This window comes from Gemmatimonadota bacterium, assembly GCA_009838645.1.
GTDB lineage: Bacteria > JAAXHH01 > JAAXHH01 > JAAXHH01 > JAAXHH01 > JAAXHH01.
Genome location: VXRC01000004.1, coordinates 1 through 115,343, shown reverse-complemented (window position 1 = coordinate 115,343; position 115,343 = coordinate 1). Strand labels below are relative to the sequence as shown.

Here is a 115,343-nt window from a genome sequence, read left to right as displayed (position 1 = left end):
GCATCGTCTGCGCGCAGGCGGCGCGGGCCAATCCGCTCTACCAGAGCTACCTGAAGGGATTCAATGAATTCGAACCTATCCATGCCGAGTCGACGGTGGCCAGCGCCATCCAGATCGGCAACCCCGTCAGCTACGAGCGCGCCGTCCGCGTGCTTAAGGAATTCGACGGCAAAGTCGAACAGGCCACCGAGGACGAGATCGCGAACGCCTCCGCCCGCGGCGACCTGACCGGGCTCTACAACTGCCCGCACACGGGCGTCGCGCTGGCCGCGCTCTTCAAGATGGTCGAACGTGGCGAGATTCGGTCCACCGACCGTGTCATCATCATTTCCACGGCGAACGGACTGAAGTTCACCGATTTCAAGGTCGGATACCATGAAGACCGGCTGGACGGCGTCGACGTGAGACATGGACATGCCCCCCTGGAACTGCCTGCCCGTTACGACGACGTGGTCCGGGCGATCGACCGGACGCTGACATGAGCGCGAAACCGACGCTCGGCGCGGACGTCTTTCCCAGCACGGACGTCTTTCACACCGCCGCCGCCATGAAAGCGCCGTCCGCTCCCGCGGCCGGCGTCCTGCTACTCGTCCTGGTCCTGTTCGTGCTCGCCTGCGGCGGTCCCCTGCAATTCCGCGGGGGGCCTTCCGGAGCGGAACGGCGCCTGGCGGAGGACATAAGCCGGATCCTGGATCACCCGGAACTGGCGCCCATGACCGTGGGCGTGAAGGTCGTGTCGCCGGTCACGGGCCAGGTACTCTTCGCACGGCACTCCAGCGGACTGTTCCATCCCGCGTCCAATACCAAGCTGTTCACCGCCATGGGCGTCCTGCGGACCATGGGCCCCGGCTACCGCTACCTGACGAGCGTCTTCGCCGATGGTGACGCCTATGCCGGAAGCGACACGCTTCACACGTCGCTGTACCTACTCGGTCGCGGAGACCCCATGCTGGAATCGGCGCACCTGGACAGCCTCGCCGGTGTCGTAGCCGACCTCGTATCAGGGTCGTACGGCGCACGGGTCATCGCGGGCGACATCGTCGTCGACGACGCCTACCTGGACGAGGTGCCCTACGGTGAGGGGTGGATGTGGGACGACGTACAGTACAGTTACTCCGCCTCCCTGAACGCGCTATCGGTAAACGGAAACAGCGTGAAGATCGGCATTTCGCCCGGGGCCGCCGTCGGCGCGCCCGTAACGGTCCGGGTCGATCCGCCGACGACGTCCGTTACCTTTATCGTGGAGGCCCTGACGGCGGCGGCGGGGGATACCTCTACCGCCGAACCGATCAGGATCGAGCGGGACTGGCCGTCGCGGTCCAACCGGATCACCATAACCGGCCGGGTCGCCATGGACGCGGGCGAACGAGAGTACTTCCGCTCCGTCGAAGCGCCCGGTCTGTACGCGGGGAAACTGTTCCGGGACAAGCTGCAGGCCAGCGGCGTACGCGTGACCGGAACGGTCCGAAGGGGCGTCACGCCGACCCGCGCCCGGACGGTGGCGACCTACCGTTCACCGCCGGTGACCGGAGCCCTGGTCCGCCTGCTCAAGTACAGCCACAACCTGACGGCGGAATTGCTCATCAAGACCATGGGACGCCACACGACGGGCGAACCGGGCTCGTCCGCCGACGGGCTGGCCGCCCTGCGACAGGTCCTGGCAGACTACATCGGCCTGGACCCCGACGCCTACCGGTTCGCGGACGGTTCCGGACTCTCGTGGTACAACTACGTATCGCCCGACCAGGTCGCGGCGCTGCTTACGGCGGCGTACCACGATCCCTTGATCGGCGCCGACTTCCGGGAGGCGCTGCCCGTCGCCGGGGAGGACGGGACCCTGGCAAACCGGATGAAAGACACGGCGGCCATGGGCAATCTCAGGGCGAAGACCGGCACCCTGACCGGTGTGAGCTGCCTGAGCGGCTACGTCCATACCCTGGACGGCGAGCCCCTGGTCTTCTCGATCATGATAAACAACTTCGTCGGCCCGGCGTCGACGGCGCGCCGGGCACAGGATGCAATCGGCGTCCTGCTGGCCGGATTCAGTCGCAAGTGACCCGCGTGAAACGCTGCGTGGTTCACTATTCGGGAAGGACCTGATATGGCGGAGTCCAGGGATCCTCACGTGGAAGGCAAGGTCAACCGGGCACACTATTCGAGCAAGACGGAACTGTCGGCGCGCCTTTTCGCCGTGCTGGACCTGACCGCTAAGGACCGGGGCCTGAGCCTGATCCCCCAGCTTTCCCGGGCGGTGCGGCGGGGAGATGTCCTGGAACTCATCTGCACCGACGAAGAAGACGCCGGACCGGGTTCGAAGGTGGACCGGGCCGCCTACATCGGCTTCGCGGAAGTTTCGGAAGCGGGGCTGCTGCTGCGCGGGGACGCGGTCTCCGTCCGTGAGGAAGAGATCGGGACGATAACGGGGTTCGACGAGACGCACCTGCCCAACCACCTGAACGTCGTCATCCGATCGAAGCGTCTCGTCTCGGGCCGGGAAATGGAACTGTCCCTGGACGAGTTGATCACCTTCTCCGGGATTAGCGCGGACCCGGACCGGGGCATCGGATTCTGATTTACACCTACCGCCCCTCATCCAGTTCTTTACGCAACGCGACGTAGCTGTCGTACCGCTCCCGGGACACGACGCCCGCCGACAGGGCGGCCCTCAGGGTACAGTCCGGTTCGTGGACGTGCGTGCAGTCGTGGAACCTGCAGCCCGCAAGATGGCCGCGCATGTCGGGGAACAACTCCGGAAGCTCGCGCGGCGAGACGTCCCACAGGCTGAATTCCCGGATCCCCGGAGAGTCGATCACCAGGCCCCCCGCATCGAGCCGGTGCGCGGCGAGATAGGTGGTGGTGTGCCGGCCGCGGCCCGTCGTCCGGTTCACCTCGCGGACCCGCAGACCGAGGCCGGGTTGCATGGCGTTCAGCAGGGAGGTCTTTCCCGCGCCGGATGGGCCCGCGATCGCGGATACCCGGTTCCGCAGCGTGGCCTTCAGCAGGTCGACCCCCTCTCGCGTCACGGCGCTGGCCGGGATGACGCGGAATCCGCACCGTTCGTAGATCGCCGCGAAGTCCGGGTCCTCGTCCCTCGACAGATCGATCTTGTTCAGGCAGATGACCGGGGCGAGGTTGCCGGCCTCCGCAGCCACGAGCAGGCGGTCCAGCAGCTGCAGGTTCGGACTCGGGTCCCGCACCGAGAAGACGGCGACGAGATGATCGGCGTTGGCGATCATGATCTGTTCGACGCGCCGCTTGCCGGGGGCGAGTCGGGAGAGTTTGGAACGGCGCGGAAGCACTTCCTCTATGGCCCCGGTCTCGCCCTGGTCCTCCACGACCCGCACGCGATCTCCGATGGCCACGGGATTCACGGCGTCGATACGGCCGACCTGCTCGACGGAATGATGCTGGTTGTCCCGTTCCGGATAGATCAGCGCCTTCTTCATCCTGCTGCGCAACGCGCAGGCGAAGATCCCGTGCCGGGTCTCCACGTCGAACACGCCCCGGTGTTCCCTGATTACGATGCCTTCGGTCGATTTCACAATCGCGGCGCCCATGGCGCCTGGCCAGCCCTCCGTGTCTTTGCCGCTATGCCGCGTGCCCGGTACACAACGTATACAACAGCCGCCGCATGACGAGTTCGGCCGGCAACGCGCTGGACTTCAGGGCCGTATCGGCTTCGTAGAGCGCTTCGAACCCGCTGAGCAAATCCCGTCCCGTCAGCAGCCTGGACTGCGCGGCATAGCGGTTGTAGAACCGGTTGAACCCCCATCCCAGCCTCAGCTTCTTCTTGATGTCGTCATCCGTCCGGCGGTCCTTTTTAAGGAACCTGATCTTCCAGAGGATCACCAGGTGGCGGACGAAGAGCGCCACGATGGCCTGGGGCGCATCGCCGCCGTCAATCGCGCGCTCGTAGGCCACCAGCGCCCGGACCAGGTCCTTCTCGCCGACGGCTTCGGCGATGTCGAATACCGTCCCCGCGCGGACGGGGCCGAGCGTACTCTCCACGTCGCCGGCCGCTATCGTATCCCGGCCGCCGACGAACACGGCCAGTTTCTCCACCTCTCCGGCCAGTTCCCCCAGGTCCGTCCCCACGATGGCCTGCATCTGGTGCGCGGCCTCCGGGGTCAGCCGCTTTCCGTAACGCTTCGCCTGCTGCTGTAGCCAGGCAGGAATCCTCTCCGGAAACAGCGGGTAGAACACCACCGAGACCGCCGACTTCGCCAGCCGTTCGTACAGCCTGGTCTTCAGGTTCACCCGGGGCGCCTCGAGCACCAGGACCGTGCTCGGTACGGGCCGCTCCGCGTAGTCCGCCACGGCTTCCCGGTCCTTCTGCGGCAACTTGTGGAAATCCCTGACGACGACCAACCGACGGTCGGTCATCATGGGCACGAGGGAGGCGGCGGTCAATATCGCCGCGGCATCGCTTTCGTCGCCGCGAAGCACGTCCATGCAGAACGCCTCCGTCCCCGGCTCGACGACCCGGGCGACCAGCGTATCCACGGCTTCTTCCTTCCGGTACGCCTCGTCGCCGGAGAAAAAGTACACCGCTTCAGTCCGGCCACGGTCTATCTGCTGTATCAACTGCTCGGGGTTCATGCAGGCGCCTCGCCGCCGGACCGCGGCCGTCCCTGGCAGGACCGGTGCAGGCCCAGTGCAGGACCGGTGCGGAACCGGCACGAATCGGGTTACGGGAATCGCGACATACGGATATATTCAAGTCAATTATATTCAAGTCAAGCCGCATACGCCATCCCTTAACCGGACCCCGGCTTTAAAACCTGGCCCGCAACACGGACGTTTCGCCATGCCGCGTGTCGACTGGACCGCCATCGGAAACCGGCTGGAAGCACTGTACGGTTCCTTCGATCTCTCCATGATTTCGCCCGATCCGCTCGAAGTGGTAAGACGCTTCGAACGTCCGGAAGACCAGGAGATCGCCGGCCTGGTCGCGGCTTCGCTGGCTTACGGCCGGGCCGAAACGATCACGGCAGCGGCCGGCGAGGCGTTGCGGAGGATGGGAGACGCGCCCTGTGACTTCGTCACGGAATTCGTCCCCGGGCGGGACGGCGGTCGATTCGATGGATTCGTATACCGCTGGACGCGGGGACGGGACCTGTCTACGCTGGTCGCGGTCATGGGGAAGGCCCTGCGGCGGTACGGCTCCCTCGGCGCGCTGTTCGCCGCGGGCCACCGCCCGTCGGATACCCACACGGGTCCCGCGCTTTCCCATTTCACCGATACGCTGCTCGGTTTCGCGCGGGAGGTCGATTCCGGGGAACGCCTAAGGACGAAAACGGGGATCCGCTACCTGTTGCCCTCCCCGATTTCGGGAAGTGCCTGTAAGCGGATGAACCTCTACGTCCGGTGGATGGTCCGGAGGGAAGCCCCGGACCTGGGCCTCTGGCCGTGTATACTTCCCGCCCGCCTGGTGATGCCGATAGACACCCACGTGGCGCGGATTTCCAGGCGGCTGGACCTGACGTCCCGGAAGCAGGCAGACTGGAAGATGGCCGAGGAGGTCACGCGGGCATTGAGAAGATTCGACCCGGAAGACCCGGTCAAATACGACTTCGCCCTTTGCCACTGGGGCATGCTGGAGTACAGGAACCGTTGAACGAGTCGGGCGGCGCGGCCGGCGGTTCGTCCGGTTCGTCCGGTTCGTCCGGCGGTTCGTCCGTAATGATCAGACGGGAGCGGGTCGGCGCCGCCGCTTCGTTTCTGCTTGCCGGGCGCGGAGACCTCTTCCTATTTTACCGTGGTTTATCGCGGCAGGACAACCATGGAAACCCGGGCAGCAGCCCACCCGACAGGCACACGGACACGGAGAGATCATGTTAGACCAGCGATTCGTCAGGAATAACCCCGACGTGGTAAAGCAGGCGGCGGCGAACAAGAACGAGCGGGTCGACGTCGACGGGTTCCTCGACCTGGATGCCCGGCGGCGGGAACTGCTGCAGTCGAGCGAATCGCTCAAGCAGCGGCGGAACACCGTGTCCGACGAAATCGCCTCGATGAAACGCGACGGCGAAGACGCTTCCGCCCGGATCGAGGAGATGCGGGAGGTGTCCGCGCGCATCAAGGGTATCGACACCGACCTGGCCGGCCTCCAGGACAGCCTGCAGTCCCTGCTCGAGCGCCTGCCCAACATACCCCATCCCTCGGTGCCGGTCGGCGCCGACGAAAACGCCAACGTGGAGGTCCGCCGCTGGGGGTCCACGCCCGAGGCGGAATTCGAACGCAAGGCCCACTGGGACCTGGGAGAAGCGCTCGACATCATCGACTTTCAAAGGGCGGGCAAGATATCGGGCAGCCACTTCGTCCTCTTCAAGGGCGAGGGCGCGCGGCTGCAGCGCGCGCTGATCCAGTTCATGCTCGACCTCCACATCCAGAAGCACGGGTACACGGAAGTCATTCCGCCCTTCATCGTGAACCGCCAGAGCATGTTCGGCACGGGCCAACTGCCGAAGATGGAAGAGGACATGTACCGGACCGACCTGGACGACCTGTTCCTCATCCCCACGGCGGAGGTCCCGGTGACCAACATGCACCGCGACGAAATCCTTTCCGAGGACGACCTGCCGATCTACTACACGGCCTACAGCCCCTGCTTCCGCCGCGAGGCCGGTTCCTACGGGCGGGAGACCCGCGGCCTGATCCGGGTGCACCAGTTCGACAAGGTAGAGATGGTCAAATTCGTCCGTCCCGAGACTTCCTACGATGAGCTGGAGACGCTGGTGAAGGACGCGGAGGAAGTGCTGCAACTGCTGAACATCCCGTACCGCGTGGTTTCGCTGAGCACGGGCGACTTGAGTTTCGCGGCGGCCAAGTGCTATGACCTGGAAGCCTGGGCGCCCGGGGTGGAACGGTGGCTGGAGGTCTCTTCCTGCAGCAATTTCGAGGATTTCCAGGCGCGGAGAAGCGGGATCCGGTACCGGGACAAGGCCGGGAAGAGCCAGTTCGTGCATACCCTGAACGGATCGGGCATGGGCATGGCGCGGACCCTGATCGCGGTGCTCGAGCACTACCAGACCGGGCGCGGCAGCATCCGCATCCCGGAGGTGCTGATCCCCTACATGGGCGGATTGAAGGAAATCGGTTGAACGCTTCGATACATGCGGACGCGCAGGCCCGGCCCGTACGGCGCAGTTTCGACACGGACGGCCCCGGGCAGACCGCGCGGGTCGGGAAACGGCTGGCGGCGTGGCTGGCGCCGGGGGACACGGTGCGCGTTTCCGGCGACCTGGGCGCGGGTAAGACCTGTTTCATCCAGGGGATCTGCGCGGGCCTCGGCGTCGCGGAACCGGTCACGAGTCCCACCTTCACCCTCGTGAACGAATACTACGGTCAGCCCGGTCAGCCTGGTCAGCCTGGCCAGCTTGGTCAGCTTGGACGGGTACTCGTGGCCCACTTCGATCTCTACCGCCTGGACGACCCGGAGTCGGTGCTGGACCTCGGCTTAGACGAATACCTGGACGCGTGCGTCTGCCTGGTCGAATGGGGAGACAAGTTCCCGGAGATCATGCCGTCCGACGCGGTAACGGTCCATATCGAAATCGGACCAGGAACGCGGAGAACGCTGGAGATCGCGGGCGGTGGCGACTTGGTAGCCGATCTGGAGGCAGCGGCCCGTTGATCACGGCGGCCGGGCTGGCCAGGGCCGGGTCGAAGTGAGGGTGGCCAGGCTGACCAGGCGGCCCGATGACCGCTATACCGGCTTAATGGACGGTTGGGCGACAGACTGGGCGGGGAGCAGGGCGGGCACGCGGGATTCCACGACCGTCATGCCCATGGTCCGTTTGAGGACTTCGTCCATGGTCGATACCGGGATGATTTCGATCCCGTCTTTCACCTCCGGCGGCACGTCCACCAGGTCCTTCCGGTTGCGGAGCGGAATCGCCACTTCCTTGATGCCGGCCCGGAGCGCGGCGATCAGCTTCTCGTTCAGTCCGCCGATGGGCAGGACGTTCCCCCGGAGCGTGATCTCGCCCGTCATGGCGATGTCGCACCGGACCGGCACGCCGGTCAGCGCCGAACAGAGCGCCGTCGCGATCGTGATGCCGGCGGAAGGTCCGTCCTTGGGGATGGCGCCTTCAGGCATGTGCACGTGGATCTCGACGTTCTTGTAGAAATCCGGCTCGAGTCCCAGCGAGGCCGCCCTGGACCGGGCGTAGGTGAGCGCTGCGTGGGCCGACTCCTGCATCACTTCCCCCAACTGGCCGGTCAGCGTCAGTCTCCCGGCGCCGCGGCGGTTCAGGACACTGACCTCGATGGTGAGGATGTCGCCGCCCGACTGCGTCCACGCGAGCCCCGTGGCGATCCCCACCGAGTCCTGTTTCACCACTTCGGAATCCAGGTAGCGCGGAACGCCGAGATAGCCTGAAAGCTGGTTGCGCGTCACCTGCATCCGCTTGCCGGACTTTCCTTCCACCACCTTGCGGGCCAACTTGCGGCAGACCGCGGCGATGTGGCGTTCCAGCCCCCGGACGCCGGCCTCGCGGGTGTATGCCCGGATGACGGCCAGCAGGGCGTCCTTCCTGAAGGTGACGCGTTCCTTCGTCAGTCCGTGGGCCTTGATCTGCTTCGGCACGAGGAACTCCTTCGCGATGGCCAGTTTCTGCGTTTCGAGATAACCGGGCAACTCGAGGATCTCCATGCGGTCGTTCAGTGCCGGAGGGATGGTCTCGGTGGTGTTGGCCGTCGTGATGAACAGTACCCGGGACAGGTCGTAGTCCACCTCAAGATAGTGATCGTTGAAGGCATTGTTCTGTTCGGGATCCAGCACCTCGAGCAGGGCCGACGCGGGGTCGCCGCGCACGTCCCGGCCGAGCTTGTCCACCTCGTCGAGCAGGATGACGGGATTGACGGACTTGGCGCGGCGCATCGCCTGGATGATGCGTCCGGGCATGGAACCGATGTAGGTCCGGCGGTGCCCCCTGATCTCGGCCTCGTCGTGCACGCCGCCGAGGGACATGCGGACGAACTTGCGGCCCATGGCGCGCGCGACCGAACGGCCGAGGGACGTCTTGCCCACGCCGGGCGGGCCGACCAGGCACAGGATCGGTCCCTTCAGGTGCCGCGTCAACTGGATGACCGACAGGTACTCGAGGATGTGTTCCTTGGGTTTTTCCAGCCCGTAGTGATCGGCGTCGAGCACGGACGCCACCCGGCCGATGTCCCGGCTGTCCCGCGTGCGTTTCCTCCACGGGACCTCGACGAGCCATTCCAGGTAGTTCCGGATCACCGTCGCTTCGGGTGAAGTCGGGTGCATCTGCTGGAGCTTGTCCAGCTCGTTCATGGCCTTTTCGTGGGCCTCTTTAGGCATCTTCGCGTCCGCGATCTGCTGGGCCAGGCCGCCCAGGTTCTCCGGCAGGTCCTCCAACTCGCCCAGTTCCTGCTTGATCACGCGCATCTGTTCCTGGAGAAAGAACTCCCGCTGCGACTTGGTGATGCGGTCCCGGACTTCCCCGTCGAGCTGGTTCTTGATCTCCAGGATCTCCAGTTCCGTGGCCAGAAGGGCCGCCAGTTCGTCGAGCTGCTCGATGATCGACGGCGCCTCGATGAGCCGTTGCTTGACCTGGGGGCTCTGCTGGATGAAGGCCGACATCGTATCCACCAGGCGCTGGGCGTCGTCCATGTTCTGCAGGGACAGCAGGATCTCGTCGGGCGCCTGCTGGTTCAGCTTGATGTACTCCGTGAACTGGTCCAACACGGTCCGCAGTCTCGCCTGCACCTCCGCCTCGGTGTCTCCGGTCTCCTCGACCAGGGTGATCTTCACCCGCATGTAGGGGTCCGTGGACAGGAACCGGACGATCCGCGCGCGGACGATCCCTTCGACGAGCACACGGATCAGGCCGTTAGGCAGTTTCACCACCTGCAGGATGCGGGCTACGATGCCGGTCCGGTGCACGTCCTCTTTCGCGGGCTGCTCGATATCCGGGTTCCGCTGGGCGGTCAGGAAGAGCAGCCGGTCGTTGTTGACCCCGTGCTCCAGGGCCTTGATGGAAGCGTCCCGCGCAATGATGAGGGGGTATTCCATGTAGGGGAACACGACCACTTCACGGAGGGGGATGAGCGGCAGCTTGTCGTCGAATGTGATGGGTTCGTTGCGTTTCAGGGTAATCATGGGAAACTGTTGATGCCGCGGGGTGGGGGATCAGGCGCTTTGCTTGCTTTCCTTACCCTGAACGTAGACGGGCGGCGATTTCTCCGTGACGGTCTCCCCGGTGACGATCACTTCACTCAGGTCTTCCTGCGTCGGCGCGTTGAACATCACGTCCAGCATCACTTCCTCGAGGATGGACCGCAGCGAACGCGCGCCTGTCTTCTTGTCCATTGCCTCGTTCACAACCGCCTGAAGCGACTCGTCCGTGAAGGTCAGCTTGACGTCTTCCATTTCGAGCAGCCGCTGGTACTGCTTCACGAGGGCGTTTTTGGGCTTGAGGAGGATTTCCATGAGGGCGTCGGCGTCCAGTTCGCCCAGCGTGGCGATCACCGGCAGCCGGCCGATGATCTCCGGGATGAGGCCGTACTGCAGCAGGTCATCCGGTTCGACCCGGGCGAGGAGTTCACTCGTATTGCGGCCCGCGGAATTCCTCGACACGCCGCCGAATCCGATGGTCCCTTCCGCGGTCCGCCGTTCGATGATCTGGTCGAGATCGTCGAAAGCGCCGCCGCAGATGAAGAGGATGTTCCGCGTGTTGATCTGGACAAAGTTCTGTTCGGGGTGTTTCCGGCCGCCCTTTGGAGGTACGTTGGCGATGGTTCCTTCCAGCATCTTGAGCAGGGACTGCTGCACCCCTTCTCCCGACACGTCGCGGGTGATGGAGGGGTTTGCCGACTTGCGCGCCACCTTGTCGACCTCGTCGATATAGACGATGCCGCTTTCCGCTTTCGGCACGTCGTAATCCGCGGCCTGGAGCAGGCGGACCAGGACGCTCTCCACGTCTTCGCCCACGTATCCGGCCTCCGTGAGCACCGTGGCGTCCGCGATGCAGAACGGCACGTGGAGCATCTTCGCCAGGGTCTGGGCCAGGAGCGTCTTGCCGGTGCCGGTGGGACCGATCAGCATGATGTTGCTCTTCTCGAGCTCCACGTCGTCCTGGCCGGTCTGGGCGGCCCCGTGCTGTATCCGCTTGTAGTGGTTGTACACGGCCACGGAAAGCACCTTCTTGGCCTGTTCCTGGCCGATGACGTATTCGTCGAGCGCTTCCTTGATCTCCGTAGGCAGCGGAAGATGCTCGACCGTCGACAGGGTGCTGCGGCTCATCTCCTCCTCGAGGATCCCGTTGCACATCAGGATGCACTCGTTGCAGATGTACACGTTCGGACCCGTGATGAGGCGTTCCACCTCGTCGGCGTTCCGGTTGCAGAAGGAGCAGCGCAGGTCCCGCGGTGTCGATCGTTTCTTCATGGTCCGATCCTAGGCGATTTTGCCGTTCAGCGACTCGGCGATGGCCTTGGAAGCGGCGGTTTCGACCACGTGGTCCACCAAACCGTACTCCACGGCCTGTTCCGGCGACATCCAGAAGTCCCGGTCCGTATCCGCTTCGATCTTGTCCACCGACTGTCCGGTATGGTGGGCCATGATCTCGTTCATGGTACGCTTCATGCGCAGCATTTCCTCGGCCTGGATCTCGATGTCCTTGGCCGTGCCGGCCATGTGGGGGATGGAAGGCTGGTGGATCAGAATGCGCGAATAGGGCAGGGCATAACGTTTGCCGGTCCCGCCCGCCGTGAGGAGGAAGGCGCCCATGCTCGCGGCCATGCCCAGGCAGTAGGTCTCCACGTCGGGCTGGATGAACTGCATGGTGTCGTAAATGGCGAGTCCCGCGGTGATGCTGCCGCCGGGACTGTTGATGTACAGCTTGATGTCCTTTTCGGCGTCTTCGTACTGGAGGTAGAGCAACTGGGCGATCACCAGGTTCGCGATGGTGTCGTCGATCGGCATGCCGATGAAGACGATGCGGTTCTTCAGCAGCAGAGAGTAGATGTCGTAGGCCCGTTCCCCGCGGCCCGTCTGTTCAATCACCATCGGCACTAACATGATGCGCTCCTTCTACTCCGTTTGTATGTCGGCCTACTCCGTTTGTATGTCGGCGTGCTGCACGAGGAATTCAACGACTTTCTCTTCCCTCAGATCCGCTTCGATGCGGTCCAGCCTTCCGTTCTCACGGAAGAGCCTGCGGACCTGGTCGATCGAGGCCTGTCCCCTTGCCGCGACGGCCTCCAGCCGCTCGTCCAGCTCCTCCTGGTCCACCTCCAGCCCTTCCTGTTCCGCGATGGCGTCCAGAATGAGGTGGCGCATGATCTGGCTGTTCGCCACTGGGCGGTACTCCTGGCGAAGGGCGTTCTCGTCGACTTCGTCCCGGCCCCGCGTCGACCGGCGCGCGTCGGTTACGACCTGGTCGAGAAAGGCCGTCATCATGGACTCGGGGACTTCGAAGTCGTGGGCGTCCACGACCTGCGTGACCAGGTCCCTGCGCAGCTCCAGGTCCGGTTCCCGTTCGATTTCCTCGCGGACAGACTGCTTCAGGGCGTCCAGGCTCTCCATGCCGATGTCCACGGCGAAATCGTCGTCCGCTTCCGGCAACTGCCTTTCCAGCACTTCGTGGACGCGCACGATGAAACAGGCCTCCTGGCCCGCCAGGTTTTCGTCGGGGTAGTCGGAGGGCAGCGTGGTCTTCACGGTCCGGTCCTCGTCGGCCCGGACGCCGGCCAGTTGGTTATCGAACCCCTCGCCCAGCCGTCCCGAACCGACCTGGAAGAACTGGTTCTCTTCCTTGCGACCGATGATCGGCACCCCGCTGGCATCGGCGTGCTGAATATCGGCACGGATGAAGTGGTCCTTCTCCGCTTCCCCGTCGATCCGAACCACGCTGGCATAGCGTTCCCGCAGCCTCTCGAGCCGCTGGTCCACCTCCTCGTCCGTCACATTCACGGTCCGCCGGGTCACCCGCAGTTCCTTATACTGTTTCAGTTCGATGGCGGGCTTGACTTCCACGCTGGCCCGAAGTTTCAGGTCCTGCCCCTCGTCGAAGTCGATCTCTTCGATCACGGGTTGGCTGATGGGCTTGATCTCCGCGCGCTCGTGTGCGCTGTTCAGATATTCCGGGATCTTCTTTTCCAGCACTTCCGCGCGGATTTCATTGCCGAGTTGCGCCTTGAGCACGCTCAAGGGAACCTTGCCCCGGCGGAACCCGGGAAGGCGCACCTCTCTACTGTAACGCGCGTAGGCCTCGTTCAGTTCGGACTGAATCGCGTCGGAGGGCACTTCGATCTCCAGGACGCGTTTCCAGGGTTTGGGTTCGGAAACCGTGTAGTTCAAGCCAATCGCTCCCTTCGCCTCGCTCGCTTGCCTGCCTGTCCGGACCGGACCGATCTGAACCGGGCCGACCGGGCTGACCGGCCGGCGCCGCTTAGACCGGCCGCGCACCCTAAGCGTTGCGGCCGCTGTTCGTCAAGCCGTCGTAATTAACCGTGGAGGGGGTGATGTGTCAACGGAAAAGCGCCCGGGATCCGGGGCCTGTGACAAAACCCCGGGCAAGATGCGAGGGGGGGGAGTCGAACCCCCATGGGTTGCCCCACTGGATCCTAAATCCAGCACGTATACCAGTTCCGCCACCCTCGCGAAGCCCGCGTACTTAGGTGCCCGGGTCTCTGCCGGCGGCTTGCCGCCGCTTCTATTCCGCGGGATCGTTACCGAGCAGCTTCCGGTATTCCCGTTCGTCATTCAGGATCTCCAGGGACGCCCTGATCAGGGGGTCGTGCCTGGCGGCGAAGGCATAACGGCCCGCGGTACCCCAGAGTTTCGCGCTGATCTCCGTACCGATGCGGGCAACGAGCAGGTCCCGGTGCCTGGAGTACTCCAGCTCGCGCTGACGGTTCAGTTTGCCCCGCAGGTCGGCGAGCGATTCCATCACGTCGTCGGCCGGCGCGCGGTCCCGGACGATCTCTTCCAGTTCGTCGAGCGACTGTTCCGCCACGGAGGCGTAGGTGAAGGACCGCGTCTCGACGAACCGGCGAAAGGCGTTGATCATCTCGTCCGTGACGTCGAAAGTCGACGGGTCCGCTTCGGGGTTGTTCGACACGTAGTGGATGGCGAACTTGATGAACATGCTCTGGTTGTTCAGGGCGCGGATCAGGTTGGGGTATGCCGGGACCTCGATCTCCACGTCCGGCGCGATGCCGCCGCCGCCGTAAACGGTCCGTCCGATTCTCGTCTCGTACGACGTCCTGTCGGACCCGTCCGTTTCACCCGGCGAGGAATCCGACGCGACGCTTTCTCCCGTGCGCTCCCCGGTCTTCTGTATGAGCCTGCCGCTCGGCGTGTAGTACCTCGCCGTCGTGATCTTCAGGGCCGTCCCCTGATTCATGGGGAATATCTGCTGCACCGAAGCCTTGCCGAAGGTCGGCTGGCCGGCCACGACGCCGCGGTCCCAATCCTGGATCGCCCCGGCGACGATCTCGGACGCGCTGGCGCTGAACCGGTCGACGAGCACCACCAGCGGCGCGTCCTCCAGCGTGTAGGATTCCGGCGCGTGATACGACCGCTGATCCGAACCGGGCCTGCCCATGGTGTACACAATGAGACGGTCCTCCGGCAGGAACTTCCCGGCAACGTCCACGGCCTGCTCCAGCAAGCCCCCCGGGTTGCCCCGCAGATCCAACAGATACCCGCCGGCGCCCTGCGCCTGTAGCTGTTTCAACGCCTGTTCCACCTGAATAGAGGCGTCTTCGGTAAACTGGTTCAGCTTGATGTAGCCGGTATCGCCTTCCAGCATGCCCACGTAAGGAACCACGGGTATGGTGATGATGGCCCGCGTCACCGTGAAGTCGATGAACGCGTCCTCGCCTTCCCTGCTGACCGAAATCTTCACGGAAGTCCCGGGACTTCCCCGGAGGAGGTCCGCCGCCTGCGACACGTCGATGTCGGCCGTGGACGATTCCTCGATCCGCACGATGCGGTCGCCGGTCTGCAGGCCGACGTCGAAGGCCGGCGTGTCGTCAAACAGCGCGACGACGACCAGGGCGTTCTCCTGCTTCTGGATCCTGATGCCCAATCCACCGTACTTCCCCTGAATCTGCATCATTTTCATCTCGTCGCTCTGCTTTTTCGCCAGGAACTCCGTGTAGGGATCGAGCGTGCCGAGCATGCCGCGAATGGCTGCGTCGATCGCTTCTCCTTCGTTCAGGTCGTCCACGTACTTGGCGCGGATGCGGTCCACGACCTGCTGCAGCAGTTTCAGGTCGTACTGCTGATCGCCGACCGCCTGCGCCCGGTCGTGCCTGATGACCCATACGGTACCCAGCAGACCGATGACCACCAGCAAGGCCAGGGTGATTTTCCTGTTTTTAGCCCACATGAACCCAACTCCTGTGACGTAAGGCCGTCGCGCTTCGCTTTGGGAACCGCGTCAACGAAGGACGGTCCGCCTTCCCGTTTTCCCGCGCACCGGGGATCTCCCGGATCCCGGAACCTTCTTTAATCCTTCGATGACCTGCGTATGTGGAACAGGCGGGTTATGGCCGTGAAGTTCGACACCACGGCAATCAGGACCAGTGCGACGGGCAGGTACGTTTCCCCGAGCAGCGCGCCCAGACCGAGACAAACGATCCGTTCAGGCCGCTGCATGAGTCCCACGGTGCATTCCTGGCCGAGTCCCTCCGCGCGGGCGCGTACATAACTGACCATCAGGGAGCCGCTGATCGCCATCACGGACGCCAGCACCCAGTAGGCGTTCAACGCGCTGTCTGCCGCGTTGAAGAGATAGAAGGCGATGATGCCGATGAATACGGCGATCTCAGCGTAGCGGTCCAGCGTGGAATCGAGGAGCGCCCCGAAGGTGCTTCGGGTGCCCGTCTCCCGGGCGAGATGCCCGTCCAGCACGTCGCAGCTGCCGCCGATGAACATGACCAGGCCCGCCCATCTGAAAGCGCCGAGTCCGAAGAGACAGGCCGAGACCAGGGTGATCCCGAAGCCGATCATGGTCAGCGCGTTGGGATGTATCCCGAATCGCACGGACGTACGGACGAAGGGGCCCAGCATGTTCACGTACCATGTCTTCACTTTCGAACTCAGCATGGCAAACTCCCGCATCGGGCCGCAGCGCGTTCCCGCCTGCTTCCCGCTCCGTCTTACCCGCCTCACGGTACACCGCGCAACCGGGTCGACGGACGGAACCCGGCGAAGGTTTACATGGCTGGAAACATGTTGCGGGAATATAGCCGAGGCGCCCTCCCGCAGTCAAGTAAAAGTCATTGCGTGCCCGGGGGAAAGGCGTCCGTTGCGCCCAGCTTTTCGCTTGACATCGACCGGTGCGATTCGTAAATAAAGAATCAGTTTTTTTCGGGCTTCGCCGCTTCCGGACCCGGCCCTTGACCGTCCTCCTTTCAGACCATGCTGACTGCAGGATCGAAATGGCATACACCCTTCAAACAGACCGGGACAAGGATATACTGCGGAACCTGGTGGAACACCACGTGTCCACGGGCCAGCCCGTCGGTTCCCGTTCGATCGCCAGCCAGGGTCCGCTCGACGTCAGCCCGGCGACGGTGCGCAATACCATGGTGAACCTCGAGGATGCGGGCTACATCTCCCGGCCCCATCCCTCCGCAGGAGGGGTGCCGACGGACAAGGGTTACCGGTATTACGTGGACGCCCTCCTCCGCATGCGGCCCATCAACAAGCGGGACCGGGAGCGGATCCATCTCGAACTGGAGAACGACTGGCTCAGCGTGCAGGAGCTGCTGAGCCACACCGCGCAGATTCTGGGCCTCGTATGCCGGGAAGTCGGCGTGGCGCTGGCGCCGAAACTGTACGACGGCAGGCTCGAACGGGTGGAGTTGATCCCGGTCGCCCGCCGCAAGGTGATGCTGGTGCTGACCCTCGCTTCCGGACTGGTCAGGAGCATCGTCGCCGAACTCGATGCCGATATCCCCAAAGACCGGCTCGACAGCGCGAGTTGGTTCCTGAACGAGCGGCTGTCCGGCTGTTCCCTCAGGGAGATCCGGGGCCAGCTCGACGAACGCCTGGAAGACGCGCCGCAGTCCAGGCGGAAGATCGTGCAGTTGTTCATCCAGTACAGCGAATTTCTCTTCGATTTCGAGGAAAACGAGAAAACCCATATCGGCGGCACGACCTATATCGTGTCGCAGCCGGAGTTCGTGACGGACTACACGAAGCTTTCGTCGCTGCTGCAGTTTCTCGAACACAAGCGGACGGTGGCGCACTGGCTGAGCGAGCGCCATCACGACAACCGGATCGCCGTCACCATCGGGCGCGAGAACGGGCAACGCGAAGTAACCTCGTGCAGCGTGGTGACTTCGACCTACCGGATCGGCGACATGACGGGCGTGATCGGGGTGATCGGCCCTACGCGCATGCCCTACGCGCGGTTGATGTCCGTCGTCGGCTACACGGCGAGGTACCTGAATACGAAATTCGCTTGAGTCCCAGGGGTTTTCGCAGCGAACCGGATTACCAGCGGACGTGAGCGATCACGCCCGCTTCGTTTTGATATGCCTGTCGCGTCCGGGCGTTACCTGGCAGACATTGCAGAACGAACGGACATTGCAGAACCGGCAGAACAGGTAAAGCGGATCGAACGGGCAGAACTCGCGGAACGGGCGGAACCGAAAAAGGTCGTCCGAATTGAGTTTCGGTGAAGTGACAGGAGGTTTGAGGTGACTATGGGCAAGGAAGAGGAAGCCGTTTTCGAGTCTGCGGCGTCGCCCGGTGACGCAGCCGAAGTGACCGGGTCCACGGAGGAGGATAGCGACCCCGGGGCCGGGGCCGATTCCGCGGCCGGGGCCGATTCCGCGGCCGGGGCCGATTCCGCGGCCGGACCGGACCATGACGCCGGGGCGGGAAATGGACCGGCGGCCGGGGCGGACCATAGCGCCGAACCGAGTAACGGACCAGCGGCCGGGGCGGAGGATCAGTCGGGTGGGGCCACTTCCGGCGCCGCGTCCGGCGCCGAAGCGGACTCCGGGGGGCCATCGGATGGGGCCGCGGTCGATGCTGAGGAAGATGAACAGGCCAGGCTGGCCGAGGAGGTTCTGCTTTACAAGGACCGCCTGGTCCGTCTGGCCGCCGAGTTCGACAACTACAAGAAACGGACCGGCCGCGAGTTCACCGCGCTGGTAAAGAACGCGGGCGAATCGCTGATCACCGAGCTGCTGCCCATCCTCGACAACATCGAAAGGGCCCTCCAGGCTCCGCAGACCTCCGACGAGACCAGGTCCTTCGCCCAGGGTTTCGAGATGATCCGGCAGCAATTCCTGGAGAAACTGGAGAAGGCGGGGATGAAGGAGATCGCCGCGGAGGGAACGCCCTTCGATCCCACGCGGCACGAAGCCGTCATGGCCGTAGAAAATGATGAACACCCGGCCGAAACGGTGATCAACGTGGTAGAAAAGGGCTACACGCTTAATGAAAAGGTCCTGCGCGCGGCCAAGGTCATCGTGACGCGCGCGCCGGAGAAACCACCGGACCATGCGGACCATGTGGACCAGGCGGACCAGGCGGGCCAGGCGAAAACGGAGAACCAGGACGGCAACCAGACATCGGGATCCAGTTAAAGATGAATAAACAGGACTACTACGATACCCTGGGCGTGGCGCGTTCGGCATCCGAGGACGATATCAAGAAGGCGTACCGGAAGCTTGCCATGCAGTATCATCCGGACCGGAACCCGGACGACAAGGCGGCGGAAGAGAAATTCAAGACCGCCGCCGAAGCCTACGAGGTGCTCAGCGATCCGGACAAGCGCACGCGGTACGACCGATTCGGCCACCAGGGCGTGGCCAGCGACTTCGGATCGGGCGGCTTCCAATGGGCGGACTTTTCCCACGCCGGTGACTTCGAGGACATCCTGGGGAACCTGTTCGGGGGTGGCATATTCGGCGACCTCTTCGGCGGGCGGACCCGTGGGAGGGCAAGCAACCGCGGCGAGGATCTGCGGGTGAACCTCAAGCTGACCCTGGAAGAACTGGCCCAGGGCGTCAGCAAGACGATACGCATCAAACGTTACGTGCCCTGCGACAGTTGCGAGGGCGTCGGCGCCGCCGACCGGGACGGCGTGCGGACCTGTCCAACCTGCCACGGTCAGGGCCAGGTGCAGCAGCGCGCGAACTCCCTGTTCGGCGTCGTGATGAACGTGACGACCTGCCCGAGCTGCCAGGGGCAGGGGAAGACCATAGACCGGCCCTGCAGCGCGTGCCAGGGGCAGGGCAGGCAGGTGAAGACGGTTACGCTCAAAGTGGATATCCCGACCGGCGCCGGCGACGGGAACTACATGCGCCTCCAGGGCCAGGGCCACGTGGGGATCCGCGGCGGTCCGGCGGGCGACGTGCTCGTGGTCATCGAACAGGAGCCCCACGAGTTCTTCGAACGGCAGGACGACGACGTCATCTATGTCATGCCGCTCAGTTTCAGCCAGGCGGCTCTGGGCGACCAGGTCGAAGTCCCGACCCTCTCGGGCAAAGTCCGTCTCACCATCCCCCCCGGTACCCAGTTCGGCAAGGTGTTCCGGCTGCGGGGCAAGGGCATGCCCCACCTCAACGGGTACGGCCAGGGCGACCAGCTCGTAAAGGTCATCGTGTGGACGCCCACGGAACTCACCGGCCGCGAAAAGGAACTGTACCAGGAGTTGTCCCGCCTTCACAGCGGGAAGACGCCGGAAAACGACCGGGGATTCCTCAACCGGATCCGGGACGAGTTGTTCGGCGACTGAAGCCGCTGCGGAAACTCGAACTCCGACCCGCGTCCGCCCGATCCTCGCCTATGCGCCACTGGGTTGAAGTCTCCATAGCGGTCTCGCCCGAAACCGAAGAAGCGATCGTCAACGCGTTCTGGGAACTGGGGTCCAGCGGGGTCCAGCAATCCGGGGGCGGAAGTACCGGCGCATCCGATCGCGTAACGGGCTTCTGGTCCGTTCGGCCCGGAGTGGACGAGAAGCTCCACCGGATCGCCCTCCTGTGGGAGGATCTTCGAAACCTGGGCCTGGCGGAAGGTCCATGCCGGATCTCCACGCGCAGGGTTTCCGAAGACGACTGGTCCGGGAAATGGAAAGCGCAGGTGGGGCCCGTCCGGGTCTCGGAAGGGCTCATGGTCGCCCCGCCCTGGTCCGAGGTGCCCCGGTCCGAACGACCGCTCGTGGTGCGCATCAACCCGGGCACCGGGTTCGGCACGGGCGGCCACGAAACCACGCAACTGTGCCTGCGGCAACTGGAAAAGCGGATCAGGCCGGGAGACCGGGTGCTTGACGTGGGATCGGGTTCCGGCGTGCTTTCCATCGCCGCGGTCCTCCTGGGCGCTTCACAGGCGACGGGTATTGATATCGATCCCGAGACCATCGGAAACGCGCTGGAGAATGCCCGGCTGAACGGGGTGGCGGGCCGGGTCGACCTGCATGCCGGCCGCATGGATCATCCCGCGGTGAGCGGCGGCTATCGGGTCGTGGTCTCCAATATCAGCTCGGCCAGCCTGACCGCCATGCTTCCCGGTTTCGCAGCCCACCTTCACCCCAGTAGCGAACTGATCCTGTCCGGACTGCTCATCGAGGAAGCCGGGCCATTCGAAGCCGCGCTGGCCAGCGGGGGTTTTTCATTGATCGAGCGGGAGACCCAGGGCGTCTGGTGGGCCGGCGCGGCGATCCCGGTGACGGGCCGGACGGCGAGACATGATCGGCGGAATTGATGGAATTCAGCTACGTGCCCCCGGAACGGATCACGGGGAATTCGGCCTTCGTTACCGACAAGGACGAACAGCATCACCTCGCCCGCGCGTTGCGGAAGAAACCGGGGGACGCCGTGCATTTCGTGGACGGCGAAGGCTGGATCTATGACGGCGTGCTCGTAAGCTTGAAACCGGAGATTGAAATCGAGATCCGGAACCGCCGGAGAGACCGCGAGACGGATTCGCCCGAAGTCACGCTCGCGCCGTCGCTGCTCAAGGGGTCGCGGCTGGACACGGTCGTCGAGAAGGCTACGGAACTGGGTGTTTCCGCCATCCTTCCCATGCGCAGCGCCCGGACGGTGGCGGGCGGCAGACCGGCCGGCGGACCGGCCGGCCAGCGGCTGGACCGCTGGCGGCGCATCGCCCTGAGCGCGATGAAGCAGTCGCTGCGCGCCCGGTTGCCCCGAATCGAACCGGTCACGACCATGGGGGACGTCGTGGGGACCGCGTCATCCTACGACCTGGCCCTCATCGCCTGGGAAGAGGAAGGGGAAAGGCGCCCGGGCCTCGCGGCCGGCCTCGACGCGAAGGCGAGGCGCGTCCTGCTGATGATCGGTCCCGAGGGCGGTTTCGCCGGGGAAGAGATCGCCATGGCCCGTGAGGCGGGCATGGTGACGGTTTCCCTGGGACGCTCGCGTCTGAGGTCCGACACGGCGGCCATCGCGGGACTGGCCCTGCTCATGGCGGCGCTGGACGCCCCTTAACCACGTCCGCCCGAAGTCACCGCCCCGTGTTGTGCGCGAGGCCATCGGGAGTCACCGCCCCGTGTTGTGCGCGAGGCCATCGGGAGTCACCACTCCGTGACCGCGGTTGCCCGGAGTCATCGCCCCACGTCAAGTACGGGGCGCAATGGAGGACGATAACATGTCCGAGTGTCTGTTCTGTCGGATCGTCGCCGGATCGCTGCCCACCGAATTCGTCTACGAAGACGAGCACGTCGTGGCCTTCCGGGACATAAACCCCGCCGCCCCGGTACATATCCTCGTCGTGCCGCGGGCGCATATCGAAACGGTCGCCGATCTGGACAGCGATGGAACCGGGGTCATGAGCAGGCTCACGGCGGCGGCGAACCGGATCGCCCGGGAAGCCGGCGTCGACGCGGGCGGATACCGGCTGATCGTCAACTGCGGCCGGGACGGAGGCCAGACCGTTTTCCACCTCCACATGCACCTGCTCGGAGGACGCAAAATGCCCGAACTGGCCGCTTGAGCGGCGATGGACGGGACGAAGAGCGCGTATCGGGACCGAACGAATTAATCTCCTTGCTTTTTCATCCGGCCCGTGGCATATTAGGTAGGCTTGAATAGAGACGGAGAGTAAGACTTGGTTCACCCGATTCGAGAGGCATGAGAGGGGGTGTGAGGATGCCAGGTATTCGTGTCAGGGAAGGAGAACCGTTCGAAAAGGCCCTGCGTCGTTTTACCAAGACTTGCGAGAAAGTCGGCATCATGTCTGAAATACGCAAGCATCAGCATTTCGAGAAACCAAGCGCGAAACGCAAGCGCAAGCTGAACGCGGCGAAACGAAAGAATCAGAAGCGGCTCCAGCAGGAAAGATACTGATCGACCGGAGCGGGTCATGGCGCTTAAAGAGCGTTTGACGGATGACATGAAGTCGGCACTCAGGAACCGGGAGACCGTACGCCTCGGACTGGTCCGCATGATACGCGCGCAGATCAAGAACCGGGAGATCGCCAAGGGGAGCGAACTGGTGGACGAGGAAGCGGTCGAGGTGGTTACTTCCCTGATCAAGTCCCGGAGAGAAGCGCTGGAATTCGCCGTCAAGGGCGATCGACAGGACCTGGTCGCGCAGGCCGAAGAAGAACTGGAGATCCTTGCGTCCTATCTTCCGGAACAGCTGTCCGAGGAAGAGATCAGATCCGTGGTCCGGGAAGCCATCGAACAGACCGGCGCCGCGGGACCGGGAGACCTGGGCAGGGTCATGGGCGCGGTCATGCCCGGGGTAAAAGGCCGGGCGGACGGCAGGCTCGTCAACAACATTGTGCGGGAATGCCTGGCCGGCCTGGCCACGCAGGACATGCAGTCCATGCAGACCGGATGATTCCCTAAAAATCGCGGTCAGCGGCGGTCCTGATTTCGAAGCCTCTCCGAATCCCCGGGGAGGCTTTCCGTGTTTTGATGCCATGAACTGGATTGATATCGCCATCGTGATCCTCGTATTCTTCCAGGCGGCAACAGGCTTTCGCAAGGGTTTGGCACGGAGCCTGCTCGACCTGGCGGGTGTTGTCGCGGCGGTGGTCATTTCCCTGACCCAGTTCGGCCTGGTGTCCGATTTACTCAGCAGCTTGACCGGCATTTCCACCGGCTGGCTGCACTGGTTCAGCCTGTTCGCCTGCCTGGTCCTGTCACTCGCGTTGGTCAACGTCGTGACCGGCGTGGCAGGCCGGTCGCTACGGGGCGCTTCGAAGTCCCTGCTCGACCGCGCGGCCGGCTTGCTGCTCGGCGGCGCGCGCGGCTGCGTCATCGCGAGCCTGCTGTTGATCCTTTATGCATTCATGCCGTTCTCCGGTACGGCGAAGACCCTGCTCGAGCGGTCGTCCCTGGCGCCGGAGGCCATGTCCATCATACCGGCGATCATCGATACCGTCATGGGCGGCGTGGCGCCCGGTTCCCCGCCTGTCATGGAGAAACTGGAACGGTACCTGCTTACCAGGCGGTGACGATTCGAGAACGACTGAACATGAAATCCGGCATACCTTCCCACACGCTGAAAGTACTGGAATTCGACGCCGTCAGGACCATGTGTTCGGAGCGGACGGTCTCCGCGGCGGGTCACCGCCGGGCCATGTCCCTGGAACCGGCCAAAGACGTCGTCGTGATCCGGAACAACCTGCAGACCGTCACCGAGATGCGCGGGTTCCTGGACCAGACCGAAACGGTTCCCCTGCGGGGCACAAAGGACATCGTCACGGCCCTGGAACAGGCGGGCGTGGCCGGCGCAAGGCTAGAGCCCAAGGCCCTTCTCGACGTGGCCGACACCCTCCGGGTAAGCCGGCGCATGCGGGCATTCGGCCAGCGGTTGCGGAACCGTTCCACGGCCCCCCACGTCGCGTCGCTCACGGCCGGACTGGGAGACTTCCAGGAGATCGAAAACTCGATCGGGCAGGCCATCGACGGCGACGGCAACATACGCGACCACGCCAGTCCAGGGTTGCGGCGAATCCGCACGGACCAACAGACCATGCGTGAGCGCGCGCGAAACTGGCTGCAGCGGTTCATCCAGTCGGAAGCCGGTGCCAGGGCGCTGCAGGAGCCGGTCATCACCATGCGGGACGGGCGGTACGTGGTCCCGGTACGCATGGACCACCGAGGCCAGGTGCAGGGCGTGGTCCACGACCAGTCGGCCAGCGGCGCCACGGTATTCATAGAACCTATCGGCGTCGTCGAATTCAACAACCGGCTGCGGGAACTGATCGTGGCGGAAGGCCGCGAGATCGAGCGCATCCTGCTGTCCCTGACCGACCAGGTACACCAGCAGGTGGAAGCCATAACCGTTTCGTACGGCCTGCTGGGCCAACTCGACTTCTTTCACGCGGCTGCCGTGCTTTCCATCGACCTCCGGGCCGCGCCGCCCAGGCTGAATACCGAAGGACGCATCGTCCTGCGCAATGCCCGGCACCCCATCCTTCAGTTGTCCGACCAGTGCGAAACCGTCGTCCCGCTGAACCTGGAGGTCGGGGAGAGCGCGCAGACGCTCGTGATCACCGGTCCAAACATGGGCGGCAAGACGGTCGCGCTGAAGTCGATCGGCATCCTGACCATGATGGCCCAGGCCGGACTGCACATACCGGCGGACGACGACACCGAAATCTCCGTGTTCGACACTATCTTCGCGGACATCGGGGACGAGCAGTCGATCGAGGCGAACCTGAGTACCTTCTCGGCCCACCTTGTGCATATCCGGACCATACTGGACGAGGCCGGCGATGGCACCCTGGTGCTCCTCGACGAGCTGGGCGCCGGCACGGATCCGTCGGCGGGATCGGCCATGGGCATGGCCATCCTGGAATCGCTGACCCTGCGGGGGACCGTCACCGCGGCCACAACCCACTTCGATACGCTCAAGGCTTTCGCCACCCGGACCGATGGAGTAGAAAACGGTTCGATGATCTTCGACGTGGACACCCTGACGCCCTCCTACCAGTTCAGGCAAGGCATCCCCGGCGCCAGCTACGCGCTGGAAATCGGCAGCCGGCTCGGCATGCCCGGTGACGTGCTCGAGCGCGCTTCCCGGTTCATGGGCACCGCCGAAAAGCGCCTGGACGAAGTCATCATGGAAGTGGACCGGAAGCACGAACTGCTCGTCGCCGCGCAGGAGCAGGCGGACCGGCTGCGCGCCGAACTGGATGGACTGAAACGGAACTACGAGGACCAGATCGCTTCCTACCGGCAAAAGGAACGCGACACGCTCGCCGCCGGCCGGGAGAAGATGGACCGGCTGATGAAAGACGCCCAGGCGGCCATCGACCAGGCGGTGGCCGCGGTGCGCAGGGAACAGGCCGCGGCTGCGGCCGTCGAGGCATCGCGCAAGACCGTCGGAGACCAGCGCGCGCAGCTTCAGCACCTGCTCGATTCCATCGATTCAAGTACCTCTTGCGCTGATGGAGACGCCGGGGAGGCCGACGAGGACACGTTGGGCGCCGCGGACACGTTGGGCGCCGCGGACACGTTGGGCGCCGCGGACACGTTGGGCGCCGCCGCGGCACGCGCCGGGGATCTCGCTGCGGAACCCGCCGGGGAGGCCATCTCGGCGGGCGACGAGGTGTGGGTGGCGTCGCTGGGACAGGCGGGGAGCGTGATCCAGGACCAGGGAGACCGGCTGCGCATCCGGACCGGCAGGATGGAGATCACAGCCCGGCGGTCCGAGGTCCGTCTCCACAGACCCGACCCCGCGCCGTCAAAGGGAAAACCGGCAGGCCGCGTGGAAGTGCGGACGGACCGTCCCCGCGCTGCCCTGACGGAACTGGACGTGAGGGGCTTCCGCGCCAGGGAGGCCATCGACGCCGTGGACCGCTATATCGACCAGACCGCCCTTGATGACCTCAATGAAATCCGTATACTTCATGGTAAGGGTACTGGGGCCCTGAGCAGCGCGATCCAGGAGTTTCTGCAACAACATCCCCTGGTCAAGTCCTCCCATTTCGCCGAACAGCGCGACGGAGGGACCGGGGTGACCATCGTGGAGATGAAGGATTAAGCGCGTTCGCACGCTGACGCCGCGGTGGCCGGACGTGCACGCCGCGGTGTCGCCGCGGTGGCCGGTTCAGACTGCGGTGGCTGGACGATCCGTCTTCGATTTCAGTTAATGTTCTTGAGACAGGAGGGACGAACATGGCCTTTACGCTGCAACTGGGCGAATCCGCGCCGGGGTTCTCGCTTCCGGCGACGGACGGAAGGACCTACAGCCTGGACGATTTTTCGACCGCCGATACGCTGGTGGTGTTCTTCACCTGCAACCACTGTCCCTACGTCACCGGTTCCGACGAAGTGACGCGCGTTTCCGCGGAGAAATTCGCGTCCCGCGGAGTCCGGTTCGTCGGGATCAACTCCAACAGCGAGGTTACCCATCCCGACGACGACTTCGATCAAATGGTCGTACGGATGAACGTCCATCGCTTCCCGTGGGTCTACCTGCGCGACCTGTCCCAGGATACCGCGCGGGCGTACGGCGCCCTCCGGACCCCCCACTTCTACGTCTTCGACCGGGACCGCAGCCTGGTATACACCGGCCGCGGCGTCGACAGTCCCCGGGACGCGGACGGCATCACGGTGAACGACCTGGAGGCGGCCCTCGACGACGTGACGGCGGGACGTCCCGTGCGGACGGCGCTCACCAACCCCATCGGGTGCAACGTCAAGTGGGAGAACCAGGACGCGCACTGGATGCCGCCCGAGGCGTGCGACCTGGTGTGAGGACCCTGAACAAGCCCGCCCCAGGCCGGCGGCAAACGCGGGGAGAGCGCCTTGGCGCGGATACCGGAAGAGCTCGTAGATTCGATCCGTTCGCAGGCGGACATCGTGGACGTCGTGTCCGACTATGTCACGCTGCGCAGATCGGGTAAAAACTACCTGGGACTCTGTCCGTTTCACGACGAGAAGACGCCTTCCTTCAGCGTCAACCAGGAACGCCAGATGTTCCACTGTTTCGGATGCGGGAAGGGCGGCAGCGTGTTCTCCTTCCTCATGGAGCACGAGAACGTCACGTTCGTCGAAGCGGTCCACCATGTTGCCCGCCGCCTTCATATCACCATACCCGATACACAGGGGGAACGGGAGGCCGGAAGCGAGGCGGAAAGCCTGGCGCGGGTGACCCGGTTCGCCGCCCTGTTCTTCCACGACCGGCTGCTGAACAGCGATCGGGATTCCGTCGTCCGGCGGTACGCAGAACAGCGCGGGCTGTCCGAAGAGACGATAAAGTCCTTCGGACTCGGCTACGCGCCCGATTCCTGGAACGACCTGCTCAGCGCCGCCCGGGAAAAGGGCATCGGCGCGGACTGGCTCGTCAAGGCCGGACTGGCCAAGACGGGTGAGCAGCGTACCTACGATGCCTTCCGGAAACGGCTCATCTTTCCCATTCAGGCGCCGAGCGGCCGCGTGGTCGGATTCGGCGGGAGAGCGCTTACCGACGAGGACCAGCCCAAGTACCTCAATTCACCCGAATCCCCCATCTACCGGAAGAGCCAGGTGCTCTACGGGCTGTACCAGGCCCGGGATGCGTTGCGGCGGCAGGGGCAGGCGCTGGTCGTGGAAGGATACATGGACCTGCTCGGCCTGCATGAACAGGGGATTCAGGGGGTGGTCGCCCTGTGCGGAACGGCGTTGACGCGGGAACAGGCCCGGCTCCTGGCGCGGTACGGGCAGCAGGCGTACCTCGTCTACGATTCGGACCAGGCCGGGGTGAGAGCGACCTGGCGCGCCATCGAGCCCCTGGTGGAAAGCGGGCTCTGGACCCGTATCGTGCGGTTGCCGGAGGATTACGACCCCGACTCCTACGTGCGGGAACACGGGCCGGACGGGTTCATGAAACTCGTCGAGCAGGCCGATTCCCTGGCCGATTTCATGGGCTATCATGCCAATCTCCAGGCAGCGGGCGATCGGGACGAGGTATTCCGGACGCTGGCCGGCCTGATCCGAAAGACGGCGAACCTGGTCCACAGGGAAATGTACCGGGAAGAAGCCGAACGCCGGTTTCCGGCGCTGCAGGGCCTGCTGGCCTCTGAACTGCGGCGTCCGACCGGACCGGGCGGACCGGGCGGTTCGGGCACCGTGGGGCGTGATCGCCAGGCGTCCCCCGCCGCGCCGGCGCGGGACGGCGACGAGCGGGTGGAACGGGACCTGGTCCAGCTCATGCTCAGCGACCGGACCATCGCCGAACTCGTCGAAGGCCAGCTGGAGCCGCAGGACTTCAAGTATCCCCTGTACCGCCGGATCGTCGAACAGTGTCTCGCCGGACTGGGCGGCGAGCGTTCCTACGATCTTTCCAGCCTGATCGATACCATCGACGACGAAGAGGCCGTGCGGGTGATCACGGAACTGATCAACACGTCGGACTCCGGCGTTCACCTGGAGCAAAGAGCCCGGGACCATATCGTCCGGATCAAGCAGAAACGGCTCAAGGAAAGTATGGCCCGTCTGATGGAACAGATCAAGCAGATGGAAACGGGGGGGCGAAGCAGCGAATTGAACGACGCCATGGCCACTTACATGGAACTCAAGCAACAGGAAAAAGTCCTGCTGCGGTCGGCCCGCGGCGATTGAAATGCCGCCCCATCTTTTGCTTGACGATGACCCGCCGTTCGCCTATATTGGTCCCGCTTGTCGGCATGCTGACTGGGCGTCTACCATGGGCCTGTAGCTCAGTTGGTTAGAGCATCCGACTCATAATCGGACGGTCCCAGGTTCGAGTCCTGGCGGGCCCATTTGCCGGGCGCTTAGCTCAGCCGGTTAGAGTGCCACGCTCACATCGTGGAGGTCAGTGGTTCGAGTCCACTAGCGCCCATCGGGTGTAAAGGTTTACGTCGAAAAGCGGAGGCTTTCCAGAAGTCTCCGTTTTTTAATTGGGTCCGTCATGTATCGTCTCCTCGCCCTGGACATCGACGGCACGCTGCTCGACGGCAGGCGGGAAATGTCCGATGCCACGGTCGACGCCGTACGCTACGCGGCCGGCCGCGGCGTCCGCGCCACGGTGTGTACCGGGCGAAGCCTGCCCTCCGCCGAGGAGGCCGTGCGGCATCTGCCGTTGAACGCCCCCTACGTACTGAACAACGGCGCCATGATTTACGACGCCCCCGGTCGCCGTGCCAGGTATATGCGAAACCTGCCGAACCATCTTGCGATTGAAGCCGTCCGGGTCTTTCGCGGCATCGGGTTTCATCCCATCGTGTACGGCCCCCTGCCCGAAGTGCAGTACTTCTACTATGACTCCTTCGATCCGGACAACCACGCGTTTATAGATTATGCAAAGCAGAACGCCGACCGCGTTCACCGGGTGGAAGACGTATGCGCGTTTCTGCGCCAGGACATTGCCTGCATCACGGTCGCCGAGCGCAACGAACGGGTCAAGTCACGGGAAGCCCACATAAGGGCGCAGCTTCCGGATGCTGAGGTGGTCTTCGAAATCAGTCCGTGGGACCCTTGCTATCACGTCATCACGGTCATGCCCGCCGGCGTGTCCAAGGGCGACGGGTTGCGCAGACTGGCCCGGCTTCTCGGGATCGGTCTCTCCGAGGTCATGGCCGTGGGAGACAACCTGAACGACCTGGAAATGCTCGACGTCGCGGGCCTGGGCGTGGCCATGGGCAATGGACCGCCCGAAGTCCGCGCCCGGGCGGATCATGTCACGGCTTCGGTGGACGACGAGGGCGTCGCCCGAGCCATCGAGCGCTTCATACCCTGACCGGAAAGAGCCGCGGGCATGGCCTACGACCTGATCGCCATCGACATCGACGGCACGCTTTTGACGTCGCGCCGCGAGGTCTCCCCGGCAACGCGACAAGCGCTTCAAAGGGCCGTCTCGGCCGGGAAGCGCGTGGCGCTCTGTACCGGGAGAAGCCTGAACTCCGGCCGGACCGCGGCGGAGCAGGTGCCGCCCTCCACGACGCTGGTGTTCCACAGCGGCGCGCTCATACTCGAGCACCTGGACGGTCCGTTGCTCCGGGCGGTCAACCTGCCCGGGGGCCTGGCGGCCGACCTGATCGATTTCTGCAGGCGGCGCGGTCACGACCCCCTCGTCTATGAACCGGTCCCGGAAAGCCGGTATATCTGGTTTGAACACCCCCGTTCGGCGAACGGCTGGCGTGAACGCTACCTGGAGGCCAATGCGGACAAGGCCTTTCAGGTGGACGGCCTGGAACAGGTGTTGCACCGGGACCCGGCGCAGATCGCGGTGGCCGGAAGGGGATCGTCCATGCATGAACTGAAGGCGGAGCTGGCGGAATACGGCGACCGAATCGGTGTCATACTGTCGCGCAGCACCCTGGTGGGCGACTACTGGTGCATGGAAATCGTACCGGCCGGCGTGTCCAAGGCAAAGGCCCTCGCTTTCCTCGGCGAACGCTACGGAATCGGAGCGGATCGGATGATCGGTATCGGCGATAACTTCAATGACCTGGACATGATCGAATACGCCGGCCTCGGCGTGGCCATGGGAAACGCGCCCGACGCCGTGCGGCGCGCGGCGGACCTGGTCGCGCCGGACAATGACGCCGACGGTGTCGCCCACGTCATCGACACCTGTCTGCTGTAAGCGCTTCACCGGGTCCGGCCGGGCCGTGGAGAATCATTTGTTTTTTTAACGGATTTCCCTATCTTCCTGTATAACCCTGTTGACGCAGACGACGAGACAAGGCGAGAGATGGAGTCTGTACCGAAACAACGTGACCCGAACCGGGACAAGGAGATTTCCAAAATGACTCGAATGGCTACCGCAGCGCTTTCCGCGCTGTTGCTGCTGATCGGAACCGCAGTGCCCCTGCATGCCCAGCATGACGATCCGAACATGGAATGGGTGATGGACGGCCCCCTGTATGACCGTCTGGGAGGCGAAGAGATGATCATGGGCGTGATCGACGACTTCGTTGCCGCGGCCGTGGAAGAGGAACCGTTGAAGAACCAACTCGAAGGGGTCGACCAGGATGCGTGGAAGGAGACCCTGCTGGCCCAGTTCACTTTCGTCTCCGGCGGTGAGATCGAATACGAAGGCAGCAGTTTCAAGGAAAGCCTGGCGGAAATGGGCATCGAGGAAGCATCCATGGAGACCGTCGCCGATCAGCTGACGATCGCGCTGGAGCTGAACGAAGCCTGGCCGGAAGACGTGGATGAACTGTTGGTCGCCCTGGAATTGAAAGAAGCCGAATTGACCGAAGAGGAGATGGCCGAAGAGGGGATGACCGAAGAGGGGATGACCGAAGGGGAAACGGAAGCGGGAAGCGGCCAGGACAGTGAGGCCGGGAACGCCGGCGGGGAAGCGACCGCGGACAGCGAAGCAAAAGACGAGGGTGACGTAACCGTGGAAGCGGATAGCGACGCCGGGAACGCCGGCGGAGATGCCGAGGTCAGCGAAACCAGCGACACCGGGGACGCCGGCAGTGACGCCGCTGCCGGTGAAACCAATGACACGGCAGCGGACGGCGGTCCCCGCAATTAGCCGGACCCGCTTTTACCGTTATTTCTCATGACCGGACGATGCTCGGTGATCGTCCGGTCATTTATATATGGGGCGGATGAATGGCCATAGCGTACTTCGACTGCTTCTCCGGCATCAGCGGCGATATGATTATTGGCGCGCTGGTGGACGCCGGCCTGGATTTCGATACGTTGAACAGCGAACTGGAGAAACTCCCCCTGGACGGTTTCCGTCTCACCCGGAAGACAGTGACCCGGCAGCATATCGCGGGAACCAAGATCGACGTCCTCGTCCGGACCGCGGAGGGCCGTGAAATCATCGAAGGTCCCGGCGAATCCGGACCCTTCCACGACCACGGGGAAGCGAGGCACCTGGACGATTTGACCGCCATCATCGAAGGCAGCACGCTCGACGGGGCTGTCAGAAACCGGGCCATCGAGGTGTTCGATCACCTGGCAACGGCGGAAAGCAAGGTGCACGGCATCTCGAAACAGGAAGTACACCTGCACGAAGTCAGCGGGGTGGACGCGATTGTCGACGTCGTGGGCGCCTGCATAGGCCTGGCCCTGCTCGACATAGACCAGGTGTACGCGTCGGCGCTTCCGGTGGGACGGGGCTTCATCCACTGCGCGCACGGCCGCATGCCCGTCCCCGCACCCGGCGCGCTTGAACTGATGCGCGACATGCCGGTTTACCACACCGGGATCGAAGGTGAACTGGTCACCCCGACCGGCGCCGCCTTTCTGAAGGCCACGGCCGACGGGCACGGGGTCCTGCCAAGGATGATATTGAGAACGATCGGCTATGGCGCCGGTACGAAGGATCTCCCGGAACACCCGAACCTGCTCCGGGTATGTATCGGCGACGGTGTGGACTGACCGGGTCGTAGCGGACCCGTTGCCCACCGCTGCTTAAGTGGACACGGCCATCATGCTGCTCCAACTCGCCCTGGACACGCCGCACGCGGATACGGTTCGCCGCCTGTTGGACGAGACCGCCGGCGACGTGGACATCATCGAGCTCGGAACGCCCCTGCTGATCCGTTACGGGGTCGACATCATCGCCGGGATCAGTCGGGACTATCCCGACAAGAAAATCCTGGCGGACCTCAAGATCGCGGATGCCGGCGCCGTGGAAGCGGGCCTTGCCTTCGATGCGGGGGCGGACATCGTAACCGTGCTCGGTACGGCCCACCCGGCCACGCTTCGGGAAGCGGGCGAACGGGCGAAGCGGTCCGGCGGCCGGGTCATGGCCGACCTGATCACCGCCCGCGACGTGGACGAGGCGGTCTCCCTGGCCCGCAGGCTGGATCGGTCCGGGCTGGATTTCATCTGTATGCACACGGCTTTCGACGCCCGGGGGCAGGGCGGACCAGGCGGACCGAGCAGGCCGGGCGGACCAAGCGGACCGGGCGGACCGGGAGAACCGGGCGGACCGGGCGGACCGGGCGGACCGGGCGATTCAGCGCGGACCCTGGAAGGCATCGGCCAGGTCGGCGCAGTGGTCGAACGGGCGGGGCTGGCCGTCGCGGGCGGTCTGGATCCCACCTTGATCGAGCGGCTGATACCGCACGGCCCGGACATCGTGGTCGTCGGCGGTTACATCACCGGAAACACCGATCCCGGCCGCGCGGTCCGTGCGGTCCGGCAGGTCATGGAGAAAGTGCATCGAGCCGATGGATAACGAGAGGACCTCTCCCCCATTCGATATGATCGCCCGGTCCATCCTGGACGAACTCCGGCGGACGCTGAATCGGATCTCATGCGATGAGGTCGAAGCGCTGGTACGGGAAGTCACTGGGGTCCAGCGGATTTTCGTTGCCGGCGCGGGGCGTTCCGGGCTGGTCATGGGCAGTTTCGCCATGCGGCTGGCGCAACTCGGCCGGCCGGTCCACGTGGTGGGTGATACGACCTCGCCGCCCATCCAGCAGGGCGATCTGTTGCTGATCGGATCTGGATCCGGGGTGACGGACCGCCTGGTCCACTATGCGGAGAAAGCCGCCGAGGCCGGCGCGCGCGTTGCGGCGGCCACCGCCGACCCGGATTCTCCGGCCGCCCGGCTGGCGGACGTTGTCGTCGTCATACCCGCGCCCACGCCGAAATTATCGAAAGCAACCGGCAGTAAGGAACATCGGTCGCACCAGCCGATGGGCACGCTCTTCGAACAGAGCCTCGGGGTGATGCTCGATGCCTGCGTCTTGCTGCTCATGGCGCGGCTCGACGAAACCGGGCGGAGCATGTTCGCACGCCACGCCAATCTGGAGTAGGGGCGGTAGTTCCCGTGCGTGCCTGCGGACCCCGGGCGCGGAGGCTATGCCCGTGACAGGCGCCTGAGCACTTCCCGGTCCAGGACGGCCTTCAGGAATCCTCGCCAGTGGCCGTCGCGGTCTCTGTCCGCCGACCGGTACGGCTCGGTGCCCATGTACAGGGCGCCGCCGTCCCTGTGCGGCTTGAGGATCACCGCGGGCGAACCGTCGCCCCACCGTCCGATGACGCGCACGTCGTCGTCGATTTCCGCCGGCCGGACCCGCCATTGGTGCGCGTCGAGCGCGGTGCCCTCGGGCAGGTCGGGCCAGCCGGCGGTCAGCAGAATCCGGTCCGGATCGTTGAGGACGGACTCCGCCCGTATGCCGAACAAGCGTGCCCGCGCGTCGCCGTGACGCATCCCCTCGTCCAGGCTGAAGTCGTCGGCCGAACCCACGATCCATCCGCCTGCCCGCATGTAGCGGATCAACCGTTCGACGACTGCTTCTTTGACCGTTGGACAGGGCGTGCAGCAGAGCAATTCACACCCGGAAAGTCTGTCTCCGTCCGATACCTGGTGATCGGACGCGTACCCCACCTCCCGCCCCGTGCTCTCTTCGAGGATGCCATGAGGTGTCCATACGTCCAGCGCGGGCACGCGGCTCGCGAAGGAATCATACGAAAGCAGGCATCGGTACTCCGTGGACGGCGCATTCGCGCGTTCCATCTCCGTCACCGATCGACTCAGGTCGCAAATCGCCGCCCACTGCTCCGGGTTCGATTCCGACAGGGGCCTGCCTCGCACAGCCCGGCCATCCCACCAGGCGGTATCGTCCCAGTTATGCCAGCCTACGGCCGATACCTCCGGCGCACTGGCCGCGCCCGTCCATTCCCGCAGCTCCCGCAACGTGGCCTGGTGCCTGCCCCGCATCATCTGCGAACCGACGACCATCCAGACGTCCCCTTCCGCCAAAGACCCGGCCGCGCGCACCGCCCAGCGGATCAGTCGGGCCGTATCCGCCGCGGACTGAACCGGTGGGGATCCCGGATCGATGATGACGAAGTCCAGCGCGCGGGCGGTATGCTGAAAGTGGACCAGCGTTTCAGAGGGCAGGAGTGCGTCGAGATGGAAACCCACTGTCGTCTTCAGGTTCGATCTCGCCTTCTTCACGGCCTGGGCCACCTCTGCCGTAAACAGCGCATACTGTTCCATCTGCCAGATCCTGCGCCCATGCCGGTATCCGTCTTCGGTCATTTCCATCGTCAACAGGCGGCCTTCGACGGACTCCATCACCTGTTGCCAGCGGTCCTCGGGGTACTCGCTGCCTCCCGTAGGCGCGTCCTCCAGCTGCAGCGCGTACAATCCCTTGCAGGACCCGAATACTTCCGATACGCGCCGCACATAGTCGAGCCGCCACGTCCGTGTGTCAGGCAACAGGTACAGCGCCTTTGGGTTGCCGATGTGCAGGATGGACCGGATACCCGCGTCCGCCGCGGCGCCGATCATTTCTTTCACCCGGTCCGTCTGGGCTTCCGAGGCCAACTGGTTTCTGAGATCGAATCCGTCTCGGAAGACGACGAATTGAAATCCACCGGCTTTGAGCTTGGCGAAGTCGTCGCGCCATCGGTCCGCGCGGTCAAACTCGTTATAGTACGTGAAGGTCTGCACTTTTGACCTGGAGAACATTTCTCACAACCCTTCATGAATCCGCGAAGGAATTCGCGATGTTGTATGGAGACATAGAGGAGAGGCGCCGCAGGGTCAAAATCAGAACGCCTGTCCGAGACCGAAGTAGAAGAAAGTCCGGTCGTATTTCCTCGAATTGGGAGGGTCGATCTTGCTTTGATTGTGAAAACCCACGTCACCCCGTATCAGCCCGATCGGCGAGTTAACCCGGATTCCGGCTCCGTAGCCCAGGAGGAGGTCTCCGAAACTGAAAGACTCCACCGTCTTTCCTACCCCGCCCCAGTCCGCGAACACGGCCAGGGTAAACCAGGAAAGCGGAACCCGAACCTCGTTCTGCGAACTGATGGCAATCAGCCCGCCATCGGGCTGGCCGATCTGGTTTATTCTGAAACCACGGACCGACCGGTCGCCCCCGATAAACAGTTTCCGGTCGAGGGGCACGCGGTTCTCACCCAGCGCCTGCACGTAGCTGAACGCCAGGGAAGTGGAAAAATCGGGCGCGTTGGGTATGGACAGGTAGGTGCGCACGATGGCCATCAACGTCAGTATCGAGTTCCGGTTCTGCGTCGAACTGCCGAGCAGCGGACTGGCCAGGCCGGTCTGGAACTGGCCGTAGAATCCCGTCGTCGGGTTCAGGATATCGTCCCGCGTGTCGTACGTCACGACCCCGGTCAGACTGCCCTCGCGCCTGGACCGGAGGCTGTCCGGTTCCGAACCGCTTCGCAGCAATTCGGCCAGTTCCTCGCTGAGCGAAGACACCTCGATGTTCTTCAGCGTATAGATCAACTGACTCTGGTACGTGCGGGAGAGTTCGCGGTTTGCCGCCACGGACATGCCGACCTCTCGCTCCGTATGGCTGGTACGGTCCTCGCGGCGGAAAAACGCCCGCAGGATGCCCGACGTCCGGGTCCGGAACAGCCACGGCTGCGTGATCCCGGTGTCCAACTGCTGGAAGAGCGAGCTGACCTGACCGTTGGAACCGATGGTAATCCCCTGCCCCAGCAGGTTTCGATAGGCGACGCTGAAACTGCCCCTGAAGTGCTCGGCCGAGGCGAACCCGGCGCCGAAGCTCACTTCTCCCCCGGGCAACTCGGTAACCTCCACCTCCAGGTCCCGCACGTTGGCGGAGGTGTCGCTCCGTACGGGTGACAGGCGCACGCTTCTGAACAACCCCGTCTGGAATAGCCGGGTCTGGCTCAAGGCGATCTTCGCGTTGTCGTACAGCTCTCCCGGCTCGATCTCCAGTTCGCGGATCACCACGTTCGGCCGTGTCTTCTGCAGTCCCAGGACCCGAATGTCGCCCACCCTGATCGGATGGCCCTCGGCAACCAGGAAGTTAACAGTTACCGTCTGGTCTTCCGGATGCTGCAAGACCTGGTAGTCGACCGTCATGTCGAGCAATGCCCTGCGGTCGGCGAGACCCTGGATATTGCGCCGGTCGTTCGCGGTGAGCAGACGGTAGAATACCTGGCCTTCCTGCGTCGACAGGCGCTGCCTGACCTCGTCCTCGGCCAGATATCCGAAGCCGGTCAGATTGACCGCGCGCACGGTGTATCGCGGGCCCTCGTCGATCACGATCCTGAGCCCGATCCGGTCCCCGTCGATCCGCTCACGTATGGCCCGGACCCGGGCTTCCAGGAACCCGCTGTTGACGTAGAAACTCTCGACCGCGTTCCGGTCGGTCCGCCAGACGGCGTCGTTCAACCGGCCGCTGCGCAGGATCCCGTCCGTCCTGGTCTCGATCAGGTCGAGAATACGATCATCGGCGATGGACGTATTGCCTTCGATTACGATGCGCTCGACGATGGGGGACTGTTGGGGATAGGCCGGTGCAGCGCCGAAACCCTGCAGGAACAGGAAGGTCCAGACCGCAACGAGATACCGCATCCGGTATGGCGTGATCCCGCACCGGGCGGAAGCGGATGACTTCGAGGAAAACCGCATACCCTCTACCATTTGGATCGCCCGACCGTTGGAGCCCTGTCGTTCCTTCAAGCAAGGGTACAGGGTTAACGAAATCGGAATTTAACCCGGAGGTCTATGCCATTCTGAGGATGTTCGCCCAGTTGTTCGGAAAAGGTCTCGATAAACAGGAAATCCGTCAACTGGTAACCGACCCGCAACGTGTACTCCGAAGATTCGAACAGACGGGTATAGCTGACTCGCGCGCGCCGGTTGATGCGCTTGCTCAGGGTAATCTGCGCGGGCGATCCGGCTTGACCGCCGGTGCCCGAGAAAAGGTCGCCCTCGATCTGGACTTCGTCAAGTTTCAAAAACCGCTCCGCCGATGCGCCGGTCGCCATCAGGATGGCCCTTCTACCCATTCCGGCCATCGCGTCGGGCGTGCCCAGGGAAGTGAGTCCTGCCATGCCGAAGGTCAGCAGGGAGATAACCTCGGGACCGGCCAGCGGCCCGGAAGCCCAGTGGGCCGGACTGGAGTCGTCGTGCGGCACCGCCCGCAACTGGGGGTTGACCGTCGACACCGGACCGGACGCGAGCAGTTCCACTTCGTAGACTGCGCCGTAGATGTCGCGCACGCGGGGGGCCCTGGCCTGAATATTGAGCACCGGGTCGAGTTGCGCCACCGGGTACTCGATCAACGCGGTGAAACTCTCCAGCGGCACGCGCCTGGTCAGGTCGATCCGGCCGGCATCCAGTTCGAAGACGGTGCCCAGGTACCTGATGAAGCCCTCTTCCCTGGCAATGGCGTTTCCGGTTAACAGGGGATGCTGCGCCGTATTGCCGAAGGCCACACCGCCTTCGACCTCCAACTGGGCGATGTTGTTCTCGACGGCGAGATCGGTCACGTCCACGGCGACGTCCAGCGCGATGCTCTCCAGAAACGGGTCCGGCGCGTCCTGCGGGCGTATGATCGCGTTGTCGAGCAGCAGTTCCCCCAGATTAAGCGGATGTGTGACCACGCCGCGCACGACAAGCGGGTTGTCAACATTGTAGATCCGTGAAGATTCCCGGTTGCCGGTCCAGGCAAGCGATCCGTCTATGGTGAGCATGGCCGATCCGAGGCGCTCCACGTCCGCCTGGCTGAAATCGGCATGGGCTTCGATTTCAGCGAAGGACAGGTTATCCGTCAAGAGGTCGCCGGAAACGCGGATGGTGCCGTCCCCGGCACGGAACGCCGCGGGTTTCAGCGTGAAGGCGCCTCCGTCGACGTCGAACGCGAGTTCGTCGGCCCGGTACATCGGTTCGATCTCACGGATCCGCAGCGCCGCGTCCCGCACGGTGATCTGGCCGACCGTTCGGGGGGAGGCGGGTGTACCACCGATGGACAGGCGGATGTCCGCCATCCCCTCGATGCGTTCCAGATCGTATGATATGCCGCTCAGGAAGGACAGGTCGACGTCGTCTCCCTCCACGATCAGCGCGATGTCCTCCGACCCGGCCGCATCGCCGTTCCGGACGGCACGGCCCGGGTCGAAGGGTAAGATTCCGCGGGCAGTGATGGTATCGTCGCCTTCGCGAACACGCAGATCCCGGATGTCGATCTTCCCACCGCTGTAGACGATGTGGGCAGCCAGGTTGTCCAGGATGGCCTCGTTGTATCTCAGTTGATCCATGGAAACGCGGGTGTCTATGACCCGGGCGGATGCCGGGCCGGTGACTTCGATCCGGGCATTCACGTTTCCGCCCAGGGGGAGGTCGAGATTCGCCAGCGCCATCAAGGCGTCCATCCTGATCTGCTCGCCCAGGATGGTGAAGTCGGACACGCCCGCACCCGTTCCGCCATTGACGTGCGCCAGGCGTCCGCGCGTCGTAAGACGGCCCCGCTCGTCATCGGGTTGGTTGATGCGGCGAATCGTGGCGGACATGGAATCCACATGGATGTGGACCCCGTCGAAATGCAGCCTGACGGGATTCGTGTTGACCAACTCGTTCTGGAGACCGAACAGTTTTAGCGAATCCAACTCCACGACCCCCGCCACGTCCCTGCGGTCACGGACCGAACCGTTCACGTCGATCCTGCCCCTGATGTAACCGTCGAGGTCGGCGGGAACCAGCTCGAAGAACTCCCTAAGCGGCGCCACGGCCAGGTTGTCCACAACCAGGGACGCCGTGTATCTTTCATCGGGCGGATCCGCATCCGGCTGGTCCGCCGGTCCCCAGCGCAGGTCGATGGGATAGGTCAGGTTGATCTCCGACAATCCCAGCGGCGTCTGCACGGAAAGCGAAGGAACCGTGAGTAACCGGTTCCTGTATACCACCATGCCGGTCACGGTGCCCAGCAGGTTGGTCCTGCCTCCTATCTCGTAATTTACGTTCGAAACGGTCAGCAGGCTGTTGATCCTGGGATCCTCCGGAGTGCCCCCCAGGGAGATCACGCCGTCCATGGCGCCGCTGAACGTGCCGACCGACACCAGGAAAGGAGAGAAGAACTCCAGTTGCACGCGTTCCAGTACGGTTTCAATTTCGACCGGTCCGTCCGCGGCGAGACTCGCCGTACCGTTGACGGTTACGTGGCCGTAGTCACCCGTCAGCCTGAAATCGTCCACGGTAATGACCTGGTTCTCCAGTTTCACGGTGGAGGGGGCCTCGGAACGCAGTTCCCGGTCGTTCATCATCACGTCCAGTGAATCGAGGGAGACCGTTATCGTGGAAAGGTCCGGATACCCGGCCAGTCCTTCGGCATGGATGTTCCCGCTGAACCGGCCGGCACCGCCTACTATCGGTCTCTTGGAGAGTATGGAGAGGAGGGGAGACAGCGAAGTCTGCAGCAGATCGATCCGCAGATCGTAGGGGTACTGTCCGGTCAATTCGAGAGATCCCTCCGCGTATACGGAGGGACCCGGCGACCGGGTCAGGGTGAAGGCCAGGCGGTCCGTGTCGATCGTCATTTCAAGATCGGTATCGCCCAGGTCTTCGTTGTGAATCGCCAGGTTCCGGACGGTGCCCTTCCCGGTTACGGAGGGCTGTTGTATGGTGCCGGTAATCTCGCCGCGCATGTGAAGGATGGCATCCAGCCCCCACCAGGATTCGCTTTGGAGGTAGTCCGCGAGCCTGAGGTCATGCACGTTGAAGTATCCGGAAACAGCCCGGTCGCCGGCCAGGTTCGTCCTGGCCCGGAACTCCAGCCTGTCCAGCACGGCATTAATCGTCAGGTTGCGTCGTTCGTCCAGGAAACCTTCGACTTTCGTTTCGCCGATGAGGACATCGCCATAGGCCAGGCCGCTGACCCAGCCACCCAGCCGGACGGTCGGACGCCGAAGCGAACCCAGCAGGTAGAGATCCAGGTCAGCCGTACCGCGAAGCTTTGCGTATTCCAGCGGCGGCGGCAGCCTGCCGACGTCTTGCACGTCGACCGAACCGGTCAGCTGGATGTTCCCGTCCGTCTCGAGGCGGCCTTCGGTGACGGCCCGGAAAGAAGCTTCCCGGAGCTCGGCCCGCAACAGTCCGCGCCGGTACGCGGCCGTTGCCGTTGCCTCCCGCAACGGCAGGCCGTTTATGCTCACCAGGGCGGAAGAAGCGCTCAGATCGGCCCGGCGGGGCGCATCGTCGAAGCCGTCGCCTTCCATTTCGAAGGCCAACTCCACCTCGCCCTCAAGTTCGCTCCCGGTACCGACGAGGACCGTCGGCAACGCGGGGAGCGCGATCCCGGGTGACTCCAGCTGCAGGCGGTATCCGGTAGATTCACCGCTGAAATCGAGCAGGCCCCGTCCCGATATCCATCCGGCCTCATGCCTGCCCCGGAACCGGTTGACCGTGAGCACGTTCCTCGCATAGTCCATATCCACCGCGGCCAGGTTGAACGCGCCGTAATCCGATCGTACCACCGGCGACGTGAACCTGGCCTCGATGGCCGGATCGGACAGGCTGTTGCGCAGCGACCCGGTCATGGTGAAGATCCCCGGCATGGTGTTTTCGAAACCGATGATCCGCAGTATGGCGCCGACTTGTCCGTTCGCGGCGAAATCCAGCGTGGCCGGGTTCTCGTCCGCGGTCGATATCTCGCCGGTCACGTGGTATCTGATCGGGGGGCCGTGGGCGGATTCCATGGTCAGGTCGTGAACCGTAAGGTCGTCCCCTTCGAAGTACACGTCCGCGCGCATATTCGTTGCCGCGTCTTCATAACCTGCAATACGGTAAGCCACGTGCCCCGCGTCGATCGCGCCTTCCACCGTGAACGGCCGGAGCACGGAGCCGATGAAACCGACTTCCCCTGCGCTCACCGCCGTGGAATCCCTGGGATCGAAATAGCGGAACGTGCCGTTCCGGATCCGAAGGTCGCGCAGATCGAAGGGCAGGCCGGACGTTCCCCCATCCGCTTCCACGTCCTGCGACGCTTCCACGTCCTGCGACGCTTCCACGTCCTGCGACGGGCCTTCAAACAGCAGATCCAGGGAATTCATCCCGCTGCCGGCGGCGTCTTCGATATAGGCCATGCGGAATCCGTCGATCCCGACGCTGTAGAACGGCGCATCGCCCACCGCGGCGTCCCAGACGTTGAAGTCTATTCTGATTTCGTCCGCTCCCGCGACCTCCCTGCCGCCATGTCTGTCCTCCAGGCGCAAGGATACGCCCCGCATCGCCAGGTGCGTCCGCAAGCCGGTTTCGACGCGTTCGATCGTTACCTGTCCGTTGAGCCGGTCCTGGACGGTCCGCACCACGGCGCGGCGGACCTGGTCATTGCCCCAGCCGGTTCCCAGCAGGACGAGGACAGCCAGGCTCGCTGCCAGCGTCAACGCGGCGGTCAGGCCCAGTCCCATGGTCCATATGTTCAGCCGTAGATTCATCGTGCCATACCGAGATGTGAAGAATTCAATCGAACAGCTTGTGGACGAAACGGGTCCTCAGCGCCCTGGCCGCCCATTCCATGTTTCGTTCAATGTCCCGTCGCAGTCGTTCGCCGGGTCCCGCGCCGTCTCCCTCCTCGTATCCCAGGCGGCGGGCAAGGAACAGAAACTCCTGTGAAGACCAGTCCGGAAGGACGAGGTCCCGGGCGTTGCCGCGTACCATGCGAAGGGCGTTGATCAGCCGGACGAGGAACCGGTATGCCCGGTCCAGCATGCCCCGCTCTTCGTCTGAAAGGAATCCGGACCGGTTGAGGACTTCCATGGCCTCCAGTGTGTTCGGTCCGCGAACGGAGTCGTTCCGGGCGCCGTAGAGGATCTGCAGGTCCTGCACAAAGTACTCGATGTCGATCAGTCCGCCGTAACTGTATTTGACGTTGATGGCGCCGGTTTCGACCAGTTCGTCGTTCTGCCGCTCGCGAAGATGGGTCCACGACCGACCTTCGACCGGGGCTTCGTGGTACACGAAGGCGTCGCGGGCGGCCTCGACGTCCCCACCCAGAACCGGATCGCCCCCTATGGCGCGCAGCTTGATCAGCGCATGGCGCTCGTAGGGCAGGGCGCCGCCCTTTTCGTTGAAATACGCGTTGAACTTCTCCAGGGAGGAGGCCAGAGCGCCTTTTTCGCCGTAGGGCCGGAGCCGGAGGTCGATCTCGAACAGGCCTTCTCTCCGGGATTCGATGGTACTGCAGATCATGCGCACGAGCCGTTCGTAGTACTCCGAATTCAACACGACGTGGGGGCCGCTCGTACTGCCTTGTCCAGCGTAGACGAACATCAGTTCGATGTCCGAGGCCCAACCCAGTTCCCGGCCGCCGCATTTTCCAAGTGCGCAGATGCTGAACACGCAGGGTTCGCCGGAGGGCAGCGTGGGCTCGCCGTACTGCCGGCGCTGCTCCTGGTCGCAGATGTCGTACGCGGACTCGAGGACTACCTCCGCCAGCGTGGTGAGTTCGCGGGAAAAGGCATGGATGTCCTGCTTCTTCTCCAGGATCTGGCGCATGCTGATCCGGAGCATCTCCTTGTCCTTGTACCGGTTCAGCAACTCCTTGCGGCGGGCGTAACTTCCGACTTTCGACAACCGAGCGGCCAGTTCGCCTTCCATCTGTTCCCGCGACCTTACGATACCCACCACTTTGATGTCCTGAAGCACGGGGAACAGGTTCTTGTACTGCATCCTGAGAAAGTCCTTCCACAGGAAATCGCTCGTGCCGAAGAGTGTTGCCATCGCGCTGATCACTTCCTGCTTCTCCAGTTGGTCGAACATCTCCTCCATCGCCCGGCCGGGTGGTACGTTGGCCAGGACCTGGTCGATCAACTGGTTGAAGTGTTCCAGGGCCTGGGCGGGATTCGGCGCCCGGGTCAGCAGATGGGTAAACTGCTTGATGAGGGTGATCACGAACCGCAGTTCATGGAGTTTCCTCGGGTCGGTAATCTTGTCTCCTCGCCGGTCGGTCACTTCGAGCGTGTCCTGCACCTCGGCTCCGGCGGCCGCGATATCGATCCTTTGTATGTTGATGTCGCGCAGCGCCAGGGCGGTTGAAAGGGCATACAGGAACGCCGGGGTGTCCTGGCCCGTGATATCGAGGCGGGTCGCCCCGGTCCCGGTGTCGTTGTCGATCGCCACGCGCACCGGGAACATGGAGGAGCGCTCCGCGCCTTCCTCGTGACGGAGATAGTCCACGACGCGCTCGTTGATCCTTCGCTGCGGCGCTCCCGCGCTGTTCATCCGCAGGCTGTGCATGGCATCCTTGATTTCCCGCGTAATGGCGGACCAGTCAGGAGGCTTCTCCGACGACGCGCCTACGCGGAAGACATCTACGATTTTCCGCTGCGTCCTCAGCGACGCCGAGGTGATGTCCGGCGGCGCTGCCGGCGTGCCCGGCCTTGCGCGGCGCCGCCGTCTCGACCGCAGGGACCGTTTGCGCCCATCAACCGCCGGCGACGCGTCGGCGTAGGTGAACACGTCTCCCCGCCGTATGCTCAGTCCATTAGACGCCAGGAGGCCCGAAAGGATCGAGATTACCGACAGGTTGTCGAAAGCCACGACGGTAAGCCGCCACGTGGCATCGTCCAGGAACTCTACATCGATCTCCGCGGCGTTGACCGGTCCCAGCCGGTTGATCATTTCGATATGGCGCCGGACCACTCCGGGCTCGTAACGCTCGAAGTAGGCCGGCTCCATCCGGTCGAGATGATCCCGGATGAGCGTATCCGGCAGGTCGGTGCCCTTGAGCTTCTCCGAAAGTTCCGTGAAAGGGATCGTGTTCGTCATGCCGAGGTTCCGGTGTTTTTGTCAAGGGCATAAAACTCCTATCATACATAATACATCCAACCTTCGGTAAACACAACCATGGAACATATTTAGGTACACGCGCCCGGGCGTGCGCGTGCGTACGAGACCGGGCGGGACAGGACGCGGACGGGCGGGACCGGGGGGATTTGGCAGGACCGATAAGGCGAGACCAGGCAGGGCCACAAAATCTTAAGGTTTATCTTCTTTTTTCTTGACAGCCCCACGAAAGGTTATATTATTCGAAGCCATATTTGATAAGCCAAACTTTTTATTGCGCCGGCAACACGATGGTTGCCATAACGAATCGGACGATCTTATGGATGTCTGGAGAGAATTCGAGCACAACGAAATCACGCACAGCGGCGCACACTACCTGATGACGGTTCAGCAATTGATCGAAGAACAGGGATATGCCCGGGTTTCGGACGTGGCCCGGGAAATGCACATCACGGCGGGCAGCGCGTCGATCATGATCAAGTCGCTCAGGGAGAAGGGATACCTCGAAGAGGACAGGAACCGGTTTCTACTGCTGTCGGACGAGGGAAACCGGCTGGCGCAGTCGGTATGGTCGCACCGCCAGATCCTCATCGCCTTTCTCAAGGGCGTCCTGCATATCGACGCGGAACAGGCGGAAATCGACGCGTGCAAGATCGAACACCTGATCAGCACGAAGACGGGGGAACGGCTGCTGCTCTTCCTGCAGTTCCTCCTCTCGGACGATCCTCACGGCAAGGCGTTCCTCAAGTCCTACTGGGACGCCAACGTGCTGGCGATCTGCGACTTCGAAACCTGCGCAGTATGCGAGGAAGTGGGCGAATGCCTGGTCATCCGATCGGAGTCGGCGTGAGGGATGCAGCCTTTATCAGGAAAGGGGACCTCAATCTATCTTCAATCACCGTTCAGTTCATGAGCTCGTAACGGCTTTTGACCTTATTCCACGGGATAATCCATGTATTCCGAAATCCAAACCAGTACCGCAGCACAGACGATCTGCCTCGATGAATTGAAACCGGGCGAAAAAGGGACGATCCGGCAGATCAAGGGCACGGCGGGAGAAGAAGTACACCTGATGGAGCTGGGTCTGCTTCCCGGGACGTCCGTCGTATTGATAAAGCGCGCTCCGATGGGCGATCCGATTGAAATCCGCGTTCGGAACTATCACCTGTCCATTCGATGCGCTGAAGCACGTTCGGTAATGGTGGAAAGAGGTTGAACTGGTAAGGAAATAAAAAAAGGACTATCGGTTCGGCTGGCTGGCTCTCCCCGATAGTCCTTGGACCAGGGGGATTCGTACACATGGCGCGTACTTTCCGATCCCGGCCTTATTAGGGAATATACACCCCCTGGTTGCCACTGTCAAATCCAACGGTATACCGGGGGTTGTTCAATGTTTCGGAAATGCCTGTTCTGGCTGCATCTTTCGTCGGGCGTCGTCGCCGGCGCGGTCATTCTGATGATGTCCGTGACCGGCGTGCTACTCACCTTCCAGCCTCAGATCGTTGACTGGGCGAACAGGGAATACAACACGGTCCAACCTCCCTACCCAGGCGCCCAGAGCTTGGAACTTGACGCCTTGCTGATGGCGGTAAGAAGCGTTGAAACGGACACCGAACCGACGTCCATTACCCTCCGGTCGGATCCGGACAGGGCTTATGTCGTTCGCTTCGGACGTACAAAGACGGTGTATGTCGATCCCTTTACGGCCGAAGTCCGGGGACCGGGAAACGAGGCCGTACGCGATTTCCTCCGGGAGATCATGTATTGGCACCGCTGGTTCGGCGCGGAGGGCGAGAACAGGTCGGTCGCCCGTGCGGTAACGGGCGCCGGCAACCTGGCCTTCTGCCTGTTGACCGTCACGGGGTTCTATATTTGGTGGCCTCGCAGGTGGACTTTAAAGTCGTTCAAGGCCATTGCTTTTCCGAACTTCAGGATCAAGGGCAGGAGCCGTGATTTCAACTGGCACAGTTCGGTCGGCTTCTGGTGCCTTCCCGCCCTGTTCCTGATTACGCTGAGCGGGGTCGTGATTTCATACCGGTGGGCGGGAGACCTGGTCTACACGCTGACCGGTACCGAGCCGGGGCCACGGTCATCGGCGACCGAAACGGATCCGTCGATTCCGAAGGACGAACAGCCGGACTCGCATATTGCGCCACTCGGGTCCTTCATAGACGCCGCACGCGCCCAGGTACCCGGGTGGGCGTACATCACGCTGAATCTGCCGAAGGATGGGTCGAAGACGACTACGCTGTCGATATCGGAAATGGACAATCGCATACCGCTGATGCGTTCGACGCTGACCGTATCGACCCAGGACGCCCGGGTCATCGACTGGGTGCCGTTTACCGGCGAGAACCTCGGCCGCCAGGTCCGGACGTGGCTGCGCTGGATTCATACGGGCGAGGCCGGCGGATGGCCGGGTCAACTGATCGCCGGCCTTGCGACCTTCGGTGCCGTCATCATGGTTTGGACGGGGCTGTCCCTTTCATGGAGAAGATTACAGCGGTATAGAGACACCCTGAAACACGAGACGTGATGCTGCTTGCATTCCAGCCTCAGATCGTCGACCGGGCCAACAGGGAATACCACGGGTTTTCCATATGACCGAAACCACCGGGACTTCCGAAACCCGCAGATCCGTCATCGACGTGCTCCTCGTCGGCAACCCGAACACCGGCAAGACGTCCGTTTTCAATTCGTTGACCGGGCTTCGTCAGAAAACGGGCAACTATCCCGGCGTGACCGTTGAGAAGAAGACGGGCATCGTGACGGGGCCGGACGGCGCTACGCTTCGCCTGCACGACATGCCGGGGATGTACAGCCTTACCCCGAAATCCCTCGACGATTCCATCGCACGGGAGGTGCTGATCGGGGAGGCGGAAGAGGACCTGGACATCCGCCTCATCGTGGTCGTGGCGGACGCCTCGAACCTCAACCGGAACCTCTACCTGGTCACCCAGCTCATCGACCTCGGCATCCCCGTCGCCGTGGCCATGAACATGATGGACAACGCCGTCAGCAGCGGCGTCCACATCGACCTGGACGCCCTGTCCGAACAGTTGCAGGTACCGATCGTTCCGGTGGTCGCTTCCCGCCAACAGGGCATAGACGAACTGCGGCGGATGATGTTCGACCAGATCGGTCCGGTGGATCGGGATGCCCGGCCGGCCGGAGAGGCTGAGGACACGTCGGCCGGAGTTGCCCGGCCGGCCGGTTCGACCGAAGATGCCGAGGCCGATTCGACCGATACGACCAGGCCGGCCCCGCCATCGCCCAGGGTTTCCTTTGCCGAACGGTTTCCGCGGAGGCGGCTGCTGGGCGGTTTGCTCGACGAGGCGCTCGCACCCGCGGCGGCGTGGTTCGGAGAACATACGAACCTGAACGAGGTGGCGCAGACCTCTGAAGCGTTGCGCGTGACTTCGAGCGACCAGGCGCTGCAGACGTGGATGGTCGGCCGCCAGGACCCCTCCTGCAAGGAAGACCTGAAACGCATCGTGGAGCAGACGCGGGGCAGGCTCGACGAGTTGCAGGTTCCCTGGCGGATGCTGGAGACCATCCTGCGGTATGACCAGATCGACGATCTCTATTCCAGGGTCGTTCGGGAGGACCGGGATGTCCAGGACAGCCTGAGCGTCCGGCTGGACCGCGCATTCACCCACCGGATTGCCGGACCGGTCATCGTCCTGGCCGTGTTCGCGCTGGTCTTCCAGTCCATATTCTCCTGGGCCGAAGCGCCCATGACGCTCATCGAGGACGGGATCGCCGCCCTGGGCGCCTTCGTCTACCAGTTCCTGCCCGCCGGCATGCTGCGGGACCTGCTGGTGGACGGCGTCATCGCCGGCGTGGGCGCCGTGCTGGTCTTCCTCCCGCAGATCCTCTTCCTCTTCTTCTTCCTGGCCCTGCTCGAGGATACGGGCTACATGGCCCGCGTCGCCTTCATCATGGACCGGTTCATGAAGAGCATGGGACTGTCCGGCCATTCGGTCATGCCGCTGCTTTCGTCCTTTGCCTGTGCGATTCCCGGCATCATGGCGACCCGAACGATCAAGAACTGGAAGGACCGTCTCATCACCATCATGATCGCGCCGCTGATGAGTTGCAGCGCCCGCCTGCCCGTGTACATCCTGTTGATCGGCGCGTTCTTCCCGTCCATGACGATTCTGGGCGTGTTCACGCTGCAGGGGCTTATGCTGTTCTCCATGTACATTTTCGGGATCGTCGTCGCCATCGGCGCCGCACTGGTGTTCAAGCGGTTTTTCATGAGGGATGCCGTTCCCACGAGTTTCGTCATGGAACTGCCGCCCTACCGGCGGCCCTCCCTGAAGTGGGTGCTCCTGCAGATGTTCGAACGGGCCAGGGTCTTCGTGACGGAGGCGGGCCAGATCATCCTCGCCATATCAGTCGTCCTCTGGTTCCTGGCGTCCTATCCGCAACCCGACGCATATGACGACCTGTCGTCCAGGGCACGCATACAGCAGAGCTACGCCGGCCAGCTCGGCCAGCTGATCGAACCGGCCATCGAGCCGCTCGGGTTCGACTGGAAGGTGGGCATCGGCCTGATCACCTCCTTTGTCGCCCGGGAAGTGCTGGTCAGCACCATGGCCACGATATACAACGTGGAGGAGGCCGATGAGACCTCGGTCGATCTGAGGTCCTCGCTGCGAAGCGAGGTGGATCCCGCGACGGGCGAACGGGTCTATACGCCGCTGGTCGCCGTATCGCTCATGGTGTTTTTCGCGCTGGCCTGCCAGTGCATGGCCACGGTAGCCATCGTGAAACGGGAGACCAACGGCTGGAAGTGGCCCATCGTCATGGTCCTGTACATGACGGCCCTGGCCTACGTGGGGTCCCTGGTCGTCTACCAGGGGGGATTGCTCCTGGGGTACGGATAACCGCCGTCGGACCGCCTGACAGTCGCCGGACCACCTGGCAGCCGTCGGACCGCTTGGCATTTGACCCGTCCGCCATTATCTTGCTATCATGGACATTCAAACCCTGTTCGTCGCTATAATCGTGGGCGTCGCGGCCGCGTTTGTCTTGCGCACCTTCACCCGGCAGTTCACCTCCCGGGACCGGAAGGGATGCGGAAGCTGCGCTCACGGCGGCTCGGTGCTGACCGGGCTGTCCGGGCAGACCATGCAGACCAGGCAGACCAGGCTGACCAGCGCATCGCGTGAGGACGAGCTGATCCAGGTGGAGCCGATCCAGGTGGAAGAGTCCATCCGTGAGTAGCTTGCGTCGAGAGGCAACGGTCGACATCTAATCACATGTCCGTATTCGATACGATCCGTAACAGACGATCGATTTACGAATTCAAGCCGGAACCGGTCCCCCGGGAAGTGATCGCCCGCGTGCTCGAAACCGCCGTCTGGGCGCCGAACCACAAGCTGACGGAACCCTGGCGCTTCCTGGTCGTCACCGGGAAGACCAAGGAGACCCTGGCGAATATCTACTGCAGGATCCAGCGGGAAAAGACGAAGTCGGACGATTCCGGCATCCTGCGGAAGGCTACGGAGAAGGGCTATGCCAAGATCATGTCCAAGCCCGTGATCATCGGCGTGGTCTGCAAGAAAGACGCGGACGCCTTTCGCGCCCGGGAGGATTACGCGGCAACCTGTTGCGCCATACACAATATCGCCCTGGCCGCCTGGGAAGAGGGCATCGGCATGCAGTGGAGCACGGGAGGGCTGATACGGGACCCGGATACGCTGGAACTGCTGAAGATCGACGCCGGGGAAGAAGAGATCGTCGGATTCCTCTACACCGGCTATCCCGCGCAGGTCCCCGCCCAGAAAAGAGTGCCCGCCGCCGAACGGACCGAGTGGTTCGCCTGACCGTCCGGTCCCGTCAACCGGTCCGGTCCAGCCAACCCGTCCAAGTCAACCCGTCCAAGTCAACCTCGAAACAGCCTGGAGACGCCATGTCCGTAGTTTCCGAAGAACGATTCGCCTCGGGATTCCTGTGGGACGACTACATGAGGAACAGCGAGAAGAATCTCGAACGATTCCATGATAATTACGACAAATTCACTTTAGAAGGGGAGGACGCCGGTTTCTTCGCCGCCATCGAAACACCCGTGAAGGTGCTGATCCTCGCGGAGGACTGGTGCGGCGACGTGGTACAGAGCCTCCCGCCCATCATCCGCATGCTGGAGGGCAGCCCGGCCATCGCGTACCGCATCTTCCGCCGGGACGAGAACCTGGACATCATGGACCGCTATCTCACCGACGGCTCGAAGGCCATTCCCTACCTGGTCTTCATGGACGCCGACCGGAACGAACTGGCCAGGTGGGGACCGCGTCCCGAGGCGTGCCAGGCGATCATGCGGGACAACAAGGGCAGGATCCCCATGGAGGACATCTACCCGCGCATCCGGTCCTGGTACCGGCAGAACGGAAACGGCCCACTCGTCACGGAGATCCGCGACGTCCTCGAACGGATCGCGTAGCCCTTCCATGGCCGCCACCATTACGGAAATCAAGCATAACCCGGGCAAGCCCGACCAGTCCTTCCAGTGCGGCCTGCTGCACCGCGGCGGCAGCCGCATGGTCATCTCCTACCGGTCCGACCGGCCGTACAGCCAGGGTGACATCCGGATCCCCGCAGGCACGCTGACATTGGCGTACTACGAGGAGGGGCTTCCGTACATCCTCTGGAAGATGATTGGACCCGGCGGCCGCCTCGTCGGGCATTACGTGCACCTGTGCGACGGCGTGCGGATCGGACTGGACCGCGTGGAATACGACGACCAGTTGCTGGACCTTTGGTTCTACCCGGACGGCGGCTGTCGGGTGCTGGACGAGGATGAACTGCAACAGGCCAGCGACGACGGGCTCATCGACGGGCAGACGGCGGATCGCATCAGAACTTCCGCCGCGGAAGTCCGGCGCGGCATACACCGGATCATGGAGGACTTCGACGCATTGCTCGACCGCCTCGGCATCGAATCGCATTCGGAATACGCTTGACACGAACCGGCTTTAACGTTAGATTTTACTTACGGAAAACGTGGCGAAAGCGCGGCCTGACCGGACAATCGGAACAGGCCGGCGAATCGCACCGTACAAGCATCGACCTTCCAATATATGCCATCATTGAAAAACACGGTTACGCAACGCCTGTCGGCCAAGGGCATCGATCCCCTCGCGCTCTACGGCCAGTTTGACTCCAGGCTGCGCGCCATCGAAAGCGAATTCGACGCCAAAATCACCGCCCGGGGCGAAGAGGTCGTGATCACGGGCAAGGCGGAAGAGGTAAGGCAGATCACCCGTGTGCTGCGCGAGATGATCAAGTCCGTCCAGCAGGGCCGCACGAAGGAAGTGGACGACATCATCCGGGCGACACGCACCGGGACGAAAAGCGACGAAGGCCAGGGATCGGGGTACGGCGAGTCCATCGACGTGCTCTCCCGGCGGGAACGGATCCAGGCACGGAGTCCCAATCAGCAGAATTACGTGGACCAGGTCCGCAAGTGCGATATCGTCTTCTCCATCGGCCCCGCGGGCACGGGGAAGACCTACCTGGCCGTCGCCATGGCCATCTCGGCCCTCCGCCACGGGGAAGTCGACCGGATCGTGCTGGCGCGGCCGGCCGTTGAAGCGGGTGAGAGTCTCGGCTTTCTGCCCGGCGACCCGCGGGAAAAAGTGGACCCGTACCTGAAGCCGCTCTACGACGCGCTGCACGACATGATCCCGAACCACAAGGCCGGGCGGCTCATCGAAGACGGGACCATAGAAATCATCGCCATGGCGTACATGCGCGGCCGTACGCTGAACAACGCCTTCGTCATACTCGACGAAGCCCAGAACACGACGACCGCGCAGATGAAGATGTTCCTGACCCGCCTGGGCGCGAACTCCAAGGCGATCATCACGGGGGACATCACCCAGATCGACTTGCCCGAGGAAAAGGTTTCCGGACTGGTGCACGTGCAGGAAGTGCTCGCGGACATCCGCGGGATCTCCTTCGTGTACCTGACGGAGACGGACGTGGTCAGGCACCGGCTCGTCCAGGACATCATCAAGGCCTATGAACGCCATGAAAACCCGTAATTCCACCCGCGACGACACTTGAATATCGAGATCGAGACCGTCCTGCCCGCGCCGGACATCCCGCGCGAGGCGATGTGGACCGCAGTCTGCCGGGTACTCTGGGGCGAAGGCCGGGATCGTGCGGCCGTGACCGTGATACTGGTCGATGACCCCTATATCCGGAAGTTGAATCACAAGTACCGCCATCTGGATCGCGCGACGGACGTGCTGTCGTTCGGAATGGACGACGATCCCGGATCCGAAGGAGAAACCCTGGGCGACGTGTACGTATCCGTCGACCGGGCCCGGGACCAGGCCGCCCGTCATCACGTGTCCCTGGACGACGAGTTGCACCGGCTCGTGGTCCATGGGTGCCTGCACCTGCTGGGATATGACCACCACACCGCTTCGCAGCGCAAAGTGATGCGGGAAAAGGAACAGGTCTATTCCGCGGATGCGGCTGCCCGGGCCGACCAAGCCGTACTGGCCGACCAGGCCACTCAGGCCGTACTGGCCAACCAGGCCACTCAGGCCGTACTGGCCGACCAGGCCACTCAGGCCGGCCAGGCTGACCGCGGGATTCCGGAAGGTCAAGTAGGAGAAAAACGTTGTGGATGACGACATTCCCCTATTGGTCGAATGGCTTGTCCTCATTGGGTGCACCCTCTACGCCATGCTCCTGACCGGAGCGGAATCCGCGTTTTCCAGCCTGCCTAAAAACACGCTCCAGGAACTCAAGGCCGCCCACGAGGGCGGACAGTCCAGCCGCGTTACCCGGTGGCTGGACAACCAGGAACGCCTTTTCACCACCCTGCTGATCGGGAAGATCATCACCACGGCCGGCGTCGTGGTCTCCGTGGTGGCGCTGTTCCTGACCCCGCCGCTCACCGACTGGTTCGGCTCGACACTGACGCTGACCCTTTCCGGGCTGTGCGCCATCGGGCTCCTGCTGGTGCTCATCGAATGGCTGCCGAGACTGCTCGTGTCGCACTATTCCGACCCGACCGTCCGCGTCTCCGCCGTACTCGTGCTCATCAGCTACTGGCTGTTCTGGCCGCTGATCACGCCGCTGCTGCTCGTCAACCTGCGCATGGCGCGCGGGGGGCTCTTCAGCAGCGGTCGCAATCCTTACTGGCTCGACGACGAACTTCACCGGGTGCTCGAACTGGAAGAAACCCACGAACTGAAACCCGACGACAAGGAGATGATCAGCAGCATCATCGAAATGCACGACACCAACGTGCGCGAGGTGATGGTCCCGAGAGTGGACATGGTGTGCGCCGAACGATCAAGGCCCATACCCGACCTGCTGGAGCTCATCCGCGAGATGGGACACTCCCGGATTCCGATCTACGGCGATTCCGTCGACGATATCGTGGGCGTGGTCTACGCCAAGGACCTGCTCCAGCTGAGCGAAGACCCGGATGAGGAGAAGGACCTGGACGCCCTGCTTCGCCCGCCCTATGTCGTCCCGGAGACCAAGAAAGCCGCCGAGTTGCTGAAAGAGTTCCAGCAGGACAAGATCCACCTGGCCATCGTCGTGGACGAACACGGGACCACCGCGGGCCTGGTGACCCTGGAGGACCTGCTCGAAGAGATCGTCGGCGAGATACAGGACGAGTACGACGACGAGGACCCCATGTACGAGGCGACGCCCGACGGCTCGTACATCGTCCACGCCCGGCTCAATATCGATACGCTGAACGATATCCTGGACCTCGATATTACGCCGGACGGGTTCGAAACCGTTGGCGGCCTCATCTTCAATGAGCTCGGCCGGGTGCCCGAACCCGGAGAGGAAGTGCCGTTCCGGAACGCCCGGATCGTGGTGCGCGAAGTCGAAGGGCAACGCATCATCAAGGCGGAGGTGACCCGGCTGCATCCCCGGTCCGAAGAGGACGGCGACGGCGCGATGGAGGACCGCGTTGCCTAGCCCACCTGGACCGCCTAGCCCACCTGGTCCGCCTGGCCCGGACCGCCCCAACATCATCCTCATCATGACGGACCAGCAGCGTATCGATACGATCCGCGGCTGGGACCAGCCCCACATGATCACCCCGGCCCACGACCGGCTGGCCGCCGAGGGGGTTTCCTTCCGGCAGGCCTACTGTCCGGGCGCCACCTGCGTGGCCTCGCGGGCCGCCGTCTTCACCGGCATGTACCCCCATAACACGGGCGTCTACAGTTTCCAGCCCTGGGGACGCCACCGCAACTGGGTGCAGGACCTGGCGGAAAGCGGCTACTGGTGCGCCAGCATCGGCAAGATGCACTTCATGCCCCGGGACATCCCCGGCGGGTTCCACGAGCGGGTCGTCGTCGAGAACCCGACCGGGATGAGCCTGGCCGGCGGCGGCGCGGACGACGACTGGGGCCGCTACATGACCTTTCACGGCGTGGAGCGGCCCAACGACCGCCACCTGACGGACCCCGACTGGTGGACCAGACTGCAGGGCGTGCAGTGGCACGAGGAGGAGCGCTTCCACAGCGACGTCTTCATCGGAAACTCGGCGCTCAACTGGATCCGCAGCCACCGCGGCGAAAAGCCCTTCTTCCTCGAAATCGGATTTACGGGTCCCCATGAACCCTGGGATCCCCTCCCCCGTCACCTGGGCCTGTACGAAGATGTCGAGATACCCATGCCGGTAACCCGGGAGAACGAACTGGCGGAAAAGCCGCCCCAGCAGGAAGCGCTGAAGAAGATGTTCTCCACGGCCGGCCACGAATCCGGCATCAACATGTACCTGGCCAACGACGAACGCATCGACCGCATGCGCCGGCACTACTACGCCAAGGTGACCACGGTGGACGAGAAGATGGGAGAGATCCTGGACGCCCTGGAGGAAAGGGGCTACCTGGACAACACCCTGGTCATCTTCTGCTCGGACCACGGCGAGAACCTGGGCGACCACGCCCTGGCCTACAAGTGGCTGATGTACGACACCATCACCCACATCCCCCTCATCATCCGCTACCCGGACCGCCGGCGAAGGGGCGACCACGTTAGCGACCTGGTCTCCCTCATGGACCTGGGTCCCACCATCCTCGAGGCGGCCGGCGTGCCGGTCCCCACCTACCTGGAAGGGCGGTCCTTACTGCCCTATGCCGACCCGGACTCCTCCGTCACGCCGCGTGACTACGTCTTCTGCGAGGACAACTACCAGATCATGATGCGGAGCCCGGCCCACAAGATGGTTTACTACATCGGCCAGGAGGAGGGCGAGCTGTACGACCTGGAGACCGATCCCGCAGAGCTATGGAACCGGTGGGACGACGATGCGTATACCGGGATCAAGGCGAAGATGAAGGAAGACCTGCTGGAATGGCTGGCGGCCAGCAACTACTGGCACGCGGGATACAAGCGGGACCGCTCCGCGCACTACAACGTGCGGTGGCCCACCGGGGACAACGTCAACTTGCAGGGGCCGGCCGCGGAAGACGCGGAGAAGCCGGGGTTGTAGTCCGGCATCCTGGCTAACACACACCCGTTCTCATCAATTCGTAACGCGAGATCATGCGCTTTAAGTAGGGTGATACCCTATTGATGGCGGTGATTCTTTGTATTTTGTTGTCTGATACCTTAGGCTTGGCATCATATGAACGGATCATTCCGGGTGACCCCTATGTATTCTGTATTGATGATGTTCGCCGTCTCGACCGTGTTTCCGGTGTGGTTGACGGGTTGCGCGGAGGCCAGAACGCTCGTTTTCGAGGACGTTTTCCAGGAAGAGTCACAAATAGTGCTGGATTCGCGCGACGAGTTTCTCATTGGACCACTCCCCCGAATCGCCACGGTAACCGCAGGTGGAGACATCATCATACTGGATATCACGCCCCGTGCGGGGATCTACGACAGATCCGGGGCGGGCAAGGGCATGATCGGCGGACCGGGCGATGGCCCGGGAGAGTACCGCAATCCGGTCTCGATAGCCTCCCACAACGGGAATCTGTACCTGTACGACAGCATGATGTCCCGTATATCCTGCTATGACGGATCATACCGCTTCGTCAGTTCCATTCCGGTATCGGAGCTCCTGGATGAAATCGATTACTCCGAAGAGGGCCGGCTGTACGGTTACTGGTCCACCCATCCCTCTGAACTGGTGTGCGAACTGGACGATCAGGGCCAGCTTTTGCGAAGGTTTGCGCCTCAGTCAGAAAACCACAATGAAGCGGCCAGATCAGCGGGCGGGGGCGTGGTGATATCGGGGGGATTCCTCTACACCATATCGCCTTACGAGTACACCCTTTCGAAGTATTCGCTGGATGGCGTCCTAGTCGACTCGATTCAAGGCCGGTCGGCGCACTATGTCCCACCGCCGGAGCAATTCGACGTACGTATCCTGAACGACATTCCCCGTCTTGACGAGTACCATGACCAATGGAGCCATATCCTTCAGATCCTGCGGATCGGCGACAGGGGCCTGGCCGTGGTGTTCGCAGCACCCGGTTATTCAGGCGCGTACCTTGCCCTCTACGATTCAGACCTCAACCCGATCGCGGAAGATATCCAATTGCCGGATTACAAAATGGCGCCCGGTGCGCTGTTCTCCCGCGGCGATCGGCTCTACATGCTGCTGGAACCGTCGGATGACCAGGCGAATCCATCGGTGGCCGTCTACACCCTGAGACGGTCTCTCGACGATTTATAGGCCCGTTCTCAACCACTTGCCTGGTTGAAGCACGGTGCTTTGCGGCTTGACAGAAATATTTGAAAACGGTAACGATTTGATGGTTCCCGATTTGTTAATGGACCGACCCTGTTTTGATGGTCCGATCCTCAAGGACGAATACCTGTGAAAATACGAGTAACAACCTTCGCTATCTTAGTTGCGGTCGTCGTTACCTTCACAGCCTTCCTGAGTGCGTGCACGGCAGATCCCGGGGAGGAAGCCGCCGAGGGGGTTGCCGAAGGGGCTGCCGAAGAAAATGCATCCGAAAACACCGTGCAGCCCTTCCCGGTCGAAGCCGTGGTGGTAAGCCCCCGCACACTGACCCGTTCGATCGTCGCATCAGGCCGCCTCATAGCCCACCGGCGTACCGAGTTGAGCACCGGCGTCTCGGGCATGGCATTGAAAGTCCTGGTGCGCGAGGGCGATCGCGTCAAGGAAGGCGACCTGCTGCTGCGCCTGGACGAAGCGCCGTTCAAACTGAGTGTCGAGAAAGCGGAAGCGGATCTGCTGGACAAGCGGATCGACTATGCCGTGTACGTCATGGACACTACCGCCGTCCTGAATTCGGACACAACCTGGGTGATACGTGAACGCGATGCACTGGCAAAGGCTCGTCAGGCCTTCGAGCTTGGCGAAATCGATGCCGGGGAACTGAAGTCGGCGCAAAGGAACCTGGATGCCGCGGAATTGCTCAGTGGATCACGACGGCTGGATCTCATTGCGCAGAACACGGGACTCATCCTGGCCGAAGTAGAACATGCCCGCGTGTGGTGGGAACTCGAGCAGACCTCCGTCCATGCTCCGTTTTCGGGCATCATCGCAGAAAGACTGGTAGAGGAAGGACAGCAGGTCGGCTCGGGAGAGACCTGTTTCGAACTGATCGACATCTCCAGGGTACGCGTCAGAGCTGCCGTGCTCGAAAGTGACCTGGGCGCCGTCGGTGTCGGACACGGAATACGCATCAGCGTCACCACGTGGCCCGGCGAGTTCTTCGAAGGCAGGATCTCCCGCATACACCCCACCGTCGACGAAGAGAGCGGAACGGCCATCGTCGAAGCGGAACTGGCCAACCCGGGCGGGCGGCTCAAACCCGGCATGTTCGCCGAGGTGCTCATCGAGGGCACTTCATACGAAAACCGGATCGCCGTACCGGACGAAGCCATCGTCAGCCGCGACGAACGCACGCTTGTGTTTGTCGTTCAAGGCGGAAGGGCCCAATGGTCCTACGTCACCCTGGGGCAGGAAGGCGACGCCTGGAGAGAGGTGACCTCCGGGGTCAGCGAGGGCGACACGGTGGCCGTCACCGGCAACATCACGCTGGCCCACGACGTACCGGTCCGGGTACGGCTGAGGGAATGAGGCGCCTGGCTAATGCACGTGTATTTCTGCAGAAAGTGTATTCCTGAAGAAAGGTGATTTCAATCTGAAAAGGCTAATCTCCGTCGTATCAACATTTGTTTTCACGGCTGCTTTAGGTACAGCAGATGCCCAGCCATTCGCGATCGAGAAAGTAAGAGCAATCCCGCTTCAGCTTGGAGATGAGTTTGTCGGACTAATCTCAGATCTGTTTCTGGACACGGACGGACGGTTCTACCTGACGGACTGGCAGCAGCATACCGTCTGGATATGTGACTCAAAGGGCAAGCTGGTCCGACGTGTCGGGCGGGAGGGAGCCGGTCCCGGCGAGTTGCAGCATCCCACCGGAACCGCTGTATTTGAAGACAAGGTTATCGTGCTGGATACCGGCAATGGCCGGGTAATGATATTCAAGAAGGATGGGACCTATTCAAACGACTTCAGGTTGGACTTCCAAATGACTTCGGGGATCCTGGTTAGCAAGGATGGCCGGATCGCGGTTAATTCTCTCTGGGAGCCAACGCTTTTCACGGTTTACGATATGGATGGCGGGATCATTGGCAGCCGAGGTGAAAGAGTGCCGGACCAGGCTGTTGGTTATGCCATTGGTGATCAGCATTTAAGTCAGACACCGGAAGGTCATATCCTGTACTCCACGGTCAAGGAATACCCTGTGTTAAGAATGAAGTGGGACGGTACCGTTCTCGCGACCTACGAGGCCGATTCCCCTGGTTACGGAAAGCTTACCTATCCGTCCGGTGCCTTGTTTCTAAACCACAGGGAGATCATGAAAACCTGGACGCCCATACTACGTGCCCTCATTGTCTCTGATTGCGTACTCGCGCAGCGGAAGAAGGAAGATTGGGAGAAAGGTCCACCGAAATACTACGGCGATCTGTTCACCATGGACGGCGAACCGATACAGTTGGCCTTGGAACTGGCCCTTCAGTTCTACGCGGTGGATGGCGATCTCCTCTTTGGCATCGACTCCACGCCCATGGATGAGGGGGAGGACAATCCGCATATCGTGGTGTACCGGCTGGGTGAACTGTAGTTGGGTGAATTCGTGCTGTTAAGTTTCCGATACCGCCCGATAGGGAAACCGTTGTAGTCAATCGCTCCGAACCAAATAGGGAGATCAATGTATGAAGTTGGTTGCTGCTGTCCTTGTGACCGGGTTGGCTCTGATACCCGTTTCGGACGTTTCCGCCCAGACCTTCTCCTTCGAGAAAACCAGCGACATTCCCCTGGATCTGGGTGATGAGATTGCCGGACAAATCGGAGATCTAATTCAGGACACCGCCGGTCGGTTCTACTTGACCGACTTTCAGCAGAATACGGTCTGGATGTGTGATACCAAAGGCAGATTGATCCGGCGTTTGGGCCGGGAAGGAGCCGGTCCGGGTGAACTGAACTTGCCGAGTGGAACAACTGTATACGAAGACAAAGTCATCGTGCTCGACAAAGGTAACAGTCGGGTAGTGGTTTTCACGATGGATGGCACGTATGTAGACGACTTCCGAATTGACTACTTTATGGCAACTGGGATTCTGGCGAGTAAAGACGGCCGCATAGCGGTAAATTCTCTCTGGGAGCCAACACTTTTCACGGTTTATGATATGGATGGAAGTGTTGTAGGAAGTAGAGGTGAAAGAGTACCGGATCAGTCGGTTTTTACAATGATGGGGGATCAGCATTTCAACCAGACATCGGCCGGTCACATTCTGTACTCCACGGTTAAGGAATACCCCGTACTCAGAATGAAGTGGGATGGTACCGTACTCGCGGAATATGAGGCCGATTCCCCTGGATACGGAAAACTCGTATTTCCGTCCGGCGTTCAGTTCCCAAAGATCAGCGACATCTTGAAGACCTGGACACCGATTCTGCGTCCGTTGGCCATTGGTGATCACGTTCTGGTACAACGCAAAAAGGTGGATTTGGAAAGTGGCATAGAGTACTTCGGCGATCTGTTCACCATGGATGGCGCACCGGTACAGTTGGCCATGGAACTGCCTTATCAGTTTTACGCGGTGGATGACGATCTCCTTTATGGCATCGACACGACGCCCTTGGATGAAGGAGCGGACAATCCGTATATCGTGGTGTACCGGCTGACGGAAGTAAACGGCCGATGACCCACCTCGAATTGGCTTGCTGTTGCATTCCACTCGGAGACTCCTGGCCGCCAGTTCTCCAACCATAAACTTAAGCGGGAAACCGTACCCAATCAGTCAGCACGAATAGGAAGGTAATGCAGTGAGACACATCGCAGCCTTCGCCATCGCATACCTTTTACTTGCTTCGGCAGGTCCATCCATTGGACAGACCTACACCGTTGAAAAGGTGCGTGAAATCCCACTGCTTCTGGATGATGACATTGTCGGCGGTGTTTCGGACATGGTCATGGATGCCGATGGCCGGTTTTTTCTTTCAGACTACGGGCAACATACGATCTGGGTAGCTGAGTCGTCGGGTGTTATCTCCCAACGTTTGGGTCGAGGAGGAACCGGACCTGGAGAGTTGGTGGAACCAAGAAGTGTGGCCGTTTTCGAGGATAAGGTTGTCGTCCTCGATACGGGCGACAACCGCGTGAAGATCTTCACACAGGACGGAACGTACCTGTCGGACTTTCGCATCGCCCCTGTACTGCCACCCAGCGGACTGTTGGTCGGCGGCGGTGGGATGATCGCTGTGAGTTACGCAACGGACAAACCACATTTTACGGTTTTTGACATGGCCGGTACGATTGTACGTGAAATCGGCACGCCCGATACCGGCGTCGGTGGCCTGCTGATCATGCCCATTCGAATGAACTTTCACCATGTGTCGCAAGCTGCTGACGGCCTCATCCTCAATTCTACGGTCAAGAGATACGAGGTGTTTCGCCTCGATTGGGACGGTTCGATACTCGATACATACAGTGCGGACCCTTACGGATATAGTCCGTTTCCTGACGCACCTCCTCAAAAGCTGGTTACCTTTACTCCGCTGTTCCGGCCCCTGTATGTCAGCGGTCATGTTCTCGTCCAAAGACAGGGGAAAGACACAAGCGGTGTATACGGACTTTTCGGAGATATCTTCACCGATGACGGAACCATCGTGCAGACCGGGATCGAACTGCCAATGGTGTTTTTCTACTCCGATGGCGACAAGTGTTATGGGATCGATACCGCGCCCGTAGAAGAAGGGGAGGACAACCCGAATATCGTGGTCTACCGTTTAGTCGGGGGTGAGTGATATTTACAAGAATAACCAGCATCGAAACACCAATGAGGCATGCCAATGAAAAGTATAGTACTTACATTGCTTTTCAGCCTGGTCACGGCTTTTTGTATTGATGTTTCCGCACAAGGATTCACAATCGTAAAGGAATCGGAGATTCCGCTTGATCTGGGTGATGAAATCGTCGGAGAAATCGCTGATCTGACCCGGGACGCAGAGGGTAATTTCTACCTGCCCGACTGGCAACAGCATACGGTCTGGGTGGTGGCCCCTCAGGGCAGGTTGATTCGGAAAATCGGGCAGGCGGGAAGGGGACCGGGCGAACTGACCAATCCCCGCAGTGTGGCGTTGCACGACGGTAAGGTTTTCGTGCTCGACAACGACAACGACAGAATCTCCGCTTTTTCCATTTCTGGACAGCATCTCTCCAGCCATCGAATCGATGTGTACCTATCGACAGGTATGTTGATAAACGACGATGGCCACATCGCTGTTTCTTCTGTGCTGGCTCCGTCATTTTTCACGGTTTACGACACCGATGGCGCGAAGCTTTACGATGGCGGCAGCCGTGAGGCGGAGGCCAGGCCCGTCGGGGTCATCGGCGGATCCTATCAGTTGTTCCAACATGTATCCGGCACACCGAATGGAGACGTGCTGTATTCGCCGGTGAAACGTTACGTAGTGTCGAGACTGCATTGGGATGGCACGGTGCTGGCAACCTATTCGGCGGAACCTCCCGGTTACGTTCCATTTTCTGTTACCCCTGATCTAGGTGGATTCAGTATGAGCATCTACTGGTCTTGGATAGGACGGCCATTGCAATTTGGGGACCACGTATTAGTTCAAAGAAGCCTTCCCGTAGAGGGGGGTGAATCAAGAATACGCGGCGATCTGTTTGTTCAGGACGGCAACGTGTTACAACTCGGAATCGAAATACCCTTCACTTTCGTCTATGCCGAAGAACGAACCCTGTACGGCATCGATACAGCACCTGTTGAAGAAGGTGAACCCAATCCGCATATCGTGGTCTACCGATTGAGCGGCGGGTCAGAATAGCTGTGATTGATCCATGCGATCGAGTCATCTGGAGGAGCTTCTTTATGAGATACGTATTACTACTCCTGGCAGCAATGCTTCTTCAACAATGGACCACCCCGGCTGCGGCCCAGAACTACACTATCGAAAAAGTGCGAGAGATCCCTATCGATCTGGGGAATGAATTCGTTGGTCAAATCTCCGATCTCGCCCGGGACGGAGTAGGGAACTTCTACCTGCCAGACTGGCAGCAGCATACGGTCTGGGTAACGGATCCGAGCGGGAAGATGATCCGTCGTATCGGCCAGGAGGGATCCGGACCGGGGGAGATGTCGAAACCTCAGAATGTTACGGTATTCGACGACCGCATCGTGGTATTCGACAAGGAAAACTTCCGTGTGTCAACATTCAACCTGGACGGAGTCCACCAGGCTTCGTTCCGAATCGACAGGCCCGGACCGGATAACATCATTTGCGGAAGTGAAGAACGCTGCGCCGTGAGTTCCCTCATGGGCGAATCGCTGCTTACAGTGTACGACTCGAAAGGCAACAAGAGTCACGATATGGGCAGCCGGCCCTGGCCGCCGGATCCGCCCATTCCGGTCCGGATGGGAGGCTCGTTCCTGCACATGTCGCTCACCCCGGAAGGCCGCATTCTATACTCATCCGTCAAGACCTACCAGGTGTACGATATGGAATGGGATGGCAGTATCGTCGCGACGTATGCAGCCGAACCGCCAGGATACTATCCCATGGTGATTACGAGTAGGGAGACTGCGTCGGAAGAGTTGAATAGATCGACCCGTATGTTTCGACCTCTGGTCGTCGGTGATTTCGTGCTCGTACAGCGGGACAGAAACGGTCCGGACAATACCCGCGTCCGGCATATCGACCTGTTCGGAAGAGACGGAACGCTCATCCAGATGGATATCGAGTCAACCCTTCATTTTGACCACGCCGACGGCGATGATCTGTACGCCATCGACACGTCCCCCGTGGAAGAAGGGGAACTCAATCCCAGTATCGTGGTCTACCAGTTGAGAAACTGAGCCGGAACGGGACCGATCATGAATCTTCCCCAGATCGCCGTTCGTCGGCCGGTAGCCACGTGCTGCCTTACGTGCGCCGCCGTTCTCATCGGGATCATCGCGCTTACCCGCCTGCCCGTCAACCTGCTGCCGCCCCTCGAGATACCGACCGTCACGGTATGGACGACGTGGACCGATACGCCGCCGGAGATCGTGGCCCGCGAGATTACCGAACCGATCGAGTCCGCGTTGCGGAATCTGCCCGGTGCGATGCAGGTCCGTTCCATTTCCCGCGAGGGCGAATCGCTCGTAACCGTCGAGCTCGACTGGGGCGCCGACCTTCAGTCCACGCTGCTCACCGCCCGGGAACGCCTCGACACGCAACGGTTCCTCCTTCCGGCCGAAAGCGATCGTCCGGTCCTGCTGGATACCGACCCTGACCGGGCGCCCATGATGGGACTGGTGCTCGAGTCCGGAACGCGGAATGACGACGGTGCCACTTCTTCCCTGCAAAGACTGGCCGAACAGGTCCTCCGGCCGAGACTCGAACAGCTGCCTGAAGTGGCCCGCGCGAGCATCGTCGGCGGTGCCAGGCCCGAAGTACAGATCAATATCGACCCTGCGCGCCTGGCCGCGTTCGGGCTGTCTCTCGACTTGGTCCAGGACGTGCTGAACGCTTCCAATCGCGACCTGCCCGCCGGTCTGATGCGCCGGGGCAACTATCGTTACACGCTGCGTATCGACGGCGCATTCCGATCCCTTGACGACATGCGCGCCACGGTTCTGGCGACCCGGCCGGACGGCGCGCTGATACGGGTCCGGGACGTGGCGACGGTGCGCATGGGCGAACAGGACCGGCGCGGCGCCGTGCTCTTCGACGGAACGCCCGCCATCGGCGTCCTGGTGCAGAAGACGGCCGACGCCAACCTGCTTGCGGCCAGTGAAGCCGTCAATGCCCTGGTACGACAGTACAACGTCGAGTTCCCCGATGTATCGCTGACGGTCGCCTTCGACCAGGCCACCTTCGTACGCGGTTCCATACGCAATGCGCTGACCGCGCTGGCCGGGGGCGGCGTCCTCGCGCTGATCGTCCTGCTGGCCTGGTTCCGCAGTTTCCGGTACGCCATACCCGTGGCGCTGACCATGCCGGTGGCCGTCATCGCCGCCTTCGCCGTGTTCGACGCGACGGGCGTAGGGCTGAATATCATGTCGATCGGCGGTCTGGCCCTCGGCATCGGCATGCTGGTGGACAACGCCATCATCTCGGTCGAGAACATCGTGCGGCACCGGGAGACCGATCCCGACGTCCAGTCGGCCGCGGGCAACGGCGCGGCCGAAGTGGCACTGCCCATGGCCGCCTCCACACTGACCACCGTCGCCGTGTTTCTGCCCATGGCCCTGACGCCCGGGGTCGCCGGGCAGCTTTTCAGAGACCAGGCCCTTGCGGTCACCGCGTCGCTCATCCTCTCCTGGACGGCCGCGTTGACGCTGTTGCCCGCGCTCGTCGCCCGGTGGAGCCGGCGGGCGACAGCACGCAGAGCACGGCAGCCCGCCAGCCTATACGGTACCTATCGCCGCGCCGTGGATGCCGCCATCAATCATCCGGTCCGGGGACTGATCCTGCTGCTGGGCTTTGCCCTTATCGCCGGATTCATCGGACGCAACCTGCCGCGATCCTTCTACCCGGAGGTGGATCAAGGCGTGTTCTGGATGGACCTTTCGCTCGTGTCCGGGACGTCGCTGGAAACCACGGTGGAGCGCGCGCGGACCCTTTCCGCCCTGGCGCTTACCATCCCCGGCGTGCGCCATACGTTGACGACGGCCGGAGCGGCCGGAGCGGCCTTCGTGCCCGGAACGGCGCCTGGCGCCACCAGACTCGAAACGGCCCGCGTGCAGGTTTTCCTGGATGAAGAGCAGCCGGACACACCCGCCGTCATGGCCGCCTTACGCTACAGCATCCCTCCCGGCATGCAAAGCCAGGTTGACCTGAAGCCGCCGGTCTCGGCACTGTCCTCGATCCTCGGCGGGCGCCAGCCCGACCTGTCGATACGTCTGCACATGGATAAACGAACCGCCGACCCTGTCGACTCGGACCAGCGGCGCATGTCGGAAACCGCGGAATTCATCCGGTCGCTTCTGTTCGAATCCATGCTCCCGCTCGCCGACATCACGCTGCGGGGCGTCGATCTCCGGCCTTCCTACCGGATCGACATAGACGCACGCCTGGCCGCGCGCCTGGACGTGAAGCCCGAAGGAATCGCCGAAACCCTGCGCACCTACCTGGGCGGCCGGACGGCCACACACCTGGACCGCACCGATGAACGCATACCGATCGTCCTGCACGGCAGAAGCCAGGACGACACGGACATCCGCGACTTGCTGGATTTAGCCGTGGATACACTGAATGGACCGATCCCCCTTCGTGTGCTGGCCACGATCGAACCCGTCGAAGTCGCGGGAGAAATCCTGCGCATGGACCAGGCGCCCATGGTCATCGTCGATGTGGATATTGCCAGTGACGACCTCGTCGGTGTGGCGGACCGGGTCAGAGACCTGATGGCGCAGGAAGGGCTGGCCGACAACCGGTTCAACGGGCACTACGTGGAATTCACCGGCACGCACCAGACACTCAGGACCGCCTACCGTTCCCTGCTGGTCTCGCTGCTCTTCTCCATCGTGGTCGTCCTGCTCATACTCGCCGCCCAGTTCGAGTCGCTGCGCCTTCCCTGGATCATCATCGCGGTGATTCCCCTCGCGCTGGCCGGGTCGGTCTACGTGCTGACGCTGCTTGGAGAAAGCCTGAACATCATCACGTGGATCGGCGCCATCGTCCTCGTGGGCATCGTCGTGAACGACGCCATCCTCAAGGTCGATTTCATCGTCCGGGCCGAACGAGACGGCCTGTCCCGAAGGGATGCGATCCACGAGGCGGGCAGGCGGCGGCTCAGGCCGATCCTGATGACCACCGTCACCACCATATGCGGCGTGCTTCCGCTGGCCCTGGGCTTCGGGACCGGGGGAGAACTCGGCATGCCCCTGGCCCGCACGCTGATCGGCGGCCTCATCCTCGGTTCGGGGCTGACGCTATTCGTCGTTCCGATCCTGTACAGCCTGTTCGCCAGGCCGTCGACCTCCGGGACTGCCGAGTCCCGGTAATCGCTACGCGCAATCGAATCATGGAAAGATTCCTCACATCCGCGATCCATCGACCCATCGCCGTGACCGCCGTGGCCCTCGTCGTACTGGCCCTCGGGACGACAGCCGTCCTGCGCCTGCCGCTGTCGCTCGAGCCCGATAAGGATTATCCGGGGTTGAACATTGCGGTCGCCTGGCCGGGGGCTTCTTCGGAAGCCGTCGTCAAGCACGTGACGGCTTTGATCGAATCGGAAATCTCCTCCGTGCCGGGCATCATCGAAATACGATCGGAAACTAAGGAAGGTATGGCAGGTATTTACGCGACTTTCGATCATACCCTGTCGATCGCATCGGCCCGGGCCCTGCTCAGGGACCGGCTCGCATCCCTGCGAGAGGAGTTGCCGGACGGCGTCGAGCCCCGCATATCGGAAAGAACCCCTCAGATGTTCCGTGATCTCGAAGGGTTCATGAGCTATCGTCTGTCCGGACCAATGACCGACTTCGCGTTGCGCGCGCTGGCCATCGAGGAAATCCTGCCGGTCCTATCCTCCCTCGACGGCGTTCGGAACGTCGAAGTCATCGGGGGGCGGGAAGAAGAACTGGTCCTTCGGCTCGATGCCGACCGACTGCACAGTTCCGGCCTTACCCCGTCGCAGGTGCAAATCGCGATCAACGACACCTTCAAGTCTCATGCCGCCGGGGCTGTACACGGTAAGTCCACTTTGATCCCGCTGTACACGAAACCCATGTCGACGGTGATGGAAGATCTTCCCGAGCTGCCCGTCGCGACGGGCCGCGACGAGCTTATCCGCCTCGGCGACCTCGTGGATTCGCGCATGGGACTGACGAAACCGCGCAGCATTTCACGTTTGAACGGCCAGTCCGCCATTTCCATTGAAATCGACCAGCAGCCGGGCACCAACATGCTGGATGTCGCGGATCGCGTACGAACGCGCATGGATGAGCTGGCGCGGGGTCTGCCGGCGGGCGTCCTGGCGAACCTGGTCACCGACCGGAGCGAAGACGTCCGGCAGGCGCTGGACGACCTTTTCGTGCGCGTCGCCATTGCCCTGGTCGCTATCATCGCCCTCCTCCTGGTCTTTATCCGTCAGATTCGGGCTTCGATCGTCCTCTTCAGTTCCATCGGACTCTCCATGCTCGCCGCCATGATCTGCTTCGAGGCCATGGGGCTGGGGCTCGATCTGCTCACCATCTCCGGCCTTGCACTGGCCTTCGGCATACTTGTGGACAACGCGGTGGTGATCTACGAGAACATCCGCCGGTGCCGCGAGGAAGGCGATAAACCGGACGCGGCGACCGTTCGCGGTACATCGGAGATGCTGATCCCCGTTGCAGCGACTACGATGACCACGATCGCCGCCCTGGTTCCGATCGTCTACCTTTCGGACGAGTTCAGACGGGACTTCGCTCCTTTTGCGCTCGGCCTCGGCCTGACCCTCGCCGCGTCCATCGTGGTCGCGGGTATCTGGGTTCCGGTCGTTACGCACCGGCTGGACAGGAAGGTATCCTCGGAGCACCGACCGGCGTATGTGATGCGTTTCGTGGGCTGGTATGGACGCGCCGTATCGCGCATGGTCCGCTGGCGGTGGTCCGTGGCGCTCTCGACTTTCGGTATCTTCGGGATCAGCGTCTTTCTGTTCACGACCGACGTGTGGAAAGGTCCGAGTTTCGGTTGGTTTGCCGATGAAACACGTATCAGCGTCCAAATCGGCGGACACCCGGGCATGGAGACGTCCACGATCGATTCGGTGGCGCTGGCCTTCGAACGCTATGCGGTGGAAGCCGGTGGGAAGAACGTGGAAGTGGTGACCCGGATCGACGGAACCAACGCCAGCATGCTGACCAGGTTTTCGGAGGAGTCCGCCTTGACGGCACTGCCTCTTGAAATGCTGGGCCGGATGATGAACCTGGTGACTCACTTCGGTGGATTGTCCATAGGCGTTTCTGGTATGGGAACCGGTTTCTCTACCGGAAGGGGAGGGGCTATCCCATTCAACCTGAAGATGGTCGGTTACAACTACGACGACTTGCGAGACCACGCAGAGCGCGTTGCGCGGCAACTGGAACGGAACCGGCGCGTGCGAAAGGTCGAAACCACCAACAGTACTATGTGGAGTTTCGGTGGAGGTCCCTATTACGAACTGCAATTCAACCCCGCGCAACGTACGCTCGCGAGGGCCGGCGTCAATCTGGGCGATTTGGACGAATTGCTACGGCTTTACGCAGACCGGGAAGGCCACGACGGCGAACTGCATCTCGACGGACGCCGGATTCCGTTCCGCGTGGTCGTCGACCGGTCCGCCTCGGCGTCCGACTTAGGCCGCCTTCCGATACGGAACACCGACGTCACCCTTGACATGGGAGACGCCGGATACCTGGCGTTCAACCGGGTCCCCACGGCCATCATGCGCAGTGACCAGCAGTATGAGAGGTGGATATCTTACGAGTTCGTGGGCGCCGGGCGACTGGCAGGAAGGTTTCAAGAGGCCTTTCTGAACGCCGTCGAGTTGCCTCCGGGCTACCGGATCGAAAGTAGATCGTGGGGAGGATTCGACTGGGGAGAGGAGCGTGACCTGTACCTGGCCGTCTGCCTGGCTTTCGTGCTGGTCCTTCTGGTGACTTCCGCTTTGTTCGAGTCCTTCCGCCGCGCCGCGGTCGCCCTGCTGACCGTACCCATGGGACTCACCGGCATCTTCCTGGTATTCTGGATCTTCGAACTCTCATTCGACCGGGGGGCTTTCCTGGGGACCATTTTCATGGTCGGGATCGTGGTCAACAACGCGATCCTGCTGGTGGACCGCATGGCCCGGCTGCAACGGGAGGGCATGCTCCTCGACGAGGCAGTCATTACAGCAGCCCGGCAGCGCGTCCGTCCCATCCTGATTACTTCCCTCACCACGCTGGTGGGACTGACCCCCCTGCTCTTCGCCGGGCATCCCTCGACGCGAGACCTCTGGATCAGTCTTTCCTACACCGGTCTGAGCGGGCTCACGCTGTCCACGCTGCTGGTGCTGTTCGTCACACCGGCGCTCTACCGCCTGATCGCGCCTGGAGACCGTGGGAAGCAAGCGTGACGTCGCGACTCATCCTTATCATCGGCCATGCACACCGGCTGGCTGACAGCCGTTATGAACCCGAAGAATCCTCGGTTGCAGGTGCGGAGAGCCCGGGGGTTTTAATGTGTGAAAGGGACGTTACGGTAATGTCCTTGCCGATTGCATAGGTCTTACAACCGGGATAGACGACGTACAGATGATCCAGGGCCAGATCCTCCAGCGCAACACGCATGGAACGCGTCACGCGCGGCGCGTCCTGACGTTTGCACTCCACGCCGATCCTTCGGCCGTCCCTGACCAGGTAAAGGTCCAGTTCGGCGCCGTTATGGGTCGCCCAGAAACAGGCCTCTTCGGGCTCAAAGGCAGACAGAACCTCCTCGACGACGTACCCTTCCCACGATGCCCCCGACTTTGGATGGGACAGCAGGTCCCTTTCCGACCGAATGCCCAAAAGCGCATGAAGCAGACCGCTGTCCCGGACGAATATCCTCGGCGACCTGACCTGCCTCTTCTTCAGGTTGGCGAACCATGGATTCAGCCGCCTGACCATGAGCAGTCCTTCAAGCACGTCGAGATAGCGGCGGGTCGTGGTTTCGGCGACACCAAGTGACCTGGCCGATTCGGCCGCGTTCCATATCTGGCCGTGATAATGGGCCAGCATGGTCCAGAACCTGAACAGCGTGGCGGCCGGCAGACGCAGGCCGAGTTGCGGCACGTCCCTTTCGACCACCGTTTGCATGAATTCCCTGCGCCAAACGGCGCTATCCACCTCGGTCGCGGCGAGGTACGACCTCGGAAATCCCCCGCGCAGCCAGTGCTTCCGCTGGTGGACGATTTCTACCTCGGATAAGCTGAATCCCCGCATCATGATGCGTTCCACGCGCCCGGCCAGCGATTCCGACGCGTGACGCATCAAGTCCGAAGAAGCGCTGCCCAGGATCAGGAACCGCGCTGGCGATGGCGTACGGTCGACCAGTACGCGCAGAATTGGGAACAACTCCTGCCGACGCTGTATCTCGTCGATGACCACGAGGCCCTCGAGCGGACCGAGCGCCGTCATAGGCTCATCCAGCCTCGCCAGACTGGCCGGGTCTTCGAGGTCGAAGTAGTTCAGGTCGTCATATGGCACCAGTTGCCGGGCCAAGGTCGTTTTTCCGCACTGCCGAGGTCCCAGAAGCAGGGCGATGGGACTACGCGAGAGGGCTGTCGTGATAGACGTCAAGATGGCGGGTCGGGGAACCATACGATGAAAATACCATGATAATCGAGTATGTCAAGGTGGATTTTCATGCATAACGGCTGACAGGCTACCGCGGAGGACGCGGATAAGCCGGGGTTGTAGCCCCTTCAGCCCTGGACCTGGACCACGATGAAATCGACCATCTTCGTGTCCTGCTGTCCGGAATGGAGATCCGTGACGGTCAGCGTCACGGTATAGGTCCCGGGATCCAGGTCCGCCGTTTCGATCGAGGTGTACTTGAAATCGTCCGGCGACGTGCCGCTGTCTTCGAAGGTCACGTAGGCCGTCTGATCGTCGGACCGTTGGCCGACCATGCGCCCCAGGGCGGTGAGGAATTTGAGGACGACATTGCGCCTGGGTTCCCTGGCGGCTATCTCCAGCTCCGTGCGAAAGCCCGTCCGGCCTTCGGCGTCCCGCTCCAGGTTGTAGATCTCATAATAGATGAACACCGGCGTCGTACTGGAATAGAGGCGTGCGGGGTGGGGCGTGATGAACAGGCCGTTGCGGACGAGCAGTCCCTCCGCGTCGGTGGGTACGATGGATGCGGCGAGCTTTACATCACTCAGCAACATCCGGTCCGCGCTGTAATCCGAGATCTGGAGCGGCGCGGTAAAGACCCCGTACTTCTGAGAAAGGGAATCCCGCAGAGAAACCGCGGACCGGTACGCCCCGGGCTGCGCACTGAACCGGAACGCGCCCGTACTGAGCTGCAGATTGTCCTGTTCCGACACGGGGCGGCGAAGCGGTCCCATTTTGAAGGGCATCGCTTGCACGTAGTTGAAGTCCATGTCCTGCAAGGCGATTCGGCCGGACAGCCAGGTCCTCTCTCCGAGTCCGTCCTCCACGTTGCCCAGTTGGGCCGCGGGAAGGCTGTAGGCCACTTCCACGTCGGCCCAGTCGCCGGCGCCCTTGAAGGAGGCCAGCTGGGAAACGAACGAGAGCGGCTCGCCGCCGTAGTCGTGCCGGTGGGCTTCGGGTACTTGCCGGATGAGTTCTTCGGCCTGTTTCCTCGGCGTGTTCAGGAAGCTGTACGCAAGCCGGTCCGTCGCGCCGAAGTTGGTCGACTGGCCGGGAAGATCGATCACTTCGAGCGGGTAGTCGAACACCTTCGAATTCCGCTGATCCGTAAAGAAGATCTCCAGGCCGAAGGGGACGTAGACCCAGCTTTCCGTCGGGAACGCCACCGACTTCGTCTCGCGCCCGGCCCGTGCGCTGAATATGCCGAAGTCCTGGACCGGCGCCCCGGTGCTGACCTGCATATCCAATCGCTGTCGGCTGGTTTCGCGGATCATGTCCACGGCCCGCATCCCGGTCGGGAAAATCGCGTTGACCACGTCCTCACCGGACTTGAGGATGAACTGCTGACGGTCGTCGGGATGACCGTACCGGACATAGATCTCGCCGCGGCGGTCCCACGGGTCCTTGCCCACTGAAAAATGCAGCCTGGAGAAGATCACCCGACGGTAGTGTTCCACCAGCCGTTCGTTGATCCGTGTCGTGGGATCGGGGTCACGGGCCGCCCAGTAGGTACGCCAAGCCTCTTCCCTTTCCTGTTCCGTCGCTTCGAGAAAGGCATCGGCTTCCTTTGAGGAGGCTACGATGGAGAGATCCTTGTACAGGGCGACTCTACCGGGGTCGAACTCGGACAGGACCGCGATGTACCGCCTCATGGACCGGTACGCTCGCACGTGCTGGTCCAGGGCATGGTACCGGTAGGCTTCGAGTTGTGCCGCCAGTCCTTCGACCAGGGGATTGACGGCCTTATACTGGGCCGCGGCGACCTGCTGCAACTGCGCGTACCCTTTCTGGTACTCCCGTAACTCGATGGCGCAGGCGGCCAGGCGATGGACGGCCTCATCGTGCGCCGGATTCACGGATGCCTGCCTGACATACCAGTCCATCGCGGATTCCGGGTCGTCCCGGATCTCCTCGATGACGTATCCCAGTTGAAAAAAGGCATCGTGATGGCTCGGATTCAACGCGATGGCACGCCGGTAGGACGCATCCTGGATCCTGTATTCCCGTTCGGCCGTACCGGGCCGGAACAGCGCCATCCGGATCTTACCGTACGTGCGGCCGCGGTAGTAGTATATGTCCGCCATGCCCGGCGCCAGTTTCTCGGCCTCGTCCAGGAACTCCCGCGCATCCTTCTTCTTGTCTTTGAGAATGTAGACCCGCGCGAGTTGTATGAGGATTTCAGGGGACGCGCTGTCGATCTCAAGCGCTTCCTCTGCGGCGCGCTCGGCCTCGTCATACTTTTCCTGCCGGTCCAGCGCGCGGCTCAGCCACAGGTGGACCGTGGACGATCCGGGTTGCTCCTGGAGCAGGCTTCTCAGCGTGGACTCCGCTCCCTGGAATTCGCCCAGGTCGTACTGTGCCCTGGCCTGGTCCAGGAGGGACTCGGCCTCCTGGGCGGCGAGGAACCTCGCTTCCTTGGCGGCGGCGGGCGGCAGCCAGGTGAATGGCATCAGCAGGACAAGCAGCGCGGTGATTTTGCTCAGGTTGGACATATTGCGCCGTCCTTCAGCGCGCGGATGTAAGCGGGAAGCTATTCCGGGTCCGCCTTGAATTCCGCGACCCGGTCATTGGTCACGACGAAGACTTTCTGCCGCGTGGCGGTTTGTCCGGAATGCAGATCCGTGACGCGAACCGTCATCTCGTAGGCGCCGGTGGGTGTGGCGCCCGTATCGATGGAAGTGTAACTGTACTCGTCCGAGCGGTTGCCTTCGTTCTCGAATACCATGAGCACGGACTGTTCGTTGTCCGTACGCCGTACCAGCCGGTCAATCCCCTTCAGAATACGCCAGAAGAGATTCTGCGGCCGGTCCTTGTTCTTCACTTCCAGTTCCACCCGGTAAGCGGTTCGACCGGACTCAGGCAGGGCGAGGTTGTAGATCTCGTAATAGAAGTGCACGGGGTCGGTGCGCTGGTACATGCGCGCCGGATTGGGTACGATTTCAAGTCCGTTGCGCACGAAGGGGCCGTGGATTGAATCGGCCGGTGCGATGGATACCGCCAGCTTGATATCGCTCAACACCAGCGCGTCGCCGGCGTAATCGGGAACGGCATACGCCTGTTCGTATATGCCGATACGCCGGGTGGTCTCGTCCTGGACTTCTATGGCGGCATGGTAACTGCCGGGCGGTGCTTCCATCTCCATCATACCGGTATGAAGTTCGATGCCCGGGTCGTTCCCGGTCGCCGGTACGAGCGGCCGGTCGATGGGTCCGATACGCCTGGAAGTCTGGGCTACGCGGTTGTAATCGTCGTCATGAAACACCATGTGGCCGTCAAACCACGTGCGCAATCCCTGCCCGTCCTTCACCGTTGCCAGTTGTTCGGCAGGGATCATGTAGGCGGCTTCCACTTCGGCCCTGCCGTCCCGACCCTTGTAGGACACGATGTCGTACATGAACCGCAGCGGTCCGCCGCCGTAGTCGAACTCGTAGGACTCCGGAGTCTTCTCCATCAGCGAGGCCGCGATGCGCCTGGGATTATACTTGTCCTGGACGATGGCCTCGGTAATGTTCGTCTCGTGCACCTGCAGCGGATAGTCGAACTTGCCGACCCCGACCTGGTCGACGAAGAACAACTCCAGGTCGTGCTCCAGGTATACCCAGCTTTCGGCGAGAAAGCCCAGTGATTGTGCCCTGGTGGATATGGCCGAAAAGGTGGCTGTGTTGGCGACTTCCTTTCCCCCTCTAACCGCGGACGAAACGATATTTGAGTAGTCGTCCTGCTGCGCTTCCAGTTCGTGCAGGTAGTCCCCCGCATCAGGATCGCTGGTGCCGCGCGTTGCCGGGTCGCTCCACGTCGTGCCGGAGTTATCGATCTTCAGGCGGTACCGCAATATGAAATTACGCTCGCGGATCGCATCGATACGGGCGTCTCCGGTCGGCTGGTAGTTCTTCATGGCGTTCTCGCCGGTCTGCATGATGAAATGCTGCAAATCGTCCGGTTCGCCGTACCGAATATAGATCCCGCCGCGGCGATCCCATGGCTGCTGGCCACTGGAGAAATGCTCCCGCGCGTGCATGACCCGCCGGTAGTGTTCCACGAGCCGCTCGTTCACGGCGGTGGCCGGCTTCGGATCGCGGGCCGCCCAGAACCTGCGTCTGAATTCCGCTTTCGCTTCCTGCGTTTCCAGCGCCTGGTACTGCCGGAATTCTTCTTCCGACGTCACGTGGGCCAGATCCATGTAGTGCGCGCGTTCCTCCGGCGCCGCGTCGACCAGGAATTCGCCGTAGGCCCGGTCCGCTTCGGCGTATCGGCTCTGTGACTGCAGCGACGTGGCCTTAAGCTTGTTGATCAAAGTATGCACGTAGTCCGGCACGGCGTCCCCGTGGACTTCGACCACCTGCGTCAGGAGATTGATGCCTTCCTGGAACTGCTTGAGCATGTAACTGCATCGCTCCAGGTGGTGGAGCGCATCCCGATGATCCGGTTTTACCATCAGTTGCCGGTAGAAGAGGGCCAGCGCCCTCTTGTAATCGCGAGAGGGGTTTTCGTAGGACAGCCCCAACCGGTAGTAGGCGTCCGGGTGCAGGGGATTCGCCGCCGCCGCCCGGCCGAAGGATCTCCGGGCCTGCATCACGTAGAGCGGCGCCGCGGGATCTCTCTTGCTCTGCGCCATGTACGAGATGCCCAGGTAGTAGTGCACTTCGGAGTGTTCCGGATCGTAACGGAGGGCCTGCTTGAGGCTCTTGCGCGCGTCGACCATGCGGTTCTTCATGCGCATGTACGTCCGGCCCAGTGCGAGGTGCGCATCCGGGTTCTTCCGGTCGTGCCGTACGGCGATGCGCAGTTGTTTCGCCGCTTCCCGGTCTTCCCCGAGCTCATAGTGACTGACGCCCAGCCAGTACCGGGCTTCCCCGGACCTGGACTTGAGGCGGACCGCCTCCTCGAAGACCGTTTTCGCTTCCTCGAATTTCCGCTGATCGTAGAGGGATATGCCTTCCGCCAGCAGGGCATCCAGCGTAGCGGCCGGCATGGCCGGCATGGCTGGCATGGCTGGCATGGCTGGTCCGGGTTCGGGCTGCATGTTCGATGCCGCAGCGTCCGCGATGGGACTCATCAGGCAGCAGGACAGCAGGAATCCGGCAATTTTACGACACAGGAGCGGTCGTGGAGACAGGGCGGACATAGGACTATCGGGTGGGATCGAATGGGTTGGATGACAAGCCGTTCCCGGTCGCACGGGATTCGGAAGGCCTGTCCAGAACCTGATTGAATATCCCGGCTGGAGGGCCCGATGTCAAGTTAAATCCGGGGATGAGACGCGGGGCGGGCGACGGCCTGGACGACCCGCAGCATGCGCGCATACGGCGAGTCATGTCCTTCCGCAAGCAGGACCCGCACGTTGAACACGCGCCCCCGTTGCGGATCGTCCAGGCACAGGCGAATCCTCGCACCGATTCTCTGGCAAAGTACGGCGGGCAGCAGTTCCGCGGATGGATTCAGATCGACGGCCAGGTTAAGCCCCGCTTCCGACAACCGGTCGACGATCCCGAAGGAAGGCAGGCCGAACCACCATCGGGCGCTCCGGTCCAACGGCACCACGGTGATGCGCGCATCCGACGGGTCGCAATACTCGACGGATCGCGGTTCGCCGACCACGAAAACGACCTTCGCGTCCAGACACGCAACCAGTTCGGGGATGATTTCGACCGCTTTTCGGGCTTCTTCGGTACTCGCCGGGAGGCAGATCAATAGCCGGACCGGCCGGTTGCGGATGTCGGACAGGTTGAACGCCGCGTTACGGTATCGGCCCCACCAGGTATGCAAGCCGTAAATCCAGCGGTCTTTGCGGGACATCCCTGCCATAGGTGGTTACCCGGGTTGACGCGAGTTCTGCTGACGTGATTCCGTCCGGCGCGACCGCAGTCTGGTTCCGGCGCTATTCCTGCTCCTCGCCCTTCTTGCGGATGTCGTAATTCCCATGCATCTGACGGACCATGTCGTTGCTCAGGTTCACAATGGCACTTTCGACCGATGCGGCATATTCTCTCTGGCCTCTGCTGAAGAACCCGATTCTCTCAGAAGCGATGCCGATGCCCGATGCCATGACGGACGCGTACTGGATCATCTCCGTGTCATAGAACATCAGTTCGACCGTGATCGCCGTGTTTCCCCGGGCGTCGTCCTGGAACGGACCTTCTTCCTTGTTCAGCGTTACCATGGCCGCGGTCACCCTGGGAATCATGACGAGATCGAGTGCGCTTTCCTCGATCACTTCGCCCGTGGGTTGCGCATCCAGTATCGTTACCCGCGAGAAAACACGGTTCGCTGATTTCGTGATGATCGATTCGAGGGATTCACCGATTTCAAAGATGTATTTGTCGAGATCTGACCTGTCATCGATGACGAACTGGCTGACTTCCACGGGAATGTACACTCCGACGCGCAAATCCACGGGTCTGGCGATATTGGCCGAAGGGCCAATGTTGGGATTCAGACTGATGCTGTGGGTACATCCCGCCACAAGGACGGCCGCCGTCAGTACAGCCGCTGTTTTCAGTACATGCATATGCTGTTCCTCCCTGGTACGTCCATCCGCTTCGGGTCAGTCTGCGCCGCCGGCAAACGCCTTGAAAGCGTGCTCGCGCATACCTTATTCAGTTTACATGAAAACTACGTATTCCCGAACGAAAAGTCAAGCGGCGACGGCGAATATCCCCGGCCGCGCAATCGCCGCGAAACCCCGATGACACTTGACATTTCAATGGATTATCTCTAATTTCAAAGACCGTTGACGCGACGGAAGAAGCCGTTTTCAGAACGTCTTGAATGTTTGATGAACGGGGCTGGATTCCGCCCCTTTCCCGGAGACCGCGCTCCTCATGGCGAGCATCTACCTGGATCATAACGCGACCACGCCGGTCAGGTCCGAAGTCTTCGATGTCATGGAACCCTTCTTCAGAGACCGGTTCGGCAACGCGTCGAGCATCCACCGGTACGGACAGGATGCGCGCGCGGCCGTGGAAGAGGCACGGGCCCGGGTGGCCGGCCTGGTGAACGCACGGCCCGGCGAGATCTATTTCACCAGCGGCGGCACCGAGTCCGACAACCTGGCGATCAAGGGCACCGCCTACGCACGCAAGGTCTGCGGCAGGCACATCATCACGACGAACATCGAACATTCGGCCGTGCTGAACAGTTGCGCTTTTCTAGAGCGGGAAGGTTTTGAAACAACCTACCTTCCCGTGGACGAATACGGCCGGGTCGATCCCGGACAGGTGGAGGACGCCCTGACCGACCAGACGATCCTGGTCAGCATCATGCACGCGAACAATGAGATCGGCACGGTCCAACCCGTGGGCGAAATTGGCAGGATCGCCCGGGCGCGCGGCGTGTGCTTCCACACGGACGCGGTGCAGTCCGCCGGCAAGCTGCCGGTCGACGTGGAAGCGATGGGCGCGGACCTCCTTTCGCTTTCGGGCCACAAGATCTACGGTCCCAAGGGGGTGGGGGCCATCTACATCCGAAAGGGCGTCGAGATCGAACCCACGGCCCACGGCGGCCATCATGAAAACGACGTGCGGTCCGGCACGGAGAACACCGTGGGCATCGTGGGCCTGGGCAAGGCCGCCGAACTGGCGGCAGAAGAGCGGGAAAGCGAATACCGGCACCTGTCCGAAATGCGCGATGCCCTGGAAGCGCGCATCCGGGTCGAGATCGAATGCGCGCGGGTGAACGGGCATCCGGATCGGCGCCTGCCCGGTACGCTGAACGTGTCCTTCCCCGGCGCGGAAGGCGAATCGCTGATCATGAGTCTGGATCTCGCGGGCATCGCCGTGTCCACCGGTTCGGCCTGCACATCGGGTGCCATCGAACCGTCCCACGTGCTGCTGGCGCTGGGCAGGGACCCGCGCACCGCCCTCGGTTCGGTCCGGTTCAGCTTCGGGCGGGACAATACCATGGGGGACGTGGACTGCGTCATGGACAGGCTGCCCGGCATCGTAGCCCGCCTCCGCGAAGTTTCCGCCGCGCAGGTACCCGGTTGAGGCGAGTTTCATGTACTCATCCATCGTAATGGACCACTTTCACTCGCCCCGCAACGTGGGCGATCTTCCCGACGCGGACGGCGTGGGCAACGCCGGAAACCCCATCAGCGGGAATACCATTGCATTGTATCTGAGGATCGCGGACGGGACCGTTACGGACGCGAAGTTCAGGACCTTCGGCTGCGCGGCGTCCATCGCGGCAAGCAGCATGGTCACCGAATGGGTTATCGGAAGGACGACCGAAGAAGCCGCGTCCATCGAAAACCATACGATCGCGGATGCCCTGGGCGGTCTTCCGCCTACCAAGATGCACTGCTCCGCCATGGCCGCGGACGGCGTGCGGACGGCGATCGAAGATTACCGATCCCGTCACGGCACGTTCAGGAAAGACTGATATTATGCCGGCGACAACCCATTCTTCTGACCGCGGCGAAGACGCCACGGCTTCCGCTTTCGATCCCTCCGTCAACCGGCTGCCGCCGGCAGGGGCGAAGGTCGTCGTGGCAATGAGCGGAGGCGTGGACAGCTCGGTGGCGGCCGCGATGCTCAAGGAAGCGGGCTGCGAGGTCATCGGCGTAACGATGCACCTGTGGGACTACGACCGCGTGGGCGGAAATGCGCAGTTCGAACACGGCTGCTGCACGGTCGAGGACCGCAACGACGCGCGGGTCGTTGCCGGCAAACTCGGCATCCCCTACTACGTGGTGGATTTCCGCGAGGAGTTCGAGCGGGGCGTCATCTCCAATTTCGTCTCCGAGTACGTGCGGGGGCGCACGCCCAATCCCTGCGTGGCCTGCAACAGCCGGGTCAAGTTCGGCGTGCTGCTCGACCGGGCTCGTGAACTCGGCGCCGACTACGTGGCGACCGGACACTACGCCCGCGTGGCGCTGGATGAGACCGTGGGCGATGCGGACAAGACGAGTCAGGCGGTCCAGGCGGGCGATACGAACCGGGCGGGCCGCTTTGTATTGAAGCGGGGCGTCGACGGAAACAAGGACCAGTCCTACGCCCTGTGGGAGATGACCCAGGACGAGCTGGCCCGGACCGCCTTCCCCGTCGGCATGCTCACGAAGGCACAGACGCGGGAAATCGCCGAACGACTCGCGCCGCGGGTGGCCGGCAAGAAGGACAGCTACGAGATCTGCTTCATCCAGGACCGGGGCCATGAAAGGTTCCTCAGGGAGTGGACGGCGAATCATCCCGTGAATACCGAGGAAGGGCTGCTTTCCATCGAGGACCCCATACGGCCTGGACCGATCGTGGACGCGAAAGGCCAGATCCTGGGTGAACACCGGGGCCATCCCCTCTACACGATCGGGCAGCGCAAGGGGCTTGGCCTGGCCGCGGGACGCCCGGTGTACGTGGTCGACATCCTGCCCGATACGAATACGATCGTGGTGGGCGAGGACGAGGATCTCCTCAGCGACCGGCTCATCGCGGACGGGGTCAACTGGCATTCCACGGATGCCCCGGCGGGAGAGGTCCGCGGCCAGGCGAAGATCCGGTACCGGCAGGAAGCGACGCCCGCGGTCATCACGCCCTGTGGATCCGACGTCGCGCGGGTCGACTTCGAGCATCCCCAGCGGGCGGTCACGCCGGGACAGTCCGTCGTCTTCTACGACGGCGAGACCGTCCTGGGAGGCGGCATCATACGCGAATGAGGTCGTTATGCGCTTCGATAGGGCGCCTGCGCGGGTTTCAGGCTATCTTCGTTCCTGGTGCCTCGGACTGGCCTGCAGCGTGCTTGTGCTGCTGCCGGGTGCCGGAGCAGGCGCGGAAGAATCCGTGAGAATCGACCATGGCGTTCGTGTGACCTTCGAACCCACCGACGCCCCCTTCGTGGAACACGTACTGGACATCGTGCGTGAGGCGTCGCCTGATCTGCGCGCCACGCTGGGTGTGCCCTCCGCCGATACCATCCACATCCATATCGCCTCCACGCAGGAAGCCTTCCTGACCTATACACCCGGCGCAATACCCGACTGGGGCGCGGGCTACGCCGTGCCGCACCGAAGGCTCGTGGTGCTCAGGTCGCCCCGGATTACCGGTACGTATGACGGTTCCGAAGAACTCGTGGTGCATGAACTGGCCCACGTGATGCTGCACAGCGCGCTTCGCGGCGTGGATATACCCCGCTGGCTGGACGAGGGGTTCGCGATGCACATGGCGCGGGATTGGGGGTTCTGGGACCGGGCGTCCCTGGTGGTCGCCGTCGTATCGGGAAACCTGGTCTCCCTGGGCGCCATCCAGGGCGTGAACAGGTTCCCCGAACATCGGGCCCATCTGGCCTACCAGCAAAGCGCCCTCGCCGTGCAGTACATACTCAGGAGGTACGGCGAAGCGGGACTGCACGCCCTGTTCGACAGCCTGAGGCGGACCGGCTCCATTGACCGGGCCTGTTTCGAGACATTCGGCGTCAGTGTCGTGGAGTTCGAACGGGACTGGCTCACTTACATGGAACGCAACTACGGCTGGCGCATGTTACTCGGCGAAAGCCTGTCCCTCGTGATCGCGCCCCTGTTCGGCGTGCTTTGCCTGCTCGCCTTCCTGCAGATCCGAAGGCGGAGGCGGGCCACGCTGCGCCGCTGGGCGCATGAGGAAGTCGACGACTGGCGCACGGACGAAGATGACTGGCGAAGAAGGAACGAAGAGTGGGTTATGTCCAGGGAGCGGGATGAATGACCGTGCGCTATTGAGAGCGCGTTTCGAATGAAGCTGTCGCACCGGCTCGAATACGCAGGACTTCGGGTGTTGATGTCGCTGACCAGCCTGCTCGCGCCCGCCCGCGCTTCTCGGGTGGGCGATGTACTTGGGGCACTGGTCTTTAACGTGACCGGCATGAGGAAGAAGCTGGTCATGGAGCACATGGCCCGGGTCTTCGGGATGACCGGGGATTCCAGGGAGCTTCGAGCCATGTCCCGGTCCGTTTACCGCCAGTTGGGCCGGACCGCCGTGGAACATGCCCGCCTGCTCGCGGGGAGATCAGCGGATCTGCGGGACCGGCTCGACGTCTCGGGAGAAGAACATATCGCCCATGCCGTCAAAGGGGGGCGCGGTGTCATTCTGATCACCGGTCATTTCGGTTACTGGGAATTGCTTGGCGCGACGGTCGCAATGCTCGGCTATCCCATTACCGTCGTCGCGAAGAAGCTGCACAATCCCGCCGTCGACCGCCTGGTGCACGCGGGACGCGAGCGGTTGGGCATGGCGGTGGCCACGATGGACAAAGCGCCGGCCGCCGTCTTCAGGGCGCTTCGGCGCAACGAATGTGTCGGGCTGCTCGCGGACCAGGACGCGGGGGCCGGCGGGGTGTTCGTCGATTTTCTGGGAACGAGGGCGTCCACCTACCAGGGACCGGCGCTTTTTGCGTTGCGCACGGGCGCTCCCATCGTGCCGTGTTTCATCATTCGATCCGGTCCGGAACGGCACCGAGTCTGTTTCGAAACTCCGATCGAAGCGATGTCGACCGGTGACGAACCGGTCGACATCGCACGGACTACCCAGGCCTACACGGACGTACTGGCCCGGTACATCATGAATTATCCCGATCACTGGTTCTGGGTACACCGGCGGTGGAAGACCCCGGCGCCCGACGATTCAAACCAAGTACAGTAAAGGAGACTTCTTCTATGCCACGCCACCCGGTCATCGCCATTTGTGTCGTATTGCTGTTCGGTATCTCCGCAGCCTGCGGAAACGGAGGAGAACAGTCCGAACCACGTTCGCCGGAACCGCCGGCCGATCCTCCGCCGCTGGTGGCGGCGCCCGCTGTCGCGGAGCGTCCGGACTCCCCTGGCCCGGCACCGGTGAATGCCCAGGAACAATCGACAACGGGCGCAGCCGCGGGGGTCGCCTGGACCGTGCCGCCACGTTGGGAGGTGCAGCCACCCCGCACGATGCGCATGGCGACCTATCTGATCCCGAAGGCCGACGAGGACGACGAACCGGGCGAGTGCGCCGTGTTCTATTTCGGCCGTGGACAGGGAGGCAGCGTAGACCTGAACCTGCAGCGTTGGCAGGAACAGTTCGAGACGGATACGGGCGGTCAGCCGTCACTGGCCGAGCGGAAATCGACCATCAACGGCCTGGCCGTGACCACGGTGTCCCTGGCGGGGACGTACCTCGCCTCCATGGGTCCCATGTTCCAATCCGGCACCGTTAAAAAACCAGGCTACAGGATGCTTGGCGCCATTATCGAGGCGCCGGAAGGCAACGTGTTCGTCAAGCTCACCGGACCGGAGAAGACGGTCCTCAGCGCGGATGGCGAGTTCCAGGCGTTCCTGAGTTCGCTAAAGTAAAACAACTGCGCGAGGCCCTTGAGTCCGCGTTCCGACGAGGCATCTTGAGCGGGTTGAGCATACTTGTCATACAAACCGCATTCGTGGGCGATCTCGTTTTGTCCACCCCTTTGTTCGAAGCGGCCAGGACGCGGCTGGGCGCCGGCCGTGTCGGCGCCGTCGTGCGGCCCGAGACGGCGAACCTGCTTCGGAACAATCCCCACGTCGACGATATCGTCGTCTACGACAAGCATGGCGCGCAAAAAGGACCCCTGGAACTGCTTCGCCTCGCCCGTAGGCTGCGCGGCGCCGGCTACGATGCGGCGTTGATCCCCCACCGATCCGTGAGAAGCGCACTGCTGGGTTTCCTGGCGGGCATTCCCGTCCGGGTGGGCTTCGATCGAAGCGCAGGCAGGCTGCTCCTGACGGACCTAGTCCCCTACCGGTCCGTCCACGAAGTCGACCGAAACCGCTCTCTTCTGGCTTCATGGGAGGTGGATACGGATGGGATTCGCCCGGCCCTGTACCCGGATGTCGAGGACCGGATGCGGGTGGATGCGCTGATGTGGAAATCGGACGTCGCGCCGTCTGAACCACTGTGCGGCGTAAGCCCCGGTTCGGTCTGGGCGACCAAGCGGTGGCTCCCCGGCCGATACGCCGCGCTGATCCGCCGTCTCTCCCGAGAATACGGATACCGATCCGTGCTCTTCGGCAGTTCCGGGGACCGGCCGCTTTGCGCCGATATCGCCGCCGAGTCCGGTGTCGACCCGCTGAACTCGGCCGGCACGTTGACCCTGCTGCAATCGGCGGCGCTCGCCGCCCGTTGCTCCGTCGTGGTTTCAAACGACACGGGGATGGGCCACGTGGCCGCCGCCATGGATACGCCCGTCGTGGCCCTTTTCGGGCCGACGGTACCCGCTTTTGGGTTCGTCCCTCACGGATCGGGGCACCAGGTCGTCGAGATCCCCCTGGACTGCCGGCCATGCAGTTCCCATGGCGGGAACCGGTGTCCCATCGGAACCCACGACTGCATGCGCGGCATTACCGTGGAACGGGTGATTGAAGCCGTGTCCGTCCAACTCGGGCTGTCCGGGAAACACGGGCCGTCCGTGGCAGACTGAACTGGAAACAACATGCGCGTTGGCATCATCGGCCTCATCAACCACGACACCATCTTCATGGCCGGCGGCCGCCGGATCCAGGACCTCGGCGGCATATTGTACAACACCACCGTAATGGCCGACCTCGTGGGCGAAGGCGACGCACTGTATCCCATCAGCCGCATCGGAACGGATTGTTACGACGCCATGCGCGCCATTCTGGATCCGCGCCCCGCCGTCAGCAACCGCGGCGTCCGCGTTTCACGAACGGGTACCAGCCGGAACCGGATCCGTTACGACGAAGAAATGGAGAAAGTCGAGCAACTGACCAACCATATCGGTCCCATACCCTTTGAACAGATCGAACCGTTTCTCGATCTTGACGCCCTGCTGGTGAATTTCATCGTGGGCGACGATATCAGCCTGGAAACCATGGCGTCCGTGCGGGAAAGGGCCACCGGTTTGCTGTACCTGGACGTGCACAATCTGTGTCTCGGCATTGACGCGGAGGGCTACCGGCAAAGACGGGCGCCCGGGGACTGGCACCGATGGATCGAGATGTTCGACGTCGTTCAGATGAACGAAGTGGAGGCCCGTCTGCTCGCCGGCGTGCCAGGCGGACTGCTGGAAACGGTGGATGATTTCATCGCCTTCGGACGGTCCGTTACAGCGCTCGGTCCCTCGGTATGCGTCATTACGCGGGGGCCTCTCGGTCCCGCCACGGTTTACCGAAAGGACCGGGAAACCAGGGCCATCGCCATCCCTTCTGAGCCGGCCCGGGAGGTAGTCGACACTACCGGCTGCGGAGACGCCTTCGCCGCCGGTTTCGTCGTCGAATATGCGGGTACGAAAGACCCGATCGGTGCGACCCGCCTCGCGAATCGTGTCGCGAGCGTGAACTGCACCGTCGCGGGATTGCCGAATACCGGAACGTTCTCCGATATCCGTTTGTGACAGGACCTTGTTCCGCCTGGACTTGGTGCCGGGAGGACGGTCCGCCTGCTCCTCCCTATCGGGCCTGGCGGCCCGAAGGAGCGCCCTGAACAGGCAATGAGTCCAACTTGTCCGAGAGGAGGGTTTTCGTGACCGGACCAGGCGAAAACGTCATCATTCTCTTTCGCGGCGGTCGTCTGCCGGAATGGCATCAGCTGGACGAGGCCCGGCGGACCGACTACGAGCGCCGGCACGTCGACCTTATGCTGTCGGTTGCCGACCGTCACGGCCTGATCGGCATCCACGGATACCGGCTGCTGGGGCCCCGTGGAAACTGGGAGCGGTTCTGGACCATCGAATTTCCGGATCTCGCCGGCGCGGAGGCCTGGATGTCGGCCGAGGCGGAACCACCATACGGACGCTACGGTCACTACGACTATACCCTCGCCCGCCGCTGGCAACCGGAGTGCCTTAACTGGTTGCCGCGCAAAGCCGAATCGCCGGTGACCCCCGACGCCGATCCGCACATCATACCGGCCCTGTCGGCCGATCCTTCGTCGATCGTCCTGCTGGCCTTCGGCGGCCGGCACCGGGGTGCGGACGCGTACGATTCCGATGAGCAAGACGAAGAGAGATGGCGACGCATGCGGGAGGTGAGCCGGGACCACGGCCTCTTCCACGGCGAGGTTTTCCAATCGTTGGGAGCCAGCGACCGCGGAGATTACGCCTGGATCCTGGAATTCCGCGGACTGGCCGGCATCGAGGCCTGGATCGACGCGGAGACGGCGCCGCCGCTGGCGGCCGCTCAGCGCCACGACTTCCACGTCGCCAGGCGCTGGGCGCCTGAATACTTCGCCACCTGGGCGGCGGGAAGGGGTGGGTGATGGGGACGAACGTGAATTACGACATGGACCCGTTGTCGCCTACGTTGTCAACCGAATAGCATGCCGCATTATTCCCTTGGACGCGGCGTCCGGATCCGTCATTTTACAACGTCGAGCACCCCGAAACCTGATCGACTATCATTACTGTCCAGGCCAACATGTCTTCAACCCCCAACCCAGGCGTAAGGCAGCGGTTGCTGTACCTGCACGCGCGGACGCCCAGCGTATTCTCCGAGATCCTGGGATTTACCCCCATTGAACCCGTCAAGGACTACCGGGTGGAAATCACGGCGGACGTCCCCGACTGGCCCTACAACACCGTGCACGACGCGCTCGTCGACGGGTGGCAGATCGTGCAGTTTCCCCATCTCCAGGCGCCTATCGACGACCGGGACCTGGACGTCGTGGGATACGAGTTCATCTTGCAGAAACTGGAGGAGGTCCGGGATGGATAAATCCCATCTGCTCACGGATATGGAGATGGTCGGATTTATCGTAAACGGCTATCACCTGCTCGAACTCGATCTTTCCGAGGGACTCAACGAGCGCATCGCCGGCCGGCTGGACGAACTGGACCACAATCCCGGCGACGCCATCGCGGAGGAGGTGCCGGAGCTCTGGCAGGCGGTCGAACATCCCGCCGTGAAAGGCGCCCTGGTCAGCCTGCTCGGCGAGGACTACGAGGTACAGGGCCACCGCCACTGGCACTGCAAGCAGCCGCACACCGGCCACATGTCCTGGCACCAGGACAGCACCAACAGCCGGGATACCCGCATCGACCGGCTGCTCGGGCTGTTCTATCCCACCGACATCACCCCGGAGATGGGACCCACGATCATCGTCCCGGGCACGCAGTTCCGCAACGCGCCCACGGACCGCATGGCCACCTACACCAACATCCATGGACAGGTGCCGATGGTCGTCAGGGCCGGGACCTTCGCCCTGACCCACTATGACCTCTGGCACGGTACCGCGGCCAATCGAACATCCATCAAACGCCACATGATCAAGTTCCTTTTCAGGCGGGTGCGGGACAACCGGGCGCCGACCTGGAACCACGATCCCGAATCCATGAACGTGCCCACCGCCTGGGGCGGGAAACGGGACGATCCAAAGAACGTCCTGTCTTTCGGCAACCCCATCGGCGTCGGGCAAAGCGATCACTACAAGGAGCGCCAGATTCGGTGGAAATGCTGGAACAACCTGCTGGGAGTTGCCGATGCGCCTGACCGTTAGCAACCATTCCTTCGAGTATCTCGACCTGGAGGGCACGCTGGCGCTGGCCCGGGCCATCGGCTTCAAGGGCGTAGACATCGCCGGGTTTCACGACCGGGGCCGATGCAGCCTGGAGCCTGACGAAGTGGGCGCGGATCCGCTGGGCCATGCGAACCGCCTCAACCGGATGCTGGCGAAATACGAACTGGAAGCCGTCGATTTCTTTCCGCAGTTCGGCGCATCCCTCGAAGAACGGTCCTTCAATGCCCCGGACCCGGCGGTGCGGAAGCGGAACAGGACTTCATTCGAGGGGATCATCCGCTTCTGCGAGGCCGTCGGCATACCGGGATTCACGATCAGCCCGGGCACGCACCATCCGGGCCGCTCCTTCGAGGAGAATCTCGACACGGCCGTCGAAGCCATGAACGACCTGACCGATCTGGCCAGCGAGCGGGACATCACGGTCCGCTTCGAACCTCACGTCCAGTCCGTCGTCGACACGCCGGAAAGGGCGCTGGCCCTGCTGGAGCGTGCGCCGGAGGCCACGGTCACGCTGGACTACTCGCACTTCGTCATGCAGTACATCCCCGAGGATCGGATCCACCCGCTCCTCGCCCGTACCGATCATTTCCACATCCGCGCGGCGCGGCCCGGGAAACTGCAGTCCCGGCTCGACGAGAACACCATCGATTTCGTGGACATCGCCCGGCGGCTCGAAGCGCTGGACTACCGGGGCTGCCTGTCCATCGAGTTCGTGTACATGACGTGGTTCGACTGCAACCGGGTCGACTGCCTGACGGAGACCATCTTCACGAAAGACCTCATGCAGCCGCACGTGCCGGTGTAACGCGACATGCCCGAACTCTACGCCGGCGCCGCCCGGCGCGTGATCAACCCTCCACTGGGTATCCGGACCTTCGGCTTCAGTTCGCGGGAAGGACTCGTCCAGTCGATCGAAAGCGATCTGACGGCCACGGCGCTGGTCCTTTCGGACGGAAGGACCAAGGTCGTGATCGTCGCGACGGATACCGGGTGGATGGACCTGCCCGTGATAAACGGACTGCGGGCGCGCATCGCCGAAGCGGCGGGAACCGCCTCCTCCCACGTCATGGTCAATCTCAACCACACCCACAGCTCGCCCGCCACGCCGGAGTGGTTCCCCGATGAACCCGAACAGATCGCGCTGCAGTCCCGGTACCAGGAGGATCTGTGCGGCTGGATCACGGATGCGGCTCGGGAAGCGGACGAACGGAAGGTTGCGGCGCGTATCGGCGCGGGGCGGGGCGATTGCCGCGTCGGGGTATACCGCCGGGAGACCGATGCCGACGGCGAGGTCTTCCTCGGCGAAGTACCCCGTCATCCGACCGACCCGTCCGTGGGGGTCCTACGCGTGGACGACCTGGAAGGCCGTCCCATCGCCACGTTGTTTTCCTATGGCTGCCACCCGGTGACCGTCGGACCCCGGTCCATGGCGGCATCCCCGGATTTCCCGGGCGCGGCCAGGGACCTGGTCGAGCACGCGATCGGGGGACTGTCGCTCTTTCTCCAGGGATGCGGCGGGAACATCATGCCGCGGGGCGGCCTGAGCATGGAAGCCGACTGCAGGGACGAGAAAGACCGCATCGGGGCCACGCTGGGCGCCGAAGTCGTCAAGACCGCCGCAGCCATCCACACCCACCGGATGCGCGGGGAGCGCCGGCGCATGGGATCGCTGTCCCGAATTACCGTCTGGCCGTGGGAGCCGGTCACCGGCGAGGCGTGCACCCGCCTGGCCGCCGCGGACGAATCCCTTTCGCTCGGGTTCATCGACCTGCCGCCGCCCGAAGAGGCCCGGGCCATCCGGGCGAAATGCCACGATGCGCGGGACAAAGTCCGCGCACAGGGCGGCGAGGTATGGGAGTTTCTCGTAACCACGAGGTTCGCGGACTGGAGCGACCGGCTCGTCGAGGCCGTTGAATCCGGCGGCGCCTCGATCGACGTCGTGGTCCAGGCCATACGGATCAACGATATCGTCCTGGCCGCGAACAGCACGGAGACCTTTTTTGAAACCGGACTGGCCATCAAGGCCGGATCGCCGTTCCCCCAGACCCTGGTCATGGGTTACACCAACGGATGCGTATGCTACCTGCCCAGGGCGGAGGATTTCCCGGCGGGCGGCTGGGACATCCGCAAGCGCTGGTACGGCGTGCCCGACCTGCTGTTCCAGGCCTACAGCATGCCCACGGCCATCCGCCCCGATTCGGAGCAGCGGGTCGTCGACGCCACGCTGACATTGATCAACGGGCTGCGATGAGCTACGGGCGAAGGCGAGGACTGAAGATGGGTGATAAACCGATCGAGCAGTACAGGAAGTCCCGCCCCAGGGCCGAGGAACTGTATTCGCGTGCGCTGGAATCACTGGCCGGCGGGGTGGGACACGACCTGCGCAGGGGCCATCCCCTTCCTTTGTACATTTCCCGTGCGGCAGGCTCACGAAAGCGGGACGAGGACGGCCGGGAGTACATCGACTACGGCATGGGCAACGCCGCGCTGCTGCTGGGGCACGCGCCACCGGAAGTGTGCCGGGCCATGCGCGACGCCCTCGATCTGGGATTTCATTTCGGCAACGACCATCCGATGCAGCTGGAATGGGCCGAGCTGATCCAGAGGATGGTCCCCTGCGCGGAACGCGTGCGCTTCGTAAACTCGGGGTCCGAGGGCAGCATGCTCGCGCTTCGCGTTGCCCGGACCTTCACCGGCAAGATCAGGGTGCTGCGCTTCGAGGGACACTTCAGCGGATGGCACGACGGCGTGGGCAAGGGGGCCATGATCCCCTTCGACAAGCCCGTCTCGGCAGGCATCCCGCCGGCCGTTCTCGATACGATCGAAGTCATCCCGGCGGACCTCGACCGCGTCGCCGAAGTGCTGGAGAAGGACCGGGACATCGCCGCCGTCATGCTGGAGCCGTCCGGCGCGTCCTGGGGTACCGGACCCCTTACCGTGGCCTTCAACGAGGGGCTTCGCGATCTGACCCGGGACCACGGCGTGCTCCTGATCTACGACGAGGTCATAACGGGGTTCCGCTACGCACCGGGTGGCTACCAGGAATACGCCGGAATCACACCGGACATGAGCTTCCACGGCAAGATCCTGGCGGGCGGCATGCCAGGCGGCGTGCTCGCGGGCCGCGCCGATATCATGGAAGTGTTCGACTATACCGGCGACGCCCACCGGGACCGGTACGAACGGGTGCATCACCTGGGGACCTTCAACGCAAACCCGGTCTCCACCGCCGCCGGCATCGCCACTTTGAAACGCGTTGCCACCGGTCTGCCCCAGGAACAGGCGAACCGGCTGGCAGAGCGGCTGCGCCATGGCATGGACAGCATCCTCCGCGAGGAAGGCGTGGCCGGTTACGCCTACGGCGACGCGTCCATCTTCCACGTCTACCTGGAGGCCTTTCCGGGAAGCGGCGCCTCCGACCGTGAACGACTGGTCACCCGCGACGTGAACGTACTCAAGGGGATCCCGGCTCCCGTGGTCTCCGCCTTCCAGAAGATGCTGCTCGCGCGCGGCATCGACCTGGTCTCCTACACGGGAGGCGTCACCTCCTCCGCCCATACCGACGAGGATATCGCGCTGACGCTGGACGCCTTCGGAGACGTCATACGGGCCCTGGTCCGGGAGCGCGTGATCGCGACACTCAAGTAGAAAGGAGCGATTGGTCAAATGGAACTCACCCTGACTTCGCCGCGGTCCAGATCAGCGCAGTTGGCTGCCATTCCGGCGCCGGATGGTTGTGATGCGCAAGTGCTTCGTCTGACTGGAAGCGGCGGTTCGACCCTTCTGGCCGAACGGGATCCCCTTTCCGCCATATACCACGCCATCCTGCCGTCCATGGAATCCGGCGAGGTGGCAACGTGGGATGCGACCGCCGCCGATGATCCGGCGCCCCGCTGCGGCATCGAACACGTATGCCGCGAAGACCGGGTGGAAGTGTCGCTGGGCGGCGCGCCGTTCATGACCTTTCACCACGGTGTCGCATATCCCAAACCCTTCATCAATCCCATTCTCACGCCCGGCGGCGTCAACATGCTGAGAGCGCCCATGCCGGCATACAGCGAGGGGGAGCACCCCTGGCAACGGGGACTCACCCTGATGCAGGGCGCCATCAACGGAGTGGATTGCTGGGGTGAATTCGACCGGCCCGGGTTCGGACGGACCGTCCAGGATGAGATGTCCATCCACCGGGGACCGCTATCTCTCACGATCGCCACGGGCAACACCTGGTACGAGGCGGACCGGCCGCTCATGTCCGACCGCCGGTGGTACCGGCTCTTCGACACCGGCCGCGACGCCGTGATACTGGATGTGCTCTTCACGCTCATCACCGACCACGGTCCCGTGACGATCGGGTCCACGAAGGAGGGCGGGTTCCTGAGCATCCGCGTCAATCCTACCATGAACGCGTCGGGCGACGGCCGGATGCGCAACGCCTACGGCGCGGACGACGAGACCGGTTGCTGGTCCCGCCGGGCACACTGGATGGACTACTGCGGCCCGGTGGGTGGCGAGACCGGCGACGCCCGGCCGACCGGCGAGACCGGCGGGACCGGAGAGATCGGCAAGGTCGGCGAGATCGGGCTGACCGCAGGCTTCGCCGTGTTCGACCACCCGGACAACCTCCGCTACCCCACGGCCTGGCACGTGAGAGGGTATGGCCTGTTCGCCGCGAACTGCTGGATGGTCTGGGACGACCACCACTGCGACGCGGATACGGAGACTACCTTCCGGTGGCGCGTCGTCATTCACACCGGCGATACGCGCGAAGCGGCCATCGCGGACCGTTTCCTGGACTACGTGGACGGACCGCGGGCGCAGTGGGAACAACCTGCGGCTTGACGGGACAACAGGCCGGGTGATCCGGGCTCGGAATCCTAAAAACTCAAAGATTTACGCATTGTACGAGAAAACCACCATGGCTCCGACTAATCCTGTGAGAGGCACATTCGCGACCCTATTTAAACAGCACTCACAGGAGGCGTCCATGTCGACCAATGGAGATTTAAACAAGAGGTTCGATTTATTTGAGAAGAACATGACCGAACGGATGGATTTGTTTGAGAAAGACATGATCAACAAATTCAACCTCTTTGCCAGAGAAGTAACGAGGAAGATCAGTGCGCTACACGGGTGCGTTGAACGGCGGTTCGAGGCCGTTGACAGACGGTTCGAGGCTATGGATCAGCGATTTGAGGCCGTTGACCGGCGGTTCGATGCCGTGGAACAGCGACTCGATGCCGTGGAACAGCGACTCGATGCCGTGGAACAGCGATTGGATCGGATTGAAACGGACGTGGCGGAGATCAAGGATCTCCTGGTCAAAGTACTGGCAAAATTGTAGTTCGAGTCTACTTGGATAGCGAATGAGGAGACTCCGTCTGCCGCTTAAACTCCTTGAAAGCCCATCCAGTCATCCTGTATCTTGTCGGGCTGTATCTTCACAGCATCGGCGCGCTGGCGGTCCGGGTCTCCGAGGACTGTCGGATCGGGCCGGGCTTGCGGTACGGTCCGACATCGGACACTGATGTCGCGCGGCGATGGAATCGGATTCGCACATTCGAAGGAAGTGCACATGAATGAAGAACAGCAGCACGACGATCTGAAAATCGTCGAGGAATTGAAAGAGGCGGGAGATCGCATACGGACTGAAATTTCCAAGGTCATCATCGGCCAGCAGGACGTGATTCAACAACTTCTGACCGTCCTCCTGGCAAACGGCCACGCCCTGCTGATCGGCGTTCCGGGGCTTGCCAAGACCCTTCTGATCAATACGCTCTCCAGGACGCTCGATCTCAAGTTCAGCCGCATTCAGTTCACACCCGACCTGATGCCGTCCGACATCACGGGAACGGAAATCCTGGAAGAGGACCGGACGACCGGTCACCGTGAGTTCAAGTTCATCCGCGGTCCGATTTTCGCGAACGTAATCCTGGCCGACGAGGTTAACCGTACGCCGCCCAAGACCCAGGCGGCCCTTCTGCAGGCGATGCAGGAACACGAAGTGACGGCCGCGGGGGAGTCCATGAAGCTCGACGAGCCCTTTTTCGTCCTGGCGACGCAAAACCCCATCGAACAGGAAGGCACCTATCCGCTGCCCGAAGCCCAGTTGGACCGCTTCATGTTCAGTATCTACATGGATTATCCGTCCCGCACTGAAGAGATCGAAATCGCCCGGAGCACGACGAGCGTTCAGGAAGCCGAGCCGGAACATATCCTGACGGGAAGCGACGTGAAGAAACTGCAGCAACTGATCCGTAGAGTGCCCGTGGCGGACCATGTGATCGAGTACGCCGTCTCCCTGGCGCGCATGACCCGTCCGAACGAGCCGGACGCCCCGCCCTTCATCCGGGACAGGGTCAGTTGGGGCGCCGGACCGCGGGCTTCCCAGTACCTGATCCTGGGCGCAAAGGCCCGGTCGGTGCTCATGGGAAACTATACGCCCACGCCGGAAGACGTGCGCGCCCTGGCACTGCCCGTACTGAGGCACCGCATCGTGACCAATTTCAACGCCGACGCGGACGGGGTCACCGCTGATGACATCATCACCCAGCTGATGGATGAAACGGAAGGCGCCTGATCCTGACGGAAGGCGCCTGATCCTTCCGCAAGCTCGACAGCATTCCATGAATTCGACCGAATACCGCAAGTACCTCGATCCAATGACCGTGTCCCGGCTCGCCCGGCTGGACCTCAAGGCGCGGCTGGTCGTGGAAGGGTTCATCGCCGGGCTGCACAGCAGTCCCTACCACGGGTTCAGCGTCGAATACGCGGAACACCGGCAGTACATGCCGGGCGATCCCATCAAGCATATCGACTGGAAGGTCTTCGCCAAGTCAGACCGGTTCTACATCAAGGAATACGAAGAAGAAACCAATCTGAAGTCCTATATCTTCCTGGACGTCAGCGCTTCGATGGAATTCGTGTCTACGGGGATAAGCAAGCTGGAGTACGGGAGATACCTGGCGGCCGCGCTCACCTATCTCATGCTGAGCCAGCAGGACTCCGTGGGGCTGGTGCTGTACGACGAGCGGATCAGGCAATACGTTCCCCCGCGGTCGGTCCGCAACCATCTGCACATCATCCTGCAACGGCTGCACGCCGCGGCGGCCGGTTCCGGAACACGAAGCCGGGCGACCTTTCACTCGCTGGCGGAACGGATCAAGCGGCGCGGGCTGATCATCATCATTTCCGATCTGTTCGACGAACCCGGGGATATCGTCGACAGCATCCGGCATTTCCGCCATCGAAAACATGAAGTGATCGTGTTTCGCCTGCTGGATCCCGCCGAGAAGGACTTCGAGTTCCGCCATCCCGCCCGTTTCCGCGACATGGAGACCGGGGAAGAGGTGTATACCCACCCGCACGTTATACGTGAAGCCTACCTGGGGGACCTGAAGGAACAGGACGAACTGTACACCCGCGTCTGCCGGGAGAACGCCGCGGACTATCTCAGCCTGGACACCGGCACGCCCTTCGACCAGGCCCTGTTGACCTTCCTGGCCAAGCGCGCCCACCTGGGCTGACGGCCGCGCCCACCTGGGCTGACGCCCTTCGCTAACCGGTCATACGATGGCCGCTTCATCTTCCCTGGAGAAGAAGTGGGCCCTGGCCATGTTCACGAGAAGCGGCAGTTCCGTGTTAATGGCGGGGTCTACGAAGGCGTCCACCCTGGCGATGAACGGGTACCGGCCGGTCGTCATGTAGAGGAAAGTCTCGCTTCCCATGGGTTCCACCACCTCGACGGTCGCCTTGATCTGACGGGCTTCCCGCCAGTCCTTGTTCGCATCCACGGAAGTGATGTCCTCCGGACGGATGCCGAAAGTGACCTCCCGGTCCCGCCAGGGCGCAAGGGCCTCCCGCATGCCGTCCGGAATGGGAAGCCGGAGGCTGCCTTCGTCGAAGGCCGCATGCCCGTTGTCGAAGACGACCCGGCCTTCCAGGAAGTTCATGCCCGGACTGCCGATGAAACCCGCGACGAACCGGTTCGCCGGGTTCTCGTATAGCTCGAGGGGCGCCGCGACCTGCTGCACCTCGCCGTCTTTCATCACGGCGATCCGGTCGCCCATGGTCATGGCTTCGACCTGGTCGTGGGTGACGTAGACGATGGTCGCTTCGAGGCTGTTGTGGAGCTTGCTGATCTCCGTCCGCATCTGCACGCGCAGCTTGGCGTCCAGGTTCGAGAGGGGTTCGTCGAAGAGGAACACCTTTGGCTTGCGCACGATGGCGCGGCCCACCGCCACGCGCTGGCGCTCGCCGCCCGACAGCGCCTTCGGCTTGCGCGCGAGGAGATGGCCGATGCCCAGGATGCCGGCGGTCTCGTTGACCCGCGCCTCGATCTCGGAACGGGGATACTTGCGCAGCTTGAGCCCGAAGGCCATGTTCTCGTAGACCGTCATGTGGGGGTACAGCGCGTAGTTCTGGAACACCATGGCGATGTCCCGGTCCTTCGGCGGGACGTCGTTCACGCGTTTACCGTCGATGTGGATTTCGCCGGAGGTCACTTCTTCAAGTCCGGCGATCATGCGCAGCGTGGTGGACTTGCCGCAGCCTGAGGGTCCGACGAGGACCACGAACTCCCGGTCCCTGATTTCCAGGTTGACGTTACGGACCACAGAGTTCTTGTCGAACCGCTTGTCCACGTTCTTCAGGACCACATCCGCCATGTAAGCACTCCTCCGGGACTTTGCCGGCCGGTCTGTGAGACTCCCGTATTGTGTTACCCTCCGGGGTTTTTGTCAATACAATATCCCCGCCGGACCGGTCTGCCCCGGCAGCCCGTCGAGGCGGCCTTGCCGGCGTGTCCGGCTCACGCCTGCCAGACGCGGTATCCGCGCGGTTTTATTTGACTTTGCCCCGGAAAAACGTTATTTTGTCTGCTCATTTTTGGAAAACAATCCACTTGCCTGTCGCACCGTGCGCAAACCTCAGATAGCCGGACTGCCGGGAGGAGTCTTACCATGCCGCTCATCGTCGAGCTGGACCGCATCAAGGAAGCCGTAGAGGGCATTGACGTCATTCAGGATATAGAAGACGGTTTTGTCGCCTATTCGCAGGGAAAGGTGCAGGTGCCGCCGGTCGGCGAGATGCACTTCGAGGATCCTCCCGGGAACGTGCACATCAAGTACGGCGCGATCAACGACGACGACTACTACGTCATCAAGCTGGCGTCCGGGTTCAACGACAACCCGACGGTCGGACTGCCCCGCGTCCAGGGCATGATGCTGATCTTCAACCAGCGGACGGGCCAGCCCGTGGCGTTTCTGCTCGACCAGGGCTACCTCACCAACGTGCGCACGGCCGCCATGGGGCCGGTCGTGGCCAAAGTCCTCGCACCGAAGAACGTCAGCCGCATCGGCGTGTTCGGCACGGGTCTCCAGGCGCGCATGCAGGTCGAGTACCTCAAGGGCGTCGTCGACTGCACGGACGTGATCGCCTGGGGCCGTTCCGCCGAGAGCAAGGCCTCATACAAGAACGAAATGGAAGCCCGGGGATACACCGTAGAGATCACGGATGACGCCGGTGCCGTGGCGGCGACAAGCAATCTCATCATCATGTCCACGCCGTCCCTGTCACCGCTGCTTACCGCCGACCAGGTGCGTCCCGGCACGCACATCACCGCAATGGGTTCCGACACGCCGGACAAGATCGAACTCGATCCCGGCGTCCTCGCGAAGGCCGACGTGGTCGTGGCGGACAGCATTCCGCAGTGCAGGCTGCGCGGCGAGATCGCCCAGGCGATGAAGGCGGGCGCCATTACCGAGGACAAGGTGGTCGAGCTCGGAAACGTGATCCAGGATCCATCCCTGGGCCGCACTTCCGACGATCAGATTTCGATCGCCGATTCGACGGGTGTCGCGGTACAGGACATCCAGATATCCAAGGCCGTCTACCACGCTGTAAAGTAGCGGAGCGGGCGAAGCATCAAACCAAGGAGCAAGCACATGGCAGCGGCCTTCCAGCCTTTCGAACTGGAACGCATCATGTCGGACTGGGAGCAAATCGTGGAGTACAACCTGTCCGAGAGCGGCGCGCACCCGGTTAAAGTCAGGGAACTGATAGAACACGATCCGGACATCCTGGACCGTATGCTGGACACCGAACTGGGCTACGGATACGCGAATGGCTCGCCGGAACTGAGGGAGGCCATCGCCCAGTACTACCCCGGCGCGACCGCCGAGAACGTGCTGGTGACCATCGGGTGCATCGAGGCCAATTTCATCACGTTCCAAACGCTGCTGGAAGGCGGCGGAGAAGTTGCGGTCCAGGTGCCCTGCTACCTCCAGAGCTGGGGACTCGCGCACAACCTGGGCGCCGTCCGGCGGACGTTCAAGCTCGATCCCGACCGCGACTGGGCGCTCGATACGGACAGTCTCGAAGCCGCCGTCTCGGACGAAACCAAACTGATCTCCATCTGCAATCCGAACAACCCGTCCGGACAGATACTGACGGAAGCCGAAATGGACGCCGTCGTCCGTGTGGCCGAAGGCAGCGGCGCCTACCTGCTCGCGGACGAGATCTACGCCGGGTCCGAACGGGAACGCGAGGAAGTGTCGCCCACCTTCTACGGCCGGTACGACCGGGTCATCTCGGCGGGCAGCATGTCCAAGTCCTTCGCCATGCCCGGCCTGCGGATCGGCTGGCTCGTCGGTCCCGAAGACCTGATCAGAAAGCTCTGGATGCGCCACGAGTACCTGACGCTGAGCACGGCCAAGCTGTCCAACCACTTCCTCGCGCCGCTGGCGCTGCGTCCGGACGTGCGGCAGACCATCTTCGAGAGGACGCGGGGCTATATCCGCCGGGGATGGGACAACTACCGGGCCTGGATCGACGACAACGCGGACATCCTGAGTCTCGTGCCGCCCCAGGCGACGGCCATTTCCTTCGTCCGGTACAACCTGAAGACCGACTCCGCGACGCTCGTGAACCGGCTGATCCAGGAGAAATCGGTGCTCATCGGGCCGGGCGACTACTTCGGCGTGCCCAACCATCTCCGCATCAGCTACGGCCTGCCGCCCGATTACCTGAACGAGGGGCTGCGCCGGATCTCCAGCCTGCTCCGCCAGGTCGCCGAGGAAGAGGCCGCCGGATCCGAGAACGAGCGCGGCGCGGCCGCCGGCTGATCTCGGGAAGGGCCTGCCATGAAGCCGTCCCTCGATCCGCTGGTACCGGTCGACGAGTTTCCCGTAGCACAGACCTGCACGTATATCAACGCGGCCAACGTGACGCCCATGTACCGTCCTGCGGCCGCGGCGATCACCGAATGGTACCGGGACGTCGCCGAGTACGGCAGCAACCACTTCGACGAAGAAGCCGAAGCCACGGTCTTCGACGAACTCCACCGGCAGGCGGCCCGCCTATTCAACGCGTCCCCGGCAGACATCGCCGCCGGATCCAGCACCACCGAGCTCCTGAGTTCCCTCGCCTGGGCGGTCATGCCCGGACCGGATACCAACGTCGTCAGTACCGACGTCTCCTTCCCCGCCTCGGTGTATCCCTGGAGACGGGTCGCCAATCACACGGGCTGCGAGATCCGGCTGGCGCACGCGCGGGGAGAAACCGTCGAGCCGGATCGCGTCAGGGATCTCGTGGACGACAATACGGCGGTGGTGGCCCTGTCCCACGTGGAGTTCCGCAGCGGCCAGCGCTGGGACCTGGCCGCCTTCGCGGACATCGCACACCGTCACGGCGCCCTGCTGGTCGTGGATGCCACGCAGTCCGCGGGCGCGGTGCCCATCGACGCGACCGGCATGGGCGTGGACGCCGTGGCCGCCGGGGCGTACAAGTGGCTGTGCGGCCCTTTCGGCGTGGCCGTCATGTACCTCGCGCCGCACCTGGCCACACGTCTCGAGCCCGGCCTGGTGGGCTTCAGAAGTCAGAAGGACATCTGGGATATCCGCACCGATCCGCCGGACTACCCGGAGGACGCGTCCCGTTTCGAGTTCAGCACCATGGCTTACGGGCTGGCCGGCGGGTTCGCTAAATCGATAGAGTTTCTCGTGGACACCGGTATCGACCGGATCTTCGCCCACAACCAGGTGCTGGCCGACCACCTCATCGACGGCCTGGCCGCGATCGGCGCCGAGGTCACCTCCCCCCGGGACGCCGACGAGCGTTCGGCCATCGTCACCACCCGCTTTCCGGGCCGCGATGTCTCGGACGTGGAGCGGTACCTGAAGCAAGCCAACGTCATGGTCGCCCTGCGCGGTCCCGTGATCCGCTTCTCGCCCCACCTGTACAACCGGATGGCCGACGTGGAACGAGCGCTTGAAGTGATCTCCGGCATGCCCTGATTCCGCCGCCGATCCGGCGCGGGTGCCGACATCAGAAGCGTTTTCCGGCACGTCCGACACCGGGTCGGTCCGGGTGGACCTTCGATCCGAAAAAGACCAACCATGTACAAGTACCAGTGGTACCAGTCGATCTACGACAGCTTTCCCGGTATCGTCGAGGAGGCACGACGATACGGTGAGGAAATCGGCACGCTGAAGCTGAAGCAGGACATCGGCCTGTACGCTGGCAGCTCGGCCAGGCCGGGCAACCTGCCCGACTACGTACTCGACGCGATCGTGGAAGCCAACCGGGGCGGCAAGACCTTCCCGGTCCGGGTGATCGAAGACGAACTCCGTGAAGTCGTCAAGGACGTCTACGGCGACGAGTACGACGCAGTAGCCGCCAATACCTGCGAAGCGCTGCTGCGCCTCACGCTCGAGACCCTGTGCGCGCCGCCCTCCATGCGCCACGGCGACATCTACCGCGGCCGCCTGATCATGCCCTACGGGGAAGACTACGAATGGATCGGCGGATACGGACGGGCCTTCCCGCCGCGGTACAAGAACCTCCTCGTGGACCGGACCATCGCCGGCGGCGAACTGGGCATCGAGAACAAGAGCCTCGCGAACCTCGAGACGCTCTACGTCCGCATGGCCGGTGCGAAGTACGATCCCCACGGGATCCGGTACAATCCCACGTCGCTGCTCACCTCCGTCGACGTGGACGGCACCATCGAAAACGTGAAGAAAGCCGCCAAGCGAAACGCTTCGCTGCTCACGGGCATCGCCACGGTGGGATACGACACCCCCAGCTACGGGCTCGGTGCGCAGGACGAGAATGGCGCGCCCATCCTCCTTAAGGAACTGGCCGACGTGGCCCGGGATTACGACGTCCCATACATCGTCGACACAGGGGGCTCGATTCCCATCGTGGGCATGGACCCGCGGGACATCGGCTGCGACATCATCACTTACAGCATGGACAAGCCGGGCCGCGCGCCCGCATCGGGACTGCTCATCGGAAAAGAGGAGACCATCAACCCGATTCGAAAGGGCATGGGCCTTGGCGGTCAGCGCTACGGCGAACTGTCCTCCCACGGAAAGGCGGTCTACACCTTCAGCGATCCGGGCCGGGACACCCTGGTGGGCCTGACCGCCTACCTGAAGGTCCTGCGCGACCGGCCCCGACTGGTCACGGACCCCATAGACCGGTTCCACGAAATCATCGTGGAGGAATTCGCGGAGATGGAGCCCGCGCGCTTCCGCGACGACCTGATCTTCACGAAGACCTACCAGTTGGGCGGCACCGAGCTCAACTACGAACGCACGTGGAAGGACGGCGCCTTCGGCATCCCGATCTTCAACCTCGAAGACCTGTGGGCCAATACCAACCCCATCGTGCTCGCCCAGGAGCACATGGGCGTCGAACCCGCCACGATCTACAGTGGGAAGATGTTCCTCGGGCCCGGCCTGGGTACGTTAGACCAGGAGGGCAACCTGATCGAGGAATACGCGGTGCGCGGCGCGAAGACCCTGGTCAAGGCCGTGGAAATCGTCTGCCGGCATGCGGGGTTGGGGGATTAGACCTGGCGCTTGCGGTGACGAATAAAAAAAACTTGCTGGTGATATTATAATGTGATATCATTTAGCATGAATAGTCGCCAACGGAAGACCTCTCCCGAAGACGGGTGTCGGCCATGAAACCGATGCGTTACAGAGGATATCCAGCGCGCATCGAATACAGCGACGAGGACGGATGTTTCGTCGGACGTGTGGCTGGTATTCGCGACATCATCACGTTTCACGGAGAAAGCGTAGGAGAAGTTCGCGAGGCTTTTGAAGAGGCGGTTGAGTTCTACCTGGAAAGCTGTGACGAACGGGGAGAGACTCCGAACAAACCTTATTCCGGGAGACTTCTGTTGCGTATTGATCCTGAAATCCACGCAGCGGTAGCCGAGGCGGCCGAAGTCGACGGCGTGAGTATAAACCAGTGGGCCGGGGAAAAGTTGACCGCGGCGGTAGTTGGAGAAGAACAGACCTCAGGAACTAGAACCGATCCTGGCTTACCTGGTGGGTAGCCAGGATCCGCGGGAATCCCAAGGTACCACGATTGCAGAACTGTTTAGTGGTACCGGACCTTAACCTGCACAACGCATCAATTCCACCCCACGCCTTCCAGCACCAGCGATTCCATTTCGTCCCACTGGCCGGAGGGCTGGTCCTCCTCGCACAACTGCGCCAGTTCCTTCTCGAAAAAGAACGTCTCTTCGCCGAAGGCCGGCTCGAGGTCGTCCAGCCAGATGGCTTCTTCGTCGTACCTGGCAAAAAACGGCCGCAGGACCCAGTCGGGATTGCGTCCCTGCAGGAACCGGAGGGCGATGATCTTCTCCCCGTGGACCTCGCTGATGCCCATTACGTGGACCTTGCCGGGATGGGCCGACATGCTGGGTCCGCGCACGGTTCGGCAGATCCCGCTTACCTGCTGATAGGCGTTCTGGAAGATCTCCCAGGCCCGTACCATCGGCACGGCGAAGAAGTGCTGCACGCCGGTGTCCCGCACCATGAACATGTAGTACGGCACCATCCCCAGGTCCACCTGCCTGCGCCACATGGTCGCCCACGTGTCCGGATCGTCGTTGATGTTCCTCAGGATGGGCGACTGCGTGTAAACCTTCGCTCCCGTACCGCGGATCCGGCTGACCGCCTTTGACACCACGTCGGGCTGGAGTTCGGCGGGATGGCTGCAATGGGCCATGACCGCCAGGTGCTTGCCGGCGCGGGTGATCCGTTCGAACAACGCCAGCACGTCGTCCGCATCCGGGTCGGTGAGGTACTTGTAAGGCCAGTAGGCCAGCGATTTCGTCCCGATCCGGATCGTGTGCAGATTAGGGAGATCCGCCTTCAGCAACGCATCGATATACACGCTGAGGTTCTTTGCCCGCATGACCATGGGATCGCCGCCCGTGAAAAGCACGTCGGTGACCTGGGGATTGTCTTCGAGGTACCTGATGAGGCTTTCGACCTCGCGGCTGGCGAACTTCAGCTCATCGATGCCCACGAACTGGGGCCAGCGGAAGCAGAAGGTACAGTAGGCGTGGCAGGTCTGGCCCTGGGACGGGAAGAACAGGACCGTTTCCCGGTACTTGTGCTGCATGCCGTCCAGTTTCTCGTTGTCCTCCCTGGGGACGTTGTGCTCGAGTTGACCCGCGGGCTGTGGGTTCAGATCCCATCGGATCCGGTTCACGGTCCGCTCCATTTCCGCTTCACCCGCCTCTTTTTTCACCAGGGCCGCCACCTCGTCGAAGTGGTCCGGCGACAGCATTTCCCGCTGCGGGAAAGTGAGCTGGAACATGGGATCGTCAGGGATATTCTCCCATTGGATCAGGTGCTCCACCACGTGGGAATTGGTCCGGAACGGCAGAACCCGCGCCACGACTTCCATTTCGAACTTCAGGTCGTCCGGGAGCCTGTCGATCTGCGGTATTTTCCTGTAGTTCCTGAGATCGTATATCCGAAACCTGGGGGTCTTGCCATTCATGCTTCTAATCATGGTACCTTCCTTACTGATAACGGATATCCGGCGTCCGGAGATTGGAACCGCGCCGCGTGCTCCTCGCAACTCGACTCGTTTCGGGTAGCGACGGGATGGGGCGTCAGACCCGTTCATTGTGGCGCGGACCCAAGTGTAACATCGCGGACTCACGAAGGGCGGCTCGGACCCACGAAGAGCGGCTCGGACCCTGTAGTTCGATCCGCGCGGGGAGAAAAGAAAAGCTGCGATTGGATCGGAATCCAGGCGGTTTCAAGCAGGGATGCCCGTGCATCCACGAACCGCCATCGCCCCGGGTGGAACGAACAAGAAGGCCGTCGGGGCCGCAAATTGGGAGAAAGCCGTTCCGCGAGAACTATCGGAGACGCTCAAATCGTGACGCTCAACTAGAGACACTCAATGAGCGCGAATCCCGAGGGATAAGTCTTAGTCGCGCAATTACCCGCTGTCGCCGGTTATGTGGGAGACAAGTTTCGGCGGGGGCAACAACCGCGATAGAGCAGACTACGCAGACACTGCCTCGCGCCGCGGGAGGACGATACGTCCACTTAAACCTCCTTTGGGTGAGGGCGTGTTTAGAGGAAGATAGGTACAGTCTTAAGATAACCGCAGGCGCCTGGCGCTTCAAGTCTTTTCGACCGTTGGCGCGAAGCCCGGCCTTTGCGCACCGGTGTTTTCCTGGAGAACGGACTAACCGAAATCCGCGAACCAGTCCTTTCCGAACAGCCGCTCCGCCGCCGCGATTCGGTCCACGCTTCCGAGATCCGCCCACCGGGCTTCTTCGGCCCGAAAGGCCTGAATTGGGCTGCCCGTACCCGCCAGATCCAGGAAGAAGTCGATGATCGAAAAGGAACCGGAACCGGTCATCTTGCCCAACGCCGCCAGCGACATGACGTAGACGCCCATGAAGGGCAGGGAGGTGACGGGACCCTCCATCGGCCGGACCGTGCGCGTCTCTCCCGTGATATCCGAACGCCAGCCGCCCAGCCGTCCCGCCTCGTCGAAAAGCAGGTGGCGCGTACTCTTCCTTTTCTTCACGGCGACGGTGACCAGGGCGCCACTCGCCGAACCGGCTTCCGATGCCCGGTGGGCACCCGGCGCCGAACGAGCGCCACACGCCGAACCGGCTTCCGATGCCCGGTGGGCCGTCATCAGCGCGGACAGATCCAGGTCGGTCAGCACATCCACGTTGTGCACCAGGAACGGCTCCTCGCGGTGGAAGAACCACGCGGCCATGCGCACCCCGCCGCCCGTGTCGAGGATCTCCTCCTCCACGGAAACGGTCAGCGAAACGCCGGGACTATCGTACGCGGCCGCGAAGGCCTCGATCTGTTCCGCGAAATGGTGAGCATTGATGATGATGTCGTTGAAACCATGGCGGGCGAGCCGCGCGATCACCCAGTAAAGCATCGGCCGGCCGGCGACCTCTACAAGGGCTTTGGGCCGGGCGTCGGTGAGGGGCCGGAGCCGGGTGCCCAGGCCCGCCGCAAGGATCATGGCCTTCACGAATCCTCCTGCTCCCGGTGCCTGAGCCGGACCTTCAAGCCCGGACGCTCCTTCAGGTGCGCCGCCAGCCGTTCCGCGAAATACACCGAGCGGTGCTGACCGCCCGTGCACCCGAAGGCGACGGTCAGGTCCGTGAACCCGCGACGCAGGTGGTGTTCGACCGCCCGGTCGACCATGGTCAGCGCATCCCCCAGGAAGGACCGTGCCTCCTCGAGTTCGTCCAGGAAGGCCGCCACCGGCGCGTCCTTTCCCGTCAGATCCGCGTATTCCGGTATACGGCCGGGGTTCTTCACGATCCGGCAGTCGAAGATGAACCCGCCGCCGTTTCCGCTCGGATCCCGGGGCAGACCGAGGTGATAGGAAAAACTCCAGAGGTGGACGGTCAGTCCTTCGCCGGAAACCTCGCCCATTCTCCGAAGCGCCGGGTCGTCGACGATGCGCGACCAGGCACGGTTCAACTCAGGCAGGTCGACCGGCGGGCCGTCCCGCTCGAGCAGCCCCTCGAGGTTGCGGACGCCGTGGGAGATGCTGGTCAGGAAGTGGGACTTGCCTTCGTACAAGCCACGGTACCCGTAGGCGCCCAGCGCCTGCATGAGACGGACCAGGGCGTAACCGTAATAGTGCGCCAGGAACGCATCCCGGCGAAGGGGGGCATACTCGCCGGCCGCTTCGACATAGTGATCCAGGAGTTCGTCCCGGATCTCCCACGGGATGTCGGCCTTGGCATCCAGCAGAAGAGACGCCACGTCGTATTGAAGCGCGCCCTGCCGCCCGCCCTGGTAGTCGATGTAATGCGGGCGTCCCTCATGCCACATGATGTTGCGGGACTGGAAGTCACGGTACAGGAAGAAATGGGTATCCGCTTCCAGGAGGAACGCCGTGAGCCGCTCGAAATCGTTTTCGAGGGCCTGCTCGTCGAAGTCCACCGGCACGAGCTTCAAGAAGTGATACTTGAAGTAGTTCAGGTCCCACCGGATGGACTGCGCGTCGAACCGGCTCCTGGGGTAACAGACCGAGAAGTCCAGGTCCGCTGCCGCGGTGACCTGGAAACGGGGCAGGTCGTCGAGCACCCGCCGGTACATCGCGGCCGGCCCTTCCGAAAAAGTGCCCTCCTCCGCTCGCGTGGCGGCCACCCGGTCGTACAGCGTCTCGTCACCCAGGTCCTGCTGCAGATAGACGCCCTGTTCCAGGTCCTCGGCGAAGATCTCGGGCACCGGCAGGCCATGGCGGCGGAAGTGGCGGGACAGCGTAAGGAAGGCGACGTTTTCCCGGAGGTCTTCGTTTGCCGTCCCGATGACCGTCCGTCCCCCGTCCGCCAGCCGAAAGTATTGCCGACTCGAGCCGTCCGCGCCTAGGGCGGCGATGCGCGACGGCGCACGGCCGAACGTACGGCGGAAGAGGCGTACCAGCCTGTCCTGGGCATCACGATTCATGGCCGCTTCACCCGGGCCGCTTCATGATCAGGAGCAAGGGTCTGTGATCGGTGGGGTACATCCGGCGCGCGTCGTTGTTGTTGTCGAGGATGACGTAGACCCGGTCGCGGTCCATGGCGAGCCCCTCCGCCGTTTTCGCGCCAAACTGTTCGTGCTGATAGAGGTATTCCGGGTCGTTGACGATATGGGCGAAGGACCAGATCGTTGAGGGACTGTCCACGTCCAGGTACCGGATGGTCCTCCGGATGGTCGCGGTGCTTCTCTGAAGGATGTATACGTTTTCGACCTCCCGGTGCAGGCCCGTGTAACTGTCCGTTGCGCCATGATTGGCGATCTCCACGATCCTTTGCACCGGGGCCATGTCGACTTCGATCAGGCCGCAGGGCTCCCTTTCCGCGGTGACCAGGAACCGGTCCCGGGCCATCAGCGTGATGCCCTCGAGATATCCGCCGCGCGTCTGGAAAAGCCCCGCCGATGCGCCTGTTTTCCGGAGGCTCGTGGTGACCCAGGATGCCTTCTTTCCGTCCGCGTCGACCTTCAGAATGGCGAACGCCCCTTCGCTGGCGAGATAGAAGCTTCCGTCGTCATCGCGGGTGATGCCCTCCAGGTCCAGCCTGAACACCCCGAAGGGTTTGGGCGCCTCGAACCGTATATGCGGAACGAATACCGCGACATCCTCCCGGAGTTCAATCCGGAAGATGGTATCGTCGTGCTTGTCGGAAACGGTGTACAGGGTGTCGTTATGGACGAAGAGTCCCGATGGCTGGTTGGATTCGGGACCCTCGACGGGGAGGACGCTGATCGCTTCGAGGAGGACCGGGCTTTCCTGGGCTGCGGCCGACCCGGGCATCCAAAGCAAGGCCGCAAAGCATAGGGCGAGCGGCGTAATGAACAAGTGACAGGTGGGCAATACGAGCGGCGCGGGCAGGAGACGGTATCCGAGCGGCCGGCGTAGCGCGGCCGGTAAACGAAGGACGGCCGGGCCCCGCTTACTCCCGGAAAGATCCCTACTCCCCATCTTCCACCTCGGCGATGTATAACTTATGCCAGCGGAAGGAACCCACGGTGCCGTCGTCGTTTACGGCATAGCCCTTCAGCCAGGGTTTCCGGAGCTGCAGACCCATCTTGTGATAGAGGAACGCGCCGGGATAGTCCGCCACGTGGACGGCCGAGGCTTCACGGTACAGACTTTCCCTGATCTCCGGATTCAGTTCGGCCGCGGCTGCATCCACGAGGCGGTCGAAGTCGGGATTGTGCCAGTCCTGCCGGCCGTGGCCCCGGGGCTGGGAGTGCCAGATCATGTCCAGTATGTTGCGGGGGTCGAGGAAATCGGCGCCGAAGGCGATCAGCCCGAGGTTCATGTTCCACTCGTACAGATGGTCCATGTAGGTGTGCAGGTCGGCCGTCCGGATGTCCACGTCGACGCCGAGATGTTCTTTCAGCATGCTCTGTATCGCCACGCCGATCAGGCGGTCGGAGGGGGTAGGCGCCCTTAGCCACAGTTCCTGGCGGGGGAATCCCTGACCACCTGGATATCCGGCCTCGCGCATCAGTTGCCGCGCCCGTTCGGGATCGAATCCCTGCACCGCGGCGTGCGTGTCGCCCTCGAATTCCCTGAAGCCGGGTGGGATCATGGAATAGGCCGGCACGGCCCCGCCCCGCAGGATGATGTTGCAGATGTTGTCGCGGTCCATCACCCGCGTGAAGGCTTCCCGGACGCGAATGTCGTCGAAGGGCGGCAGCTGCGTCCTGAAGAAGAGATACCAGGTATTCAGTCCGTGAAAGCGCACGAGATCTTTCTTCAGTTCGGGATCACGCTCGATGCGTTCCAGGTCGTTCACGTCCACGTTCTCCATGTCGACCTCGTCGCTCTCGTAAGGAAGGATGGTGGCCGCGGCCGCGTTGCGAAAAGGGTGGATCACCTTCTCCAGGAAGGGCTTGTGGGGGCCGTTGTAGTAGGGATTGGGAACAAGCGTCATGTGGCTGCCGTTGACCCACTCCGTGACCATGAAGCCGGAATTCGTGATGATGTTCTGCGGTTCGGTCCACTTGCGGCCGTATTTGTCCACGAGCCGCTTCGGCACCGGCATGGCGTCGCCGAAAGAAACGATATGGGGCAGGTAGGGCGCCCGCTTTTCGGTTTCGATGACCAGGGTCGTATCGTCCACGGCCCGGACGCCCAGGGACCCGAGGTCCTTGTTCTCCCCCTTGACGATCGCTTCGGCGTTCTTGATGTCGTAATAGAAGAAAGCGTAGATGTTGGTGGATTCGGGGTCGAGCATCCGGCGGTAGGAATACACGAAGTCGTGGGCCGTCAGCGGCGACCCGTCGCTCCAGCGCATCCCGGACCTGAGGTTGAAGGTCCAGATTATCCCGTCATCCGAGCCCCAGCTGTGCGCGGCGCCCGGGATCGGGTTCCAGTGCTCGTCCTTGAACAACAGGGCCTCGAAGGGCAGGATCGTCTGCTCGGTGTCGTAGGGCTCGATACTGGGGTCCAGGCTCTTCGGCTCGGGGCTCATGGACCGGAGCACCTGGCGGGAGGCGTCCACGGCGTCGTCGGGCAGCGTCACACCGATCGAGTTGACGCGGCCGCCTTCCGTGGTGGTCCCCGACTGTTCCCCGCCGCGCTCACTTTCGCCGCAGGAGGCCAGCAAGAGGATCGATACAAGTACGGTGGGAGTGCGCATGGCGTACAGTCGTCTCGTTGTGCCGCGCTAAATCCGGATCAGTTCCTTGACCAGCAGGTCGTTGATCCGGCTCGCGAAGCCTACGGGATCGTCGAGCTTGGACCCCTCGGCCACCACGGCCTGCTCGTACAGCAGGCGGCCGATGGATTCGACGCGTGCATCTTCGCCGTCGCTGTCGTGGAGCTTCTGCAGGCCCTGGACCACGGGATGTCCGGCGTTGAGTTCCAGGATGCGCTTGGAGGTCTGGCCGCCGCCCTCGCCCATGCGCTGCATGAGCCGTTCCATGTGGGCGCTCATGGCGCCCTCGTCGGCCACCAGGCAGGAGGCGCTGTCCTTGAGGCGCGTGGACAGCCGGATATCCTGCACCTCCGGAATCTTGCCCTTCAGGGCCTCGATCAGGGCCTGGAAGGTCTTCTCGTCGTCTTCCGCTTTGGCCTTATCGGTTTCGTCCGCCGCAATGTCGCCTTTGTCCGCCGCCTTGTACTTCTTCTCGCGGTACTCGTCCACCGACGACATGACGAATTCGTCGATGGGGTCCGTCATGAAGAGGACGTTCCAGCCGCGGTCCCGGAAGACCTCCAGGTACGGCGTCCGCTCGAGCATGCCGCGGTGCTCGCCGATCAGGTAGTAGATCTCATCCTGGTCGGGCGGCATCTGGTCTACGTATTCATCCATGGAAATGTACTTCCCGGCCTCGGTGTTCATGGACTCGTACACGGCCAGAGAGGTCAGGGTGTCCCGGTTCTCGAAGTCCTGCGCCATCCCCTCCTTGAGGATCAGGCCCAGTTCCCGGTAGAATTCCACGTACTTGTCGAACTCGTCCTTCTTCATCTCCTCCAGCACCGTGAAGATCCGCTTGACGATGTTCTTCCGGATGCGGTCGAGGATGGGGTTCTGCTGCAGGATCTCGCGGGAGACGTTGAGGGGCAGGTCCGCGCAGTCCACCACGCCCTTGATGAAGCGCAGGTAGGGCGGCAGCAGCTCCTCGCAGTTTTCCATGATCTGGACCCGCTGCACGTACAGCCTGGGTCCTACCTTGGGATCGCCGAACATCATGTCGAAGGGCCGCTTCGCCGGGATGAAGAGCAGCACCTTGAACTCCGTCAGCCCCTCGGCGGTGTAGTGGATCACCTTCGCAGGATCGCCGTAATCGTGGGAGATCTGGCGGTAGAAGGCGTTGTACTCGTCTTCTTCGATCTCGTCCTTCGAACGCAGCCAGAGGGCCTTCATGGAATTGAGCGTCTCTTCCCGGACCACCGCCTCCGTCTTGTCGTCCTCTCCCTCGACGGGTTCGTGCCGTTCCACGTCCATGACGACCGGGTACTCGATGAAATCGGAGAACTCCTTGACCACCTGCCGCAGCCGCCATTCCTCCAGGAACTCCTTCTCGTCCTCCTTAAGATGGAGCGTGACGTCGGTCCCGTGGGCCTCCTTCTCCACCGACTTGATGGTGAACTCGCCCTCTCCCGCGGAGACCCAGCGGACGCCCTGGTCTTTCGGATCGCCCGCCAGGCGGGAGACCACCGTCACCCGGTCGGCCACCATGAACGCCGAGTAGAAACCCACGCCGAACTGGCCGATCAACTCGGGACGGCTGGCTTCGTCCGCCTGCCGCAGGGTCTCCAGGAAGGCCCGGGTGCCGGACTTCGCGATCGTGCCCAGCTGATCAATAATGGTTTCGCGGGACATCCCCGTGCCGTTGTCGGAAACCGTCAGCGTGTTCTTGTCCTTGTCTGCAATCAGCTTGATCTTCCACTCGGTGTCGCCGTCGAGCAGGTCGCTGTTGTTGATGGAATTGAAGCGGATCTTGTTGATCGCGTCGCTGGCGTTGCTGATCAGTTCGCGGAGGAAGATTTCCTTGTTGGAGTAGAGCGAATGGGTGATCAGGTGAAGGATCTGCCGCAACTCGCTCTTGAATTCCATGGTTTCGGTGGGTGCGGTAGGTGCTTCGGACATCGGCTGGCCTTTCCTCCTGGGCAGGGGAGCGGTTTGCTCCGGATGGACATGGCGTTCCGGACCGTGATTTACGCCCGGATACTACGGGTCTGGTTAGTTTTTCACATGCAGAACATGGTGCTTTCTGCCGGTATGCGGTCCGATCGATCCGGGCCGGACAACATGCGTATTATAGGGATTTAAGCCGGTATTGTCAACACGGGGCTTCCTTCAAAAAAGGCTTTGGCGGCTTCGTGCCGGGGGGTAAATTGGTAACCTGGAATATACACGTTCATGAATACAGCAGATGCGTCATCAAAGGAGACGGAAATGCGTCGATGGCATGGGTTGTTCCCGTGCTTCGTACGCGGACGAAACGGGAGGCGCCGGGATGTTGACCGATGACCAAATAGCCGAATTTCACCGCAACGGGTTCCTCAACGGCGGCCGCGTCCTGGACGACTCCGGGGTCCAGGAACTTCGCGACGAGTTGCAGCGCGTGCTCGACACCGGCCCTGAAGGTTTTCCCGAGGACGGGCCGAGACCGGTGCTTTTCCACAACATGGTCCGCGATCGGGAACCGGAACGCTGCGTCTGGCAGATCGTGAACATCTGGGAAGTGTCCGGCGCCTACCGGCGCCTGATCCACCATCCTTTCATCGTGGATGCCATCAGCCGGCTCACCGAGGCGGACGAACTGATGGTCTGGCACGACCAGATCCAGTACAAGCCGGCGGGCTACGGCGGCGTAACCAGTTGGCACCAGGATGCGCCGCTGTGGCCCATCATACGGCCCATGACGCCGGTATCCGCCTGGGTCGCCCTCGACGACGCGACGGTGGAGAACGGGTGCATGTGGATGACGCCGGGCAGCCACCGGTGGGGCAACCAGATCGAGTTCCTGCGGACGCAGGCCCACCTGCAGCAGACGGAGGACTTCGGTCGGATCGAAGGCTTCACGCCGCCGGGCCGCAGTGGCGCGGAGAAGGTAGATCCCCGGCCCTGGCCGGTGAAGACCGGTGAAGTCTCGTTCCACCACTCGCTGACCTGGCACGGCTCGCCCTTCAATCATTCCGATCAACCCAGGCGCGCCATCGCCATGCACTACATGACGGGCGCGTCCCGCTTCGTCGCGTCCGGGCAGCACGTCATGAAAGCCTTCGTCGACGTGCCGGACGGGGCACCCATGAACCAGGCGGGCGAGCATTTCCCCTTCGTGATGAGAAACGGAAAGCCGGCCGCTCTCGCCGGATGAAGGAGTGATCCATGGACGTCGTACGCATCGGTGTGATCGGCCTCGGGAACATGGGCGGGTTCCACATCGATTACCTCACCGGGAACGAAGTGCCGGGCGCGGTACTGAAGGCCGTCTGCGATGTCGATCCGGATCAACTGGCGCAGGCGAAATCGCTCGCCGGCGACGACGTCTCGACCTATGGAAGCGCCGATGAACTACTGGCGTCCGCAGCGATCGACGCCTTGATCATCGCGACGCCCCACTACGACCATCCGCCGCTGGCGATCAAGGCCTTTGACCGGGGACTGCACGTGCTCTGCGAAAAACCGGCCGGCGTATACACGCGCCAGGTGCGGGAAATGAACACGGCGGCCGAGAAGAGCGGCCTCGTCTTCGGAATGATGTTCAACCAGCGGACGCTGGGCGAGCACCGGAAGCTCAAGGAACTCGTGTCATCGGGCGAACTGGGCGAGCTACGACGGACGAACTACATCATCACGAACTGGTTCCGTGCGCAGAGCTACTACGACTCGGGCGGTTGGCGCGCCACGTGGTCCGGTGAAGGCGGCGGCGTGCTCGCCAACCAGTGCCCCCACAACCTCGACCTCTGGCAGTGGATCTGCGGCATGCCCGTGCGCATCCGGGCCTTCTGCGGCTTCGGGAAGTACCACGACATCGAAGTCGAAGACGACGTGACGGCCTACGCCGAGTACGAAAACGGCGCCACGGGCGTTTTCATCACGACCACGGGCGAGTCGCCCGGGACCAACCGCATGGAGATCACGGGCGACAACGGGAAGGTGGTCATGGAGGAAGGGCGGATCACCTTCTGGCGCAATCGCACGCCGGCGGACGTCTTCAACCGCGAATGGAAGGGCGGGTTCGGCAGCCCGGAGACCTGGAAATGCGAAATCCCCTTCCAGGCCGGAGGCGAAGAGCATCGCGGCATCACGAAGGACTGGGTGCGCGCGATCCTGGAGGGCACGCCGCTCATCGCGCCGGGCGTCGAAGGCATCCGGGGCGTCGAACTGGCCAACGCCATGCTCCTCTCCGCCTGGCAGGACGACTGGGTCGATATCCCGGTGGACGAAGCGCTCTACTACGAGAAGCTGCAGGAGCGGATACGGTCGTCCAAGGTGCGCAAGAAGGAGACCGGCGGCACGACGCTGAGCGTGGAAGGCACGTTCTAGGCGAGCCGGTTACAGCAGGGCCGCGCAGTCCCAGTCGCGGTACGCATCGGCCAGGCATTGCATCTTGGGTCGCCAGTAGTCCGGCGAACTCCCGTTCTGCTGATCCCAGACGGGAAGTTCAACCCGCCAGATCATCTGCAGGCGGTAATCCATGCAGAGATCATCCCACGAGTAATCCTTCACACCACGATTCACCAGCGTCTCGTAATACCGCTTCAAGCATCGTAACTCCCGGTCGTTTTCCTGTCGCTGTTCACGCGTCCAGAACGTCGCGAACACGTAGACCAGGTCTTCGGCGCCCAGGTAGATGCATGCCTCCTCCATATCCGACAGGTAGGTTCCGTGTATCTCCGGGTCGTCGGGACAGAGGAACTGGGTGAAGTAACAGTCCGAGTGACACACCGTGAGCTTTGAGAAACGGGCAATTCGATGTTTCAGGTATCGATCCCACAGCGTGGGCAGCGCTTCAATTCGACGGTCGTACAACTCGATCAGTTCGCGGGGCAGTTCGGCAGCGGCCGATGCGCTGAATCGCCTCCATTCCTCGGCCTGGTCCCGCACCTCGGCCATGTAACTTTCTTCATCCGTGAAAGGGGTCGGGATCCTCACAGGGCCGTCCCTCAGGTCCGGGTGTTCCCACCAGTATGCGTGCAGGCTGGCCAGGGCTTCCACGCAACCGGCCAGTTCCCCTGCTTTCGGTACGCCGTCGCCTGCCAGCAGGCTTGCACGGGAGACGGGGGCATGATGCGTTCCGGAGACATCGAGCATCAGGCAGTGCGAAATCCCCGTGTCCTCGTCGTACGCGCCGTCGATGAAGGGGATCAGCATGGGCAGCGGCGGCTTCTGCCTCATGGCCATCCGGTAGAAGGAGACTTCATCCCGTCCCCAGCGATGCTGTTTGATCTTGATGAACAGGCGTTCGGGGACGCCTGCCGGGGCATCCGCGGAATACACGGGCTCCAGGTGCGCCGCGACTGAGTTGAACGCGGGATTGGACCGGATCTTGACGTCCAGGACCCGCCCTCGTTCGAGTACACCGCGTTGTCGAAGCAAGGAGGTCAGCCATTCGGGTGTGACCGAATCCAGGGACGGGATTACGTCAGGCATCGACGGCACCACCAGGATTTCGCGCACTTCGCGGATTCGCAGGCGGATTCGTGTTCGGATTCGTATGGGGATTGTCCACGCCCACGGCATCGGCAATCCGGTCCAGGCCGTCCCGGGTCATCAGGCGGCACAGGCCGCGGTTGATGCGCTTTACCAGGGTCGGACCGTGGTAGACGAGGGCCGTGTAGACCTGGACCAGGGTCGCACCCAACCGGATCTTCCGGTAGACGTCTTCGGCATTGAAAATCCCCCCGGTGCCCACGATCACGTGGCGGCCGCGATCCATCCGGGAATACCAGGCCTGGATGGACGCGTCGCTCAGCGCCCGGGTCGGCCGGCCGCAAAGGGTCCCGGGCATGCGGTCGAGGACCTGTGGCGGGGTCTTCAGGCCTTCATAGGGCTTTCCGGTCGGCAGACCGAACACGATGCCCTTTACGAAGTGGAATGGATCCATGGCGGAGAGCGTCCCCTCGATCGTTGCGGGGTCAGTGGTCGGCACCACCTTCAGGAAGGTGGGTGGCATGGCGTCGTAATCGGCATATCCCGAGAGCAACGTCCCCAGCGTGCCCGGCTCGTCGAAGGGGCTTCGGCCTGAAGTTGTATTCGGGCAGTTCAGGTTGAGCGTCGCATAGTCGGCAACACCCAGAAAGGGACGCATCGCCGCGACCAGTTCTTCCACTACTTCTTCCGCGCCCGCCGGCCTTCCGGTGTTCGTCTCGACCAGGTTGATGCCAAGGGGCACGGGCGGCCGGGCCGGGCGGGGCTGGGT

General features: G+C 62.7%; 94 protein-coding genes, 3 tRNA genes and 1 pseudogene (1 of these 98 running past the window's edge). 71 read left to right on the top strand and 27 right to left on the bottom strand.

Annotated elements, in window-relative coordinates; genetic code table 11:
- The 3 genes in view from thrC to F4Y38_01950 are tightly spaced (at most 45 nt apart) and all read left to right on the top strand, a layout consistent with a single transcriptional unit that may run on beyond the window.
- On the top strand, positions 1–482 hold the final stretch of the coding sequence (gene thrC / locus F4Y38_01960) for a threonine synthase (GenBank protein MXY48041.1). It extends 844 nt beyond the left edge of the window; 482 of the gene's 1,326 nt are visible here — the last part of the coding sequence; its start codon lies off the left edge, out of view; it ends in the stop codon at positions 480–482.
- Positions 479–2,056: a D-alanyl-D-alanine carboxypeptidase/D-alanyl-D-alanine-endopeptidase gene (dacB, locus tag F4Y38_01955; GenBank protein ID MXY48040.1), complete on the top strand. Its 1,578-nt coding sequence runs from the start codon at positions 479–481 to the stop codon at positions 2,054–2,056. The genes thrC and dacB overlap by 4 nt, the downstream gene beginning before the upstream one ends.
- Before the next feature lie 45 nt (positions 2,057–2,101).
- A complete protein-coding gene (locus tag F4Y38_01950; GenBank protein ID MXY48039.1) occupies positions 2,102–2,572 on the top strand; it encodes a hypothetical protein in 471 nt (156 codons plus the stop codon).
- A gap of 7 nt (positions 2,573–2,579) precedes the next feature.
- Here F4Y38_01950 and rsgA read toward each other — a convergent pair whose 3' ends face one another.
- Positions 2,580–3,557: a ribosome small subunit-dependent GTPase A gene (gene rsgA, locus F4Y38_01945; GenBank protein MXY48038.1), complete on the bottom strand. Its 978-nt coding sequence runs from the start codon at positions 3,555–3,557 to the stop codon at positions 2,580–2,582.
- 31 nt (positions 3,558–3,588) lie between these two features.
- Positions 3,589–4,599, bottom strand: a complete 1,011-nt coding sequence (gene holA / locus F4Y38_01940) for a DNA polymerase III subunit delta (protein MXY48037.1) — start codon at positions 4,597–4,599, stop codon at positions 3,589–3,591.
- Here holA and F4Y38_01935 point away from each other — a divergent pair.
- The 3 genes from F4Y38_01935 to tsaE all read left to right on the top strand — a co-directional run bounded on the left by F4Y38_01935 (position 4,451) and on the right by tsaE (position 7,636).
- A complete protein-coding gene (locus tag F4Y38_01935; protein MXY48036.1) occupies positions 4,451–5,617 on the top strand; it encodes a TIGR02757 family protein in 1,167 nt (388 codons plus the stop codon). The two genes, holA and F4Y38_01935, sit on opposite strands and share 149 nt — an antisense overlap.
- 217 nt (positions 5,618–5,834) lie before the next feature.
- Positions 5,835–7,103, top strand: a complete 1,269-nt coding sequence (gene serS / locus F4Y38_01930; GenBank protein MXY48035.1) for a serine--tRNA ligase — start codon at positions 5,835–5,837, stop codon at positions 7,101–7,103.
- Positions 6,869–7,636: a tRNA (adenosine(37)-N6)-threonylcarbamoyltransferase complex ATPase subunit type 1 TsaE gene (gene tsaE / locus F4Y38_01925; protein ID MXY48034.1), complete on the top strand. Its 768-nt coding sequence runs from the start codon at positions 6,869–6,871 to the stop codon at positions 7,634–7,636. The genes serS and tsaE overlap by 235 nt, the downstream gene beginning before the upstream one ends.
- A 72-nt stretch (positions 7,637–7,708) precedes the next feature.
- Here the strand turns inward: tsaE and lon are convergent, their stop codons facing one another.
- From lon to F4Y38_01890, 7 genes are all read right to left on the bottom strand, one after another.
- The gene (gene lon, locus F4Y38_01920) at positions 7,709–10,126 is read right to left on the bottom strand and encodes an endopeptidase La (GenBank protein MXY48033.1); all 2,418 of its coding nucleotides are present in this window, start codon (positions 10,124–10,126) and stop codon (positions 7,709–7,711) included.
- A 30-nt stretch (positions 10,127–10,156) separates the two neighbouring features.
- On the bottom strand, positions 10,157–11,413 hold the full coding sequence (clpX, locus tag F4Y38_01915) for an ATP-dependent Clp protease ATP-binding subunit ClpX (GenBank protein MXY48032.1): 1,257 nt from the start codon (positions 11,411–11,413) through the stop codon (positions 10,157–10,159).
- A gap of 9 nt (positions 11,414–11,422) precedes the next feature.
- Entirely contained in the window at positions 11,423–12,049 is a 627-nt protein-coding gene (locus F4Y38_01910) for an ATP-dependent Clp protease proteolytic subunit (protein MXY48031.1), read from the bottom strand.
- A gap of 30 nt (positions 12,050–12,079) precedes the next feature.
- Positions 12,080–13,435 (bottom strand): trigger factor, encoded by a 1,356-nt coding sequence (tig, locus tag F4Y38_01905; GenBank protein MXY48030.1) that lies wholly within the window; start codon positions 13,433–13,435, stop codon positions 12,080–12,082.
- Between the two features lie 113 nt (positions 13,436–13,548).
- Positions 13,549–13,630: transfer RNA gene (locus F4Y38_01900), tRNA-Leu, on the bottom strand.
- 52 nt (positions 13,631–13,682) lie between these two features.
- Positions 13,683–15,365 carry a S41 family peptidase gene (locus F4Y38_01895; GenBank protein ID MXY48029.1) on the bottom strand — a complete coding sequence of 561 codons (1,683 nt, stop codon included), beginning with the start codon at positions 15,363–15,365 and terminating at the stop codon, positions 13,683–13,685.
- A gap of 119 nt (positions 15,366–15,484) precedes the next feature.
- On the bottom strand, positions 15,485–16,099 hold the full coding sequence (locus F4Y38_01890) for a CDP-alcohol phosphatidyltransferase family protein (protein ID MXY48028.1): 615 nt from the start codon (positions 16,097–16,099) through the stop codon (positions 15,485–15,487).
- Between the two features lie 320 nt (positions 16,100–16,419).
- Between F4Y38_01890 and hrcA the strand changes: the two genes are divergently transcribed.
- The 20 genes from hrcA (at position 16,420) to hxlB (ending at position 33,650) form a co-directional block, all read left to right on the top strand.
- Positions 16,420–17,451, top strand: coding sequence for a heat-inducible transcription repressor HrcA (gene hrcA, locus F4Y38_01885; protein MXY48027.1), 1,032 nt, complete (start codon positions 16,420–16,422; stop codon positions 17,449–17,451).
- Positions 17,452–17,685: 234 nt separating this feature from the next.
- Positions 17,686–18,582, top strand: coding sequence for a nucleotide exchange factor GrpE (gene grpE, locus F4Y38_01880; GenBank protein MXY48026.1), 897 nt, complete (start codon positions 17,686–17,688; stop codon positions 18,580–18,582).
- 2 nt (positions 18,583–18,584) lie between these two features.
- Positions 18,585–19,736 carry a molecular chaperone DnaJ gene (gene dnaJ / locus F4Y38_01875; GenBank protein ID MXY48025.1) on the top strand — a complete coding sequence of 384 codons (1,152 nt, stop codon included), beginning with the start codon at positions 18,585–18,587 and terminating at the stop codon, positions 19,734–19,736.
- Positions 19,737–19,786: 50 nt separating this feature from the next.
- Positions 19,787–20,701 carry a 50S ribosomal protein L11 methyltransferase gene (locus tag F4Y38_01870; protein ID MXY48024.1) on the top strand — a complete coding sequence of 305 codons (915 nt, stop codon included), beginning with the start codon at positions 19,787–19,789 and terminating at the stop codon, positions 20,699–20,701.
- A complete protein-coding gene (locus F4Y38_01865; GenBank protein MXY48023.1) occupies positions 20,701–21,444 on the top strand; it encodes a 16S rRNA (uracil(1498)-N(3))-methyltransferase in 744 nt (247 codons plus the stop codon). The genes F4Y38_01870 and F4Y38_01865 overlap by 1 nt, the downstream gene beginning before the upstream one ends.
- A 160-nt stretch (positions 21,445–21,604) precedes the next feature.
- On the top strand, positions 21,605–21,949 hold the full coding sequence (locus F4Y38_01860; protein ID MXY48022.1) for a histidine triad nucleotide-binding protein: 345 nt from the start codon (positions 21,605–21,607) through the stop codon (positions 21,947–21,949).
- Positions 21,950–22,104: 155 nt separating this feature from the next.
- Positions 22,105–22,302, top strand: a complete 198-nt coding sequence (gene rpsU / locus F4Y38_01855; GenBank protein MXY48021.1) for a 30S ribosomal protein S21 — start codon at positions 22,105–22,107, stop codon at positions 22,300–22,302.
- A gap of 16 nt (positions 22,303–22,318) precedes the next feature.
- The gene (locus tag F4Y38_01850) at positions 22,319–22,801 is read left to right on the top strand and encodes a GatB/YqeY domain-containing protein (GenBank protein ID MXY48020.1); all 483 of its coding nucleotides are present in this window, start codon (positions 22,319–22,321) and stop codon (positions 22,799–22,801) included.
- An 82-nt stretch (positions 22,802–22,883) separates the two neighbouring features.
- Positions 22,884–23,420, top strand: coding sequence for a CvpA family protein (locus F4Y38_01845; GenBank protein ID MXY48019.1), 537 nt, complete (start codon positions 22,884–22,886; stop codon positions 23,418–23,420).
- Positions 23,421–23,440: 20 nt separating this feature from the next.
- Positions 23,441–25,957 carry a hypothetical protein gene (locus tag F4Y38_01840; protein MXY48018.1) on the top strand — a complete coding sequence of 839 codons (2,517 nt, stop codon included), beginning with the start codon at positions 23,441–23,443 and terminating at the stop codon, positions 25,955–25,957.
- A 134-nt stretch (positions 25,958–26,091) separates the two neighbouring features.
- Positions 26,092–26,673, top strand: coding sequence for a thioredoxin family protein (locus tag F4Y38_01835; protein ID MXY48017.1), 582 nt, complete (start codon positions 26,092–26,094; stop codon positions 26,671–26,673).
- A 51-nt stretch (positions 26,674–26,724) separates the two neighbouring features.
- Positions 26,725–28,518 (top strand): DNA primase, encoded by a 1,794-nt coding sequence (locus F4Y38_01830; protein ID MXY48016.1) that lies wholly within the window; start codon positions 26,725–26,727, stop codon positions 28,516–28,518.
- Between the two features lie 87 nt (positions 28,519–28,605).
- A tRNA-Ile gene (locus tag F4Y38_01825) sits at positions 28,606–28,679 on the top strand.
- A gap of 6 nt (positions 28,680–28,685) precedes the next feature.
- Positions 28,686–28,759 (top strand) — tRNA-Val (locus F4Y38_01820).
- 69 nt (positions 28,760–28,828) lie between these two features.
- Positions 28,829–29,656 (top strand): HAD family phosphatase, encoded by an 828-nt coding sequence (locus tag F4Y38_01815; GenBank protein ID MXY48015.1) that lies wholly within the window; start codon positions 28,829–28,831, stop codon positions 29,654–29,656.
- Between the two features lie 18 nt (positions 29,657–29,674).
- Positions 29,675–30,505 carry an HAD family phosphatase gene (locus F4Y38_01810; GenBank protein ID MXY48014.1) on the top strand — a complete coding sequence of 277 codons (831 nt, stop codon included), beginning with the start codon at positions 29,675–29,677 and terminating at the stop codon, positions 30,503–30,505.
- 162 nt (positions 30,506–30,667) lie between these two features.
- Complete coding sequence (locus F4Y38_01805) at positions 30,668–31,405, top strand: hypothetical protein (GenBank protein ID MXY48013.1); 738 nt, start codon at positions 30,668–30,670, stop codon at positions 31,403–31,405.
- Between the two features lie 80 nt (positions 31,406–31,485).
- Positions 31,486–32,262: a LarC family nickel insertion protein gene (locus tag F4Y38_01800; GenBank protein MXY48012.1), complete on the top strand. Its 777-nt coding sequence runs from the start codon at positions 31,486–31,488 to the stop codon at positions 32,260–32,262.
- Positions 32,263–32,314: 52 nt separating this feature from the next.
- The gene (locus F4Y38_01795) at positions 32,315–33,067 is read left to right on the top strand and encodes a hypothetical protein (GenBank protein MXY48011.1); all 753 of its coding nucleotides are present in this window, start codon (positions 32,315–32,317) and stop codon (positions 33,065–33,067) included.
- Between the two features lie 25 nt (positions 33,068–33,092).
- Complete coding sequence (gene hxlB, locus F4Y38_01790; protein ID MXY48010.1) at positions 33,093–33,650, top strand: 6-phospho-3-hexuloisomerase; 558 nt, start codon at positions 33,093–33,095, stop codon at positions 33,648–33,650.
- Between the two features lie 44 nt (positions 33,651–33,694).
- Here the strand turns inward: hxlB and F4Y38_01785 are convergent, their stop codons facing one another.
- The 4 genes from F4Y38_01785 to F4Y38_01770 all read right to left on the bottom strand — a co-directional run bounded on the left by F4Y38_01785 (position 33,695) and on the right by F4Y38_01770 (position 44,392).
- Entirely contained in the window at positions 33,695–35,314 is a 1,620-nt protein-coding gene (locus F4Y38_01785) for a hypothetical protein (GenBank protein MXY48009.1), read from the bottom strand.
- Positions 35,315–35,395: 81 nt separating this feature from the next.
- Positions 35,396–37,270, bottom strand: a complete 1,875-nt coding sequence (locus F4Y38_01780; GenBank protein ID MXY48008.1) for a BamA/TamA family outer membrane protein — start codon at positions 37,268–37,270, stop codon at positions 35,396–35,398.
- A gap of 53 nt (positions 37,271–37,323) precedes the next feature.
- Positions 37,324–42,060: a hypothetical protein gene (locus tag F4Y38_01775; GenBank protein MXY48007.1), complete on the bottom strand. Its 4,737-nt coding sequence runs from the start codon at positions 42,058–42,060 to the stop codon at positions 37,324–37,326.
- Positions 42,061–42,085: 25 nt separating this feature from the next.
- Positions 42,086–44,392: a hypothetical protein gene (locus F4Y38_01770; GenBank protein MXY48006.1), complete on the bottom strand. Its 2,307-nt coding sequence runs from the start codon at positions 44,390–44,392 to the stop codon at positions 42,086–42,088.
- Between the two features lie 337 nt (positions 44,393–44,729).
- Between F4Y38_01770 and F4Y38_01765 the strand changes: the two genes are divergently transcribed.
- The 21 genes from F4Y38_01765 (at position 44,730) to F4Y38_01665 (ending at position 69,984) form a co-directional block, all read left to right on the top strand.
- On the top strand, positions 44,730–45,260 hold the full coding sequence (locus tag F4Y38_01765; GenBank protein ID MXY48005.1) for a metal-dependent transcriptional regulator: 531 nt from the start codon (positions 44,730–44,732) through the stop codon (positions 45,258–45,260).
- A 102-nt stretch (positions 45,261–45,362) separates the two neighbouring features.
- The gene (locus F4Y38_01760; protein ID MXY48004.1) at positions 45,363–45,626 is read left to right on the top strand and encodes a ferrous iron transport protein A; all 264 of its coding nucleotides are present in this window, start codon (positions 45,363–45,365) and stop codon (positions 45,624–45,626) included.
- Between the two features lie 174 nt (positions 45,627–45,800).
- Positions 45,801–46,946, top strand: coding sequence for a PepSY domain-containing protein (locus F4Y38_01755; GenBank protein MXY48003.1), 1,146 nt, complete (start codon positions 45,801–45,803; stop codon positions 46,944–46,946).
- A 64-nt stretch (positions 46,947–47,010) separates the two neighbouring features.
- Positions 47,011–49,302, top strand: coding sequence for a ferrous iron transport protein B (gene feoB / locus F4Y38_01750; GenBank protein MXY48002.1), 2,292 nt, complete (start codon positions 47,011–47,013; stop codon positions 49,300–49,302).
- Positions 49,303–49,390: 88 nt separating this feature from the next.
- On the top strand, positions 49,391–49,642 hold the full coding sequence (locus tag F4Y38_01745; GenBank protein MXY48001.1) for a hypothetical protein: 252 nt from the start codon (positions 49,391–49,393) through the stop codon (positions 49,640–49,642).
- A 35-nt stretch (positions 49,643–49,677) separates the two neighbouring features.
- Positions 49,678–50,244, top strand: a complete 567-nt coding sequence (locus tag F4Y38_01740; GenBank protein ID MXY48000.1) for a nitroreductase — start codon at positions 49,678–49,680, stop codon at positions 50,242–50,244.
- Positions 50,245–50,330: 86 nt separating this feature from the next.
- Positions 50,331–50,858 (top strand): thioredoxin family protein, encoded by a 528-nt coding sequence (locus tag F4Y38_01735; GenBank protein ID MXY47999.1) that lies wholly within the window; start codon positions 50,331–50,333, stop codon positions 50,856–50,858.
- A gap of 7 nt (positions 50,859–50,865) precedes the next feature.
- Positions 50,866–51,378 (top strand): DUF402 domain-containing protein, encoded by a 513-nt coding sequence (locus F4Y38_01730; GenBank protein ID MXY47998.1) that lies wholly within the window; start codon positions 50,866–50,868, stop codon positions 51,376–51,378.
- 117 nt (positions 51,379–51,495) lie between these two features.
- Entirely contained in the window at positions 51,496–52,461 is a 966-nt protein-coding gene (locus F4Y38_01725; protein MXY47997.1) for a PhoH family protein, read from the top strand.
- 18 nt (positions 52,462–52,479) lie between these two features.
- Positions 52,480–53,058: an rRNA maturation RNase YbeY gene (gene ybeY / locus F4Y38_01720; GenBank protein ID MXY47996.1), complete on the top strand. Its 579-nt coding sequence runs from the start codon at positions 52,480–52,482 to the stop codon at positions 53,056–53,058.
- Positions 53,051–54,373 carry an HlyC/CorC family transporter gene (locus tag F4Y38_01715; protein ID MXY47995.1) on the top strand — a complete coding sequence of 441 codons (1,323 nt, stop codon included), beginning with the start codon at positions 53,051–53,053 and terminating at the stop codon, positions 54,371–54,373. The genes ybeY and F4Y38_01715 overlap by 8 nt, the downstream gene beginning before the upstream one ends.
- Positions 54,366–55,898 carry a sulfatase-like hydrolase/transferase gene (locus F4Y38_01710; GenBank protein ID MXY47994.1) on the top strand — a complete coding sequence of 511 codons (1,533 nt, stop codon included), beginning with the start codon at positions 54,366–54,368 and terminating at the stop codon, positions 55,896–55,898. Before F4Y38_01715 ends, F4Y38_01710 begins: the two co-directional genes overlap by 8 nt.
- A gap of 135 nt (positions 55,899–56,033) precedes the next feature.
- Positions 56,034–57,089, top strand: a complete 1,056-nt coding sequence (locus F4Y38_01705; GenBank protein ID MXY47993.1) for a 6-bladed beta-propeller — start codon at positions 56,034–56,036, stop codon at positions 57,087–57,089.
- Positions 57,090–57,233: 144 nt separating this feature from the next.
- A complete protein-coding gene (locus F4Y38_01700) occupies positions 57,234–58,469 on the top strand; it encodes an efflux RND transporter periplasmic adaptor subunit (protein MXY47992.1) in 1,236 nt (411 codons plus the stop codon).
- Between the two features lie 22 nt (positions 58,470–58,491).
- Positions 58,492–59,520: a 6-bladed beta-propeller gene (locus F4Y38_01695; GenBank protein ID MXY47991.1), complete on the top strand. Its 1,029-nt coding sequence runs from the start codon at positions 58,492–58,494 to the stop codon at positions 59,518–59,520.
- Positions 59,521–59,611: 91 nt separating this feature from the next.
- On the top strand, positions 59,612–60,604 hold the full coding sequence (locus F4Y38_01690; GenBank protein MXY47990.1) for a 6-bladed beta-propeller: 993 nt from the start codon (positions 59,612–59,614) through the stop codon (positions 60,602–60,604).
- A gap of 121 nt (positions 60,605–60,725) precedes the next feature.
- Entirely contained in the window at positions 60,726–61,706 is a 981-nt protein-coding gene (locus F4Y38_01685) for a hypothetical protein (GenBank protein ID MXY47989.1), read from the top strand.
- Between the two features lie 39 nt (positions 61,707–61,745).
- Positions 61,746–62,747, top strand: coding sequence for a 6-bladed beta-propeller (locus tag F4Y38_01680; GenBank protein ID MXY47988.1), 1,002 nt, complete (start codon positions 61,746–61,748; stop codon positions 62,745–62,747).
- Positions 62,748–62,791: 44 nt separating this feature from the next.
- Complete coding sequence (locus F4Y38_01675) at positions 62,792–63,775, top strand: 6-bladed beta-propeller (GenBank protein MXY47987.1); 984 nt, start codon at positions 62,792–62,794, stop codon at positions 63,773–63,775.
- Between the two features lie 18 nt (positions 63,776–63,793).
- Entirely contained in the window at positions 63,794–66,910 is a 3,117-nt protein-coding gene (locus tag F4Y38_01670; protein ID MXY47986.1) for an efflux RND transporter permease subunit, read from the top strand.
- A gap of 20 nt (positions 66,911–66,930) precedes the next feature.
- Positions 66,931–69,984, top strand: coding sequence for an efflux RND transporter permease subunit (locus F4Y38_01665; protein ID MXY47985.1), 3,054 nt, complete (start codon positions 66,931–66,933; stop codon positions 69,982–69,984).
- Between the two features lie 52 nt (positions 69,985–70,036).
- Here the strand turns inward: F4Y38_01665 and F4Y38_01660 are convergent, their stop codons facing one another.
- From F4Y38_01660 to F4Y38_01640, 5 genes are all read right to left on the bottom strand, one after another.
- Positions 70,037–71,209 carry an ATP-binding protein gene (locus tag F4Y38_01660; GenBank protein MXY47984.1) on the bottom strand — a complete coding sequence of 391 codons (1,173 nt, stop codon included), beginning with the start codon at positions 71,207–71,209 and terminating at the stop codon, positions 70,037–70,039.
- A gap of 104 nt (positions 71,210–71,313) precedes the next feature.
- Positions 71,314–73,716, bottom strand: a complete 2,403-nt coding sequence (locus F4Y38_01655; GenBank protein MXY47983.1) for a GWxTD domain-containing protein — start codon at positions 73,714–73,716, stop codon at positions 71,314–71,316.
- Between the two features lie 38 nt (positions 73,717–73,754).
- Positions 73,755–76,349, bottom strand: coding sequence for a tetratricopeptide repeat protein (locus tag F4Y38_01650; GenBank protein MXY47982.1), 2,595 nt, complete (start codon positions 76,347–76,349; stop codon positions 73,755–73,757).
- Positions 76,350–76,465: 116 nt separating this feature from the next.
- Positions 76,466–76,990 (bottom strand): hypothetical protein, encoded by a 525-nt coding sequence (locus tag F4Y38_01645; protein ID MXY47981.1) that lies wholly within the window; start codon positions 76,988–76,990, stop codon positions 76,466–76,468.
- A gap of 112 nt (positions 76,991–77,102) precedes the next feature.
- On the bottom strand, positions 77,103–77,732 hold the full coding sequence (locus F4Y38_01640) for a hypothetical protein (GenBank protein ID MXY47980.1): 630 nt from the start codon (positions 77,730–77,732) through the stop codon (positions 77,103–77,105).
- A gap of 313 nt (positions 77,733–78,045) precedes the next feature.
- Between F4Y38_01640 and nifS the strand changes: the two genes are divergently transcribed.
- From nifS to F4Y38_01555, 17 genes are all read left to right on the top strand, one after another.
- Positions 78,046–79,209: a cysteine desulfurase NifS gene (gene nifS, locus F4Y38_01635; protein MXY47979.1), complete on the top strand. Its 1,164-nt coding sequence runs from the start codon at positions 78,046–78,048 to the stop codon at positions 79,207–79,209.
- 10 nt (positions 79,210–79,219) lie between these two features.
- Positions 79,220–79,603: an iron-sulfur cluster assembly scaffold protein gene (locus tag F4Y38_01630; GenBank protein MXY47978.1), complete on the top strand. Its 384-nt coding sequence runs from the start codon at positions 79,220–79,222 to the stop codon at positions 79,601–79,603.
- Positions 79,604–79,607: 4 nt separating this feature from the next.
- A complete protein-coding gene (gene mnmA / locus F4Y38_01625; protein MXY47977.1) occupies positions 79,608–80,870 on the top strand; it encodes a tRNA 2-thiouridine(34) synthase MnmA in 1,263 nt (420 codons plus the stop codon).
- 7 nt (positions 80,871–80,877) lie between these two features.
- Positions 80,878–81,891 carry a hypothetical protein gene (locus F4Y38_01620; protein MXY47976.1) on the top strand — a complete coding sequence of 338 codons (1,014 nt, stop codon included), beginning with the start codon at positions 80,878–80,880 and terminating at the stop codon, positions 81,889–81,891.
- 27 nt (positions 81,892–81,918) lie between these two features.
- Positions 81,919–82,824, top strand: a complete 906-nt coding sequence (locus F4Y38_01615) for a lysophospholipid acyltransferase family protein (GenBank protein MXY47975.1) — start codon at positions 81,919–81,921, stop codon at positions 82,822–82,824.
- Between the two features lie 191 nt (positions 82,825–83,015).
- A complete protein-coding gene (locus tag F4Y38_01610; protein ID MXY47974.1) occupies positions 83,016–83,507 on the top strand; it encodes a hypothetical protein in 492 nt (163 codons plus the stop codon).
- A 5-nt stretch (positions 83,508–83,512) separates the two neighbouring features.
- Positions 83,513–84,607 carry a lipopolysaccharide heptosyltransferase II gene (gene waaF, locus F4Y38_01605; protein MXY47973.1) on the top strand — a complete coding sequence of 365 codons (1,095 nt, stop codon included), beginning with the start codon at positions 83,513–83,515 and terminating at the stop codon, positions 84,605–84,607.
- Positions 84,608–84,619: 12 nt separating this feature from the next.
- Positions 84,620–85,540, top strand: coding sequence for a carbohydrate kinase family protein (locus tag F4Y38_01600; GenBank protein ID MXY47972.1), 921 nt, complete (start codon positions 84,620–84,622; stop codon positions 85,538–85,540).
- Positions 85,541–85,668: 128 nt separating this feature from the next.
- On the top strand, positions 85,669–86,403 hold the full coding sequence (locus F4Y38_01595; protein ID MXY47971.1) for a hypothetical protein: 735 nt from the start codon (positions 85,669–85,671) through the stop codon (positions 86,401–86,403).
- A 158-nt stretch (positions 86,404–86,561) separates the two neighbouring features.
- A complete protein-coding gene (locus F4Y38_01590) occupies positions 86,562–86,858 on the top strand; it encodes a hypothetical protein (protein ID MXY47970.1) in 297 nt (98 codons plus the stop codon).
- A complete protein-coding gene (locus tag F4Y38_01585; protein ID MXY47969.1) occupies positions 86,851–87,639 on the top strand; it encodes a phytanoyl-CoA dioxygenase family protein in 789 nt (262 codons plus the stop codon). Before F4Y38_01590 ends, F4Y38_01585 begins: the two co-directional genes overlap by 8 nt.
- Positions 87,623–88,465, top strand: a complete 843-nt coding sequence (locus F4Y38_01580) for a sugar phosphate isomerase/epimerase (protein MXY47968.1) — start codon at positions 87,623–87,625, stop codon at positions 88,463–88,465. The genes F4Y38_01585 and F4Y38_01580 overlap by 17 nt, the downstream gene beginning before the upstream one ends.
- A gap of 1,265 nt (positions 88,466–89,730) precedes the next feature.
- Entirely contained in the window at positions 89,731–91,308 is a 1,578-nt protein-coding gene (locus tag F4Y38_01575; protein ID MXY47967.1) for an aminotransferase class III-fold pyridoxal phosphate-dependent enzyme, read from the top strand.
- A gap of 18 nt (positions 91,309–91,326) precedes the next feature.
- Complete coding sequence (locus tag F4Y38_01570) at positions 91,327–92,499, top strand: hypothetical protein (GenBank protein ID MXY47966.1); 1,173 nt, start codon at positions 91,327–91,329, stop codon at positions 92,497–92,499.
- Positions 92,500–92,644: 145 nt separating this feature from the next.
- Positions 92,645–93,001, top strand: coding sequence for a hypothetical protein (locus F4Y38_01565; GenBank protein ID MXY47965.1), 357 nt, complete (start codon positions 92,645–92,647; stop codon positions 92,999–93,001).
- Positions 93,002–93,232: 231 nt separating this feature from the next.
- Positions 93,233–94,237, top strand: a complete 1,005-nt coding sequence (locus tag F4Y38_01560; GenBank protein MXY47964.1) for a MoxR family ATPase — start codon at positions 93,233–93,235, stop codon at positions 94,235–94,237.
- A gap of 46 nt (positions 94,238–94,283) precedes the next feature.
- Positions 94,284–95,183: a DUF58 domain-containing protein gene (locus F4Y38_01555; protein ID MXY47963.1), complete on the top strand. Its 900-nt coding sequence runs from the start codon at positions 94,284–94,286 to the stop codon at positions 95,181–95,183.
- Positions 95,184–95,222: 39 nt separating this feature from the next.
- Here the strand turns inward: F4Y38_01555 and ugpC are convergent, their stop codons facing one another.
- Positions 95,223–96,323 (bottom strand): sn-glycerol-3-phosphate ABC transporter ATP-binding protein UgpC, encoded by a 1,101-nt coding sequence (gene ugpC, locus F4Y38_01550; GenBank protein MXY47962.1) that lies wholly within the window; start codon positions 96,321–96,323, stop codon positions 95,223–95,225.
- Positions 96,324–96,617: 294 nt separating this feature from the next.
- Between ugpC and F4Y38_01545 the strand changes: the two genes are divergently transcribed.
- The 5 genes from F4Y38_01545 (at position 96,618) to F4Y38_01525 (ending at position 102,007) form a co-directional block, all read left to right on the top strand.
- Complete coding sequence (locus tag F4Y38_01545) at positions 96,618–97,565, top strand: ornithine cyclodeaminase family protein (GenBank protein MXY47961.1); 948 nt, start codon at positions 96,618–96,620, stop codon at positions 97,563–97,565.
- A 36-nt stretch (positions 97,566–97,601) separates the two neighbouring features.
- Complete coding sequence (locus tag F4Y38_01540) at positions 97,602–98,780, top strand: aminotransferase class I/II-fold pyridoxal phosphate-dependent enzyme (GenBank protein ID MXY47960.1); 1,179 nt, start codon at positions 97,602–97,604, stop codon at positions 98,778–98,780.
- Positions 98,781–98,798: 18 nt separating this feature from the next.
- Complete coding sequence (locus F4Y38_01535) at positions 98,799–99,950, top strand: aminotransferase class V-fold PLP-dependent enzyme (protein ID MXY47959.1); 1,152 nt, start codon at positions 98,799–98,801, stop codon at positions 99,948–99,950.
- Positions 99,951–100,052: 102 nt separating this feature from the next.
- Positions 100,053–101,513 carry a hypothetical protein gene (locus tag F4Y38_01530; protein ID MXY47958.1) on the top strand — a complete coding sequence of 487 codons (1,461 nt, stop codon included), beginning with the start codon at positions 100,053–100,055 and terminating at the stop codon, positions 101,511–101,513.
- Positions 101,514–101,626: 113 nt separating this feature from the next.
- Positions 101,627–102,007 carry a type II toxin-antitoxin system HicB family antitoxin gene (locus F4Y38_01525; protein MXY47957.1) on the top strand — a complete coding sequence of 127 codons (381 nt, stop codon included), beginning with the start codon at positions 101,627–101,629 and terminating at the stop codon, positions 102,005–102,007.
- 152 nt (positions 102,008–102,159) lie between these two features.
- Here F4Y38_01525 and F4Y38_01520 read toward each other — a convergent pair.
- The 6 genes and pseudogenes from F4Y38_01520 to htpG form a co-directional block, all read right to left on the bottom strand.
- Positions 102,160–103,479, bottom strand: a pseudogene (locus F4Y38_01520) (lysine 2,3-aminomutase).
- 690 nt (positions 103,480–104,169) lie between these two features.
- The gene (locus tag F4Y38_01515; GenBank protein ID MXY47956.1) at positions 104,170–104,985 is read right to left on the bottom strand and encodes an NTP transferase domain-containing protein; all 816 of its coding nucleotides are present in this window, start codon (positions 104,983–104,985) and stop codon (positions 104,170–104,172) included.
- The gene (locus F4Y38_01510) at positions 104,982–106,418 is read right to left on the bottom strand and encodes a phosphotransferase (protein ID MXY47955.1); all 1,437 of its coding nucleotides are present in this window, start codon (positions 106,416–106,418) and stop codon (positions 104,982–104,984) included. Before F4Y38_01510 ends, F4Y38_01515 begins: the two co-directional genes overlap by 4 nt.
- Before the next feature lie 7 nt (positions 106,419–106,425).
- On the bottom strand, positions 106,426–107,436 hold the full coding sequence (locus F4Y38_01505; protein ID MXY47954.1) for an esterase-like activity of phytase family protein: 1,011 nt from the start codon (positions 107,434–107,436) through the stop codon (positions 106,426–106,428).
- Complete coding sequence (locus F4Y38_01500; protein ID MXY47953.1) at positions 107,426–109,105, bottom strand: peptide ABC transporter substrate-binding protein; 1,680 nt, start codon at positions 109,103–109,105, stop codon at positions 107,426–107,428. The genes F4Y38_01505 and F4Y38_01500 overlap by 11 nt, the downstream gene beginning before the upstream one ends.
- A gap of 27 nt (positions 109,106–109,132) precedes the next feature.
- Positions 109,133–111,061 carry a molecular chaperone HtpG gene (gene htpG, locus F4Y38_01495; GenBank protein MXY47952.1) on the bottom strand — a complete coding sequence of 643 codons (1,929 nt, stop codon included), beginning with the start codon at positions 111,059–111,061 and terminating at the stop codon, positions 109,133–109,135.
- Positions 111,062–111,431: 370 nt separating this feature from the next.
- Between htpG and F4Y38_01490 the strand changes: the two genes are divergently transcribed.
- Both F4Y38_01490 and F4Y38_01485 read left to right on the top strand, forming a co-directional pair.
- A complete protein-coding gene (locus tag F4Y38_01490) occupies positions 111,432–112,295 on the top strand; it encodes a phytanoyl-CoA dioxygenase family protein (GenBank protein ID MXY47951.1) in 864 nt (287 codons plus the stop codon).
- A gap of 11 nt (positions 112,296–112,306) precedes the next feature.
- The gene (locus F4Y38_01485; protein MXY47950.1) at positions 112,307–113,467 is read left to right on the top strand and encodes a Gfo/Idh/MocA family oxidoreductase; all 1,161 of its coding nucleotides are present in this window, start codon (positions 112,307–112,309) and stop codon (positions 113,465–113,467) included.
- A 9-nt stretch (positions 113,468–113,476) separates the two neighbouring features.
- Here F4Y38_01485 and F4Y38_01480 read toward each other — a convergent pair whose 3' ends face one another.
- Both F4Y38_01480 and F4Y38_01475 read right to left on the bottom strand, forming a co-directional pair.
- Positions 113,477–114,664 (bottom strand): DUF1679 domain-containing protein, encoded by a 1,188-nt coding sequence (locus F4Y38_01480; protein MXY47949.1) that lies wholly within the window; start codon positions 114,662–114,664, stop codon positions 113,477–113,479.
- The coding region (locus tag F4Y38_01475; GenBank protein ID MXY47948.1) for a hypothetical protein at positions 114,567–115,343 on the bottom strand (777 nt) is incomplete at its 5' end. The genes F4Y38_01475 and F4Y38_01480, both read right to left, overlap by 98 nt.

Coding starts and splice junctions, on each gene's coding strand:
- F4Y38_01730 (MXY47998.1), top strand. CDS start 50,866: ATGGCCGCCACCATTACGGAAATCAAGCATAACCCGGGCAAGCCCGAC.
- lon (MXY48033.1), bottom strand. CDS start 10,126: ATGATTACCCTGAAACGCAACGAACCCATCACATTCGACGACAAGCTG.
- dnaJ (MXY48025.1), top strand. CDS start 18,585: ATGAATAAACAGGACTACTACGATACCCTGGGCGTGGCGCGTTCGGCA.
- F4Y38_01500 (MXY47953.1), bottom strand. CDS start 109,105: ATGCGCACTCCCACCGTACTTGTATCGATCCTCTTGCTGGCCTCCTGC.
- holA (MXY48037.1), bottom strand. CDS start 4,599: ATGAACCCCGAGCAGTTGATACAGCAGATAGACCGTGGCCGGACTGAA.
- F4Y38_01765 (MXY48005.1), top strand. CDS start 44,730: ATGGATGTCTGGAGAGAATTCGAGCACAACGAAATCACGCACAGCGGC.
- F4Y38_01545 (MXY47961.1), top strand. CDS start 96,618: ATGCCGCTCATCGTCGAGCTGGACCGCATCAAGGAAGCCGTAGAGGGC.
- nifS (MXY47979.1), top strand. CDS start 78,046: ATGGCGAGCATCTACCTGGATCATAACGCGACCACGCCGGTCAGGTCC.
- F4Y38_01530 (MXY47958.1), top strand. CDS start 100,053: ATGTACAAGTACCAGTGGTACCAGTCGATCTACGACAGCTTTCCCGGT.
- F4Y38_01510 (MXY47955.1), bottom strand. CDS start 106,418: ATGAATCGTGATGCCCAGGACAGGCTGGTACGCCTCTTCCGCCGTACG.
- F4Y38_01505 (MXY47954.1), bottom strand. CDS start 107,436: ATGGGGAGTAGGGATCTTTCCGGGAGTAAGCGGGGCCCGGCCGTCCTT.
- F4Y38_01615 (MXY47975.1), top strand. CDS start 81,919: ATGAAGCTGTCGCACCGGCTCGAATACGCAGGACTTCGGGTGTTGATG.
- F4Y38_01565 (MXY47965.1), top strand. CDS start 92,645: ATGTCGACCAATGGAGATTTAAACAAGAGGTTCGATTTATTTGAGAAG.
- F4Y38_01640 (MXY47980.1), bottom strand. CDS start 77,732: ATGCATGTACTGAAAACAGCGGCTGTACTGACGGCGGCCGTCCTTGTG.
- F4Y38_01760 (MXY48004.1), top strand. CDS start 45,363: ATGTATTCCGAAATCCAAACCAGTACCGCAGCACAGACGATCTGCCTC.
- F4Y38_01680 (MXY47988.1), top strand. CDS start 61,746: ATGCCAATGAAAAGTATAGTACTTACATTGCTTTTCAGCCTGGTCACG.
- F4Y38_01590 (MXY47970.1), top strand. CDS start 86,562: ATGTCTTCAACCCCCAACCCAGGCGTAAGGCAGCGGTTGCTGTACCTG.
- F4Y38_01770 (MXY48006.1), bottom strand. CDS start 44,392: ATGACGAACACGATCCCTTTCACGGAACTTTCGGAGAAGCTCAAGGGC.
- F4Y38_01890 (MXY48028.1), bottom strand. CDS start 16,099: ATGCGGGAGTTTGCCATGCTGAGTTCGAAAGTGAAGACATGGTACGTG.
- F4Y38_01575 (MXY47967.1), top strand. CDS start 89,731: ATGCGTATGCTACCTGCCCAGGGCGGAGGATTTCCCGGCGGGCGGCTG.
- F4Y38_01895 (MXY48029.1), bottom strand. CDS start 15,365: ATGTGGGCTAAAAACAGGAAAATCACCCTGGCCTTGCTGGTGGTCATC.
- F4Y38_01780 (MXY48008.1), bottom strand. CDS start 37,270: ATGGTAGAGGGTATGCGGTTTTCCTCGAAGTCATCCGCTTCCGCCCGG.
- F4Y38_01660 (MXY47984.1), bottom strand. CDS start 71,209: ATGGTTCCCCGACCCGCCATCTTGACGTCTATCACGACAGCCCTCTCG.
- F4Y38_01560 (MXY47964.1), top strand. CDS start 93,233: ATGAATGAAGAACAGCAGCACGACGATCTGAAAATCGTCGAGGAATTG.
- F4Y38_01670 (MXY47986.1), top strand. CDS start 63,794: ATGAATCTTCCCCAGATCGCCGTTCGTCGGCCGGTAGCCACGTGCTGC.
- F4Y38_01535 (MXY47959.1), top strand. CDS start 98,799: ATGAAGCCGTCCCTCGATCCGCTGGTACCGGTCGACGAGTTTCCCGTA.
- F4Y38_01555 (MXY47963.1), top strand. CDS start 94,284: ATGAATTCGACCGAATACCGCAAGTACCTCGATCCAATGACCGTGTCC.
- F4Y38_01580 (MXY47968.1), top strand. CDS start 87,623: ATGCGCCTGACCGTTAGCAACCATTCCTTCGAGTATCTCGACCTGGAG.
- F4Y38_01810 (MXY48014.1), top strand. CDS start 29,675: ATGGCCTACGACCTGATCGCCATCGACATCGACGGCACGCTTTTGACG.
- F4Y38_01570 (MXY47966.1), top strand. CDS start 91,327: ATGGAACTCACCCTGACTTCGCCGCGGTCCAGATCAGCGCAGTTGGCT.
- F4Y38_01815 (MXY48015.1), top strand. CDS start 28,829: ATGTATCGTCTCCTCGCCCTGGACATCGACGGCACGCTGCTCGACGGC.
- F4Y38_01935 (MXY48036.1), top strand. CDS start 4,451: ATGCAGAACGCCTCCGTCCCCGGCTCGACGACCCGGGCGACCAGCGTA.
- F4Y38_01795 (MXY48011.1), top strand. CDS start 32,315: ATGCTGCTCCAACTCGCCCTGGACACGCCGCACGCGGATACGGTTCGC.
- F4Y38_01805 (MXY48013.1), top strand. CDS start 30,668: ATGACTCGAATGGCTACCGCAGCGCTTTCCGCGCTGTTGCTGCTGATC.
- F4Y38_01845 (MXY48019.1), top strand. CDS start 22,884: ATGAACTGGATTGATATCGCCATCGTGATCCTCGTATTCTTCCAGGCG.
- F4Y38_01835 (MXY48017.1), top strand. CDS start 26,092: ATGGCCTTTACGCTGCAACTGGGCGAATCCGCGCCGGGGTTCTCGCTT.
- F4Y38_01650 (MXY47982.1), bottom strand. CDS start 76,349: ATGTCCGCCCTGTCTCCACGACCGCTCCTGTGTCGTAAAATTGCCGGA.
- rsgA (MXY48038.1), bottom strand. CDS start 3,557: ATGGGCGCCGCGATTGTGAAATCGACCGAAGGCATCGTAATCAGGGAA.
- F4Y38_01690 (MXY47990.1), top strand. CDS start 59,612: ATGAAGTTGGTTGCTGCTGTCCTTGTGACCGGGTTGGCTCTGATACCC.
- rpsU (MXY48021.1), top strand. CDS start 22,105: ATGCCAGGTATTCGTGTCAGGGAAGGAGAACCGTTCGAAAAGGCCCTG.
- F4Y38_01755 (MXY48003.1), top strand. CDS start 45,801: ATGTTTCGGAAATGCCTGTTCTGGCTGCATCTTTCGTCGGGCGTCGTC.
- F4Y38_01480 (MXY47949.1), bottom strand. CDS start 114,664: ATGCCGTGGGCGTGGACAATCCCCATACGAATCCGAACACGAATCCGC.
- F4Y38_01655 (MXY47983.1), bottom strand. CDS start 73,716: ATGTCCAACCTGAGCAAAATCACCGCGCTGCTTGTCCTGCTGATGCCA.
- serS (MXY48035.1), top strand. CDS start 5,835: ATGTTAGACCAGCGATTCGTCAGGAATAACCCCGACGTGGTAAAGCAG.
- F4Y38_01485 (MXY47950.1), top strand. CDS start 112,307: ATGGACGTCGTACGCATCGGTGTGATCGGCCTCGGGAACATGGGCGGG.
- F4Y38_01785 (MXY48009.1), bottom strand. CDS start 35,314: ATGTTCTCCAGGTCAAAAGTGCAGACCTTCACGTACTATAACGAGTTT.
- F4Y38_01775 (MXY48007.1), bottom strand. CDS start 42,060: ATGAATCTACGGCTGAACATATGGACCATGGGACTGGGCCTGACCGCC.
- F4Y38_01735 (MXY47999.1), top strand. CDS start 50,331: ATGTCCGTAGTTTCCGAAGAACGATTCGCCTCGGGATTCCTGTGGGAC.
- F4Y38_01740 (MXY48000.1), top strand. CDS start 49,678: ATGTCCGTATTCGATACGATCCGTAACAGACGATCGATTTACGAATTC.
- F4Y38_01620 (MXY47976.1), top strand. CDS start 80,878: ATGCGCTTCGATAGGGCGCCTGCGCGGGTTTCAGGCTATCTTCGTTCC.
- mnmA (MXY47977.1), top strand. CDS start 79,608: ATGCCGGCGACAACCCATTCTTCTGACCGCGGCGAAGACGCCACGGCT.
- F4Y38_01745 (MXY48001.1), top strand. CDS start 49,391: ATGGACATTCAAACCCTGTTCGTCGCTATAATCGTGGGCGTCGCGGCC.
- ugpC (MXY47962.1), bottom strand. CDS start 96,323: ATGGCGGATGTGGTCCTGAAGAACGTGGACAAGCGGTTCGACAAGAAC.
- F4Y38_01850 (MXY48020.1), top strand. CDS start 22,319: ATGGCGCTTAAAGAGCGTTTGACGGATGACATGAAGTCGGCACTCAGG.
- clpX (MXY48032.1), bottom strand. CDS start 11,413: ATGAAGAAACGATCGACACCGCGGGACCTGCGCTGCTCCTTCTGCAAC.
- F4Y38_01950 (MXY48039.1), top strand. CDS start 2,102: ATGGCGGAGTCCAGGGATCCTCACGTGGAAGGCAAGGTCAACCGGGCA.
- F4Y38_01840 (MXY48018.1), top strand. CDS start 23,441: ATGAAATCCGGCATACCTTCCCACACGCTGAAAGTACTGGAATTCGAC.
- htpG (MXY47952.1), bottom strand. CDS start 111,061: ATGTCCGAAGCACCTACCGCACCCACCGAAACCATGGAATTCAAGAGC.
- F4Y38_01870 (MXY48024.1), top strand. CDS start 19,787: ATGCGCCACTGGGTTGAAGTCTCCATAGCGGTCTCGCCCGAAACCGAA.
- F4Y38_01800 (MXY48012.1), top strand. CDS start 31,486: ATGGCCATAGCGTACTTCGACTGCTTCTCCGGCATCAGCGGCGATATG.
- F4Y38_01725 (MXY47997.1), top strand. CDS start 51,496: ATGCCATCATTGAAAAACACGGTTACGCAACGCCTGTCGGCCAAGGGC.
- F4Y38_01600 (MXY47972.1), top strand. CDS start 84,620: ATGCGCGTTGGCATCATCGGCCTCATCAACCACGACACCATCTTCATG.
- hrcA (MXY48027.1), top strand. CDS start 16,420: ATGGCATACACCCTTCAAACAGACCGGGACAAGGATATACTGCGGAAC.
- F4Y38_01705 (MXY47993.1), top strand. CDS start 56,034: ATGAACGGATCATTCCGGGTGACCCCTATGTATTCTGTATTGATGATG.
- F4Y38_01675 (MXY47987.1), top strand. CDS start 62,792: ATGAGATACGTATTACTACTCCTGGCAGCAATGCTTCTTCAACAATGG.
- F4Y38_01525 (MXY47957.1), top strand. CDS start 101,627: ATGAAACCGATGCGTTACAGAGGATATCCAGCGCGCATCGAATACAGC.
- F4Y38_01665 (MXY47985.1), top strand. CDS start 66,931: ATGGAAAGATTCCTCACATCCGCGATCCATCGACCCATCGCCGTGACC.
- feoB (MXY48002.1), top strand. CDS start 47,011: ATGACCGAAACCACCGGGACTTCCGAAACCCGCAGATCCGTCATCGAC.
- F4Y38_01630 (MXY47978.1), top strand. CDS start 79,220: ATGTACTCATCCATCGTAATGGACCACTTTCACTCGCCCCGCAACGTG.
- F4Y38_01865 (MXY48023.1), top strand. CDS start 20,701: ATGGAATTCAGCTACGTGCCCCCGGAACGGATCACGGGGAATTCGGCC.
- F4Y38_01585 (MXY47969.1), top strand. CDS start 86,851: ATGGATAAATCCCATCTGCTCACGGATATGGAGATGGTCGGATTTATC.
- dacB (MXY48040.1), top strand. CDS start 479: ATGAGCGCGAAACCGACGCTCGGCGCGGACGTCTTTCCCAGCACGGAC.
- F4Y38_01860 (MXY48022.1), top strand. CDS start 21,605: ATGTCCGAGTGTCTGTTCTGTCGGATCGTCGCCGGATCGCTGCCCACC.
- F4Y38_01490 (MXY47951.1), top strand. CDS start 111,432: ATGTTGACCGATGACCAAATAGCCGAATTTCACCGCAACGGGTTCCTC.
- hxlB (MXY48010.1), top strand. CDS start 33,093: ATGATCGCCCGGTCCATCCTGGACGAACTCCGGCGGACGCTGAATCGG.
- F4Y38_01540 (MXY47960.1), top strand. CDS start 97,602: ATGGCAGCGGCCTTCCAGCCTTTCGAACTGGAACGCATCATGTCGGAC.